General features: G+C 72.9%; 94 protein-coding genes, 1 tRNA gene, 1 pseudogene and 1 riboswitch (2 of these 97 cut by a window edge). Of the genes and pseudogenes, 66 read left to right on the forward strand and 30 right to left on the reverse strand.

Going from position 1 to position 115,343, the window contains the following annotated elements; translation table 11 throughout:
- The 4 genes from HHL19_RS30230 to HHL19_RS30245 form a co-directional block, all read left to right on the forward strand.
- Positions 1-1,193 carry the end of an SUKH-4 family immunity protein gene (locus HHL19_RS30230; RefSeq protein WP_169093559.1) on the forward strand. Its footprint begins 1,381 nt before the window's first position, so 1,193 of the gene's 2,574 nt are visible here — the last part of the coding sequence; its start codon lies beyond the left edge, outside the window; its stop codon occupies positions 1,191-1,193.
- A gap of 152 nt (positions 1,194-1,345) precedes the next feature.
- A complete protein-coding gene (locus HHL19_RS30235; RefSeq protein WP_240981971.1) occupies positions 1,346-2,308 on the forward strand; it encodes a cellulose-binding protein in 963 nt (320 codons plus the stop codon).
- A gap of 9 nt (positions 2,309-2,317) precedes the next feature.
- Positions 2,318-2,695 carry a VOC family protein gene (locus tag HHL19_RS30240; RefSeq protein WP_169093560.1) on the forward strand — a complete coding sequence of 126 codons (378 nt, stop codon included), beginning with the start codon at positions 2,318-2,320 and terminating at the stop codon, positions 2,693-2,695.
- Between the two features lie 39 nt (positions 2,696-2,734).
- Positions 2,735-5,011, forward strand: a complete 2,277-nt coding sequence (locus HHL19_RS30245; RefSeq protein ID WP_169093561.1) for a VCBS repeat-containing protein — start codon at positions 2,735-2,737, stop codon at positions 5,009-5,011.
- Between the two features lie 4 nt (positions 5,012-5,015).
- Here the strand turns inward: HHL19_RS30245 and HHL19_RS30250 are convergent, their stop codons facing one another.
- Both HHL19_RS30250 and HHL19_RS30255 read right to left on the reverse strand, forming a co-directional pair.
- A complete protein-coding gene (locus HHL19_RS30250) occupies positions 5,016-5,579 on the reverse strand; it encodes a nitroreductase family protein (protein ID WP_169093562.1) in 564 nt (187 codons plus the stop codon).
- A gap of 43 nt (positions 5,580-5,622) precedes the next feature.
- Complete coding sequence (locus HHL19_RS30255) at positions 5,623-6,075, reverse strand: ATP-binding protein (protein ID WP_169093563.1); 453 nt, start codon at positions 6,073-6,075, stop codon at positions 5,623-5,625.
- 104 nt (positions 6,076-6,179) lie between these two features.
- Between HHL19_RS30255 and HHL19_RS30260 the strand changes: the two genes are divergently transcribed.
- Both HHL19_RS30260 and HHL19_RS30265 read left to right on the forward strand, forming a co-directional pair.
- The gene (locus tag HHL19_RS30260) at positions 6,180-7,022 is read left to right on the forward strand and encodes a helix-turn-helix transcriptional regulator (protein ID WP_346768461.1); all 843 of its coding nucleotides are present in this window, start codon (positions 6,180-6,182) and stop codon (positions 7,020-7,022) included.
- The gene (locus tag HHL19_RS30265; protein WP_169093564.1) at positions 7,019-7,207 is read left to right on the forward strand and encodes a DUF397 domain-containing protein; all 189 of its coding nucleotides are present in this window, start codon (positions 7,019-7,021) and stop codon (positions 7,205-7,207) included. Before HHL19_RS30260 ends, HHL19_RS30265 begins: the two co-directional genes overlap by 4 nt.
- Positions 7,208-7,524: 317 nt before the next feature.
- Here the strand turns inward: HHL19_RS30265 and HHL19_RS30270 are convergent, their stop codons facing one another.
- Both HHL19_RS30270 and HHL19_RS30275 read right to left on the reverse strand, forming a co-directional pair.
- Positions 7,525-9,039, reverse strand: coding sequence for an MFS transporter (locus HHL19_RS30270; RefSeq protein ID WP_346768462.1), 1,515 nt, complete (start codon positions 9,037-9,039; stop codon positions 7,525-7,527).
- Positions 9,040-9,085: 46 nt separating this feature from the next.
- Complete coding sequence (locus HHL19_RS30275) at positions 9,086-10,744, reverse strand: transposase (protein ID WP_169093565.1); 1,659 nt, start codon at positions 10,742-10,744, stop codon at positions 9,086-9,088.
- A gap of 259 nt (positions 10,745-11,003) precedes the next feature.
- Here HHL19_RS30275 and HHL19_RS30280 point away from each other — a divergent pair, with 259 nt between their 5' ends.
- From HHL19_RS30280 to HHL19_RS30320, 9 genes are all read left to right on the forward strand, one after another.
- Positions 11,004-11,792 carry an ABC transporter ATP-binding protein gene (locus tag HHL19_RS30280; RefSeq protein WP_169093566.1) on the forward strand — a complete coding sequence of 263 codons (789 nt, stop codon included), beginning with the start codon at positions 11,004-11,006 and terminating at the stop codon, positions 11,790-11,792.
- Positions 11,789-14,362 carry an ABC transporter permease gene (locus HHL19_RS30285; RefSeq protein WP_169093567.1) on the forward strand — a complete coding sequence of 858 codons (2,574 nt, stop codon included), beginning with the start codon at positions 11,789-11,791 and terminating at the stop codon, positions 14,360-14,362. Before HHL19_RS30280 ends, HHL19_RS30285 begins: the two co-directional genes overlap by 4 nt.
- A 225-nt stretch (positions 14,363-14,587) precedes the next feature.
- Positions 14,588-18,115 carry a transcription-repair coupling factor gene (gene mfd, locus HHL19_RS30290; RefSeq protein WP_169093568.1) on the forward strand — a complete coding sequence of 1,176 codons (3,528 nt, stop codon included), beginning with the start codon at positions 14,588-14,590 and terminating at the stop codon, positions 18,113-18,115.
- Between the two features lie 144 nt (positions 18,116-18,259).
- The gene (locus HHL19_RS30295) at positions 18,260-18,937 is read left to right on the forward strand and encodes an HNH endonuclease family protein (RefSeq protein WP_346768472.1); all 678 of its coding nucleotides are present in this window, start codon (positions 18,260-18,262) and stop codon (positions 18,935-18,937) included.
- Between the two features lie 57 nt (positions 18,938-18,994).
- A complete protein-coding gene (locus HHL19_RS30300) occupies positions 18,995-19,756 on the forward strand; it encodes an N-acetyltransferase (RefSeq protein ID WP_169093570.1) in 762 nt (253 codons plus the stop codon).
- A 120-nt stretch (positions 19,757-19,876) separates the two neighbouring features.
- A complete protein-coding gene (locus HHL19_RS30305; RefSeq protein WP_169093571.1) occupies positions 19,877-20,218 on the forward strand; it encodes a hypothetical protein in 342 nt (113 codons plus the stop codon).
- Complete coding sequence (locus HHL19_RS30310; RefSeq protein WP_240981972.1) at positions 20,215-20,829, forward strand: BMP family ABC transporter substrate-binding protein; 615 nt, start codon at positions 20,215-20,217, stop codon at positions 20,827-20,829. The genes HHL19_RS30305 and HHL19_RS30310 overlap by 4 nt, the downstream gene beginning before the upstream one ends.
- Positions 20,830-21,087: 258 nt before the next feature.
- Positions 21,088-31,707 carry a LamG-like jellyroll fold domain-containing protein gene (locus tag HHL19_RS30315; protein WP_240981973.1) on the forward strand — a complete coding sequence of 3,540 codons (10,620 nt, stop codon included), beginning with the start codon at positions 21,088-21,090 and terminating at the stop codon, positions 31,705-31,707.
- A complete protein-coding gene (locus HHL19_RS30320) occupies positions 31,704-32,165 on the forward strand; it encodes a hypothetical protein (protein ID WP_169093572.1) in 462 nt (153 codons plus the stop codon). Before HHL19_RS30315 ends, HHL19_RS30320 begins: the two co-directional genes overlap by 4 nt.
- 62 nt (positions 32,166-32,227) lie before the next feature.
- Here HHL19_RS30320 and HHL19_RS30325 read toward each other — a convergent pair whose 3' ends face one another.
- Positions 32,228-32,953, reverse strand: a complete 726-nt coding sequence (locus HHL19_RS30325) for a hypothetical protein (RefSeq protein ID WP_169093573.1) — start codon at positions 32,951-32,953, stop codon at positions 32,228-32,230.
- Between the two features lie 189 nt (positions 32,954-33,142).
- Here HHL19_RS30325 and HHL19_RS30330 point away from each other — a divergent pair, with 189 nt between their 5' ends.
- The 9 genes from HHL19_RS30330 (at position 33,143) to HHL19_RS30370 (ending at position 41,795) form a co-directional block, all read left to right on the forward strand.
- Positions 33,143-35,200, forward strand: a complete 2,058-nt coding sequence (locus HHL19_RS30330; protein WP_169093574.1) for an N-6 DNA methylase — start codon at positions 33,143-33,145, stop codon at positions 35,198-35,200.
- A gap of 132 nt (positions 35,201-35,332) precedes the next feature.
- Positions 35,333-35,845 (forward strand): hypothetical protein, encoded by a 513-nt coding sequence (locus tag HHL19_RS30335; protein WP_346768463.1) that lies wholly within the window; start codon positions 35,333-35,335, stop codon positions 35,843-35,845.
- The gene (locus HHL19_RS30340; protein ID WP_169093576.1) at positions 35,842-37,449 is read left to right on the forward strand and encodes a serine/threonine-protein kinase; all 1,608 of its coding nucleotides are present in this window, start codon (positions 35,842-35,844) and stop codon (positions 37,447-37,449) included. The genes HHL19_RS30335 and HHL19_RS30340 overlap by 4 nt, the downstream gene beginning before the upstream one ends.
- Positions 37,450-37,506: 57 nt before the next feature.
- Entirely contained in the window at positions 37,507-37,923 is a 417-nt protein-coding gene (locus HHL19_RS30345) for a VOC family protein (protein ID WP_169093577.1), read from the forward strand.
- A gap of 83 nt (positions 37,924-38,006) precedes the next feature.
- Positions 38,007-38,414, forward strand: a complete 408-nt coding sequence (locus HHL19_RS30350; RefSeq protein WP_169093578.1) for a hypothetical protein — start codon at positions 38,007-38,009, stop codon at positions 38,412-38,414.
- Positions 38,415-38,557: 143 nt separating this feature from the next.
- On the forward strand, positions 38,558-38,935 hold the full coding sequence (locus HHL19_RS30355; protein WP_169093579.1) for a hypothetical protein: 378 nt from the start codon (positions 38,558-38,560) through the stop codon (positions 38,933-38,935).
- A 393-nt stretch (positions 38,936-39,328) separates the two neighbouring features.
- On the forward strand, positions 39,329-40,156 hold the full coding sequence (locus tag HHL19_RS30360) for a hypothetical protein (RefSeq protein ID WP_346768464.1): 828 nt from the start codon (positions 39,329-39,331) through the stop codon (positions 40,154-40,156).
- A gap of 525 nt (positions 40,157-40,681) precedes the next feature.
- On the forward strand, positions 40,682-41,221 hold the full coding sequence (locus HHL19_RS30365; protein ID WP_169093580.1) for a hypothetical protein: 540 nt from the start codon (positions 40,682-40,684) through the stop codon (positions 41,219-41,221).
- Complete coding sequence (locus HHL19_RS30370) at positions 41,214-41,795, forward strand: hypothetical protein (RefSeq protein WP_169093581.1); 582 nt, start codon at positions 41,214-41,216, stop codon at positions 41,793-41,795. The genes HHL19_RS30365 and HHL19_RS30370 overlap by 8 nt, the downstream gene beginning before the upstream one ends.
- Positions 41,796-41,942: 147 nt before the next feature.
- Here HHL19_RS30370 and HHL19_RS30375 read toward each other — a convergent pair whose 3' ends face one another.
- The gene (locus tag HHL19_RS30375; protein ID WP_169093582.1) at positions 41,943-42,677 is read right to left on the reverse strand and encodes a class I SAM-dependent methyltransferase; all 735 of its coding nucleotides are present in this window, start codon (positions 42,675-42,677) and stop codon (positions 41,943-41,945) included.
- Between the two features lie 171 nt (positions 42,678-42,848).
- Between HHL19_RS30375 and HHL19_RS30380 the strand changes: the two genes are divergently transcribed.
- Positions 42,849-43,226: a nuclear transport factor 2 family protein gene (locus HHL19_RS30380; protein ID WP_169093583.1), complete on the forward strand. Its 378-nt coding sequence runs from the start codon at positions 42,849-42,851 to the stop codon at positions 43,224-43,226.
- Between the two features lie 137 nt (positions 43,227-43,363).
- On the opposite strand, the pseudogene HHL19_RS30385 reads toward HHL19_RS30380, so the two are convergent.
- Both HHL19_RS30385 and HHL19_RS30390 read right to left on the reverse strand, forming a co-directional pair.
- A pseudogene (locus HHL19_RS30385) lies at positions 43,364-43,649 on the reverse strand (helix-turn-helix domain-containing protein); the annotation flags it as partial.
- Between the two features lie 53 nt (positions 43,650-43,702).
- Positions 43,703-43,990: a hypothetical protein gene (locus tag HHL19_RS30390; protein ID WP_169093584.1), complete on the reverse strand. Its 288-nt coding sequence runs from the start codon at positions 43,988-43,990 to the stop codon at positions 43,703-43,705.
- Positions 43,991-44,217: 227 nt separating this feature from the next.
- On the opposite strand from HHL19_RS30390, the gene HHL19_RS30395 reads away from it, so the two are divergent.
- Positions 44,218-45,603 carry a choice-of-anchor A family protein gene (locus tag HHL19_RS30395; RefSeq protein WP_169093585.1) on the forward strand — a complete coding sequence of 462 codons (1,386 nt, stop codon included), beginning with the start codon at positions 44,218-44,220 and terminating at the stop codon, positions 45,601-45,603.
- Here HHL19_RS30395 and HHL19_RS30400 read toward each other — a convergent pair.
- Positions 45,528-48,044, reverse strand: coding sequence for a YfhO family protein (locus HHL19_RS30400; RefSeq protein ID WP_169093586.1), 2,517 nt, complete (start codon positions 48,042-48,044; stop codon positions 45,528-45,530). The genes HHL19_RS30395 and HHL19_RS30400 overlap by 76 nt on opposite strands.
- A gap of 127 nt (positions 48,045-48,171) precedes the next feature.
- Between HHL19_RS30400 and HHL19_RS30405 the strand changes: the two genes are divergently transcribed.
- The 3 genes from HHL19_RS30405 to HHL19_RS30415 all read left to right on the forward strand — a co-directional run bounded on the left by HHL19_RS30405 (position 48,172) and on the right by HHL19_RS30415 (position 50,971).
- The gene (locus HHL19_RS30405; protein WP_169093587.1) at positions 48,172-49,167 is read left to right on the forward strand and encodes a glycosyltransferase family 2 protein; all 996 of its coding nucleotides are present in this window, start codon (positions 48,172-48,174) and stop codon (positions 49,165-49,167) included.
- A gap of 122 nt (positions 49,168-49,289) precedes the next feature.
- Positions 49,290-49,982: a SurA N-terminal domain-containing protein gene (locus HHL19_RS30410; protein ID WP_169093588.1), complete on the forward strand. Its 693-nt coding sequence runs from the start codon at positions 49,290-49,292 to the stop codon at positions 49,980-49,982.
- 26 nt (positions 49,983-50,008) lie between these two features.
- A complete protein-coding gene (locus tag HHL19_RS30415) occupies positions 50,009-50,971 on the forward strand; it encodes a nucleoside triphosphate pyrophosphohydrolase (RefSeq protein ID WP_169093589.1) in 963 nt (320 codons plus the stop codon).
- A gap of 18 nt (positions 50,972-50,989) precedes the next feature.
- Here HHL19_RS30415 and HHL19_RS30420 read toward each other — a convergent pair whose 3' ends face one another.
- Positions 50,990-52,201: a globin domain-containing protein gene (locus tag HHL19_RS30420; RefSeq protein WP_169093590.1), complete on the reverse strand. Its 1,212-nt coding sequence runs from the start codon at positions 52,199-52,201 to the stop codon at positions 50,990-50,992.
- An 882-nt stretch (positions 52,202-53,083) separates the two neighbouring features.
- Here HHL19_RS30420 and HHL19_RS30430 point away from each other — a divergent pair.
- From HHL19_RS30430 to HHL19_RS30470, 9 genes are all read left to right on the forward strand, one after another.
- Positions 53,084-54,349, forward strand: coding sequence for a cytochrome P450 (locus tag HHL19_RS30430; RefSeq protein WP_346768465.1), 1,266 nt, complete (start codon positions 53,084-53,086; stop codon positions 54,347-54,349).
- Between the two features lie 217 nt (positions 54,350-54,566).
- Positions 54,567-55,637, forward strand: a complete 1,071-nt coding sequence (locus HHL19_RS30435; protein ID WP_346768466.1) for a transglycosylase family protein — start codon at positions 54,567-54,569, stop codon at positions 55,635-55,637.
- A gap of 263 nt (positions 55,638-55,900) precedes the next feature.
- A riboswitch (cyclic di-AMP (ydaO/yuaA leader) is annotated at positions 55,901-56,078 on the forward strand.
- Positions 56,079-56,082: 4 nt separating this feature from the next.
- Entirely contained in the window at positions 56,083-56,805 is a 723-nt protein-coding gene (locus tag HHL19_RS30440) for a transglycosylase family protein (protein ID WP_169093593.1), read from the forward strand.
- 289 nt (positions 56,806-57,094) lie between these two features.
- A complete protein-coding gene (gene eno / locus HHL19_RS30445) occupies positions 57,095-58,381 on the forward strand; it encodes a phosphopyruvate hydratase (protein WP_031013622.1) in 1,287 nt (428 codons plus the stop codon).
- Positions 58,382-58,474: 93 nt separating this feature from the next.
- On the forward strand, positions 58,475-58,945 hold the full coding sequence (locus HHL19_RS30450; protein ID WP_169093594.1) for a septum formation initiator family protein: 471 nt from the start codon (positions 58,475-58,477) through the stop codon (positions 58,943-58,945).
- Positions 58,946-58,965: 20 nt separating this feature from the next.
- On the forward strand, positions 58,966-59,505 hold the full coding sequence (locus HHL19_RS30455) for a DUF501 domain-containing protein (RefSeq protein WP_169093595.1): 540 nt from the start codon (positions 58,966-58,968) through the stop codon (positions 59,503-59,505).
- The gene (locus tag HHL19_RS30460; RefSeq protein ID WP_169093596.1) at positions 59,502-60,416 is read left to right on the forward strand and encodes a Ppx/GppA phosphatase family protein; all 915 of its coding nucleotides are present in this window, start codon (positions 59,502-59,504) and stop codon (positions 60,414-60,416) included. Before HHL19_RS30455 ends, HHL19_RS30460 begins: the two co-directional genes overlap by 4 nt.
- A 369-nt stretch (positions 60,417-60,785) precedes the next feature.
- Positions 60,786-62,171, forward strand: a complete 1,386-nt coding sequence (locus HHL19_RS30465) for an NAD(P)/FAD-dependent oxidoreductase (RefSeq protein ID WP_169093597.1) — start codon at positions 60,786-60,788, stop codon at positions 62,169-62,171.
- 176 nt (positions 62,172-62,347) lie between these two features.
- Positions 62,348-63,643: a cyclopropane-fatty-acyl-phospholipid synthase family protein gene (locus tag HHL19_RS30470; RefSeq protein ID WP_169093598.1), complete on the forward strand. Its 1,296-nt coding sequence runs from the start codon at positions 62,348-62,350 to the stop codon at positions 63,641-63,643.
- A 51-nt stretch (positions 63,644-63,694) separates the two neighbouring features.
- Here the strand turns inward: HHL19_RS30470 and HHL19_RS30475 are convergent, their stop codons facing one another.
- Together HHL19_RS30475 and HHL19_RS30480 are read right to left on the reverse strand one after the other, a co-directional pair.
- Positions 63,695-66,226 carry an FtsX-like permease family protein gene (locus HHL19_RS30475; RefSeq protein WP_169093599.1) on the reverse strand — a complete coding sequence of 844 codons (2,532 nt, stop codon included), beginning with the start codon at positions 66,224-66,226 and terminating at the stop codon, positions 63,695-63,697.
- A 58-nt stretch (positions 66,227-66,284) separates the two neighbouring features.
- Positions 66,285-67,055, reverse strand: coding sequence for an ABC transporter ATP-binding protein (locus HHL19_RS30480; RefSeq protein WP_169093600.1), 771 nt, complete (start codon positions 67,053-67,055; stop codon positions 66,285-66,287).
- A 402-nt stretch (positions 67,056-67,457) separates the two neighbouring features.
- Between HHL19_RS30480 and HHL19_RS30485 the strand changes: the two genes are divergently transcribed.
- The 3 genes from HHL19_RS30485 to HHL19_RS30495 all read left to right on the forward strand — a co-directional run bounded on the left by HHL19_RS30485 (position 67,458) and on the right by HHL19_RS30495 (position 69,050).
- Positions 67,458-67,543, forward strand: a tRNA-Leu gene (locus tag HHL19_RS30485).
- A 185-nt stretch (positions 67,544-67,728) separates the two neighbouring features.
- Complete coding sequence (locus tag HHL19_RS30490) at positions 67,729-68,634, forward strand: Bax inhibitor-1/YccA family protein (RefSeq protein ID WP_169093601.1); 906 nt, start codon at positions 67,729-67,731, stop codon at positions 68,632-68,634.
- 86 nt (positions 68,635-68,720) lie between these two features.
- The gene (locus tag HHL19_RS30495) at positions 68,721-69,050 is read left to right on the forward strand and encodes a hypothetical protein (protein ID WP_346768467.1); all 330 of its coding nucleotides are present in this window, start codon (positions 68,721-68,723) and stop codon (positions 69,048-69,050) included.
- Between the two features lie 106 nt (positions 69,051-69,156).
- Here HHL19_RS30495 and HHL19_RS30500 read toward each other — a convergent pair whose 3' ends face one another.
- The 3 genes from HHL19_RS30500 to HHL19_RS30510 all read right to left on the reverse strand — a co-directional run bounded on the left by HHL19_RS30500 (position 69,157) and on the right by HHL19_RS30510 (position 72,711).
- Complete coding sequence (locus HHL19_RS30500) at positions 69,157-70,002, reverse strand: hypothetical protein (protein ID WP_169093602.1); 846 nt, start codon at positions 70,000-70,002, stop codon at positions 69,157-69,159.
- A 269-nt stretch (positions 70,003-70,271) separates the two neighbouring features.
- Positions 70,272-71,492 carry an acetyl-CoA C-acetyltransferase gene (locus HHL19_RS30505; protein ID WP_169093603.1) on the reverse strand — a complete coding sequence of 407 codons (1,221 nt, stop codon included), beginning with the start codon at positions 71,490-71,492 and terminating at the stop codon, positions 70,272-70,274.
- 112 nt (positions 71,493-71,604) lie between these two features.
- On the reverse strand, positions 71,605-72,711 hold the full coding sequence (locus HHL19_RS30510) for an SGNH/GDSL hydrolase family protein (RefSeq protein ID WP_169093604.1): 1,107 nt from the start codon (positions 72,709-72,711) through the stop codon (positions 71,605-71,607).
- Positions 72,712-72,843: 132 nt separating this feature from the next.
- On the opposite strand from HHL19_RS30510, the gene HHL19_RS30515 reads away from it, so the two are divergent.
- Positions 72,844-74,226: a cystathionine beta-synthase gene (locus HHL19_RS30515; RefSeq protein ID WP_169093605.1), complete on the forward strand. Its 1,383-nt coding sequence runs from the start codon at positions 72,844-72,846 to the stop codon at positions 74,224-74,226.
- A 258-nt stretch (positions 74,227-74,484) separates the two neighbouring features.
- Here the strand turns inward: HHL19_RS30515 and HHL19_RS30520 are convergent, their stop codons facing one another.
- Positions 74,485-75,222, reverse strand: a complete 738-nt coding sequence (locus HHL19_RS30520; protein WP_169093606.1) for a DUF4232 domain-containing protein — start codon at positions 75,220-75,222, stop codon at positions 74,485-74,487.
- A 203-nt stretch (positions 75,223-75,425) separates the two neighbouring features.
- On the opposite strand from HHL19_RS30520, the gene HHL19_RS30525 reads away from it, so the two are divergent.
- Positions 75,426-76,280 (forward strand): MurR/RpiR family transcriptional regulator, encoded by an 855-nt coding sequence (locus HHL19_RS30525; RefSeq protein ID WP_169093607.1) that lies wholly within the window; start codon positions 75,426-75,428, stop codon positions 76,278-76,280.
- A 16-nt stretch (positions 76,281-76,296) separates the two neighbouring features.
- Here the strand turns inward: HHL19_RS30525 and HHL19_RS30530 are convergent, their stop codons facing one another.
- The 6 genes from HHL19_RS30530 to HHL19_RS30555 form a co-directional block, all read right to left on the reverse strand.
- The gene (locus tag HHL19_RS30530) at positions 76,297-76,668 is read right to left on the reverse strand and encodes a hypothetical protein (protein ID WP_169093608.1); all 372 of its coding nucleotides are present in this window, start codon (positions 76,666-76,668) and stop codon (positions 76,297-76,299) included.
- 54 nt (positions 76,669-76,722) lie between these two features.
- Positions 76,723-77,157, reverse strand: coding sequence for a roadblock/LC7 domain-containing protein (locus HHL19_RS30535; RefSeq protein ID WP_169093609.1), 435 nt, complete (start codon positions 77,155-77,157; stop codon positions 76,723-76,725).
- Positions 77,157-77,924 (reverse strand): transcriptional regulator, encoded by a 768-nt coding sequence (locus tag HHL19_RS30540; RefSeq protein WP_169093610.1) that lies wholly within the window; start codon positions 77,922-77,924, stop codon positions 77,157-77,159. Before HHL19_RS30540 ends, HHL19_RS30535 begins: the two co-directional genes overlap by 1 nt.
- Positions 77,921-78,319, reverse strand: a complete 399-nt coding sequence (locus HHL19_RS30545) for a hypothetical protein (protein ID WP_169093611.1) — start codon at positions 78,317-78,319, stop codon at positions 77,921-77,923. Before HHL19_RS30545 ends, HHL19_RS30540 begins: the two co-directional genes overlap by 4 nt.
- Positions 78,320-78,495: 176 nt before the next feature.
- On the reverse strand, positions 78,496-78,972 hold the full coding sequence (locus tag HHL19_RS30550) for an SRPBCC family protein (protein ID WP_169093612.1): 477 nt from the start codon (positions 78,970-78,972) through the stop codon (positions 78,496-78,498).
- Between the two features lie 24 nt (positions 78,973-78,996).
- On the reverse strand, positions 78,997-80,322 hold the full coding sequence (locus HHL19_RS30555) for a diaminopimelate decarboxylase (RefSeq protein ID WP_169093613.1): 1,326 nt from the start codon (positions 80,320-80,322) through the stop codon (positions 78,997-78,999).
- 101 nt (positions 80,323-80,423) lie between these two features.
- On the opposite strand from HHL19_RS30555, the gene hutU reads away from it, so the two are divergent.
- Genes hutU through hutI form a run of 4 tightly spaced genes read left to right on the forward strand, consistent with a single transcriptional unit; the run spans position 80,424 to position 85,930 of the window.
- On the forward strand, positions 80,424-82,118 hold the full coding sequence (gene hutU / locus HHL19_RS30560) for a urocanate hydratase (RefSeq protein WP_169093614.1): 1,695 nt from the start codon (positions 80,424-80,426) through the stop codon (positions 82,116-82,118).
- A 17-nt stretch (positions 82,119-82,135) separates the two neighbouring features.
- A complete protein-coding gene (locus HHL19_RS30565; protein WP_169093675.1) occupies positions 82,136-83,326 on the forward strand; it encodes an allantoate amidohydrolase in 1,191 nt (396 codons plus the stop codon).
- Positions 83,323-84,654, forward strand: a complete 1,332-nt coding sequence (locus HHL19_RS30570) for a formimidoylglutamate deiminase (protein WP_206325456.1) — start codon at positions 83,323-83,325, stop codon at positions 84,652-84,654. The genes HHL19_RS30565 and HHL19_RS30570 overlap by 4 nt, the downstream gene beginning before the upstream one ends.
- Positions 84,655-84,697: 43 nt before the next feature.
- Entirely contained in the window at positions 84,698-85,930 is a 1,233-nt protein-coding gene (hutI, locus tag HHL19_RS30575; protein WP_169093616.1) for an imidazolonepropionase, read from the forward strand.
- 3 nt (positions 85,931-85,933) lie between these two features.
- On the opposite strand, the gene HHL19_RS30580 is transcribed toward hutI, so the two are convergent.
- The gene (locus HHL19_RS30580) at positions 85,934-86,563 is read right to left on the reverse strand and encodes a phosphotransferase (protein ID WP_169093617.1); all 630 of its coding nucleotides are present in this window, start codon (positions 86,561-86,563) and stop codon (positions 85,934-85,936) included.
- A 110-nt stretch (positions 86,564-86,673) separates the two neighbouring features.
- Between HHL19_RS30580 and HHL19_RS30585 the strand changes: the two genes are divergently transcribed.
- The 6 genes from HHL19_RS30585 to HHL19_RS30610 all read left to right on the forward strand — a co-directional run bounded on the left by HHL19_RS30585 (position 86,674) and on the right by HHL19_RS30610 (position 93,476).
- Positions 86,674-87,765, forward strand: a complete 1,092-nt coding sequence (locus HHL19_RS30585) for a GNAT family N-acetyltransferase (protein WP_169093618.1) — start codon at positions 86,674-86,676, stop codon at positions 87,763-87,765.
- Positions 87,766-87,914: 149 nt separating this feature from the next.
- Positions 87,915-89,174 (forward strand): glycosyltransferase family 2 protein, encoded by a 1,260-nt coding sequence (locus HHL19_RS30590; protein ID WP_169093676.1) that lies wholly within the window; start codon positions 87,915-87,917, stop codon positions 89,172-89,174.
- Positions 89,171-89,962, forward strand: a complete 792-nt coding sequence (locus HHL19_RS30595) for a polysaccharide deacetylase family protein (RefSeq protein ID WP_169093619.1) — start codon at positions 89,171-89,173, stop codon at positions 89,960-89,962. Before HHL19_RS30590 ends, HHL19_RS30595 begins: the two co-directional genes overlap by 4 nt.
- Before the next feature lie 60 nt (positions 89,963-90,022).
- Positions 90,023-91,963, forward strand: coding sequence for a hypothetical protein (locus tag HHL19_RS30600; RefSeq protein WP_206325418.1), 1,941 nt, complete (start codon positions 90,023-90,025; stop codon positions 91,961-91,963).
- A gap of 47 nt (positions 91,964-92,010) precedes the next feature.
- Complete coding sequence (locus HHL19_RS30605) at positions 92,011-92,388, forward strand: hypothetical protein (RefSeq protein ID WP_206325419.1); 378 nt, start codon at positions 92,011-92,013, stop codon at positions 92,386-92,388.
- On the forward strand, positions 92,385-93,476 hold the full coding sequence (locus tag HHL19_RS30610) for a glycosyl hydrolase (RefSeq protein WP_346768468.1): 1,092 nt from the start codon (positions 92,385-92,387) through the stop codon (positions 93,474-93,476). Before HHL19_RS30605 ends, HHL19_RS30610 begins: the two co-directional genes overlap by 4 nt.
- Before the next feature lies 1 nt (position 93,477).
- On the opposite strand, the gene HHL19_RS30615 is transcribed toward HHL19_RS30610, so the two are convergent.
- The 3 genes from HHL19_RS30615 to HHL19_RS30625 form a co-directional block, all read right to left on the reverse strand.
- Positions 93,478-95,589: a lipopolysaccharide biosynthesis protein gene (locus HHL19_RS30615; RefSeq protein ID WP_240981974.1), complete on the reverse strand. Its 2,112-nt coding sequence runs from the start codon at positions 95,587-95,589 to the stop codon at positions 93,478-93,480.
- A complete protein-coding gene (locus HHL19_RS30620; RefSeq protein WP_169093620.1) occupies positions 95,586-96,785 on the reverse strand; it encodes a DegT/DnrJ/EryC1/StrS family aminotransferase in 1,200 nt (399 codons plus the stop codon). The genes HHL19_RS30615 and HHL19_RS30620 overlap by 4 nt, the downstream gene beginning before the upstream one ends.
- Before the next feature lie 226 nt (positions 96,786-97,011).
- Positions 97,012-97,860 (reverse strand): RNA polymerase sigma factor SigF, encoded by an 849-nt coding sequence (locus tag HHL19_RS30625; protein ID WP_169093621.1) that lies wholly within the window; start codon positions 97,858-97,860, stop codon positions 97,012-97,014.
- 208 nt (positions 97,861-98,068) lie between these two features.
- On the opposite strand from HHL19_RS30625, the gene HHL19_RS30630 reads away from it, so the two are divergent.
- The 6 genes from HHL19_RS30630 (at position 98,069) to HHL19_RS30655 (ending at position 103,450) form a co-directional block, all read left to right on the forward strand.
- The gene (locus HHL19_RS30630) at positions 98,069-98,458 is read left to right on the forward strand and encodes an STAS domain-containing protein (RefSeq protein WP_169093622.1); all 390 of its coding nucleotides are present in this window, start codon (positions 98,069-98,071) and stop codon (positions 98,456-98,458) included.
- Between the two features lie 74 nt (positions 98,459-98,532).
- Positions 98,533-98,961 (forward strand): ATP-binding protein, encoded by a 429-nt coding sequence (locus tag HHL19_RS30635; RefSeq protein ID WP_169093623.1) that lies wholly within the window; start codon positions 98,533-98,535, stop codon positions 98,959-98,961.
- Between the two features lie 155 nt (positions 98,962-99,116).
- Positions 99,117-99,833 (forward strand): peptidase, encoded by a 717-nt coding sequence (locus tag HHL19_RS30640; protein WP_169093624.1) that lies wholly within the window; start codon positions 99,117-99,119, stop codon positions 99,831-99,833.
- Positions 99,830-100,837, forward strand: coding sequence for a hypothetical protein (locus tag HHL19_RS30645; RefSeq protein WP_240981975.1), 1,008 nt, complete (start codon positions 99,830-99,832; stop codon positions 100,835-100,837). The genes HHL19_RS30640 and HHL19_RS30645 overlap by 4 nt, the downstream gene beginning before the upstream one ends.
- Positions 100,834-101,871 carry a hypothetical protein gene (locus HHL19_RS30650; RefSeq protein ID WP_169093625.1) on the forward strand — a complete coding sequence of 346 codons (1,038 nt, stop codon included), beginning with the start codon at positions 100,834-100,836 and terminating at the stop codon, positions 101,869-101,871. The genes HHL19_RS30645 and HHL19_RS30650 overlap by 4 nt, the downstream gene beginning before the upstream one ends.
- A gap of 277 nt (positions 101,872-102,148) precedes the next feature.
- Positions 102,149-103,450, forward strand: coding sequence for a hypothetical protein (locus HHL19_RS30655; RefSeq protein WP_169093678.1), 1,302 nt, complete (start codon positions 102,149-102,151; stop codon positions 103,448-103,450).
- Between the two features lie 79 nt (positions 103,451-103,529).
- Here HHL19_RS30655 and HHL19_RS30660 read toward each other — a convergent pair whose 3' ends face one another.
- Positions 103,530-105,050: an oligopeptide:H+ symporter gene (locus HHL19_RS30660; protein ID WP_169093626.1), complete on the reverse strand. Its 1,521-nt coding sequence runs from the start codon at positions 105,048-105,050 to the stop codon at positions 103,530-103,532.
- 430 nt (positions 105,051-105,480) lie between these two features.
- Between HHL19_RS30660 and HHL19_RS30665 the strand changes: the two genes are divergently transcribed.
- Both HHL19_RS30665 and HHL19_RS30670 read left to right on the forward strand, forming a co-directional pair.
- On the forward strand, positions 105,481-106,158 hold the full coding sequence (locus tag HHL19_RS30665; protein WP_169093627.1) for a response regulator transcription factor: 678 nt from the start codon (positions 105,481-105,483) through the stop codon (positions 106,156-106,158).
- Between the two features lie 152 nt (positions 106,159-106,310).
- Positions 106,311-107,582, forward strand: a complete 1,272-nt coding sequence (locus HHL19_RS30670; RefSeq protein WP_169093628.1) for a HAMP domain-containing histidine kinase — start codon at positions 106,311-106,313, stop codon at positions 107,580-107,582.
- Between the two features lie 21 nt (positions 107,583-107,603).
- Here the strand turns inward: HHL19_RS30670 and HHL19_RS30675 are convergent, their stop codons facing one another.
- Positions 107,604-108,134: a GtrA family protein gene (locus tag HHL19_RS30675; protein WP_169093629.1), complete on the reverse strand. Its 531-nt coding sequence runs from the start codon at positions 108,132-108,134 to the stop codon at positions 107,604-107,606.
- A 185-nt stretch (positions 108,135-108,319) separates the two neighbouring features.
- Between HHL19_RS30675 and HHL19_RS30680 the strand changes: the two genes are divergently transcribed.
- From HHL19_RS30680 to HHL19_RS30695, 4 genes are all read left to right on the forward strand, one after another.
- Positions 108,320-109,459, forward strand: a complete 1,140-nt coding sequence (locus HHL19_RS30680) for a 5-(carboxyamino)imidazole ribonucleotide synthase (RefSeq protein WP_169093630.1) — start codon at positions 108,320-108,322, stop codon at positions 109,457-109,459.
- A gap of 31 nt (positions 109,460-109,490) precedes the next feature.
- Positions 109,491-109,988 (forward strand): 5-(carboxyamino)imidazole ribonucleotide mutase, encoded by a 498-nt coding sequence (gene purE, locus HHL19_RS30685; protein WP_169093679.1) that lies wholly within the window; start codon positions 109,491-109,493, stop codon positions 109,986-109,988.
- Positions 109,985-111,181 (forward strand): dipeptidase, encoded by a 1,197-nt coding sequence (locus HHL19_RS30690; protein WP_169093631.1) that lies wholly within the window; start codon positions 109,985-109,987, stop codon positions 111,179-111,181. Before purE ends, HHL19_RS30690 begins: the two co-directional genes overlap by 4 nt.
- 140 nt (positions 111,182-111,321) lie before the next feature.
- Positions 111,322-112,242, forward strand: coding sequence for a membrane dipeptidase (locus HHL19_RS30695; protein ID WP_169093632.1), 921 nt, complete (start codon positions 111,322-111,324; stop codon positions 112,240-112,242).
- Between the two features lie 85 nt (positions 112,243-112,327).
- On the opposite strand, the gene HHL19_RS30700 is transcribed toward HHL19_RS30695, so the two are convergent.
- Positions 112,328-113,662 (reverse strand): UDP-glucose/GDP-mannose dehydrogenase family protein, encoded by a 1,335-nt coding sequence (locus HHL19_RS30700; protein WP_169093633.1) that lies wholly within the window; start codon positions 113,660-113,662, stop codon positions 112,328-112,330.
- 127 nt (positions 113,663-113,789) lie between these two features.
- Here HHL19_RS30700 and HHL19_RS30705 point away from each other — a divergent pair, with 127 nt between their 5' ends.
- Positions 113,790-114,941, forward strand: coding sequence for an acyl-CoA dehydrogenase family protein (locus HHL19_RS30705; protein ID WP_169093634.1), 1,152 nt, complete (start codon positions 113,790-113,792; stop codon positions 114,939-114,941).
- Between the two features lie 51 nt (positions 114,942-114,992).
- On the opposite strand, the gene HHL19_RS30710 is transcribed toward HHL19_RS30705, so the two are convergent.
- A protein-coding gene (locus HHL19_RS30710) for a hypothetical protein (RefSeq protein WP_169093635.1) crosses the window boundary here: on the reverse strand, positions 114,993-115,343 show its 3' portion. It continues 165 nt past the right edge of the window; the window shows 351 of its 516 coding nt (coding positions 166-516); its start codon lies beyond the right edge, outside the window; it ends in the stop codon at positions 114,993-114,995.

Below are 115,343 nucleotides of genomic sequence, written 5' to 3' on the forward strand. Positions count from 1 at the left end.
CCGGTGGCGCGGGGACGCCGGCGCACGGCATCGAGCACGCGCCGACGATGCTGGCCCAGCCGGGTCCGGCGGGTCCGGGCGCGCCGGTGCCTCCGCCGGGTCCGGCCCCGGCGGCGCCGCAGGCACCGGGCCCGGTCCCGGCTCCCGCCCCCGCCCCCGCCCCCGCCCCTGCCCCCGCTCCGTCTCCGGCCTACGGGTATCCGCAGCAGCCGCCGGCCGGTGTGCCGACGGTCGGTCCCGGGTACCAGGCGGTGCTGCGGTACCGGGCGCCGGACGGTTCGGAGCAGCAGATCATCCGGCGTTCGGCCCCGGGCACCCCGCATCCGGAGTGGCAGATCCTGCACGAGCTGCGCGGGCTCGGTGTGCCGCCGCAGCAGGTCCTTGAGCTCCACACGGAGCTGGCGTCCTGTGAGCTGCCGGGCGGTTACTGCGCGCGGATGATCCGGGAGACGTGGCCGCAGGCGCGGATCACCAGCATCGCCCCGTACGGCCGCGATCACGCGGGCCGTCAGCAGGGCATGCGTCAACTCCTCACCCATCAGGGCGAGTTGCACCAGGTGGCGGACGGGCCCGCGCGGCCCGCTCCGGTACGGGCTCCGCTGCCGCAGGTGCAGCCGGCGCCGCCGGTGCCGCCGGAGGCCGTGGCGCAGGAGCTGGCGGGCGCGTTCGGGCCGGGGATCCTCCGGTTCGACCAGCGCGCGGTGTCGCGTCAGGGCGTGCCGGAGCTGGTGGCGGTCACGCTCATGTGGGCGGGGCTTCCGGCGGACTTCGGGCCGTTCTTCTGGGCGCAGCCGGCGGTGCCGGTGGTGCCGACGCTGGCGGAGCTGGCGCAGCAGCGGCAGGTGGCGGCGGCGCCGGACGCGAGCTCGTACCTGGTGCTCGGTTCGGACTTCGGCCGGGCGATCTGTGTCCAGTACGGGACCGCGCACATCGTGGCGGTGCCGGTGGAGGCGGGTCCGGGCGGGGCGTCGGTGCCGGCGCAGTTCGTGAACACCGGGCTGCCGGAGTTCACGCGGTCGATGGCGCTCCTTGGCCGGATGTGGCGGCTGCGGTTCGGGCTCACGCCGGAGCAGGCGGGCCGCTGGACGGTCGACTTCCAGGCGCAGCTGGCGATGCTGGATCCGGCGGCGCTGTCGTCGCCGGAGAACTGGTGGTCGGTGCTGCTGGAGCAGATGTGGGACGGACTGCTCTGAGGCGTGTCCTGACGCGTGTTCCGACGCGTGTCCTGACGGCCCGTAAGAGCGGAATGTGATGAAGGGCGCTCGATGTGTGATCACGTCGGGCGCCTTTTGTCCGTTCTTATGGCGCATCCTGGTGGGTGAGGCCATAGGGAAGGGGCGTCAGGATGAGTTTCTCCGTCGGACGGGGCCGGGGGTACCGCCCGGAGCAGGTCGACCGGTACGTCGACGCGCTGTCCCGGGACCGCGACGAGACCTGGGAGCGGGCCGCGCGGCTGACCGTCCTCGCCGAGGAGATGGAGGCGGAGCTGGCCGGGCTGCGGGAGGCCGTCGCGGCGTTGAAGCCGCAGCGGTACGAGTCCCTGGGCGAGGCCGCCGGGCAGATCCTGAAGCTCGCCGAGCAGGAGGACGAGCGGCTCGTGCGCGCCGCCGAGGCCGAGGCGCAGGCCGTCGCGGAGGCGGCGGGCGCGGCGGCCCGGGAGGCCGGGGAGGCGGCCGGGGCGTACGCGGAAGGGGTACGGGCCGCGGCCGAGGCCAAGGCCCGCGCCACCCTGGAGGCCGCTCGCGAACGCGCCGAGGAGCTGGCCGTCATCGCCGGCCGGGACGCGGAGGGGGCCAGGGCGGCGGCGCAGGAGGCGTACGAGGAGACCGCGCACCGCGCGGCGGAACTCCTGGCCGGCCAGGCCGAGGAGCACCGCACCGCCCGCGTCGACGCCGACCGCGAGGCGGAGGCGGCCGCCGCCGCGCTCGACGCCCGCCACGTCGAGCAGGTCGCGGAGGCCGAGTCCCGCCTGGAGGAGGTGCGCCGGTCCCGCGCCCGCACCGAGGAGGAGGCCCGGCACGGCCAGGAGGACGCCGACGCGAAGGCCGCGGAACTCCTGGCGGAGGCCCGGCTGAAGGCCGAACGGACGGAGCGCGCGACGGAGCGGCTGCTGCGCGAGCACGACGAGTCCCGCGACGAGATCCACTCCCACATGGAGCACATCCGCAACTCCCTCGCCGCGCTGACGGGCCGCCCGGCGGCGCCGGAGCCCGGCGCGGCCACGGAAGCGCCGGAGCAGGCCCCGGCCGAGTCCCCGGCCGAGTCCCCGGCGGAAAACCCCGAGCCGGGTGAGGAACCCCGCCCGTAGTCTCCGCGTATGCGGATGAACCTGACGGCGGTGAACCTCGACTGCGCCGACCCCCTGGCCCTCGCCGACTTCTACGCGAAGGCCACGGGGCTGCCCCTGCACGAACGCTCCGACGCCGACTTCGCCGCCCTGGTGGACGGCAGCGGCCTGGTCATGGGCTTCCAGCGGGTCGCGGACCACCGTCCGCCGGCCTGGCCGGACGGCGACGTCCCGGCCCAACTCCACCTCGACTTCGACGTCGACGACCTCGACGAGGCGGTCGCCGCCCTGACCGCCCTCGGCGCCACCGTCCCCGCCACCCAGCCCCGCCCCGACCTCTGGCGCGTCCTCCTGGACCCGGCCGGGCACCCCTTCTGCGTCTCACCCCGGAAGAGGGGCGGGAGGTGACCGTCCGGTAGCGTCGGCCCTCCCAGGGGAGGGAAGAACATGCACGTGAAGCACGTACGCACGCACGGCCGCCGGCTCGCGGCCGCCGCCGTCACCGTCGTCCTCGCCGCCACCGGCGGCACGCTCACCACGCTCCCGGCCGCCGCCGCGCCGGTCGCCGCGCAGGACCAGCAGGCGTCCGCCGCCGTACCGTTCCCGCGCGACGCGGACGTCGTCGGCGCGGGCCCGAGCGGCTTCCTGTCGAAGACCCGCGGCGAGACACCGGAGTTCCGGTGGACGCGGTACGGGGACGGGTCGTCGGTGGCGCTGCAGGGCGCCGACGCGGCGGGCGGCGGTTCGGATCTCGTCGTCACCGGCGACCGGAAGCTGATGAGCGTGAGCTCGCTCCTGAAGGTCTACGACATGGCGAAGCCGGACGCCGCGCCGGTCGTGATCGACCTCGACGCGCTCGGCGACTACACGTACGCGGGCCTGGCGGGCGACACCCTCCTCGTCGAGCGGTACGAGGACGGCCACACGATCCAGTACGCCACCACTCTCGACGCCGGCGTCCTCGCGGGCGGCACGCCGCAGTTCCGCCAGGTGGCGGGCGGCGTCCAGCTCGACTGCGACAACGGCGACGGTGCCTGGACCGGCGCCGGCGCCGCGCTCTACGACTGCCGGGTGGGCGACGAGAGGCTCCCCGCCAAGATCTTCGCCGATCTCGCCACCGGCGAGACCCGCTGGCACCTCGTCGGCCCGGACGCGTGGGCCTGGGACGGCGCGGTCTCCGCCACCCACGTGGCCTGGCGGGAGGCCCGGGTGCCGGGCGGCGACGGGATCGTCGTCCTCCGGCGCGGCGGCTCGACCGGGCGGCTCTGGTTCCCGTCGGAGTACGACGCGAGCGACCCCGTGTACCTCATCGGAGGCTGGATGGCGTCCGGCCAGAAGGCCCACATCGACGGGGCCGGGTCCGCCGAGGGCGGGGAGGCCACGACGCGGCTGCCGTTCACCGTCCGGTCGGTCGAGCGGCCCGGGGAGACGGCCGTCCTGCTCACCGCGTTCTCCTCCGCCGTCGTCGGTCCCGGCGGCTCCCTGCTCGTGCGCGGCGGCACCCCCGAGCACGGCGAAGGGCTGTACCGGATCTCGCCGCGCGCCGACGACGGCGTCCCGCAGGTCGAACTCGTCGCGTCCACCGGACAGTCGACCGTCGTCACCCTCACCGGCCACACCACCCCGAGCGAGATCACCGGCGAACAGGCGGCGCGCGGCGTCGACTTCGGCTGGGACCTCTCCCGGGGAGACGCCCGGGTCACGATGACCCTGACCCACGTGCCCAGCGGGAAGAGCGTCTCGCAGGCCTGGCCCGCGGAGGGCGCGGCCGGCGCGCCGCGCCGGATCGGCTGGCACTGGGACGGCAAGGACCTGGAGGCCGGGGACTGGGGCGCGCCCGCCCGCAACGGAACGTACGAGTGGAAGCTCACCGCCCGCCCGGACGACGGCATCGGCCCCGACCTCGTCGCCACCGGACGGTTCTCCGTGACCCGGCCCGCCGCCGCGCACGACTACGACGACGACGGCACCGCCGACCTCCTCACCCGGGACCCGCAGGGCGTCCTGTGGCGCTACGGCACCCGGCCCGCCGCCACGGGCGGCTCGCTCACCGGGACCGGCGGTTCGCGGGTGGGCGGCGGCTGGCAGGTGTACGACCGGCTGGTGTCCGTCGGGAACGTGGCGGGAAGCTCCGCCCCCGACAGCATCGCCCGCGACCGCTCCGGCGTGCTCTGGCTCTACCAGGGCACCGGCGACCGGAACGCCCCGCTCGCGCCCCGGACGCAGATCGGCGGCGGGTGGCAGACGTACGACCGGATCACCGGCGGCAGCGACGTCACCGGCGACCGGCGGCCCGACGTCCTCGCCGTCGACAAGACCGGCGTCCTGTGGCTCTACGCGGGCACGGGGAACGCCAAGACGCCCTTCTCGCCGCGCAAGCGGATCGGCGGCGGCTGGCAGATCTACAACGAGATCACCGCCGCCGGGAACCTCGGCGGCGCCGGAGCCGGCGACCTCCTCGCCCGGGACCGCTCCGGCGTGCTGTGGCTGTACCTCGGCAAGGGCGACGGCACCTTCACCGCCCGCAAGCAGGTCGGCGGCGGCTGGGGCAAGTTCAAGGGCCTCACCGCCGTCGGCGACGCCAACGGCGACGGGCGCGCCGACCTCGTCGCCTGGAACGGCGACGAGACCTTCTACGCCGGCACCGGCGACTGGTCCGCCCCCTTCAAGCGCGGCGCGGGAGCGAGCCTGACGCAGGACTCGGCGTACGACTCCCTCTTCTGATCCGCTACTCCGCCGGGGCCCAGGGGGCGGCGAGCAGCTCCGCGACGCTGCGCCGCTCCCGGGCCTCGGGCGGGGTGTCGGCGGCCCTGCCGAGGGCCACCATTGACACGACGGCCCACCCCGGGGCGGGGTCCAGCTCCTTGGTGAGCCCCTCCAGGTCGAAGGCGCGGAACTGGTGGGCCGACAGGCCCATCGCCTGGGCCTGGAGGGTCATGTGGGCGATGGCCTGCCCGAGGTCGTAGTCGGCGAACTCGGAGTACTGGACGTCCGGTTCGCCGACGTACCGGCGCGTGAGCGTGACGACGAGCAGTCCCGCGTCCGTCGCCCAGCGGGCCGAACTGGGCGCCAGGTGGGGCAGCAGCCGGGCGTGCTCCGGCTCGCCGGGGCGGGCCGTGAAGAAACCCCACGGCTGGGAGTTCCCGGCGGACGGCGCCCACCGCGCGGCCTCCAGGAGCAGCCGCAGCGCACGGTCGTCGACCCGGCCCGACGGGTCGAAGCGGTACGGACTGAACCGTCCCGCGAGCAGGGGGTGCAGACCGCCGCCAAACGGTTCCGGATCAAGGCGCATGTCGGGTTCCAACCCCACCGCCGTGCGGGGCTATTCCGGCCCGTCAGGCGAGCGCGCACTCCGCCCACACCGTCTTCCCCGGCGCGCCGGGCCTCGGATACCACCCCCACCGCTCGGCGATCCCACCGACGAGCAGCAACCCCCGCCCTCCGTCCGAGCGCGGTACGCGTTCGGCCCGGGTGTCGCTCACCTCGACCCGCGCGACCGGCCGGGGCGCCTCCGTGACGCGCAGCGAGAGGTGGAAGTCCCGCCCCGGCACGTGCCCGTGCCGCACCGCGTTCGTCGCCAGCTCGGCCGCGACCAGCACGACGCCCTCGTGCGCCTCGGTGGCGTACGCCACGCCCCACTCGTCCAGCCGGACGGCGACCAGCCGCCGCGCGAGCCGCGCGCCCCGGGGCGTGGAGGTGAACCGCATGGCGAAGGTGCGGGTGTTCAAGTAAGGGGAGGCGCTGGAGAGTTGGGAGGGGCCGGTGGGGCTGCCGATGTTGCTCGTCATGCCCTCCAAGCTCCTCTTGGTGGCGTAGCGTGACCAGTGGTGACACGCCGACGCGATCCGCTTGTACGCGCCGTGCCGGCGCAGGTACGAGAGGTGGGGTGCGGGTGGAAGAAGAGGTGCCGGAGGTGGGGCGGGCCGTCACGAGGGCTGGTGAGGGTATCGCGGTGGCGTTCGGGAAGACCTTGAAGACGCTGCGGACGAAGGCGGGGATGGAGCGGGAGGAGCTGGGCAGGCGGCTCGGCTACTCGGTCTCCACCATCGCGTCGTTCGAGCAGGGGCGGAGGATCCCTCCGCCCCGCGCGATCGAGCAGTCGGACGGCCTTCTGGGTGCCGACGGGCTGCTGACGGTGTGGCAGGGGCAGTTGGAGAGGGCGCAGTATCCGGCGGGCTTTCAGGGTCTGGTGGAGCTGGAGAGGACGGCGATCGAGCTTCTTCACTACGAGAAGTTCGTGATCAGTGGACTGCTTCAGACCGAGGAGTACATGAGAGCGCTCCTGGCCATGCGGCGTCCGCTTCTGGATCAGGAGACGATCGAGCAGCGAGTGACGGACCGGCTGGCCCGGCAGAAGGTGATGTTCGGACGGCGCCCGGAACCGCTGAACAGCTTCATCATGGACGAGGCGGTGCTGCGGCAGAGGTACGGCGGTGAGAAGGTTCTTCGCGGGCAGCTGGAGCAGCTGCTCCTGCTCGGGCACGAGCCGCACACCGACATTCAGATCATGCCGTTCACATGCGAGGACAACGCTGGTGTGAGTGGTCCGTTCACCATTGCCACCCGCAAGGACGGGAAGCAGTTCCTGTACTTCGAGGCGACCCATCAGATGTCGCTGATGGCCGAACCGGGGCAGGTCACCGTCGCCGCCGTGCGCTTCGGCGTCATCAGGTCGCAGGCTCTCAGCCCGCGAGAGTCGCTGGAGTTCATCGAGAAGTTGCTGGGAGAGCTATGAACAGCACCGAATCCCTCGCCTGGTTCAAGAGCGGCTACAGCGGCGGTGACAGCGGCCAGTGCATCGAGGTCGCGTCCGGCGCGGGAGCCGTGCACGTCCGGGACTCCAAGGACGTGGCCCGCCCGGCCCTCCGAGTCTCGCACGACGCGTGGGCCGGGTTCGTCGGGCTCGCCTCGGCGGAGTAGTACAGCCGCCGCTTGTACGTACGGGGGCTCTGCTCGTCCGAGCCGGACGGGCAGGGCCCCGCGTGTGTTGAGAGAGCTCAGGCGAGTCGAGCACGTCCGCCCAGGACTTGTCGTGCCAGGGCAGGGTGACCACCCATCGTTCGTCCGGGCGGCCTCGGTGGCTCACGGTCAGCCGGTACGTCAGCGTCGCGCTGCGGTCCGGATGGTGTTCGACCGACATCTCGGTGACGTCGAACCGGAGCCCGTCGGCGGTGACGTACGAGCGACTCAGGGCCTGCTCGGCTGGTGTCCATTCCTCCACGGATACCAGTCTTCATCTACTGCTCGGTGTCCGACACCTCCTTCAGGACCGGGAAGCGGCGGGGGGCCAGGGTGAGGAGGGCGAGGAGGGCGAGGGCGGCGGCTGCCGCGGCGCCGAAGTAGACCCGGTCGACGGCCGCGTCGACCGCGCGGCGGATCGCGTCGGTGGTGTCGAGGGAGCGGGCGAGGGTGTCGAGGTCGGTGTCGGCGCCGAGGCGGGCGGCGAGGACGGTGTTCGCGACCGCGCCGAAGGCGGCGGCGCCGACGCTCTGGCCGACCTGGCGGCAGAAGAGGACGGAGGCGGTGGTGGTGCCGCGTTCCTCGTAGGGGACGGTCGACTGGACGCCGACCATGAGGGGGAGCTGGAAGAGGCCGAGGCAGGCGCCCAGCAGGAGCATCAGGAGGGCCGGTTGCCAGGCCTCGCCGGGGTAGGGGAGGAAGGGGAAGGCGAGCAGGCAGGCGAGGGCGCCGGAGATGCCGAGGACGGCGGTCAGGCGGAAGCCGATGCGGGTGTAGACGCGGTTGGAGAAGGCCGCGGAGATCGGCCAGCTCAGGGTCCAGGCGGAGAGGACGAAGCCGGCGGCGATCGGGCCCAGGCCCAGGACCGACTGGGCGTAGGTCGGGAGGAAGACGGTCGGGGCGACCATGAGGAGGCCGAGGGCGCCGAGGGCGAGGTTGACGGCGGCGATGGTGCGGCGGCGCCACACCCAGCCGGGGAGCATGGGCTCCGCCGCCCGACGTTCGACGGCCACGGTCGCGGCGGCGAGGACGGCCGCTCCGCCGAGGAGGGCCAGGGACGGGGGCGAGAGCCACGGCCAGGCCACGCCGCCCTGGACGAGCGCGGTCAGGAGCAGCGCGCCGGTCGCGAAGACGCCGAGCGCGCCCGCCCAGTCGACGCGGACCGGAGCCGTACGAGGGGGCCTGGCGGGCTCCTTGAGGTGGCGGACGATCAGCCAGAGGGCGGCGGCGCCGAGCGGCAGGTTGATGAGGAAGATCCAGCGCCAGTCGGCGTATCCGGCGAGGAGGCCGCCGACCGCCGGGCCCGCGACGGCGGAGGTGGCCCAGACGGAGGAGAGCTTCGCCTGGATCCTGGGGCGTTCCCTGAGCGGGTACAGGTCGGCGGCGACGGTCTGGACGGTCCCCTGGAGGGCGCCGCCGCCGAGGCCCTGGACGACGCGGAAGGCGATGAGCGCGGCCATGTTCCAGGCGGCGGCGCAGAGCAGGGAGCCGAGGAGGAAGAGGACGGTGCCGGCGACGAGGACCGGCTTGCGGCCGTAGGTGTCGCTGAGTCTGCCGTACACGGGGAGGGTGACGGTGACGGCGAGGAGGTAGCCGGAGAAGAGCCAGGAGAAGACGGAGAGTCCGCCGAGGTCGCCGACGATCTGCGGGACGGCGGTGGCGACGATGGTGCCGTCGAGCGCGGCGAGCCCCATGCAGAGCATCAGGGCGGCGACGACGGGGCCGCGGCGCGGGTTCGCGGGCGGCTTCTCCAGGCCGGTCCGTTCCGGGGCCGTTCTCCCGTCCGCTGCCACGCGCCTCTTCCTTTCTTCGTACACCTAAATGTGCGCGGACAGGGTCTCACTCCGACCACGGGCCGAGGAACCGTTCCTGGTCAGTGAGCAGGAGTGAGTCTTGGACCCATTCCTGGTCACTGCGGACATCCCGAACGGTTTTGGGTGTCCTGGTCGCCCGCGTTCTCGCCGCGTCCGGCGACACGACTCCTGGTCGTGGTCCGGGGATGCGGGGGCGGGGTTCCTCACGCCCGAGGGATTCCGGTCGAGCCTGGACGGTCCGATGCCCGTGACGATCGCTCTGGTCGTCGCGGGGCGGTGCCGTCCGTCGCCGGATCGGGTGCCCTTGGGCGCGTCGCCCGATCGCGATGCTCGCCGCATCGTGACGGGTGGTCTTGCGGGTCTTACCGGTGAGGGGTTTCTGCCAGTGCTGGGCGCCCCAGCGGCTGGTGTAGGCCGGGTCGACGGCGATGATCGCGATACCGGTGGCGTCGGCCATGGAGGTGAGGCGCGCGCGGAGGCGGCCGGTGGGCATGCCGGAGATGAGCTGCCGGAACCGGCGCTTGCGGCCGTGTTTCTCCCTGGTCTTCTCGGCCTGGAAGTCGAGGTCTTCGATCGCGATCGCCCTCACTCCGCAGGTCTTGGCCCAGTTCAGCAGCCGGGTCAGGGCGTGGCGGACCTGGGCGTCTCGGTGGTCGGCCGACCCGCCGAGATCGTAGAAGAACCTCCGCGGGTGCCCGATCGGGTTGCCATGGGTGTCCAGGCGCCAGGCGGCGAGGTGGTCGGTGTTGGTGTCGACACCGATCACACCGTCGGCCAGGGCGGCCTCGACCGGGACGGTCTTCGTCGGTGAGAGCTGCCAGGAAGCGGTCAGGTACCAGCGGCCCTTGGTCACGTCCAGGTGGATGCGGTAGGCCACGGCGCGGTTGGCCTCGATCCGGTCGGCCCACTCGTTGCCCCGGTGCGGGAAATGCACCTTGGAGGTGAGGACGTACCGTCCGTGCGGGGCGTTCGCGAGCCTGGCGAGCGGCGCGGGCAGTCTGATCGACACCCCTCCGTCAGGGCTGACGCGGATGGTTTCGTTCCCGTACCGCTTCCCCGACTCCCCGTCGGCGGACAGAAACCAGCGTTCCGCCTCCCACCGCTCGCGCCACCCGGCTTTGGTCAGGCCGGCCTCGTCGAGGTGGTGGAGGGAATTCAGTATCCGCTTGCCGCCCCGTACCACTCGTACCCGGCCCGTCCGCCAATCCGAGACGGCGGCAGTTTGCCGATCGGCCAGCACACCCAGACGCCGGGACTTCGCATGCCACTCCTGCCGTGACCGGTACCCACCCGGAGTCCGCTTCGAGCCGCGCTGGCCGATAGGCAAGGACAGGCGATGCCGCAGCATCCCGATTCCGGCTTCCAGGTTCTGGATGTGTGCGGCCTGGCAGCGTCGGGCCAAAGCCCACTGATCGTGCGACGCCTTGGTCACCGACCCTGCCCACCGCGACGACGACACAGGCGTCAGCATGCGCTTGCGCATTGCCCACGACTCCGCGGAATGCTCCAGAGCATCCGCGCATCGGGCCCGGAGATCGGCGGAGGCCAGCGAGCCCAGGTGGTCGCCGACCAACCGTAGGACCCGGTCGTCCTCGTCGGTGAGGTGCTTGAGTCGGTCTCGCACCGCAACACCAGTGGGGCCGGATACCGCGAAGGGCGTGGCAATCGTCCGCACTCCCACCACTCCACCCCCGCTCCGAAGTCCCTGCCCTGGGCAACGAGCCCCGCTGGTGAAGGTCACGCATTCGAGATGTGAATGTCCATTCCCATGCCCCTACAGCAGGACACCCTCGAACACGCTCCACCAGCAGGAGGAAGAACCCCTAGGGGGCCTTCCCTCATGCGAGCCAGGGGACGGTCGTCCCGGCGGAGGACGAGAAGGGACGGGTGCGGTTCTTAGCTTGGTCTTACAACAACCACCCGCTTCCGTTGAGGAGAAGACCGTGACTTCGGCTGTGACCATTCCCAGGCACGGGGGTACCGGAGGGAAGACGGCCGTCGCCGCGCGGGCGCGGCAGGTCGTCAAGGCGTACGGGGCGGGGGAGACCCGGGTCGTCGCCCTCGACCACGTCGACGTGGACATCCGGCGGGGGCAGTTCACCGCGATCATGGGGCCCTCCGGGTCCGGCAAGTCGACGCTGATGCACTGCCTCGCCGGGCTCGACACCGTCACCGGCGGGCAGATCTTCCTCGACGAGACCGAGATCACCGGCCTCAAGGACAAGAAGCTCACCCAGCTGCGCCGGGACCGGATCGGCTTCATCTTCCAGGCGTTCAACCTGCTGCCGACGCTGAGCGCCCTGGAGAACATCACGCTGCCCATGGACATCGCGGGCCGCAGGCCCGACAAGGAGTGGCTGGACCAGGTCGTCGAGACCGTCGGGCTCGCCGGACGCCTCAAGCACCGGCCCACCGAGCTCTCCGGCGGCCAGCAGCAGCGCGTCGCCGTCGCGCGGGCGCTCGCCGCCCGGCCGGAGATCATCTTCGGCGACGAGCCGACCGGAAACCTCGACTCGCGGGCCGGCGCCGAGGTCCTCGGCTTCCTGCGCCGCTCCGTGGACGAGCTGGGGCAGACGATCGTCATGGTCACCCACGACCCGGTCGCCGCCTCCTACGCGGACCGGGTGCTGTACCTCGCGGACGGGCGGATCGTCGACGAGATGGAGCGGCCCACCGCCGAAGCCGTCCTGGATCGTATGAAGGACTTCGACGCGCGCGGGCGGACGTCATGACCGTCTTCAGAACCTCGCTGCGCAACCTCCTCGCGCACAAGGGCCGGATGGCGCTCTCCGCCGTCGCCGTGCTCCTCTCCGTCGCGTTCGTGTCCGGGACCCTGGTCTTCACCGACACCATGAACACGACCTTCGACAAGCTCTTCGCCGTCACCGCCTCCGACGTCACCGTCTCCCCGGCGGCGGCCGACCCGACGGACGAGACCCCGGACACCGGCCGTCCCGAGTCCTTCCCGGCCTCCGTCGTCGCCGACGTGCGGAAGGTGGCGGGCGTCGAGGCCGCACAGGGCTCCGTCGCCTCCCTGGGCGTCACCGTCGTCGACAAGGACGACAAGAACGTCGGGCCGACCACCGGGGCCCCGACGATCGCCGTCAACTGGAGCCCGTACGAGCTCCGTTCGGTCGAGCTCGCCGAGGGGCACGAGCCGCGCGGCCCCACCGACGTGGTCGTGGACCGGGGCACCGCCGACAAGCACGGTCTGAAGCTCGGCGACCCGCTGCGGACGATCTCCGGCGCCGGTGACTTCACCGCCACCGTCTCCGGCATCGTCGAGTTCAAGGTCACCAACCCGGGTGCCACCGTCGTCTACTTCGACACCGCCACCGCGCAGCGCGAACTCCTCGGTAAGGAGGGGCTGTTCACGCAGGTCATGGTGGAGGCGGAGCCGGGTGTCTCCGACGAGACGCTGAAGGCGGACGTCGCCACCGCACTGGGTGCCGGATACAGGATCCAGACCGCGGCGGAGTCGGCGGACGCGGGCCGCGAGGACGTCGGCGAATTCCTCGACATCATGAAGTACGCGATGCTCGGCTTCGCCGGGATCGCCTTCCTCGTCGGCATCTTCCTCATCGTCAACACCTTCTCCATGCTGGTCGCCCAGCGCACCCGCGAGATCGGCCTGCTGCGGGCCATCGGTTCGAGCCGGAAGCAGATCAACCGCTCCGTCCTCGTCGAGGCCGTCCTCCTCGGACTGATCGGCTCGGTCGCCGGCGTCGCCGCCGGGGTCGGGCTCGCCGTCGGCCTGATGGAACTCATGTCGACCATGGGCATGGAGCTGTCCACCCGCGACCTCACCGTCGCCTGGACCACCCCCGTCGTCGGTCTCGCCCTCGGCGTCCTCGTCACCGTCCTCGCCGCGTACGTGCCCGCCCGCCGGGCCGGCAAGGTCTCCCCGATGGCCGCCCTCCGCGACGCCGGCACTCCCGCCGACGGCCGCGCGGGCCGGGTCCGCGGCGCCCTCGGCCTGCTCCTCACCCTCGCCGGCGGCGGGGCGCTGTGGGCCGCGACCGAGGCCGAGAAGGCCGGCACGGGCTCGCTCTGGCTCGGCGTCGGCGTCGTACTGTCCCTGCTCGGCTTCGTCGTCATCGGCCCGGTCCTCGCGGGCGGTGTCGTCCGCGCCCTGGGCCTGGTCGTCCTGCGGGTCTTCGGGCCCGTCGGCCGGATGGCCGAGCGGAACGCGCTCCGCAACCCGCGCCGCACCGGCGCGACCGGCGCCGCCCTGATGATCGGCCTCGCGCTCGTCGCCTGCCTCTCCGTCGTCGGCTCCTCCATGGTCGCCTCGGCCACCGACGAGCTCGACCGGTCCGTCGGCGCGGACTACATCGTGCAGAACCGGATGGGCGCGCCGATCGTGCCGCAGGCGCAGGCCGCGGTCGAGAAGGTGACGGGCCTCGACCACGTCACCGAGTACCGGCCGGTGGACGTGCGGATCACCGACCCGGCCGGCACCGTCTCCAAGGAGTGGCTGGCGGCGACCGAACCGTCGTACGCCGCCGACCTCCGGCGCGAGGTGACCTCCGGCGACCTGGCCGCCGCGTACGCCCCCGGCGCGATGTCCGTCGGCAGCGACTACGCCACCGCGCACGGCGTGAAGGTCGGCGACACCCTCACCGTCGCCTTCGCGCACGGCTCGACGGCGAAGCTGAAGGTCGCGGCGATCACGGCCGACACCGGGAACGTCGACAACGGCGCGCTGTACACGAACGTCACCACCGCCCGCGCGCACCTGCCGGCCGAGCGGCTGCCGGCGAGCGTGCTGCTGCTCGCGAGCGCGAAGGACGGCCAGGAGGAGGCGGCGTACGAGTCCCTGAAGAAGGCGCTCGCCCCGTACCCCCAGTACACGGTCTCCAACCAGGCCGACTACAAGGAGGACCTCCGGAACCAGGTCGGGCAGCTCCTGAACATCGTCTACGGCCTGCTGGCGCTCGCGATCGTCGTAGCGATCCTGGGGGTCGTGAACACCCTCGCCCTGTCGGTGGTCGAGCGCACCCGCGAGATCGGCCTCATGCGGGCCATCGGCCTCTCCCGCAGGCAGCTGCGCCGCATGATCCGCCTGGAGTCGGTCGTCATCGCCCTCTTCGGCGCGCTGCTCGGCCTCGGCCTGGGCATGGGCTGGGGCACGGCCGCGCAGCAGCTCCTCGCGCTGGAGGGCTTCGGCGTCCTGGAGATCCCCTGGCCGACGATCCTCACGGTCTTCGTCGGCTCGGCCTTCGTGGGCCTCTTCGCGGCGCTGGTCCCGGCGTTCCGCGCGGGCCGCATGAACGTGCTGAACGCGATCGCGAGCGAGTAGCGGTTGCGGTACCGGTACCGGTACGCGTACGGCCCCGGCGCTTCTGGTGCGCGCCGGGGCCGTACCGCCGTCCCTCTCACCTCATCGGGTGACGGGACGGCGGTGGTCGGGCGCGGCGGTCGCGGCGGGGCCGTCGTAGGGTGGAGGCCCCGGCCCGTTCACGTGTCGGGTGGTTCGCGTTGCCGCTTGTCCGTTCACCCTCGTACGTACCGGGATGGAAGCTCCATGAGCCTGCACGGTCTGCTCGACCTCGTCGTCAAGGACGCGGCCCTCGCGGAGGCGGTGTCGGCCGCGTCGGACGGAAAGCGTCCGCACGTGGACCTGGTCGGGCCGCCCGCCGCCCGCCCCTTCGCGGTGGCCGCGCTGGCCAGGGACTCGGGGCGCCCGGTGCTCGCGGTGACGGCGACCGGCCGGGAGGCCGAGGACCTGGCGGCGGCGCTGCGTTCGCTCCTCGACCCGGACACCGTCGTCGAGTACCCGTCCTGGGAGACGCTGCCGCACGAGCGGCTCTCGCCCCGTTCGGACACCGTCGGCCGTCGCCTCGCCGTGCTGCGCCGCCTCGCGCACCCGAGCCCGGACGATCCGGCCGCGGGCCCCGTCTCCGTCGTCGTCGCGCCGATCCGTTCCGTTCTCCAGCCGCAGGTGAAGGGGCTGGGGGACCTGGAGCCGGTGGCGCTGAGGACCGGGCGGACGGCGGATCTGAACGAGGTCGTCGAGGGGCTGGCCGCCGCCGCGTACTCCCGGGTCGAACTGGTGGAGAAGCGCGGCGAGTTCGCCGTCCGCGGCGGCATCCTGGACGTCTTCCCGCCGACCGAGGAGCACCCGCTCCGGATCGAGTTCTGGGGCGACGACGTCGAGGAGATCCGTTACTTCAAGGTCGCCGACCAGCGCTCCCTCGAAGTCGCCGCGCACGGGCTGTGGGCGCCGCCCTGCCGAGAGCTGCTGCTGACGGACGAGGTGCGGGGGAGGGCGGCGGCCCTCGCCGAGGAGCACCCGGAGCTCGGCGAGATGCTCAACAAGATCGCCGAGGGCATCGCCGTCGAGGGCATGGAGTCCCTCGCGCCGGTCCTCGTCGACGACATGGAGCTGCTGCTCGACGTCCTCCCGGCCGGGGCGATGGCCGTCGTCTGCGACCCCGAGCGGGTGCGGACCCGGGCCGCCGACCTGGTCGCCACCAGCCAGGAGTTCCTGCAGGCCTCGTGGGCGGCGACGGCCGGCGGCGGCGAGGCGCCGATCGACGTCGGCGCGGCCTCCCTGTGGGGGATCGCGGACGTCCGCGACCGGGCGCGGGAGCTCGGCATGATGTGGTGGTCGGTGTCGCCGTTCGCGGCCGACGCCGAGACCGACGGCGACACCCTCGCGCTCGGCATGCGCGCCCCGGAGACGTACCGCGGCGACACCGCCCGCGCGCTCGCCGACACCAAGGGCTGGCTGGCCGACGGCTGGCGGACGGTGTACGTGACGGAGGCCCATGGCCCGGCGTCCCGCACCGTCGAGGTGCTCGGCGGGGAGGGCATCGCGGCCCGGCTGACGGCCGACCTGACGCGGGTCGACCCGGCCGTCGTGCACGTGGCCTGCGGCTCGATCGACTTCGGTTTCGTCGACCCGGCGCTGAAGCTCGCCGTCCTCACCGAGACGGACCTGTCCGGGCAGAAGGCGGCCGGCAAGGACGGCCAGCGGATGCCGGCCAAGCGCCGCAAGACCATCGACCCGCTGACCCTGGAGGTCGGCGACTACATCGTGCACGAGCAGCACGGCGTCGGCCGCTACCTGGAGATGGTGCAGCGGACCGTGCAGGGCGCGACCCGCGAGTACCTCCTCGTCGAGTACGCCCCCGCCAAGCGCGGCCAGCCCGGCGACCGCCTGTACATCCCGACGGACCAGCTGGAGCAGGTCACCAAGTACGTCGGCGGCGAGGCGCCCACCCTGCACCGGCTGGGCGGCGCGGACTGGACGAAGACGAAGCAGCGGGCGAAGAAGGCGGTCAAGGAGATCGCCGCCGACCTGATCAAGCTGTACAGCGCCCGGATGGCGGCCCCCGGCCACGCCTTCGGCCCCGACACCCCGTGGCAGCGGGAGCTGGAGGACGCCTTCCCGTACGCGGAGACGCCCGACCAGCTGTCGACGATCGCCGAGGTGAAGGAGGACATGGAGAAGACGGTCCCGATGGACCGGCTGATCTGCGGCGACGTCGGCTACGGCAAGACGGAGATCGCGGTGCGGGCCGCGTTCAAGGCGGTCCAGGACGGCAAGCAGGTCGCCGTCCTGGTGCCGACGACGCTGCTCGTGCAGCAGCACTTCGGCACCTTCTCCGAGCGGTACGGACAGTTCCCGGTGAACGTCCGCGCGCTGTCCCGCTTCCAGACGGACACCGAGTCGAAGGCGACCCTGGAGGGGCTGAAGGAAGGTTCCGTCGACGTCGTCATCGGCACCCACCGGCTGTTCTCCTCGGAGACGAAGTTCAAGGACCTCGGCCTGGTCATCGTCGACGAGGAGCAGCGCTTCGGCGTCGAGCACAAGGAGCAGCTGAAGAAGCTCCGCGCCAACGTCGACGTCCTCACCATGTCGGCCACCCCCATCCCCCGTACCCTCGAAATGGCGGTCACGGGCATCCGCGAGATGTCGACGATCACCACCCCGCCGGAGGAGCGGCACCCGGTCCTCACCTTCGTCGGCCCGTACGAGGAGAAGCAGATCGGCGCGGCGATCCGCCGCGAACTGCTCCGCGAGGGCCAGGTCTTCTACATCCACAACCGTGTGGACTCCATCGACCGCGCGGCGGCCCGGCTCCGCGAGATCGTCCCCGAGGCGCGGATCGCGACGGCCCACGGCCAGATGACGGAGTCGGCCCTGGAGCAGGTCGTCGTGGACTTCTGGGAGAAGAAGTTCGACGTGCTCGTCTCGACGACGATCGTCGAGTCCGGCATCGACATCTCCAACGCCAACACCCTCATCGTGGAGCGCGGCGACAACTTCGGCCTCTCCCAGCTCCACCAGCTCCGCGGCCGCGTCGGCCGGGGCCGCGAGCGCGGCTACGCCTACTTCCTCTACCCGCCGGAGAAGCCGCTCACGGAGACCGCCCACGAGCGGCTGGCGACCATCGCGCAGCACACCGAGATGGGCGCCGGCATGTACGTGGCGATGAAGGACCTGGAGATCCGCGGCGCGGGCAACCTCCTCGGCGGCGAGCAGTCCGGCCACATCGCGGGCGTCGGCTTCGACCTGTACGTCCGCATGGTCGGCGAGGCCGTCGCGGACTACCGCGCCTCCCTGGAGGGCGCCGCGGAGGAGGAGGCCCCGCTGGAGGTCAAGATCGAGCTGCCGGTCGACGCCCACGTCCCCCACGACTACGCCCCCGGCGAGCGCCTCCGCCTCCAGGCCTACCGCGCCATCGCCTCGGCGAACTCGGAGGAGGACATCACGGCCGTACGGGAGGAGCTCACCGACCGCTACGGCAAGCTGCCCGAGCCGGTCGAGAACCTCCTCCTCGTCGCCGGCCTGCGCATGCTGGCCCGCGCCTGCGGCGTCGGCGAGATCGTCCTCCAGGGCCCCAACATCCGCTTCGCCCCCGTGGAACTCCGCGAGTCCCAGGAGCTCCGCCTGAAGCGCCTCCACCCCAAGTCCGTCATCAAACCGGCCGTCCACCAGATCCTGGTCCCCCGCCCCGCCACCCGCCCCATCGGCGGCAAGCCCCTCGTCGGCCGCGAACTCCTCGCCTGGACGGGCGAGTTCCTGACGACGATCCTGGACTAGCCGTCGGAACGGTATGAAAGGCGCGCTATCGGCGGTTTCCGTGCCTAGGATTCCCGGGTGCTGATACGCCGAAGGCTCCACCGTGCCGCCGCTCCCGCCGTCGTCCTTTCCGGGCTCGTCCTCCTCTCCGGGTGCACCTCGCCCGTGGACGGCGGGCGGGAGGCGTCCGGCGGGGCCACGCCCGCCGGGCGGGTCGCGAGTCCCTTCGGGAATCCGGACGGGACGAAGCCGGGGCTCGCGCCGGTGACGGCGGAGGGGGAGCGGGCGCGGGCGCGGGAGCTCATCGGGGGGCTGGCCACCAAGGGGCGGGGGGCGCGCACGGGGTACGCGCGGGAGGAGTTCGGGCACGCGTGGCTGGACAAGGCGGACGGCGTGCCGTTCGCGCGCAACGGCTGCGACACCCGCAACGACCTGCTCCGCCGCGACGGCCGCGAGGTGCGCTTCCGGGACGGTTCGGACTGTGTGGTCGTGGCGATGACGCTGGACGACCCGTACACGGGCACCACCATCGACTGGCGCAAGCAGAAGGCCGCCGAGGTCCAGATCGACCATGTCGTGCCGCTCTCGTACGCCTGGCAGATGGGCGCCTCCCGCTGGACGGACGCGAAGCGGAAGCGGCTCGCCAACGACCCGTTGAACCTGCTCCCGGTCCAGGGCCGGGCCAACTCCGCGAAGGGCGACTCCGGTCCGGCCTCCTGGCTGCCGCCGGCCAAGGGGGTCCGCTGCGCCTACGCGGTGCGGTTCGCGCAGGTGGCGGAGAAGTACGAGCTGGCGGTGACCGGGCCCGACCGGACGGCGATGCTGCGGCAGTGCGGCGGCTGAACGGGCCCGTCCGATAATCGGTTGGCGTGGTGTCGGGAGGTCTTTAACCTGCGGGGCATGGACCACGAACTGAAGATCACCACGCTTGCCGAGCGGCCCGAGCTCGAAGGGCCGATGTGGTCCATGAAGGACCTCTGGCCCGAGTTCATGATGTACGACCCGGTCGGCTGGTCCCACATGGGCCGGATCGTGCGGGAGTTCCCCGAGTACGTGCTCGTGGCCACCGACCCGGACGGCACGGTCGTCGCCCGCGGCTTCAGCGTGCCGTTCCGGCTCGACGCGGTCGGGCGGCGGACGCTGCCCGACCGGGGCTGGGACGAGGTGCTGCTGTGGGCCTTCTCCGACCTGCGGCACGGGAAGACGCCGGACACGGTGAGCGCCGTCGAGATCACCGTCGACACCGGCGCCCTCGGGCGCGGGATCTCGCACCGGATGCTCGCCGCGATGCGGGAGAACGCGCGCCGGCTCGGCTACGCCGAACTGGTCGCGCCGGTCCGGCCCAACGGCAAGCACCTGGAGCCCGGGGCCTCCATCCACGAGTACGCCGTCCGCACCCGGGAGGCCGACGGGCTGCCGCACGACCCGTGGCTGCGGGTGCACGTCCGCGCCGGTGGCCGGATCGAGGCGGTCGCGCCCGCGTCGATGACGGTCTCGGGCTCCCTGGAGCAGTGGCGGGCGTGGACGGGGCTCCCCTTCGACACGGACGGCCCGGTCGAGGTGCCGGGCGCGCTCGTGCCCGTCCACTGCGAGGCCGCGCGCGGCTACGCGGTCTACGTCGAGCCCAACGTGTGGGTGCGGCACGCGGTCCCGGCCGCGTGATCCGGGGCGGGGGAGCCGCCCCCGCGGGGTGATCTTCGGGGCGGGCGCTGTACCGTACGGCGTCCCCGTCGTACGCGTGTGCAACGCACCGCGCGCCCGCCACCGTGAGAGGTCCCGACCGTGAACCAGCCCGTCGTCCTGGAGAAGGGCGCCGTCCCGCGCCGCGAGGGGCCGCCCCGGCTGCCCGCCCGGGCGGCGCTGGCCGCCGTGCCGGTGTTCAGCCTCGGCGTCCTCGGCTGGGTGCCCGCCCTCGTGCTCGCCCTGTACCGGGGGACCCGCGCGGACTGGCTGGCCGCGCTCCTCTTCACGGCGGTCTCGGTCGGCTGGTGCTTCCAGGTCGCGCTGACCCCCGTCGACACCTCCGGCGGCGCCTTCCTGCTCGACGTGCTGCTGCTCGCCGTCTCCACGGTGGGCGCGGCCGTGCACGTCCTGCTGGCGCGCGGGAAGGGACGGACCGCGTGAAGACCAGGCGTACGTGGCGCACCCGCGACCGGCGGACGGAGACCCGCTCCACCACTCCCGACGTGCTCGCGGCGGCGGCCGGGCTGCTGCGCGGCCGGGCCGGCTGGGCGGTCGCCTCGGTCCTCGTGGTGCTGCTCGGGCTGCTCGCGGCCCGGCTGGTCTCGGGCGCCCTCGACGACGACGGGGGCACGCCCCCGGACACCCGGGCCCGGGCCTACGAGGACCGGGACGCCTGCCTCCTGACGGACGAGCGGGGCATCGTGTCCGGCGGGCCCGCCGCGCCCCTGTGGGAGGGCATGCAGCGCGCGTCCGCGGACGGGCGGGTGCGGGTGACGTACGTGCCGGTGATGGGGGAGCGTACGGTGGCGAACGCGCGCCCGTTCCTCAACGGCCTGGTGCAGCGCGACTGCGAGATCGTCGTGGCCTCGGGCCCGGCGCAGGTGACGGCGGCGACGGAGGCCGCGGCGAAGAACGGCGGGGTCCGGTTCGTCGTGGTCGGCGAGGGTTCCGCTTCCGGTGAGGTGCCGGAGAACGTGACGCGGATCGCGGCGGGCGAGAAGGCCGGCGGCGAGGTCGAGGCGGCCGTGGCGCGGCTCGCGCGCGAGGACTGACCTGGCCGGCGGGGGACAGAACCACGTCAAGCGGACCTTCCTTCTCCACTTTCTAAAGGCAAAGTAAAAAGAGGACCCCTGCGTCACGTCTGCGATCGGCCATCAGGAAAGCTCGCGAGGCTTTGTAAGCAATCCGTAAGTAAAGGCCGACCCATGAAGATACGCCGGGTCCGTGGCCCTCGCCTCTTTCCGCCAGGCCGAACTGGCAGACGCAGGCTGAGGGCTACGGCTCTTTCCACGCTCATCGCGTTCTTCCTCATGCTCACCACCGAGACGGCGATGGCCACCGGAGCCGTCCTCGAACCGGTGCGCATGCCCGAGATGTCCCTCTCGGGCCTGTGGAAGTGGCTGAAGAGCGACGATCCCCTCGACACCCCCGACCAGCAGGGCGGCACCGCCCGCGGCAAGAGTCACAAGGCCTCCTCCGACGCCACCAGCGAGGACGGCGGCGCCGGACGCAAGCCCGGCAAGGGCAAGGGCCAGCTCGCGCCCTTCGAGCGCGAGACCGCCGACCCCGCCGAGACCCGCACCGGCAAGGCGCCGGGCGACGCCGAGAGCTTCGACGAGCGCACCAGCAGGCGCGACGCCAAGAAGTCCACGGCCACCTCGGACTACTACGTCAACGCCGACGGCTCCACCAGCGTCCGCCACTACACCGGCCGGACCAACTTCAAGACCGCCGACGGCACCTGGAAGCCGATCGACACGACCCTGACCGAGGACAAGGACGGCCGCCTCCAGCAGACGGCCAACTCCCTCGACGTCGAGTTCGCGCCGACCGCCGCCGACAAGGCGCTGGCCTCCGTCGACTTCGGCAAGGGCCGCACCCTGGCCTACGCCCTGCGGGACGCGGCGAAGACCGCGCCCGTCGTCGACGGGAACGGCACCGTCACCTACGCCGGCGTCCTCCCCGACACCGACGTGCAGCTCGTGCCGCTCGCCGAGGGCTTCAAGGAGAACGTCGTCCTGCGCTCCCCGCGGGCCGCGAACTCCTGGACCTTCCCCCTCGACGTGAAGGGCCTCACCCCGCGCGTCACCGCCGACGGCGACGTCGAGTTCACCGACGCCGACGGGAAGGTCGCCGCGACCATCCCGCACGCGTACATGGAGGACTCCAAGATCGACCCGCGCTCCGGCGACGCCGCCCAGTCGCGGAACGTCACCTACGAGCTCACCACCGTCGACGGCAAGCCGGCCCTGCGGATGACCGCCGACCGCGCCTGGCTCGACGACCCGGCGCGCGTCTACCCGGTGACCGTCGACCCGACGATCACCGCGTCGAACTCGACGTACACGCAGAACACCATCGGCGGGGACCACTCCACCGAGACCCAGATCAAGGTCGGCTCGTACGACGCGGGCACGAACAAGACCAACTCGTTCCTGCAGTTCAGCACCCTCGGCAGCACGCTCGCCGGGCAGCGGGTCACCGCCGCCAGCCTGAACGTGTACGCCCTGTGGTCCTCGACCTGCTCCGCCCAGTCGTTCTCCGTCCACCCGATCACCCAGTCGTGGACGCCGTCCGGGGTCACCTCGTACCCCGGCCCGTCCTTCGGCTCGGCGATCGGCTCGGCCACCCCGGCGCCCGGAGCCTCCTGCTCCAACACCTCGGCCTCGACGAGCGTCGGCGTCAAGATGCCGGTGACGCTGTCGACCACCTGGTTCAACAACGTCGCCGCGGGCGCGGCCAACTACGGCCTCGCGCTCACCGCGCCGACCAACGACAACCTGCACTGGAAGAAGTTCCACTCGGACAACTCGGCGACCGCCGGCTACCGCCCGGCGCTGGTCCTGACCTACACGCCGAACACGGCGCCGCAGATCAACGCCCAGTACCCGCCGGCGAACTTCCAGGCCAACACCCTCCAGCCGGAGCTGCTGGTCTACGCGAGCGACGCCGACAAGGGCCCGAACCCGCTCTCGTACACCTTCGAGGTCTACAACGACGCCGGCGCCCTGGTGGCGACCTCCGGCGCGATCGCGAAGAGCAGCTGGAAGGTGCCCGCGGGCAAGCTGAAGTGGTCGGAGACCTACGACTGGTACGTGGAGGCCAGTGACGGCATGGCGGCCGTCGTGGAGAGCAGCCGCTTCACCACGGCCGTGCCGCAGCCGCCGGTCACCTCCGGCCTGTCGATGAACACCGACGGCCACGAGTTCGACCCCTCGGACGGCAACTACACGACCGAGGACACCGACGCCGACGTGCCGGTCATCGGCCCGTCGCTGGAGATCGACCGCTCCTACAACAGCCTCGACCCGCGCGTGGACTCCGCGTTCGGCGCCGGCTGGTCGACGATCGCCGACATGAAGGCCGTCGAGGTCAAGGACGGCGCCGGGACGCTCACCAGCGTCATCATCACCTATCCGGGTGGTGAGCAGGTCGCCTTCGGCCGCAACTCCGACGGCACCTTCGTGCCCCCGCTGGGCCGCTACGCCCGCCTCGCGGCGGTCACCGGCGGCTACGCGCTCACGGACAAGGACTTCACGGAGTACGCCTTCAAGCAGGCGACCGCGAAGGCCGGCACCTACGCCCTGAGCACCATCAAGGACTACGCGGGCCGCACGGAGACCTTCACCTACGACGCGAACAAGCGCCTGACGAGGATCACCAACGTCACGTCCAAGCGGAACCTGGGCCTCACCTGGTACCAGCCCGCCGGCGCGACCGCCTGGCACGTCCAGACCGTCTCCACCGACCAGGCCACCGTCGGGGACCCGAACTCGGTCCAGACCTGGCAGTACACCCACACCGGTGACCAGCTCACCAAGGTGTGCCCGCCGGCCGACTGGTCGAAGTGCACCACCTACGCCTACGCGACCGGCAACCACTACCGCACCACGGTCCTGGACGCCGACCCGTTCGCGTACTGGCGCCTCGGCGAGACCTCCGGCACGGTGGCGAAGGACGCCATCGACGCCAACCAGGGCCAGTACAACGGCACGTACAAGAACGTGACGCTGGGCGGCACCGGCCCCCTCGCCGGCTCCACCCAGAAGGCCGCGACCTTCAACGGCACCACCTCGTACGTCGAGATGCCGTCCGCGCCGGGCGCCACGCCCTCGTACACGACGGTGTCGCTGTGGTTCAGGACGACCACCGCCGGCGGCGTCCTCTTCTACTACGGCGACAAGCCGCTGAGCGACCCCGACCCGGTCGCCAACACCACGAAGAACACCCCCGCGGTGTACGTCGGCATGGACGGCAAGCTGCGCGGCTGCCTGGCGATGTCGCCCGGCTGCATGACGACGATCACCTCCACGCCGACCGTCACCGACGGGCAGTGGCACAACGCCGTCCTGACCGGTGTCGCCAACAGCCAGACGCTGTACCTCGACGGCGCCGCCGTCGGCTCCCTCTCGGGCACCATCAACGACTGGGTGCAGCCCTACGTCTCGCTCGGCGCCGGTGTGAACACCGACGGCTGGCCGTCGATGAACCCGAACGACAAGCTCGGGCACTTCAACGGTCAGATGGCCGAGGTGGCGATCTACTCCGAGCCGCTGTCGGCCGGCGTGATCTCCACGCAGTACCAGACCGCCAAGCGGTCCGCCGGACTGCTCCAGAAGATCACCACGCCCGGCCTGAAGACCCAGGCGTCGGTCGTCTACGACACCACCGACGACCGCGTCCTCCAGGCCACCGACGGCAACGGCGGCACCTGGAAGCTCAACCCGCCGACCATCACCGGCTCGTCCCAGGTCTACCGCTCCGCCGTCATGGGCTCCGCCCCGGCCGGCTACTGGCGCCTGGACGACACCCAGGGCGCGGCGCAGGCCGCGAACCAGGTGAACACCGGATTCGGCACGTACAACAACGTCGTCCAGGGCGCGCAGGGCCCGTTCGGCGCGGACGACGTGAGCGCGGCGACCTTCGACGGCTCGACCTCCTTCGTCGAGCTGCCGTACGGCCCGCTGCACGCCAAGGCCGACCGCTCGGTCGAGCTGTGGTTCAAGACGGCCAAGCCGGGCGTCATCATGAGCGACCAGAGCGTCGCCCCGAACAACCCCGGTGGCGTCACCGGCAGCTGGAGCGACCTGCTCTACGTCGGTGCCGACAACAAGCTGCACGGCCACTGGTGGTCGAGCACCTGCAACGGCAACGCCACCCTCGGCTCCACGGGCACGGTGACGGACTCCAAGTGGCACCACGCCGTCCTGTCCGCCGCGGGCACCACCCAGACGCTGTATCTGGACGGCGTCAAGCAGGGCACCTGCACCGGAGCGCCGAACGACCAGACGACGTCCCGGACGTTCGTCGGCGCCGGCTTCTCCAAGTGGTACAGCTCCCCGGGGGACGTCTCCTTCTTCACCGGCTCCCTCGCCGAGGTCGCGGTCCACGCCAAGGGCCTGACCGACGCGGACGTGGCCGCCCACTGGTCCGCCTACAAGGCCTCCTCCGGCATCGCGCCGGTGAAGACCGTCAAGCTGACCGACCCGACGGACAAGACCCTCACCTACGTGTACGACGCCGAGATGGGCAACCGCCTGCTCGCCGCGATCGACACCGGGGGCGCCCGCACCACCTACGGGTACGACACCGGCGGCTTCCTGCACACCGTCACGGACGCCAACGGCAACCGCTCGATCACCGGCCACGACGTGCGCGGCAACGCGGTCTCCCAGACCACCTGCCAGAACACCGCGGCCAACAAGTGCTCGACGGAGTACTACACCTACTACCCGGATGCGACCACGGCCTTCCCGCCGATGGACCTGCGCAACGACCTGCTCCTCACCGAGCGCGACGGCCGTTCCTCGGGCCCGACGGACAACGCGTACCTGACCAGCTACAGCTACGACACCGGCGGCAACCTGCTGTCGGTGACCACGCCCCCCGTGGCCGGCCACCCCAACGGCCGGACCGCGACGACCACGTACACCACCGCCACCACCCCGGCGGCGGAGGGCGGCACGGCCGTCGCGCCGGCGGGCCTCGTGGCGGAGGTCGTCACGCCGGGCGGCCGGAAGACCACGTACACCTACTACGCCAACGGCGACCTGGCCCGGATCACCGACGCCAACGGCGCCAAGGTCGAGTACACGTACGACAACCTGGGCCGTCGGATCTCCAAGAAGGAGATCTCGGACGCGCACCCGGCCGGTCTCGTCACGAGCCAGACGTACGACAAGAACGACCAGGTCCTCACCGAGACGACACCGGCGGTCACCAACCGGGTCACCGGCGCGAAGCACCAGGCGCGGACCACCACGGCCTACGACCCCGACGGCAACATCCTGTCGCAGTCGGTCGCGGACCTCACCGGCGGTGACGCGGCACGCGTCACGTCGATGACGTACGACGCCCACAACCAGCTGGCGAGCCGGACGGACCCGGGCGGCGACACCACGTCGTTCGAGTACGACGCCTACGGCAACAAGGTGAAGGAGACCGACCCCGCGGGGACGGTCAACACCTACACCTACGACGGCGAGCAGCGACCGCTCACCACCAGCCTGCTCAACTACACCGGCGACCCGTACAACCCCTCGCCGCCGACCACCCTCGTCCAGGAGTCCCGGGCCTACGACCCGGCCGGCCGCCTCGCGTCGATCACCGACCCGATGGGCTGGCAGACGGCGTACACCTACACCGACGACGGCCTGTCGGCCACCGTGGTCCGCAAGGACCCCGCGACCGGCAAGTCCTTCACGGAGCAGGCGAACACCTACGACGCCGCCGGCAACCTGATCGAGCAGATCACCAACGACGGGCAGACCCGCACCACCTTCACGGTGGACGCGGCCGACCGCACCGTCTCCGAGGTCCTCGACCCGGGCGGCCTCGCCCGGACCACGCAGACCGGCTACGACCCGGACGACAACGTGGTGACCGAGACGGACCGCGACCCGGCGACGGGTGACGTGTCCACCACGGACACCCGGTACGACGCCCTGGGCAACATCACCGGCACCACCGTCCACGACGGCACCACGGCCCCGGTGGCCCGCTACAAGCTGGACGAGACCACGGGCTTCGGCCTCGCGGACTCCTCCGGCGCGAACAACACCGGCAGCCACGGCACCGGCATGCACTGGAACACCGACCGGGGCGGCAGCGCCGTCTTCGACGGCAACGCCGACTCGTGGGCGCAGACCAGCGGCCCGGTGGTGAACACCAACGGCAGCTTCACGGTCTCCGCCTGGGTCAAGCTGGGCTCCACGGCCGCCAACCGGACCTTCGTCGCGCAGGACGGCAAGGAGGCCTCCGGCTTCCAGCTGTACTACTCGACCGGCTTCGGCTGGACCTTCAACCGGCACGCCACCGACACCTACGCCCCGGACATCGTGCGGGTCTCGTCGGGCACCGCCGCCGTCACCACCAACACCTGGACCCACCTCGTCGGCGTCTACGACCAGGCGAGCTCCAAGCTGCGCCTGTACGTGAACGGCGTCGAGACCGGCACGGCCGCCACCTTCGGCACGCCGTGGGAGGCCACCGGCCCCCTCCAGATCGGCCGCCGCTGGTACAAGGGCGCGTACGGGGAGAACCACCTCGGCGGCCTGGACGACGTCCAGGTCTACTCCGAGGCCCTCACCCCGGCGCAGGTCACCGCGCTCAAGGGCGGCACCCTGCCGGCCGCGGGCAGCTCGGTCCGCACGACGAGCTGGAAGCTGGACCAGCGGGGTCTGCCGGTGTCCCAGACGGACACCGCGGGCAACGTCACCGACTACGGGTACGACGAGTTCGGCCAGCAGACGTCGGTCACCGAGCCGGCCGTGATGGCGGAGCAGAACGGCGGGACCCCGGTCTCCGTCCGGCCCGTCACGATGACCGGCTACAACACCTTCGGCGAGCCGACGGAGTCCTCGGACCCGCTCGGCAACGTGGTGACGACGGCGTACGACGCCGAGGGCCAGGAGTCCTCGATCACCACGCCGGAGTACCTCGCGCCCGGTGCCACCGCACCGATCACGGCCACGTCCTACAACGAGTACAACAAGCTCGGGCAGGTCACGGCCGAGGTCGACCCGCTCGGCAACCGCACCACGTACGCGTACACGCAGCTGGGCGACCTGGCCTCGGTCACCGAGCCCGGCGGCGGCACCACCAAGTACACCTACGACGCCAACGGCGACCAGCTGTCGGCCACCCGTCCGAACGGCGCCCGCCAGGAGTCGACCTACGACTACCTGGGCCGCGAGCTGACCAGCACGGACATCGTGCGCCAGCCCACGCAGCGGGCCTACACGGCGATCAACGAGTACAACGCGCCGGGCGGCGAGCTGTCCCGCGTGGTCTCGCCGCAGGGCGTCGCGGAGTCGTACAAGTACAACGCCGTGGGTGAGGTCACCGAGGTCACGGACAGCGCGGGCAAGGTCTCGCGCTTCACCTACGACATGGACGGCCAGCCGCTCACGGTCACCGAGCCCGACGGCACCGGCACCCGCAACACGTACGACGGTTACGGCCAGCTGGTGAAGACGGAGGACCTGGACGCGACGGGTGCCGTGCTGCGCACGGCCCGGACCGGTTACGACCGGGCCGGGAACATGGTCTCGGCGACCGACCACCGCGGTCACACCAAGACCTTCACGTACGACGCCTCGGGTCTGATCACCAAGGTCGTCGAGCCGGTCTCCGCGACCGAGTCGATCACCACGACCTACGGGTACGACGCGGCGGGCAACCGGACCCGCTTCACCGACGGACGGGGCAACCCGTTCCTGACGACGTACAACACGTGGGGTCTGCCGGAGAACCAGATCGAGCCGTCGACCCCGGCGCATCCGGCCCTCGCGGACCGGACGTTCACGGCCGTCTACGACGGCGGCGGCCGGATCAAGGAGTCGCGTTCCCCGGGCGGGGTCACGGTCTCCTTCGCGTACGACGTGAAGAGCCGCCTGGTCCGCCAGTCGGGTACGGGTGCGGAGGCCACCACGGCCGACCACACGTACAGCTACGACGCCGACGACCGGCTCACGGAGGTCGCGGGGCTCGGCACGGAGAAGAACACCTTCTCCTACGACGACCGCGGTCTGCTCCTGTCGGCGAACGGCCCGTCGGGCGCCTCGTCCTTCGCGTACGACGGTGACGGCGGGATGACCTCCCGCACCGACGCCTCGGGCACGTCGACCTTCGGCTACGACACCGCCGGGCGTCTGAAGACGCTCAACGACGGTGCCACCGGCTCGACGGCGACGTACGGCTACGACGTCAACAGCAACGTGACGTCGATCGACTACGGCACGGGCAAGGCGAAGCGCAGCCTCGGCTACGACAAGCTCGAACGCCCGGTCAGCGACACGCTGACCTCGCCGACGGGCAAGACGCTCGCGTCCTTCACCTACGGGTGGGACGCGAACGACAACCTGACGTCGAAGACGACGACGGGTCTCACCGGCTCGACGGCCAACACGTACACGTACGACTGGGCCGACCGCGTCACGTCCTGGAACAACGGGACGACGACCGAGGCCTACGGCTACGACGCGTCCGGCAACCGGACCCGGGTGGGTGGCGACACCTACACCTACGACGCCCGGAACCGGCTCACGTCGGACGGCCACAGCGCCTACACGTACACCGCGCGCGGCACGCTGAGCTCGGTGACGGACGAGGCCAGCCGCGTCACGAACATGAAGGTGGACGCCTTCAACCGGGTGATCCAGGAGGGCAACCGCACCTACGCCTACGACGGTCTCGACCGGATCCTCAACGCCAAGGACGAGACGGGCAGCGCGCTCTACTCGTTCCAGTACGCGGGCGCCGGCAACGACGTGGCCTCGGACGGCGTCACGTCCTACAGCCGCGACGCGGCGGGCGGCCTGGTCGGCGTGAAGACGGCGGCCTCGGCGGTCCTCGCCCTGACGGACCTGCACACCGACGTGGTGGCGCAGTTCACCACCACGGGCGAGGCGCTCACCGGTTCCACGACGTACAGCCCCTTCGGCAAGGTCCTCCAGACCGCCGGAATGGCGGGTGCGCTCGGCTACCAGTCCGGCTGGACCGACCCGGCCACGGCCAAGGTCAACATGGCCGCGCGCTGGTACTCGCCGGAGACCGGCCAGTTCAACAGCCGCGACACCGTCGGCCTCGACGGGATCCCCAGCTCGATCACGGCGAACCGGTACGCGTACGCGGACGGCAACCCGATGACGGGCATGGACCCGACCGGCCACTGGCCGAGCTGGGCCGACAAGATCGTCAAGAAGGTCAAGAAGAAGGTCAAGAAGACCGTCAAGTCGGCCTACAAGAAGGTCAAGAAGGCCGTCAAGAAGGTCGCCAAGGTCGTCAAGAAGGCCGCCAAGAAGGTCAAGCGGGCCGTCAAGAAGGTGGTGAAGCGCGCCAAGCGGGCGGTGAGAAAGGCCGTCCGGTACGTCGCCGACAGCGTCAAGAAGGTCAAGAGATACGTCAAGCGCGTCTACAAGCGCGTGAAACGTGTCGCCCACAAGGTCGTCAAGCACGTCAAGAAGGCGGTCCGGAAGGTCGCCAAGGCCGTCAAGCACGTCGCCAAGAAGGTGGTCAAGGCAGCCAAGAAGGTGGGCCGGGCCGTCAAGAAGGCGGCGAAGGCGACAGCCAACTTCGTCAAGCAGCACGCCTCGACCATCGCCTCGGTGGCCACCGGCATCGCCGTCTTCGCGGGCTGCACCGCGATCACGGCCGGTGTGGGTGCCGTCGGCTGCGCCGCCCTCGCGGGCGCGGCGGCCAACGGCGTCGGCTACATGATGAGCGACGGTCCGAAGTCGGTCGGCGGCTTCCTCGGCGCGGTCGCCATCGGCGCCGTGACCGGCGCGGCCGGCGGCGTCGGCGGACGTCTCGCGGCGAGCGCCGCGGGCAAGCTGCTCTCCGGCACGGCCGGCAAGATCGCGACAAACGTCGCGGAGAGCGCCGGCGAGGAGGCCCTGACCGGGGCCGTCGAGTACGGCACCTCGTGCGTCAACAGCGAAGAGGGCTGCTCGGTCGCCGGCGCCGCGAAGGCGGCGACGATCGGCGCGGTCATGGGCGGCGCGTTCGGAGCCAAGGGCAAGGGCAACGGCCGGAAGTCGAAGGACTCCCCGTCCTCCGACGGCGCCTCGGGCGGTGGCTGCCCGATCCGGCGCGGCACCACGCCGCACAGCTTCACCGCGGCGACGCCGGTCCTCATGGCCGACGGCACGACCAAGAAGATCTCCGAGGTCAAGGCGGGCGACAAGGTCCTCACGGCCGAGCCCGGCAAGAAGACCAAGGAGGTCCACGAGGTCAAGCAGGTGATCGTCACCAAGACCGACCGCGACTACGTCGACGTCTCCATCGCGACGAAGTCCGGCCGGAAGACGATCCAGACCACCGAGCACCACCAGTTCTACGAGTCCACCCGCGACGCCTGGACGCAGGCGGGCGACCTCCAGGTCGGCCAGAAGCTCCAGAACGGCGAGGGCGCCCCGGCGGCGATCGTCGAGGTCAAGTCGTACAAGGCCGACCGGACCACGTACGACCTGAGCATCGAGGGCCTGCACACGTACTTCGTGTTCGCGGGCGACGTGGTCGTGGCCGCGGACCCGGGCGACGCGGTGCTGGTGCACAACTGCGGTGGTTCGCAGCGCGGGCACTCGACCACCTGTGAGTGCAACCCGGAGAATCCGCGGAGCGAGGTCACGCTCGACGCCGACTCCTTCGAGCAGGCGAGGAACATGGGCTTGGACATCGTGGGCCGGATCGACAACGGTTCGCGGAAGACTCTGCGGGGCCGTCTGGAGATCGCCGTCGAGACCTTCGGCAAGGTGACCGGGTTCACCGGACGCAGCGACGGAGACTACCGAGAGTTCCGGTTGGACGTCGACAAGAAGAAGGGCGCGCACATCAACGTCATGACGGGCAGGGGAGCGGCGGTGCGCAAGTACGCGATCCGCTGGCCGTCCGCGACGGTCGCCCCCTGGCTCAGGAAGCTGCAGAGATGACAGAGAGCAACGCATACGGAAGCCGGCCGGAGTACCTGCCGGACTTCATGAACGACGCACGGGACGAGGACGGCCGCCAGGTCGTGCGACTGGACCGTGCCGAGAGCAGGGAGCTGGAGGCGGTGACCCTGAACAGGTTCCCGGCCGCCTCCGGTGACGTCCTCGACTTCGACGCCGCCTCGTACGACGACCGCCTGTGGTGGGACGACGAGGAGCACTGGGCGAGGATGGCGGCGGAGCTGCTCTCCCCGTACGTGCGGAGCGAGGAGCGGGTGGCCGTCCTGTGGGGCAACCTGGTGATGCCGACCGTGACGATGCCCGCCGGTGTCGCGGTGCGGCACGCGCGGGACATCCTGGACGCCGGGCCGCACTTCTGGATCCACCCGTTGGGGAGTTCCGTCCTCATCGAGTGCCTGATGGACGGGCAGGTGACGGTCGCGACGATCCCGTCGGCCTAGCCGGCTGAACGGCGATGCCCCCGGGGGTTCTCCTCCGGGGGCATCGCCGTTTCCGCGCCCGCTCAGCCCGTCTTCGTCCAGTCCCCGCAGTCCGCCGTCTTGAAGTAGGCGTCCTTCGCGGTGATCTTGACGACGGCGGTGCCCGTGACGTTGTCGTTCGCGAGGATCGAGTCGACGCCGTGGCTCGCGTCCTTCGACCGCTCCCAGTAGCACTCCGCGTCCTTGTTGCCGGTGGACTTGTACGTGCCGGGGGCGATGTCGACGCCGACCTTGAGCATGCCGGCGGAGCCCTTGACGGTGGTGCCGGAGGGGGTGCCGGCGGCCTGGGGGTCGACGGCCTCCCAGGTGCCGCAGCTCGTGGACTTGAAGAGCTTGTCGGAGGCCTTGATCTCGACGTAGGCCGTGCCGGTCACGTTGTCGTTCGCGAGGATCGAGTCGGCCTCGCCGCTCGCGTCCTTGGCCCGCTCCCAGTAGCACTCCGCGTCCTTGTTGCCCGTCGAGCGGTAGAGGCCCGGCTTCACGTCGGAGCCGACCTCGAAGTCGCCGTCGCCGTCCACGGTGGCGGCCTTCGGCTTCTCGGGGGCCTTGGACTCCGGGGCCTCGGACTCCGGGGCCTTGTCACCGGAGGCGGCCGGTGACGCGGACTTCGCCTCGGGGGTCTTGGTGTCCTCGCCGCCGCCCCCGCCCACCGCCGCGCCGATGGCGACGACGACCACGACCGCGCCGGCCGCGGTGAGGACCTTGTGGCGGGCGAACCAGTTGCGCTGCTGCGTCTGCGACTTCGACATGACTGTGAACACCTTTCGGGTGCCGAGGAGGATTCCTGTGGACTCCGTGCTTCGATGACGTAATCACAGCAGAGCTTGTGAACCGAGTCAACCGTGTTCACGAGTTTCGGATCGACTCACACCGTGAACGGGGTTCGTCGGTATGCTCGGCGTGCTCGGTGTTCCCCACGCGACGGATGGAGGGTTCAGGTGCCCGAGGACAGCGCTACAGAGGTCACCGCCGCCGGCATCGCCCGGCTCGCGGGCGTCGGCAGGGCCGCCGTCAGCAACTGGCGCCGCCGCCACGCGGACTTCCCCAAGCCGGTGGGCGGCACCGACACCAGCCCCTCCTTCTCCCTCGGAGAGGTCGAGCGCTGGCTCCGCGACCAGGGCAAGCTCGCCGAGGTCCCGCTCCGCGAGCGCGTCTGGCAGCAGCTCGCGGGCCACCCCGCCGGCACGGTCGCCGGGCTCGTCCACACCGGCGGCGTCCTGCTGCTCCTGCGCGAGCGCGCCCCCGCCCTCGCCGCCCTGACCGCCCTGCCCGACGAGCGCCTCGCCGCCGCCCTGCCCGGCGCCCTCGAAGAGATCCTCACCCTCCGCCTCGGTCTCCCGCGCGCCGTGCGCACCCCCACCGCCGCCGAACTGGCCCCCGCCGTGCCCCTGCTGCGCGCCGCCGTCGACCTCGCCGCCGAACTGGGCGGCCCCCGCCAGTGCTTCGAGTTCCTCCTCGGCCGCCACCTGGACGCCAACCCCCGCCAGTACACGCTCACCCCGCCGCCGCTCGCCGAGCTGATGGCGACCCTCGCCGCCGCCGCGACCGCCGACGCCGGCGACCCGCCCGCCACCGTCTTCCTCGACCCCGCCTCCGGCACCGGCGGCCTCCTCCGCGCCGCCGCCCACCCGGCCGAACTCGCCCTCCAGGACGCCGACCCCGAACTGGCCGCGCTCTCCGCGCTCCGCCTCGCCCTGCACGGCGACGCCGACATCCGATCCGCCGCCGGCGACACCCTCCGCGCCGACGCCTTCCCCGCCCTGCGCGCCGACACCGTCCTCGCCCACCCGCCGTTCAACGAGCGCGCCTGGGGCCACGACGAACTCGCCTACGACCCCCGCTGGGAGTACGGCTTCCCGGCCCGCACCGAGTCCGAGCTCGCCTGGGTCCAGCACGCCCTGGCCCGGCTCCGCGACGGCGGCACCGCCGTCCTCCTCATGCCCCCCGCCGTCGCCTCCCGCCGCTCCGGCCGCCGCGTCCGCGCCGACCTGCTGCGCCGCGGCGCCCTGCGGGCCGTCGTCGCCCTCCCGGCCGGCGCCGCGCCCCCGTACGGCATCCCGCTCCACCTGTGGGTCCTGGTCCGCCCGGCCCCCGACCGCCGCCCCCCGGCCGAGGCCCTCTTCGTCGACACCGCCGGGCTCGTGCCCGACGCGGGCCGCGACAAGCTCCCCTGGACCGCGCTGCAGAACGCGGTCCTCGACGCCTGGGCGGGCCGCACCGCCGACGCGTCCGTCGCCCGCGCCGTCCCCGTCATCGAACTCCTCGACGACGAGGTCGACCTGGCCCCCGCCCGCTACCTCGCCGCCCCCGACGCCGGCGGCTCCGCCCCCGAACTCGCCGCCGTCCGCGACCGCCTGGACGAGACCCTCCGCCGCACCCTGAGCGCCGTGCCCCGGCCCGTGCCCACCCCTCCCGGGCCGCGCCCGCTCACCACCGTCGGCGAACTGGCCCGCACCGGCGCCCTCCGGCTCCACACCGGCGGCCAGGGCACCGCCCCCGCGGGCCGCGAGGTCCCCGTCCTCACCGAGCACGACGTCCTCACCGGCGCCGCCCCCTCCGGCACCCTCCCGGAGGCCGCCGAAGGACAGGCCGAGGAACCCGTCCTCGTCGCCGAGGGCGACGTCGTCGTGCCCGTCCTCGGTGGCGGCCCGTCCGCCCGCGTCGTCGACGCCGCCACCGCCGGCGCCGCCCTCGGCCGCGGCCTCCAGCTGCTCCGCCCCGACCCGGCCGCCCTCGACCCGTGGTTCCTCGCCGGCTTCCTGCGCGGCACCGCCAACAACCGGCAGGCCAGCAGCTTCGCCTCGACCGCCACCCGGCTCGACGTCCGCCGCCTCCAGCTGCCCCGGCTCCCGCTCGCCGACCAGCGCCGGCACGGCATCCAGTACCGCGCCCTCGCCGACTTCGAGGAGGCCCTGCGGCTCACCGCCCGCCTGGGCGAACAGCTCGTCCAGGGCCTCTACGACGGCCTCGCCGACGGGAGCGTCCGGTCCGGCTGACGGCCACCGGCCGGTCCCTTACCCTCGAAGCCTGATCAGCTTCCTGGGGGGAAACGCATGTACGGACCGTCGCCCGTTCCCGCGCCGAGACAGGGCGGTGGCCGTTCCTCCGCCGGGGCCATCGCGGTCCGCGTGCTCCTCACCGTCCTCGTCGTCGTCTCCCTCGGCTTCCTCGCCTGGGTCGCGATGCTCCGGATCGCGATCATGCGCCGTACGGGCCGGGACTGGGCCCTCTTCTGGGCCCAGCTCGTCCTCAACATCGCGTGCGTGGTCCCGCTCGAACAGCGCTTCGCCAACACGTGGATGAACACCGCGGGCCTGATCGTGCTGCTCGTCCAGATGGTCGCGGTGGTCTGCTACTACCTCATCGTCGACACCCGCCACCACCACGCGCCCGCGCCCGTACCGGGGTACGGCTACGGCTACCCGCCCGCGCACCCGGGCACGGCCGCCACGGTCCCGAGCTCGGCCCCGCTCCCGAACCCGTACGCCCGGCAGTCGCAGCACCCGCAGCCGCCGCAGCAGGTCGGCCCGTACGTGCAGACCCCGTCGGCCCCGGTCGCCCCGCCGACCCCCCGCATCGACCAGGTCCGCGCCGAACTCGACGAGCTGAGCGACCTCCTCCGCAAGGAGGAGGACAGGTGAACGGCCGGGTCGTCGGCGGCCGGTACGAGCTGGCCACCGTCCTCGGCCAGGGCGGCATGGGCCAGGTGTGGACCGCGTACGACACCCGCCTCGACCGCCGGGTCGCCGTCAAGCTCCTCAGCCCCGCCGCCCTCACCGGCCCCCGCACCGCCGCCGACGAGCTGCGCCGCCGCTTCGTCCGCGAGTGCCGGGTCACCGCCCACGTCGACCACCCCGGCCTGGTCACCGTCCACGACGCCGGCAGCGACGGCGACGACCTGTACCTCGTCATGCAGTACGTCGACGGCGCCGACCTCGCCGACCACCTCGCCGAACACGACCCGTACCCCTGGGAGTGGGCGGTCTGCGTCGCCGCCCAGGTCTGCGCGGTGCTCGCCGCCGTCCACGCCGTCCCGATCGTCCACCGCGACCTCAAGCCGCGGAACGTGATGATCCGCCCCGACGGCACCCTCACCGTCCTCGACCTCGGCGTCGCCTCCGTCCTCGACTCCGACACCACCCGCCTCACCCACACCGGCGAACCCATCGGCAGCCCCGCCTACATGGCGCCCGAGCAGGCCATGGGCGGCGCCGTCGGACCGCGCACCGACCTCTACGCGCTCGGCGTGCTGCTCCACGAACTCCTCTCCGGGAACGTGCCGTTCGCCGGCTCCACCGCCCTCGGCGTCCTCCACCGCCACCTCCACGAACCGCCCCTCCCGCTCCGCCAGGTCCGCCCCGAGGTCCCCGAGTCGCTCGAAGCCCTCGTCCTGCGCCTCCTCGCCAAGGACCCGGCCGACCGCCCGTCCGGCGCGCACGAGGTGTACGAGGCGCTGCTGCCGCTGCTCCCCGCGCGCGGCACCCCCTCGGGCCCCATGGACCCCACCCGCCCCTTCCTGCGCCCGCACGCGCCCTGGCCGGCCACCCCGAGGCCCCCGCAGGCCCAGCCCCCGACACCGCTTCCGCCCCAGCCCCCGACCCAGGCCCCGACCCGAGCCCCGTCCGCACGCCCCGCCGTCGCGGACCCCCGGGTCTCCCTCCCGGCCCAGACCCCGCCCCCGGTGCCGGCGCACGCGCCTCGGGGCGCGGACGTGGCGGGCGCCGTGGAGGAGGTGAAGCGGCTCCTCGGCGAGGGCGCGCTCACCCAGGCCGTCGACGTCCTCGGCGGGATCCTCCCGGCCGCCTCCGCCGAGCACGGCGAGGGCTCCCCGGTCGTCCGCATCCTGCGCAAGCAGTACGCCTCCACGCTCCTCGACGACGGCCAGTACCGCCGCGCCCTGCCCGAACTGCGCCGCCTCGCCGCCGACGACCCGGGCAACGCCCAGTTCGGCTACGACATCGCACTCTGCCTGGAGCAGCTCGGCGAGACCGCCGAGGCCCTCGCCGCCTTCCGCGCGGTCCTCCCCGCCTTCGAGCAGGGCGCGGCGCAGGACCCCGGCCGGGCCTTCGACATCCGGCGCCGCACCGGACTGCTGCTCCTCGCGACCGGGCGGCACACGGAGGGCCAGGCGGAGCTGAACCGGCTCCTCCTCGACGCGGAACGGCTCTACGGGGCGTACCACCCGCTCGCGGCGGAGCTGCGCCGCACCCTGGAGCACCAGCGCCAACTGGGCCGCCACGCCTGAACGTTCCGGCCGATATGTGGTGGGCACGGCCGTAAGGCGTCACGTACGGTCGGAACCGTGACACTTCCTTCCGACCGACCTTCCGACCAGCCTTCCGTCCAGCTGAACCACACCGTCGTCTTCTCCTCCGACCGCTCCGCCTCCGCGGACTTCCTCGCCGGGATCCTCGGCCTCCGGGTGGGCGCCCCCTTCGGCCCGTTCCTCCCCGTCGACCTCGCCAACGGCGTGACGCTCGACTTCTACCAGGCGCCCGAGGGCCCCATTCAGAGCCAGCACTACGCCTTCCTCGTCCGGGACGAGGACTTCGACGCGATGATCGGCCGCCTGGAGGCGGCCGGGGTCACCTACTACGCGGACCCGGCCCACCGGCAGCCCCACGAGGTGAACGGCCTCTTCGGCGGCCGGGGCGCGTATTTCGACGATCCGGACGGCCACAACATGGAGATCATGACGGTGCCGTACGCGCGCCCGTAGCGGCGCCGGGCCGTGCCCCCTCGGCTCCACGTCCGGGTGTGATGGACTGCCCGTCCGCCCAGCACTGTCCACAAGGGGGAAACATGACCGCCGAAGCGTCGGCCCAGCAAACGCCCGAGCCCGCGTCCGAGTCCGAGCCCGCGCCTGCGCCCGCGTCCGCCGTGTCGGCGCTCACCGAGCGTGAACGCCGACAGGCGAGCCGTGTCACGACGTGGTCGATCGCCTGGCTGATCCTGGCCCTGCTCCTGTGGGGCTGGTTCGCCTTCCTGATGCTCGCCGACTACGGCCCCATGTACGGGGACCGGGCCAAGTGCCGGGCCCCGCTGGTCGGCCCGGCCTCCGGCGACGTCCTGTGCCGCGACGCGCTGCGGGAATGGCCCGCGCTGCTCGGCATCCTCGCGCTGGCCGTCATCGCGAGCGTCGTCGGCGCCGCGACGAGGGTGTACGCCAAGGTCCTCGGCCGCCTGGCGAACGGCGACGAGCTCTTCTGACGAGCCGGCCGGACCGGACGGACGCCCCGTCAGAATCACGACTCCACAACGTGAGGGGAACAGGAGCCCCATCATCACGATTGTCTGTTTTGCGGGTTGTAATGTTCGCGTCTGATCACGTCCGCGCCAATCAAGGACCCTTCATGACGACGCCCACCCCCGCCACGCCCGAGTTCACTCCCGCGCCCGAGGCCCCCAAGAGCAAGAAGGCCCTGAAGAAGATCGGCGGCATCGTCGTGGCGATCGTCATCGCCGTGGCCGTGAAGCTCGCCCTGCCGCACCTCACCGGCGAGGCGCCCGTGCACGCCAAGGTCGGCGAGTGCGTGGTCGTGACCGGCGCGGAGAACGACCCGAAGGTCGACACGGCGGACTGCTCCTCCGGCAAGGCCGACCTGTACAAGGTCGAGAAGGTCTTCGAGGACACCTTCGACCTGGCGAAGTGCGGCGAGGAGCTCTCGGCGCTGGCCCAGCAGCTCAACTCGGACAAGTTCGTCCTGTGCCTGTCCGAGGTCAAGAAGTAGGCGCCGGCCTCGCAGCAGGCAAAGGGAACGGCCGGGAGCGAAAGCCCCCGGCCGTTCCCTTTTTGCGTCCGCCGGGGCGGAGGGCTCCACCGGGTCGTGAGAGTCCGCGGGTCGGCGGTGCGCGAGATCTCCCTAGGGGGGTATCAGGGGGGGAGGGGAAGGGGTTTAACCCCCCCCACCCCCCTACCCCCAAGCCCCCACGTCAGCCGCGCGCGAAGCGTCACTCTCCCGGGGGAATTTGCCCAACTCGGCTGGATTCCGGGCCGGTTGCCTGGCATATGCTCACGCCGACCCCAACTAAAAAAGTTCGGCCCCCGCCGGGACTGGCATCCCGATCGAGGGCCTGACCAACGAGGAAGCGAACCCTTCCCGATGGACTCCCAGCACCCTAGCGTGCCCTCCGCGCGCGGAGGCGTCATCCACGACAACGTCCCCCTGGCGGAGTCGGAATCCACCCGCATCAGCAACAGGCTCCTCCAGGACCCGCGCCTCTCCTTCCTCGCGCGCGGCCTCGGCGGCTTCATCCAGTCGCTGCCCGCCGGGACGAACATCAGCATCCGCACCCTGACGGCAGCCGCCGCGGAAGGCGAGGTCCGCGTGGCCGCCGCCCTCCGCGAACTGGAGGCCGCCGGCTACCTCGAACGGCGCCGGCTACGCCTCCCCGGCGGCTGCCTGGTGACCCGCACGGTCTCGCGCAACACGGCCCGCGCGTCCGACGACGAGGACCCCGACCCCGACTTGGACCCGGACCGGACCCCCGTCCCGGACCCCGAGCCCGCGCGGGAAGCGCCACCGCAGCTCCCCGCCGAACCTCCCGTGCCGGACGACCGCGCCACCCGGCTCCTCTGCTCGCTGAGCCGCGTGGACCCCAGGCTGACGCTCTCCGCCCGCGACGTCGTCCGTCTCACGCCCGGCGTGCGGAAGTGGTTCGCGCGGGGGCTGGACGACGAGGAGATCACCGGCGAACTCACGGCCCGCCTGCCGACCCCGCTGACCCACCCGGCCGGTCTGCTGGCCCACCGGCTGACGAACCTCGTCCCGCCCGCGCGCTTCCTGCCCCCGCCGCCCGACCCACAGCCCGCCGCTCCACGCTGGGGCATCAAGTTCCACCACGTACCCGCCTTCATGTCCTGCGACAACTGCGACCGCACGTTCCGCTCCTCGACCCCAGGCCTCTGCGAGCGCTGCGAAGCGAGCGGCGTAGCCCCCACCGCCGCCTAGGACTCGTACGGGCTTCCTCCAGCATGTGCATGGTGAACTTCCGTGAATCCGCCGGAGGAAGGGCCGGATCGCGAGCGCGATCGTAGTTGCGCCTGATCCGGCAGCGGCCTGCGCAGCACGGCCTCTGGCAGGACCGTGCGGAAGCCGAGGGCGTCGGGCCCTCTCAGTTCGTCGCCTTCGTGAACGCCGGTCTCCATCAGCGCGCGTGCGTAGGCCCTGGTCGCCTTGAAGTGCGGCTGGTCGACCGCCGCCGGCTCCCACAGCGCCGGCAACAGCCCCGATGTGCCGTCATACGTGTCCAGCGCTTGGAACAGCGACAGGGGCGGAGCGCGTACGCGTCCCCGATCTGAGCACCGCCGCGCAAGGCGCGGGTGACGTTCGACTGGAGCGCTGAGACGGACCTGAACGTCCTGCTGAGGCGGCACCTGGGGGAGGAGCATCCGGAGTCCGGGGCCGGAGGGGTCGGGTGACGGGGAACCGGGCTCTGGGCACTGTTGTCCTCCGCGCGTAGGGTTCGGGGCGTCCATGACACACGCGGAGGGCTGGGGCGCGATGACCAAGAAGCTGGTGTGGGAGCGGGGTTCGGGCCGGGTCCGGCGGGGCGCGGTCGCGCTCACGGGGGGCCTGCTGCTCGCCGCGGCGACCACCGCGTGCGCGGGCGCGGAAAGCGCGAAGGCCGGGGAGGCCGTCTCCGTGGAGGTGCAGCCGGCGAGCGTCGGGAAGACGACCGGCGCGGCGCCCGCCGTGATGATGACCCGTGCGGCCGACGCCCCCCTCGTCGGGCTCTACGCCCACCTTGCCGGGACCCTCGTGGTCACCGAGGGCGACTGCGTCGGGGTGAAGGCAGCGCAGAGCGGGGAGCTGGTGCCGATCGGGTGGGGGCACGGCTGGTCGGCCCGTGAGGAGAACGGCAGGACGGCCGTGTACGACGCCGACGGCAGGCTGCTCGGCAGGGAGGGCGACCGGGTGGGCCTTGGCGGCGGGTTCGCGGGCGGGTTCGACGGCCATCCGTGCGCCACCGGCCAGGTCTTCTCCGCGAACGACTCCCAAGCCACCCGTGGGTGAGGGGCCCGCGGCCTACGAAGTCCGGTACGGCTGGACCGGCCCGGCCGTGCGAGCGGCGCTGCTGTCCCTGTTCCTCCTGGGACTCGCCTTCGTCCCTGGACTTCCGGTCTGGGCCGCCACCGCGCTCGGCGCCATGGCGGCGGTGTCCTTCCTGGTGATCGCCGTTCCGGCCTGCTCGCGGAGGGTGGCGCTCCGCGTCGGCCCGGAAGGCGTGACGCTGGGCGGCACGCCCTTCGGAGACCGGACCGAGCACCTGGCCTGGTCGGAGGTCGCGTCCGTCGAGGTGCGGACGGAGCGCTCGCACCGCCTGCTGAGGACGTCGTACGTCGGCGTGCGCCACCGGACGGGATCCGCGCCCCCGCCCCCGCCCCCCTCGGACGCGCCCGGGCTCCGGGAGCTCGACGCCTACCTGGCCACGCAGGTGCCCACCGAGTTCACGGAGGCGTTCCGCGGCACGGTCCTGTCCACCCGGGCGACGACCCTGTGGCCCGTGGACCCCACCCGGCTGAGCACGACGGTCCGCGCCTTCGCCCCGGGGACCCGCTTCTTCGGCCCCGGGGGAGAGGCCTCCTAGGCCGTGTCTTTCGGATCATGCCGCGCAGTCCATCCGGCAGTAACGGCTTGATCCTCGCCCACTGGGCATCGCTCTACGACGTATCGGACCAACGCATGGGCGATCGGACAGAAGTGGTGCTGTGACCGGTCCTCCTCCTGCGAGACATCAGCGGTGGGCGATCACCAGAAGTTCGCCGTCTCCGTCACCGACCGGTTCCCGGTTCCAGCCACCGTAGACGTGCCCGACCTGGAAACCTGCGGTACGCAGTGCCGCACGGACTTCCCTCTCGGTCCGGAAGCGCAGGGTCGCGGTGCTCTGCAGTTGCTGGTGGTCGGGGAGGGCGTAGTGGTGGGTGAAGGAAACCGCGCCGTCGGTGACAGCGGTGACCTCGGTCCAGGCCGTGACCACAGTTCCGTCCGCCAGCTCGACCTGCCGGTGGGAGTCGACCGGGTTCCACGCCTCCCAGCGTCGGGCCGCGGGGTCTCGGGTGTCGAAGACCAGGCGCCCGCCCGGCACGAGCGCACGCCTCAGATCGGCGAGAGCACGGCCGAACTCCTCATCCGTGACGAAGAACTGTGCGACATGGCTCGTCATGACCGCGACGTCGAACGCTGCTTCGGGCAGGTCCGCCGACGTTCCCTCCACCCAGGTCACCCGCTCGGAGCCGGGTTTGGCGCGGGCCGCCCGGAGCGAGGCGCGGGCCGGGTCGACGCCGGTGACCACGTGGCCGGCCGCGGCCAGGCCAAGGGTCAGCCGCCCCGTACCGCAGCCGAGATCGAGCACCCTCCCTCTCGGGGTCTCACCAACCACACCGAGGAAGAAGTCGTCCTCACGTGTCCACGGGCACTCGGCATCGTAGACAGCCACCAGCAAAGGGTCACGGAACTCGGCGTGCAGCATCGGCGGAGGGTAACCAGCACCAGGAGTGAACGGCCACCGCTTTAAACGTCCATCGCTCTGTGGCGCGGTGATCCGAAAGACACGGCCCAGTGCTGGGACCGGGATGGTTCACCGTGATCGGAAGGCGGCTCGTGGGACGAGCGCGCGCGAAGCGGCTGGTATTACTGGGGCATGCAGGAAGAGACCGCACGCTCGGCGATCGACACGTTCATCTCCGCGTTCAACGCCTCGGACGACAGCTATGTGACTGTCCTGCTCTCCCAGGCCCTGACCACAGACGTGGTCTTCTGGGGACCGTTGGGTCGCAGCGAGGGAATCGCGGCGGTCGAGCAGTTCGTGCTGGACATCCGGCGCCACCCGGCCGGGACCGGCACGATGGTGCGCTGCTCAGCGGTGGACATGCCTGACGAATGGGCCCGGTACCAGTGGGTCTTCACCACGCCTGACGGAGGCCCCCGCCTGGCGGGAACGGACGTCGTCCATCTGCGACGGAGCCTCATCGACCAGGTCATCGTCTTCGCGGGGGAGATCGAGTCGTTCGCCTCCTGAGCTTGCCCCGTCGGCGTTCGGGAGCTGCGGTTCGCGGTTGGTCAGGCTGCGGTGTTGAGGGGACGTCCGCCCCAGCGGAGGCCCTTTTCACTGCGGGCGCGGGCGCGTTCCTCGCGGACGCCGACAGCCGGTTTGGCACGTCCGTGCGCTTTCCGCAGGTAGGCGCCGAGTTCGCGGATCGACCAGCGGGCGAAGGGCTGGCCGAGCTTGCTGGGGCGAGTGATGGCCGTCCGGATGGCGAAGTCCTCGTCGTCACGACTGAGTGGGCGGGGACGGCCCCCCGCCCACTGAGGGTTCAGGCAGACCAGCCCGATCTCGTTGAAGCGGCGGATCACCTCGCGCGCCGGCAGCGCACCGAACTCGTGCTACCCGGCTCCGCCCCTGTTGGTCGGTCAGTTTGCGTACACGGACAGGCTCAGCCACCGCACATCCATCCGTCGCGACCACCGACCCGGCGAACCTTCCCGGTCAGAGCACTAGGCGAGGAGGAGCGCCGTGCCCACCGTCAGGAAGACGAGTCCGATGAGGGCGAGCACCCCGCCCCATACGCGGAGGAGTACGAGCCCTTTCGACCTGCGGCGGAAGGCGTCCATCGCGGGGTGCTCCACGCCCAGCCGGCCGAAGACCCGCAGGAGGGTCGGTTCGGAGAACATGGGGTTGAGGTAGGTGTCCACGATCCGCCCGGTGAGGCCGCGCCGGTCGGTCAGGAGGGCGAGCCCGGCCAGGGTGGCCCCGCCCCCCAGCAGCATCGCGATGAGGATCATGTCCCCCCCCCGGGAACCCGACAGAGTCGGATGTTGGATGTCGGATGTTGAATGCTGGATATCGAATATTGGATACGGACGAGGGTCGGGTGCGCCTCGGCCCCGTCCGTCATCCTGCCACCCTCCGATTCCGCCACCCCGGTCCGCCGTCGGCCGGTTACTGCATTCGACGGCGGCTCCGGGCGTGTCACGGGGGGTCGACCGCAGGTCCGGCGCAGTCTGCTCATATGACGAAGTCGTACCCGCTCCTCGGGATCGCCGCCTGCACCGTCGCCGCCACGCTGGCCACGGGCGTCCGTCCCGCCGTCGCCGCCACCGTCGACATCGGCAACCCCGTCTCCGGCAGCAACGGCTTCGGGGTCGTCGTCGAGACCGACGCGCTCCTCGGCTCCACCGAGTCCGAGGGGCCCGTCGCGATCGGCGGGGACCTCTCCTACGGGGCCGGGTACAACGTCTCCCTGCACACCCCCGGCACCTTCACCGTCGGCACCGACGCGCGGCCCACCGCGCTCCTTGTCGGCGGCCGGATCGACTACGGCGCCAGCAGCCCGGTCGGCGTCCTCAAGGTCCTCCAGAACGGGTACGTGAAGGTCGGCGACCTCGGCGGCAGCGACGTCGTCACCAAGGACGGCAACGACGCCACCGTGAAGACCCAGGTCGTCGCCACCAGCCAGGGGCACAACTCCACCCCGCGCGTCGAGCTCACCGTCGAGCAGCCCGCCCTCTCCGTCGGGCCCCACCCCGGCCTCATGGACTTCACCGGCCTCTTCGCCACCTACCGCGACCGCGCCGACGCGCTCGCCTCCTGCGTCGCCACCGTCGAGGTCCAGGACCCGGGCCGGATCAGCCTGGACGACAAGCAGACCAACGTCCTCCGCCTGACCGGCGAGGAGCTGAACGACCTCTCCGAGCTGACCTTCCTCGACCGCCCCACCGCCAAGGGCCCCCTCGTCATCGACGTCGACACCACCGCGAGCGGCTCCGTCTTCACCTGGGACGTCCCCAACATGGCCGGGGTGAGCGGGGAGGACGCGCCCTACATCCTGTGGAACTTCTCCGACGCCACGGAGATCACCATCGCCACCGGCGACTCCGTCGAGGGCACCGTCTACGCCCCGCGCGCCCACCTCACCGACATCGACCCCGCCAACATCGAGGGCGACGTCATCGCCAAGGCCCTCACGGCCGGGCCGCTGGAGGCCGCGCGCGCCGCCGACGTCAACGCCGGCGAGATCCACTACTTCCCCTTCGCCGCCGAGCTGAGCTGTGAGGACGGCACCGGTCCCACCCCCACCGCGAGCCCGTCCACGACGGAGCCGACCCCGGAGCCGTCGACGAGCGAGCCCACCCCGGAGCCGTCCACCACCGAGCCGACTCCCGAGCCGTCCACCACCGAGCCCACGCCGGAGCCCTCCACCACCGAGCCCACCACCGAGCCGACTCCGGAGCCCTCCGAGCCCGGCGGCTACGGCGACGACGACGGCCACGACGGTCACGACGGTGGCGAGCTGGCCGACAGCGGTGCCGGGCTGCCCGCCTACGCGACCGCCGCGCTCGCCTCGCTCTGCGCCGCCGGCGGGGTGCTGCTCGTCCGCCGGTCACGTCGCCGCTGACCCCGCAGCGCCAGGACGGGCAGGGCCAGCAGCGAGGCTCCGGCCGCCGCCAGGCCCGGCAGCAGGCCCGGCGGGCGGAAGGCGCAGGTCAGGGTAGTGGCGTCGGTGAGCGGGACGGCGAGGAGACCGGCGTACGGCTCCACCTCCCGGCCCGCGCAGCTCCAGCCGGGGATCGCGGGCGCGGCGACCACCGCCGTGCCGGTCACCGGGTGCGGGAAGCGGGCCGTGAGGCCGGTCGTCGTGGGGGCGACGGCGACCGCCGCCGGGCTCCGCAGCGCGTCGACGGCCGTCCGCAGCCGGGTCCGGTCCAGGCAGCCGAGTTCCGCCGGGCCCCGCCCGCCGGGGATCTCCGGACGGGTGCCGGGGGTGGTCTGGACGCCCAGGGAGGCGAGCGCGGCGCGGCGCTTGGGGCCGCCGCCGAGGAGCCGTACCGGGGCGGCGGTGCCGAGGCGGGCCGGGCCGGTGCGTTCGGGCGCCCAGAGGAAGACCTCCGTACCGACCGGGCAGGCGCCCGAGGGTGACGGCGGGGCGGTGTACACCCGGGCGCCCAGGAGGAGTTCCTGGTTCCGGAAGGGGGACGGGCCGAAGGCCGGTGCCGGGCCCGGGGGCCGTACCGTCACCAGCGGCAGCACCGCATCCGTGTCCGTACGCACCAGCTCGCCGTCCCGCCAGCGGGCGCCGACGCCGAACAGGGCGTCCACGACCGGGTTGTCGAGGCTCTGGAGGTTGCGGCCGCGTGAGGTCCAGCCGCCACCGAGGGCGGTGAGCAGCTCGGTGAGGACGGCGGGGGTGTGGCTGCTGTAGTAGGCGGCGCCCTGGCCGCCGAGGAGCAGCGGGTCGTTCCCGGCGACGCGGGGGAGGCCGGAGTCGGTGCGGTACGCGGGCCAGCCGTCGGCCGCCGCGAGGGCCGCCGCCCGGCGTTGCTGCTCCGCGCCGTACGGCGGGTAGTCGTCGAGGTGGCCGAGGCGGCGGCGGTCCGCGTACGCGGTGGTCGCGGCGGCCTGGCCGAGGAGCGCGCCGGTGACGAGCAGCGCGGTGAGGGCGGCGTACCGGCGCCGCCGGGGGAGGGCGAGGGCGCCCGCCGTGGCGGCCAGGCCCGCGAGGGCGAGGAGCAGCGCGGGGCGGGTGGCGAGGTCGCTGGGGAGGGCGGCGGCGGTGAGGGCCAGGACGGCGGCGGAGCCCGCCGCGAGGGCCCGGCGGCCGGGCAGGCCGTGGGCGAGGCCGGCGTGCGCGGCGATCACGAGGAGCCCGGCGAGGACGAAGGTCTGGCGGTACGGGCTGCCGTTGGGGGTGGCGAAGAGGTGCCACACCAGGTGCGTCGGGCCCCACTGGAAGGAGAGGGCGACGGCGAGGACGAGCCCGGTCCACACCCACCGCTCACGCCGCGGCACGTCACGGCGGAAGGCGAGCGCCGCCGCGAGCAGCAGGACCGGGGCGGCGACGAAGGCGGCCGGCGTGGAGAAGCCGTACGTCCCCGGCAGCAGCCGCGCCAGCGCGTCCGCCGCGCCCGCCGCCTCGAAGTCCCGTACGACGCCCGGGTACGCCTGCCGGGTGGAGAGGAGGACGGGGGCGAGGACGGGCGCGGCGAGGCCCACGCCGAGGACCGTGGAGACGGCGGCCCGGAGCAGCGGCCGGGGGCGGAGGCGGTCCGTCGTCGCGAGGCGGGCGAGGAGGAAGAGGGTGGCGCCGAGGGTCGCCATGTAGGCGGTGTAGAAGTTCGCCGTCCAGCAGACGGCGACCGTCAGGACCGACAGCAGGGGGCGGACGCCCTCGCGGGCCCATTCGGCGACCAGGCAGAGGAGCGGGAAGGCGATCAGGCCGTCCAGCCACATCGGGTTGTACGTGCCCTCCACCAGGGACCAGCCGCACAGCGCGTATCCGGCGCCGAGGAGGGCGGGCCACCACCAGGCCGGGGCGGTCGAGAGGCGGCGGAGGAGGAAGGCGGTGGCGGCCGCGGCCAGGGCCGTCTTGAGGACGGTCAGGGCGTAGACGGCGTACTCGATGTCGTCGCGCGGGGCCAGTGCCACCAGCGGTGCCAGCGGGCTCGACAGGTAGGTGCCGTAGTCGGGGAGGAAGCTCGTGCCCCAGCCCGCCCGCCAGTCGAGCAGGAGGCCGCCGTCGGCGCGGCCGCGCAGCAGGTCCCACAGGTGCGCGTGGAAGGGGACGAACTGGTTGGCCAGGTCGTTCACGGACCGGTGGCGCGGGCCGAAGGGGAAGATCCGGGCCACCGCGTCCCCGGCGCAGACGGCGGCGACGGCGAGGACGCCGGCCAGGGCGGAGGCGGCGGCCGTGGCACGGCGCGGCGCGGAGGCCGAGACATCGGCTGACGCGGCCGTGTCATCAGCGACCGTGCCATCAGCGACCGTGCCATCAGCGGCCGTGACGTCGGCGGACGTGGTTCGCAGGGCGGTTCGCAGGGTGGTTCGCAAGACAGTTCGCATGGCGGGTTCGAATATCGCAGCGCCGGACGGGCGGGAGGCGACCGGCGCGGGGCAGTTCACGCAATGGTCGTCTCGGCGTCACCCCGGCGGGGCGGGAGGGTCACCGCCCTGCCTTTGGGTGTCCGATGTGCTGCTCTCTCTCGTCGTCCCCTGCTTCAACGAGGAGGACGTCCTCTCCCGTTTCCACGACCACGTGACGAAGGAACTCGACGCCCTGGAGGGCGAGTTCGAGATCGTGTACGTGGACGACGGAAGCCGCGACCGGACCCTCCCGATCCTGCGGGACCTCGCCGCCGCCGACCCCGCCCGGGTCCGCTTCGTCTCCTTCAGCCGCAACTTCGGCAAGGAGGCCGCCATGCTGGCCGGGCTCCGGCACGCGGGCGGCGACGCCGTCGTCATCATGGACGCGGACCTCCAGCACCCGCCCGAGCTGGTGCACCGCATGGTCGCGCTGCACGCCGAGGGGTACGACCAGGTCGTCGCCCGCCGCACCCGCGAGGGCGACCGGGTCACCCGCACCCTCACCGCCCGCCTCTACTACCGGGCGATCAACCGACTTGTCGACGTCGAACTCGTCGACGGCGTCGGCGACTTCCGCCTCCTCTCCCGGCGCACCGTCGACGCGGTCCTCGGGCTCGGCGAGTACAACCGCTTCTCCAAGGGCCTGTTCTCCTGGGTCGGCTTCCGGACCACGACCTTCGCCTACGAGAACGCCGTGCGCGAGGAGGGCCGGTCCAAGTGGACCTTCGGCAAGCTCCTCAACTACGGCCTCGACGGCCTCCTCTCCTTCAACAACAAGCCGCTGCGCGCCGCCGTCTACCTGGGCCTGCTGCTCGTCTCCCTCGCCCTCGCCTACGCCGGCTGGATCGTCGCCGACGCCCTGGCCCACGGCGTCGACACGCCCGGCTACGTCACCCTCCTCGTCGCCGTCACCGCCCTCGCCGGCGTCCAGATGGTCATGGTCGGCCTGATCGGCGAGTACGTCGGCCGCATCTACTACGAGGTGAAGCGCCGCCCGCACTACCTGGTCGCGGAGACGCACTCGGGCCCGGAGACGGAGGGAGCCCGGGCCGACACCCGGGCGGCGGGTGCCTCGTTGTGGGAGACGGTCGTCCGGAAGTGACCCCCGTGACGCGGTGACAGTGAAGTTGTCCCCGCGAAGTAGTGGCTACGGTCCCGGCGACTCCCTACCATCGATCACCGCAAGGTCGTCCAACTGACGCACGACCAGCCCGGGAGGCTCCTTTGCACCGCCGCGACCGTCGCCACGACCACCCCGCACGCCGCCGCACCGCGCTCGCCCTCTCCGCCGCGTTCCTCGCCGCGGCCCCGCTGCTCACCGCGTGCGGCGGCGAGGCCCATCCGGGGGCCGCGGCCGTCGTCGGCGGCGAGCGGATCGACGTCTCCACCCTGCAGGCCCAGGTGAAGGCCGCGCGGGACGCCCAGGCGAAGTCCCCGCAGCCCGCCCAGCTGATCGCCGCCACCGGCGACCTCAACCGGCAGAAGCTCAACGGCATGATCTTCGACCGGATCCTCGACAAGGTCGCCGCCGACCAGGGCGTCACCGCCAGCCGCGCCGAGCTCCAGGAGACCCGTGAGGCCTTCGTCCGCGAGAACGGCGGCGAGGAGGGCCTGGAGGCCGTCCTGCTCCAGCAGCAGGGCGTCGCCCCCGGCCAGGTCGACGACGTCGTCCGGCGCAACGTCCTCATGACGAAGATCATCGAGAAGCAGGGGATCACCGAGACCCCCGAGGGCCAGCAGAAGCTCCAGGCGCTCTTCGCCGACGCCTCCGCCGCCCTCGACATCGACGTGAACCCCCGCTACGGCGCCTGGGACGACGCCAAGGTCCAGCTGGACACCGGCGCCGACACGGCCCCCTGGCTCCTGAAGGTCTCCAAGGACCCGGCGGCCGAGGGACCGGAGCAGCTTCCGGGCTGAGCCGGTCCCCGGGGTAGGTTCGGAGGGTGACTTCCGAGAACCCCGGCCGCGTCGTCCTGCTCACCGCCAGCCACCGGGTGGCGCCCGGACTGCTGTCCTGGCCCGCCTGGCAGGCGCTGCGGGACGCCGACCGGGTGCTCTGCCCCGACGAGCACCACCCCCAGCTGCCGTACCTGCGGGAGGCGGGCGTCGCCGTCGAGCACCTCCGCCCCACCGCGGAGGAGCTGGTCGCCGCCTGCGCCGGCGGCCGCACCGTCCTCGTGCTGCCCTCCGGCGAGGGCGACCGGGCCCTCACCGACGGGCTCGCCCGGCTCGCCGGCTCCGGCCGGGTGTCCATGCCCGACCTGGAGCTGCTGCCCGGCTCGTACGACCTCCCCGGCGCCCGGCTCCTCGACCTCGTGCAGATCATGGACGTCATCCGGCGCCGGTGCCCCTGGTCCTCGCTCCAGACCCACCAGGGGCTCGCCAAGTACGCCATCGAGGAGGCGTACGAGCTCGTCGAGGCGATCGAGGCCGGCGACCGGCACGAGCTCCGCGAGGAGCTGGGCGACGTCCTCCTCCAGGTCGTCTTCCACGCGCGGATCGCCGAGGAGGACGCCGAGGAGCCCTTCTCCGTCGACGACGTGGCCGCCGGGCTCATCGAGAAGCTGATCCAGCGCCACCCGCACATCTTCGGCGACGAGACCGCCGAGACCCCCGAGGACGTCCGCGCCCACTGGCTGCGCACCAAGGCCGCCGAGAAGCGACGCGAGTCGGTGACGGACGGCGTCCCCGTCGGCCAGCCCGGCCTCGCCCTCGCGGCCAAGCTCGCGAGCCGCGTCCGCACCGCGGGCCTCGACGCGCCCCTGCCGGGCGGCGAGGGCATCGGCTACGAACTCCTGGCGCTCGCGGTCCGCGCGGAGGCCGAGGGCGTGGACCCGGAGGCGGCGCTGCGCGCGGCGGCCCGGGCGTACCGGGACGCGATCCGGGCGGCGGAGGGGGTCGTCTAGGAGCCCGTCCGAGGGGCTTCAGAGTTCGCGCGGGGCGCGGGCGGCCGGGTCGTGCCAGCGGACCGCGGGGCGCTCCAGGAGCCATTCGGCGCGGGTGGTGGGGCGGGTGGCGAAGCGGCCCGCCGGCGGGAGGAGGTCGTGGCGGGTGCGGGCCGGGTCGGCGCCCAGCTCCGCCAGGACCTCGGCGACCTCGGTGACGAAGCCGGGCGGGCCGGCCAGGTGGACGTCGTGGTCGGGCCAGCGGCCGCAGGACCGCAGCGCGGTGAGGAGGCGTTCGGTCGCCTGGTCGCGCGGGTGGCGGGGGGCCGAGGTGATGTACGTGACGCTCAGGCCGGGCAGCCGGGCGGACAGCCGCTCCAGCTCCTCCCGCCCGTACAGGTACTCGCGGGAGCGGGCCACCGCGAAGATCCGGCCCGCGGCCTCCGGGTCGGCGTCGGCCGCCTCCTCCAGGAGCGCCTTGACCGGCGCCCAGCCCGTACCGGCGCATATGTAGGTACGCAGCCCGCCCGGCGCCGTGCCGGAGGTCGCCGCCCCGCCGGCCGCGCTCAGCCGCAGGGTCTCGCCCGGACGGACCTCGTCCACCAGGGCCGTGGACATGGCCCCGCCGGGGATCCGGCTCACGTGCAGGTCGAGGGTGCCGTCCGCGCGGGGCGCGTTGCCGAGCGAGTACGTGCGCCACACCCGCGGGACCCGGAGCGAGCTGACGCCGGCGTACTGGCCGGGGAGGAAGGGGTACGGCCGGCGGGGGCGGAGGGTCAGCACGGCGAGGTCCTCGCCGTGCCGCCGGTGTCCGACGACGTCCGCGTCCCACCAGGCGGGCTCCCCGGTACGGGCGGCCTCGTCCGCGCCCCGCAGCATCAGCTCCGCGACGTGGCCGTACGCCTCCGACCACGCCTTCTCCGCCTCGATCGTCCACGTCGAGCCCGCGGTGTGCGCGAAGGCGGCGAGCAGGCTCTCGCCGACCGCCGCGTACAGGGCGGGGGTGGCGAGGTACTTCCGGTGGTCGCGGCCGAGCCGCTCCAGATAGGCGTCGAGGCCCGGGTCGTCGAGCCCGGTCACCACCCGGGCGAGGGCGGCGAACAGCCGGTCGCGCTGCGGGACCATGTCCTCGGGGAAGAGCGCGCGTACGCCGGGGTTGCGCCAGAAGAGGTGCGAGTAGAAGTACGTGACAGCGTGTTCGGCCCGTCTCTCGACGACCGCGAACGTGCTTCTGAGCAAGGCGAGGTCCACGCGGGGAAATGTAGGGCACGGCCCGTCACGACGTGATCACCGGCCGGTGATCACGTCAGGTCGGCCGAAGGGACGCCCGCGACCGGACGGTACGGTCGGGGAGTGAGTGAAGGCCCCACCCCGACGCCCGGAACACCCGATACACCCGGTACGCCCAGTGAGCCCGGGAAGCCGGGGAACCCCGGGAACCCCGGAACGCCCGGGACCCCCGGAGCGCCCGAGAACCCCGGGAACCCCGGAGCGCCCGAGAAGCCTGGGAAATCCGAAATCTCAGGAACGGCCGACGCGGCCGGAACAGCCGGTACGCCGGGAAACCCCGGAGTGGCCGGTGCGTCCGACGCGTCCGGTGCTCCTGGCGTGGCCGGAGTGCCTGGCGTGGCCGGTGCACCTGGCGTGGTCGGAACGACTGATACGGCCGGAGCGCCCGGCATGGCCGGAGCGATCAATGCGACTGGAGCGCCCGGTGTGGCTGGTACGTCCAGGGAGCCGGGGAAGCCGGGGAACCCCGGAACGCACGGGAACCTCGGAGCGCCAGAGAAGCCCGGGAACCCCGGAGCGCCCGAGAAGCCTGGGAACCCCGAAATCTCAGGAACGGCCGACGCGGCCGGAACAGCCGCTACGCCGGGAAACCCCGGAGTGCCTGGCGTGGCCGGAGCGGCCGGTACGACTGGAGCGCCTGGTGTGGCCGGTGCGTCCGACGCGTCCGACGCGCCCGGAGTGCTCGGTGTGGCCGATGCGACCGGAGCGCCCGACGCGGCCGGTGCACCCGACGCGGCCAGTGCGCCCGACGCGGCCAGTGCGCCCGGCGCGGCCGGTGCCGCGCGGCCCGCTGTCGGAGTGTCCGGGCCGTCCGGAGATCCGGGTGCGCCGGGTGGCTGTCCCGTGGTCGGCGGCGCCGGTGGTGGGCCTGTGCCCGAGTTGTTCAGCTGGGAGTTCGCGGCCGATCCCTATCCGGCGTACGCCTGGCTGCGGGAGCACGCGCCCGTGCGGCGGACCACGCTGCCCAGCGGGGTCGACGCGTGGCTGGTCACGCGGTACGCGGACGCCCGGCAGGCGCTCGCCGACCAGCGGCTGTCGAAGAACCCGGTGCACCACGCCGAGCCGGGCAAGACCGGCATTCCGGGTGAGCGCAGCGCCGGGCTCATGACCCATCTCCTCAACATCGACCCGCCGGACCACACCCGGCTGCGCCGTCTCGTGTCGAAGGCGTTCACCCCGCGCCGCGTCGCCGCCTTCGCGCCGCGCGTGCAGGAGCTCACCGACCGGCTCATCGACGACTTCGCGGCGCGCGGCAGCGCGGACCTCATCCACGAGTTCGCCTTCCCGCTGCCCATCTACGCCATCTGCGACATGCTCGGCGTGCCCGCCGAGGACCAGGACGACTTCCGGGACTGGGCCGGGATGATGATCCGGCACGGCGGCGGCCCGCGCGGCGGCGTCGCACGGTCGGTGAAGAAGATCCGGGGGTACCTCGCCGAGCTGATCCACCGGAAGCGGGAAGGCCTGCGGCAGGACGGCGAGGACGACCTCATCTCGGGGCTCATCCGCACCTCCGACCACGGCGACCACCTCACCGAGGCCGAGGCCGTCGCCATGTGTTTCGTCCTCCTCTTCGCCGGCTTCGAGACGACCATCAACCTCATCGGCAACGGCACCTACGCCCTGCTGCGCAACCCGGAGCAGCGCGCCCTCCTCCAGGCCTCGCTCGCCGCCGGCGAGACCGGCCTCCTGGAGACCGGAGTCGAGGAACTCCTGCGCTACGACGGGCCGGTCGAGCTGGCGACCTGGCGGTACGCGACCACCGCCCTGACGATCGGTGGGCAGCCGATCCCCGCCGGAGACCCGGTCCTCGTCGTGCTCGCCGCCGCCGACCGCGACCCGGACCGCTTCGGCGCCCCGGACACCCTCGACCTCGCCCGCAAGGACAACCAGCACCTCGGGTACGGGCACGGCATCCACTACTGCCTGGGCGCGCCGCTCGCACGTCTGGAGGGGCAGACCGCGCTCGCCACCCTCCTGACCCGGCTGCCGGACCTGCGACTTGGGGCCGATCCGGACGAACTCCGGTGGCGCGGCGGGCTCATCATGAGGGGATTGCGCACACTTCCAGTGGAGTTCACCCCTTCCGCACCCCCGCACGGCGGGTGACGGCGTGTCAGAAATGTGATCTTCGCGTGATCGCGAAGCCATCGACTTGTGACGGACGTTCGAATGCGGCTACGTTCGCGCCAACGTTCGGCCCCATCCCGGCCGTCCCAGGCGTACCCGCCGTCCCCGCCGTCACGCGAAAGGCCCCGACATGCTTTCCGGAAACGGACGACACCGTCGACCCCGCCAGGCTCCCGCGATCGTCGTCACCGCAGGAGTGACCGGATCCGCCCTGGCGCTGCCGCTGCTCGCCGCCGGCTCCGCCTCCGCCGCCGACGCGGCCACCTGGGACCGGGTCGCCGCCTGCGAGTCCGGCGGCCAGTGGAGCGCCAACCTCGGCAACGGCGCCTTCGGCGGCCTCCAGATGACGCAGGAGGCGTGGGAGCGGCACGGCGGCCTCGACTACGCGCCCAGCCCCGACCTCGCCAGCCGCGCCCAGCAGATCGCCGTCGCCGACACGGCGCTCGCCGCCGGCAGCACCGACTGGGACACCTGCGCCCCCATCGCGGGCCTGGAGAACGACGGCAGGCCCACGGGCGTGCAGCCGGGCCCCGCCGTCCCGCAGGAGGACGAGGGCGGCGTCGCGCCGGAGTCCAACCGGACCGGCGGCGCGGCCGTCTCCACCCCGACCGCCGAGACGGAAGAGGCGCAAGAGGTGGAAGGGACGACGGAGACGACTCCGGGCGCCGTGGAGAAGAAGGGGGCGGGCGCCACCGCTCCGGCATCGCCGGCCACCCCCGCCACGCCGACCACGCCCGCGACCCAGGCCCCCGAGGGCACGGCCACGCCGCCCGCGAGCGCCACCCCGGACGCGCCGGCCGACACCGCGCCCACCACGCCCACCACGCCCACCGCTCCGGACGCCTCCACGGGCACGCCGGACGCCCCGGTCACGACCCCGGGCGCCCCGGAGACCCCCCTGGCGCCCACCACGCCGGTCACCCCCGGCGCGGAGGAGACGGCTGACGCGCCGTCGGCCACCGAGGGCACGGGCAAGCACCGGGGCGAGGCCGCCCCGGAGGAAAGCGACGTAACGGACACCACACAGGAATCCGGGCGACATGCCGCAGCTGCGGACAAGGTCACCTCAACCCCCGTCAACTCGGACGCAAGTGACGCGTATACCGTGCGGCCGGGTGACAGCCTGTCGGAGATTGCTCAGGAGAACGACCTCGTCGGCGGCTGGGACGCCCTCTACGACGCCAACCGCCAGACGGTCGGGGCCGATCCGGACCTCATCCTCCCTGGTCAGAGCCTTGAGTTGAAGGCCGCCTCCAAGGGGAAGTGAGGCCACTTCAGGGGCGTATGTCCGATTTTGGGAAAGTGAGACATGGGTCTCTTCGTCCCAACTGGCGTGTCACGTCCGCAAACTTTGCTTCCGTCAGGCCTCACCTGCGCAAACGAGGTCTGACGGAGTACAAGTAAGGGCGTTTTGTCCGACGTAAGCCTCTTTGAACTTCGAGCACCTGTGTGTCTACGGTCGTCACCGCTCGCCACCGCGGGCCCCGTCGACCGAAACGCCGAGTCCTGCCGTCGGCCGCCGGGAATGTCGTCGCGAAAGCGCCGTAGGCAGGAGTGGGGGACCCAAGGTTCGTGCCGGTCCCGGCCGTCGAGTCAGACGGACGGAGCGACCGGCTAGGGGTGAAGCCGCACGCAAGGACGTGCGGCCGGGCGAACTCTTCAAGCCCGAACCCGACAGCTCACCTCACAGGCGTCGGTGAAGAGGAAACTCCATGCTGTTCTCCGGCACGGGCAAGCGTCGTCGTCCCTCCAAGGCCACCCGCGTCGTCGCCCTCGTCGGCGTCACCGGTGCGGCCGTCGCCGCCCCGCTGATGGCCGCCGGCACCGCTTCGGCCGCCACCGCCTCCGAGTGGGACCGCGTCGCCCAGTGCGAGTCCGGCGGCAACTGGTCGATCAACACGGGCAACGGCTACTACGGCGGCCTCCAGTTCTCGGCCTCCACCTGGGCCGCGTACGGCGGCACCGCCTACGCCCCCACCGCCAACCAGGCCAGCAAGTCGCAGCAGATCGCCGTCGCCGAGAAGGTCCTCGCGGGCCAGGGCAAGGGTGCCTGGCCGAGCTGCGGCGTGGGCCTGTCCTCCGCCTCCTACGACGGTGGCGCCGCCGAGGCCGCCGCCCCGCAGCAGAGCGCCCCGAAGCAGCAGGCCGCCCCGAAGCGCACGGTCGAGCAGCCCGCCACCCGCAGCGAGCAGCGCCAGGCCCCGAAGGCCCAGGCCGCGCCGAAGGCCGCCGCCAAGAAGACCGTCACCACCCCGGCCGGCAAGACGGTCAAGAAGGGCGACGGCGAGTACGAGGTCGTGGCCGGCGACACCCTCAGCAAGATCGCCCAGGCGCAGGGCGTCGAGGGCGGCTGGGCGAAGCTCTTCGAGCTCAACAAGGACATCGTCGAGAACGCCGACCTGATCTACCCGGGCCAGCAGCTCCACCTGAAGTAAGGCCCGCGGCACCGGTGAGTCCGGCGGCTCACCGGCGCCCGACGACCCTCCCGCGGTGACCACCCCGGTCCCGAGCCCCCTTCCCCCGTGGCTCGGGACCGGGGTTCTGCCGTTACTGTCCAGTAGATACCGGGTCTTTCGTCCGCTCCTGCATGCTCTTGGGCCCTTTTTCGTCCCAGGGGACGGGCGGTCGGCTGGCCGGAGCCCCGGAGCCGGTTAGGCTCTTGTCGCAAGGCGAACGAGACCTTGCGACCCATGCGTCACACCTAGCGTCACATCCCAGAAGGAGATGCTCGTGCCGTCCATCGACGTCGTCGTAGCCCGGGAAATCCTGGACTCCCGAGGCAACCCCACGGTCGAGGTCGAGGTCGGCCTCGACGACGGCAGCACCGGCCGTGCTGCCGTCCCGTCCGGTGCCTCCACCGGTGCGTTCGAGGCCCTGGAGCTCCGCGACGGTGACCAGAACCGCTACCTCGGCAAGGGTGTCGAGAAGGCCGTCCTCGCCGTCATCGAGCAGATCGGCCCGGAGCTCGTCGGCTACGACGCCACCGAGCAGCGCCTGATCGACCAGGCCATGTTCGACCTGGACGCCACCCCGGACAAGTCGTCGCTCGGCGCCAACGCCATCCTCGGCGTCTCCCTCGCCGTCGCGCACGCCGCCTCCGAGGCCAGCGACCTCCCCCTCTTCCGCTACCTCGGCGGCCCGAACGCGCACCTGCTGCCCGTTCCGATGATGAACATCCTCAACGGTGGGTCGCACGCCGACTCCAACGTCGACATCCAGGAGTTCATGATCGCCCCGATCGGCGCGGAGTCCTTCTCCGAGGCCCTTCGCTGGGGCACCGAGGTCTACCACACCCTCAAGTCCGTCCTGAAGACCAAGGGCCTCTCCACCGGCCTCGGCGACGAGGGCGGCTTCGCCCCGAACCTCGGCTCCAACCGTGAGGCGCTCGACCTCATCCTGGAGGCCATCAAGCAGGCCGGCTACGTGCCCGGCAAGGACGTCGCCCTCGCCCTGGACGTCGCCGCCTCCGAGTTCTACAAGGACGGCAAGTACCTCTTCGAGGGCAAGGAGCGCTCCGCCGCCGAGATGACGGAGTACTACGAGGAGCTCGTCTCCGCGTACCCGCTCGTCTCCATCGAGGACCCGCTGTTCGAGGACGACTGGGCCGGCTGGAACGTCATCACCGAGAAGCTGGGCGACAAGGTCCAGCTCGTCGGCGACGACCTCTTCGTCACCAACCCCGAGCGCCTCGCCCGCGGCATCGAGGAGAAGTCCGCCAACGCCCTCCTGGTGAAGGTCAACCAGATCGGCTCGCTGACCGAGACCCTCGACGCCGTCGAGCTCGCCCAGCGCAACGGCTTCAAGTGCATGATGTCCCACCGCTCCGGCGAGACCGAGGACGTCACCATCGCCGACCTCGCCGTCGCCACCAACTGCGGCCAGATCAAGACCGGCGCCCCGGCCCGCTCCGAGCGCGTCGCCAAGTACAACCAGCTGCTGCGCATCGAGGAGATCCTCGACGACGCCGCCGTCTACGCCGGCCGCAGCGCCTTCCCGCGCTTCAAGGGCTGACATCCGGCCCGGCAGGGCCGCTTCCGTACGTCCCCGCACCCGGTCCCGTACCGTGTGCGGGGACGTACGTATGACCAGGGGAGGCGAGACGGCATGGCCGTGAAGAACGGGGACCGGTTCTCCACCGCGACCCGGATCAGGCTGCTCGGCGAGCAGACCGCGGCCCGCGTCTACCGCTCCCAGACCCGCCGCCAGGCCCGGCGCTCCCGGCTCACCGGCCGCGCCGCCTTCCTCGCGCTCGTGGTCTGCTCCCTCGTCGTCGCCCTCGCCTACCCGATAAGGAGCTACGTCTCCCAGCAGGGCGAGATCGAAGAACAGGAACGCAGGGCCGCCGAGGCGGCACAGCGGGTCGAGGAGCTGCGGGACGAGAAGGCCCGCCTCCAGGACCCGGCCTACGTCCGCCGCCTCGCCCGCGAGCACCTCCACTACGTGCTCCCCGGCGAGACCGGCTTCACCGTGAACGACCCCGGGGCGGCCGACCGCCCCCGCGCCGACCAGGGCACGGCCGACCGGCCCTGGTACGACAACCTCTGGGACGGCGTCGACCACGCCGACCGCAACTGAACCGACCCAGGATCCGAGACATGGACACGCCCCCTCCGCAGACCGAACGCACCGAGCCCACCGAGGCGGACGTCGCCGCCTTCGAAGCCCAGCTCGGCCGCCCGCCGCGCGGACTGCGCGCCATCGCGCACCGCTGCCCCTGCGGCAACCCGGACGTCGTCGAGACCGCGCCCCGGCTGCCCGACGGCACCCCCTTCCCGACCACGTACTACCTCACCTGCCCCCGGGCGGCCTCGGCCATCGGCACCCTGGAGGCCAACGGGGTCATGAAGGAGATGCAGGCCCGGCTCGCCACCGATCCCGAGCTCGCCGCCGCCTACCGCGCCGCGCACGAGGACTACCTCGCCCGCCGCGACGCCATCGAGGTCCTGGAGGGCTTCCCCAGCGCCGGCGGCATGCCCGACCGCGTGAAGTGCCTGCACGTCCTCGTCGGCCACTCCCTCGTGGCGGGCCCCGGCGTGAACCCCTTCGGCGACGAGGCCCTCGCGATGCTCCCCGAGTGGTGGGCCAAGGGACCGTGCGTGAATCCGTGCGCGGACGACAAGGAGTCCGTCAAGTGACCCGGGTCGCCGGAATCGACTGCGGCACCAACTCCATCCGCCTCCTCGTCGCCGACGTCCGTCCGGATACCGGCGAGCTCGTCGAGCTGGACCGGCGGATGACGATCGTCCGGCTCGGCCAGGGCGTCGACCGGACCGGCCGGCTCGCCCCCGAGGCCCTGGAGCGGACCTTCGCCGCCTGCCGCGAGTACGCCGCGGTCATCAAGGAGCTCGGCGCCGAGCGGATCCGCTTCGTCGCCACCTCCGCCTCCCGCGACGCCGAGAACCGGCAGGACTTCGTCGACGGGGTCGTGGCGATCCTCGGCGTCGAGCCCGAGGTCATCTCCGGCGACCAGGAGGCCGCCTTCTCCTTCACCGGCGCCACCGGCTCGCTGCCCGGCGACGACCGCCGCCTGGTCGTGGACATCGGCGGCGGCTCCACCGAGTTCGTCGTCGGCACCCGGGAGGTCGAGGCCGCCCGCTCCGTCGACATCGGCTGCGTCCGGCTCACCGAGCGGCACGTCCGCCACGACCCGGTGACCGCCGAGGAGGCCGAGGCCATCCGCGCCGACGTCCGCGCCGCCCTGGACCTCGCCGCCGGGACCGTGCCGATCACCTCGGCCGCCACCCTCGTCGGCCTGGCCGGCTCCGTCACCACCGTCGCCGCCCTCGCCCTCGGGCTCGCGGAGTACGACTCCGAGAAGATCCACCACTCCCGGATCTCCGCCGCCCAGGTCGCCGAGGTCACAAGGCGGCTGCTCGCCTCCACCCACGACGAGCGGGCCGCCGTCCCGGTCATCCACCCCGGCCGGGTGGACGTCATCGTGGCCGGCGCGCTCGTCCTCCAGGAGATCGTCGAGCGGGTCGGAGCCACCGAGGTCGTGGTCAGCGAGCACGACATCCTCGATGGGATCGCCCTATCCGTGGCATAGCGGGCAGCTATCGAGGCTCCGGCGACAGCCCGTCGGAAAAGCTTCGTGAAGTTCTTCACAAGGAAAAGGGCCCTGATGGCACCTAGGGGAGGTCTTCGGACCCTCCGAGGGGGCCCTCAGGGCCCTTTCGCAGGCGCGGAGGCCACTTCGCTCGAAGTTTCCATCGTGTGAACGCACCTGCTGGTTCAGCGTTAACGGGCGCTCTCCAGGCCAGTTCAGTAGGGGTGAACAACGTTCACCAGTGCATTCCGGTTCCTTTGCACGACCATGACCTGGATCACGTGGGCGGCGGAGTGTAGCAGAGCACCCTCGGAAGCTTGTGAAGGGGCGCACGAGGTGACCCCTCCGAGTGGGTGGATACTCGATGGCATGAGCACCACGGAGCGTCCCAGGATCCTCATCGTAGGCGGCGGGTACGTTGGCCTGTACGCCGCGCGGCGCATCCTCAAGAAGATGCGTTACGCCGAGGCGACCGTCACGGTCGTCGACCCCCGGTCGTACATGACCTATCAGCCCTTCCTCCCCGAAGCCGCCGCCGGCAGCATCTCGCCGCGCCACGTCGTCGTCCCGCTGCGACGCGTCGTGCGCGGAGCCGAGGTGCTCACCGGCCGGGTCACCACCATCGACCAGGACCGCAAGGTCGCCACGATCGCGCCGCTCGTCGGCGAGGCGTACGAGCTGCCGTTCGACTACCTGGTCATCTCGATGGGTGCCGTCTCCCGCACCTTCCCGATCCCCGGCCTCGCCGAGCAGGGCATCGGCATGAAGGGCATCGAGGAGGCCATCGGCCTGCGCAACCACGTCCTCGAGCAGCTGGACAAGGCCGACTCGACCACCGACGAGGAGGTCCGCCGCAAGGCCCTGACCTTCGTCTTCGTCGGTGGTGGCTTCGCCGGTGCCGAGACGATCGGCGAGGTCGAGGACATGGCCCGCGACGCCGCGAAGTACTACCAGAACGTGTCGCGCGAGGACATGCGCTTCATCCTGGTCGACGCCGCGGACAAGATCCTTCCCGAGGTGGGCCCCAAGCTCGGCCAGTACGGCAAGGAGCACCTGGAGAGCCGCGGGATCGAGATCTACCTGGAGACCTCCATGGACTCCTGCGTGGACGGCCACGTCGTGCTCAAGAACGGCCTGGAGGTCGACTCCAGCACCATCGTGTGGACCGCCGGCGTCAAGCCGAACCCGGCCCTCGCCCGCTTCGGCCTCCCGCTCGGCCCCCGCGGCCACGTGGACTGCAACGAGAAGCTCCAGGTCAACGGCATGGACTATGTCTGGGCCGCGGGCGACAACGCCCAGGTCCCGGACATGGCCGCGATCAAGGCCGGCGTCCCGGCCGAGCGCGCCTGGTGCCCGCCGAACGCCCAGCACGCCCTGCGCCAGGCCAAGATCCTCGGCGACAACGTCGTGTCCGGCATGCGCGGCTTCCCGCAGAAGGAGTACAGCCACGCCAACAAGGGCGCCGTGGCCGGCCTCGGTCTGCACAAGGGCGTCGCCATGATCGTCATGGGCAAGATGAAGATCAAGCTCAAGGGCCGTCTCGCCTGGTACATGCACCGTGGCTACCACGGCATGGCGATGCCGACCTTCAACCGCAAGATCCGCGTCTTCGCCGACTGGACCCTCGGCATGTTCCTCAAGCGCGAGGTCGTCTCGCTCGGCGCCATGGAGACGCCGCGCGAGGAGTTCTACGAGGCCGCCAAGCCCGCCCCGGCCCCCGCCGCGGCCAAGGCGCCGGAGAAGGCCAAGGCGTAGCACCACCCCGAGCAGTACCGAAGGGCCGTCCGTCATCCGTGGTGCGGGCGGCCCTTCGGCGTGTTTTCGGCACGCTTTGCCGAGTCCTTGCGTCGCGGCGGGATGGGAAACCCCTACGGACGGTGTTCCCTTGGTGACGAACGAAGCTGGGGCAAGGACCACGGAGGTGTTTCACCATGGCCGACGCCGCGACGCGGCTCGCGACCCTCGCCGAGGATCTGCTGGGAAGTCCCCTCCCGGTGCGCCTGCGCGCCTGGGACGGCAGCGAGGCAGGGCCGGCGGGAGACGGACCCGTGCTCGTGATCCGGGACCGCAAGGCGCTGCGCCGCATGATCTGGAAGCCCGGCGAACTGGGCCTGGCCCGCGCCTGGGTGGCCGGCGAGCTCGACGTCGAGGGAGACCTGTACGAGGCCCTGGACCGGCTCTCCGGACTGATCTGGGAGCGCGGCGAGGAGACTCGCGGCCTGCTCTCCTCCGTACGCGATCCGCGGATGCGGGCCGCCGCCGGGGCGCTGCTGAGACTCGCCGGACCGCTGCCGCCGCCGAAGCCGCCGGCCGAGGAGGCGAAGGGCCGCGGCGGCGGCCGGCACAGCAGGCGCAGCGACCGGCAGGCGATCAGCCACCACTACGACGTCGGCAACGACTTCTACGCGCTGGTCCTCGGCCCGTCGATGGTCTACTCGTGCGCCTACTGGACCGACGACGGGACCCTGGAGGAGGCCCAGCGGGCCAAGCTGGACCTCGTCGCCCGCAAGCTGGCCCTGAAGGAGGGCGACCGGCTCCTCGACGTCGGCTGCGGCTGGGGCTCGATGGCGATCCACGCCGCCCGCGAGTACGGCGCCCGGGTCGTCGGCATCACCCTCTCCCGCGAGCAGGCCGCCTTCGCCCGCAAGCGGATCGCCGAGGAGGGCCTCACCGACCGGATCGAGATCCGGGTCCAGGACTACCGGGACGTCTCCGACGGGCCGTTCGACGCGATCTCCTCCATCGGCATGGCCGAGCACGTCGGAGCGGCGAAGTACCGGGAGTACACCGACCTCCTGTACGGCCTCCTGAAGCCCGGCGGACGGCTCCTGAACCACCAGATCTCGCGCCGCCCGGAGCCCGACGAGGAGGCGTACGAGGTGGACGCCTTCATCGACGCGTACGTCTTCCCCGACGGCGAACTCGCCCCGATGGGCCGCACCCTGACGGCCCTGGAGGACGCCGGCTTCGAGGTCCGCGACGTGGAGGCGCTCCGCGAGCACTACGCGCTGACGCTGCGCCGCTGGGTGGCGAACCTGGAGGGGCAGTGGGACCGGGCGGTCCGGCTGACCTCCCCGGGCCGGGCCAGGATCTGGCGGCTCTACATGGCGGCCTCGGCGGTCTCCTTCGAGCGCAACCGGATCGGCGTGAACCAGTTCCTGGCGGTGAAGACGCCGCCGTCGGGGGCGGGCGGGCTGCCGCTGCGGTCACGGGAGTGGACGGAGTGACGAAAGGGCCGGGGTTCCCGTGGGAACCCCGGCCCTTCCTCGCGCCCGGTGTCACTCCGCCTTGATGGCGGCGAGCATGTTCAGGCGGGCGGCGCTGCGGGCCGGCCAGAGCGAGGCGAGGACGCCGACCAGGGCAGCCAGGAGGAGGAAGATCCCGACCCGGTCCCAGGGCACGACCAGGCCGTAGCCCGGCAGGCTCGACTCGAAGGTCTTGCCGATGGCCCAGGCGAGGAAGGTGCCGAGGCCGATGCCGACGATCGCGCCGAAGACCGAGATGACCACGGCCTCCAGGCGGACCATGCGCTTCACCCGGCGGCGGTCGAGACCGATCGCCCGGATCATGCCGATCTCCTGCTGCCGCTCGAAGACGGACATCGCGAGGGTGTTGACGACGCCGAGGACGGCGATGATCAGGGCCATCGCGAGCAGGCCGTACATGATGTTCAGGAGCAGGTTGATCGTCCCGCCGAACTCGTCACGGATGTCCTTGTGGTCCATGACGGTGATCGCAGGGTTGTCGCCCAGGGCCTTGATCAGCGCCTGCTCGCGGGCGTCGCTGGGACCGCCGTCGGTGGAGACGAAGATCTGCGGGATGTACTTCTCCGGGTCGTGCGCGTCGAGGATCCTCGCGTCGACGAGGACGGGGGAGAGGAACTCGCTGTCCTTGTAGACCGCGCCGACGGTCAGCGTGCCCTTCTTCCTGTCGAGGTACTCGACCGGGACGGAGGCGCCGACCTTCAGGCCGCGCTTGGCGGCGGTCTTCTCGGCGACGCCGATCTGTCCGTCGCCGAGGGCGGCGAGCGAGCCGTTCACGACGTCGACCTTGAGGACTTTCTCGATGTCACCGGGGGTGACGCCGGAGGCGGAGACGTACGAGCCCTTGATCTCGAAGGCGCCGGCCTGCTGCGGGGAGACCGCGGTGACGCCCGGGGCCTTCTCCAGGGCCGTCAGGGTCTCCTGCGACAGGCCCTCGCCGCTGGCCATGGTGACCATGTAGTCGGCCTTGATCTGCTCGACCGTCATCTTGTCGAGGGCCTGGCCGGCGCTGACGCCGATGACGGTGAGGCCGGTGACGAGGGTGAGGCCGATGGCGAGGGCGGAGGCGGTGGCGCCGGTGCGGCGCGGGTTGCGGACCGCGTTGAGGCCGGCGAGCTTGCCGGAGATCCCGAAGGCCTTCACGAAGAAGGGGCGGATCAGGGCGATCACGGGCCGGGACAGGAACGGGATCAGGATGATGACGCCGATGAGGGTGGCGAAGGCGCCGCCCGCGATCGTCATCCGGCCCTCGTCGCCGCCGGTGTCGGCGCCGAGCACGATCAGGACCGCGCCGATCGCGGTGATCGCGGCGCCGATCGAGTTCCGCACGACGAGCGACTTGGCGTTCGGGGTGGCGTGGACGCTGTTCATGGCGGCGACCGGCGGGATCTTCGCTGCGCGGCGGCCGGGCAGCCAGGCGGCCAGCATGGTGATGACGACGCCGACGCCGAAGGCGGAGAGCACCGGGGTGGCGCCGAGGACCAGGTCGCCGTCGGGGACCTTCAAGTCGAAGGCGGCCATGCCGGAGCGCAGGCCCATGGCGAGCCCGATGCCGAGGACGTAGCCGACGGCGGAGGCGACCAGGCCGACGATGCCGGCCTCGGCGAGGACGGAGCGGGTGATCTGCTTGCGCGAGGCACCCACCGCGCGCATCAGGGCGAGCTCCTTGGTGCGCTGGGCGACCAGCATGGTGAAGGTGTTGGAGATCAGGAAGACGCCGACGAAGAGCGCGATGCCGGCGAAGGCGAGGAGCGTCTGGTTGAGCGCGCCGAGGCCGGACTCGATGTCGCGGGCCTGCTGGTCGGCGAGGGCCTGGCCGGTCTGCGCGGTGGCGGCCTTCGGGACGACCTTCAGGACCTCGTCGAGGAGCTTGTCGGCGTCGGTGCCCTGGGCGGCCGAGACGTTCAGGTCGGAGTAGTAGCCGGGCTTCAGGTACAGCTTCTGGGCGACCGGGGCGTCGAAGACGACGAGGCTGCCGCCGGCGCTGACGGCGCCGTCCTCCGTGGTGAAGACGCCGGAGAGGGTGTACTCCTTCACCGGGCCGTTGGTGGCGACGCGGACCCGCTCGCCGACCTGGTAGCCGCCCTTGTCGGCGGTCTCCTTGTCGAGGGCGATCTGGCCCGGCTCGGTGGGGCCGTTGCCGGAGGTGAAGGCGAAGGACGGGTCCTTGCCGTCGGGGCCGGGGGCGAAGTTGGTGCCCCTGTTGGACCACCCGGCGCCGATCAGCCTGCCCTTCTCGTCCGGCACGCCGGCGAAGCCGTCGACGCGGGGCCGGACGCCGGTGACGCCGTCGAGCTTCGCGACCTTGTCGACGGTCGCCTGCGAGAGGCCCGGGTTCTTGGCGGCCTCCTCGGGGTTCGGCCGCATGCTGACGGCGACGGCGACGTCGTCGTAGCTCTTCGCGGACTGGGCCCGGAAGGCCTGGGAGAGGGTGTCGGTGAAGACGAGGGTGCCGGAGACGAAGGCGACGCCGAGCATCACGGCGAGCACGGTCATCAGCAGCCGCGCCTTGTGCGCGAGGACGTTGCGCAGGGCGGTACGGAACATGGATGAGGTCCTGGAGGAAGGCGGGACGGAAGTCAGGTGCGGGGCCGGCGTGTCCGCGTCAGCTCGTACGGCCCTTGGCGTCGAAGGCCTTCATGCGGTCGAGAACGCCGTCGGCGGTGGGACGCAGCATCTCGTCGACGATCCGGCCGTCCGCCAGGAAGATCACGCGGTCGGCGTAGGAGGCGGCGACGGGGTCGTGGGTGACCATGACGACGGTCTGGCCGAGCTCGCGCACCGAGTTCCGGAGGAAGCCGAGGACCTCGGCGCCGGAGCGGGAGTCCAGGTTTCCGGTGGGCTCGTCACCGAAGATGATCTCCGGCTGGGAGGCGAGGGCGCGGGCGACGGCGACGCGCTGCTGCTGGCCGCCGGAGAGCTCGGTCGGGCGGTGCTTGAGGCGGCCGGAGAGGCCGAGCATGTCGATGACCTTCTGGACCCACGCCTGGTCCGCCTTGCGGCCGGCGATGTCCATGGGGAGCGTGATGTTCTCCATGGCGGTGAGGGTCGGCAGCAGGTTGAACGCCTGGAAGATGAAGCCGATCTTGTCCCGGCGGAGCTGGGTGAGCTGCTTGTCCTTGAGGGAGGAGAGCTCGGTGTCGCCGATCCGGACCGAACCGGAGGAGAAGGAGTCGAGGCCGGCGACGCAGTGCATGAGCGTCGACTTGCCGGAGCCGGAGGGGCCCATGATCGCGGTGAACTCGCCCTGGCGGAAGTCCACGCTGACCCGGTCGAGCGCGATCACCTGGGTCTCGCCCTGGCCGTAGACCTTCGTGAGTTCCGTGGCGCGGGCGGCCACGGCGGTGGCGCGGGGCACGGTGGGAGTGGTGGTCACGTGGGGACTCCTGTCACGACGGTCGATCGGCAGAGGGGAAACCCGGTGTTCCGGGAACCAGTCCATCGTTTCGAACGTTCTTGTCGCGGTCGTCCGCCCACGTGCCCGTTCCCGGGGCCCTCTCGGGTCGGACCACGACCCGCCCGCCTCCTCCTCTGGTATGACGGCGACCCCGACGAGGGGGCCGCGGCGGAAGGTGACACACCTGCGGCGAGATCTGGTCATTCCGGGGGTGACCGCTTTGCGCCCGCGACCTCGGTCGAAGTTCGCGAAAACGCCGCCGACCTGCGCTGACGCACCCTCAGACGTCAATAAAATAAGACAACATCGCTCCCTCGTTACCGCTGAACGGGGGAAGGGCCCCGATAGGCTCCTGTGCTAACGCGGAGCAATCGCGAGCACGCCCGGATGGTGGAATAGCAGACACGGCGAGCTTAAACCTCGCTGGCCTTCGGGCCGTACCGGTTCAAGTCCGGTTCCGGGCACCACTCGGGCCCCAGGAGACCCTGTGGCCCGGCCCACGGCCCCTCCCCGCACCCCCTCCCCGCACCTCCCCCCGCACCCCTCCTCCCGCCGCCCGAAAGATCCTCCCCGGGCACTAGAGAGTTTCTTTTGCCTACGCATTACTCTTGACGCAAGGTCGCGCCAGTGCGGCCGTCCATGGAGGAGTGAGATGAGGAGCAGCAACCCGGTCTTCTCGCGACGGGGGTTCAGCCGCGACAACGGCTACGCGGGCTTCAACGCGCAGCAGCCGCAGGCCGGGGGCCCCGCCGTCGGAACGAACCCGTACGCGACCGGCACCCCGTACGCCGACGGTGCGACGGCCAACCCGTACGCCACCAACCCCTACGCGCCGCAGGACGTCCAGACGGGCGCCCCGCAGCAGGCGCGCGGCAATGTGATGACGATCGACGACGTCGTGAGCCGTACGGCCATGACGCTCGGCACGGTCGTGCTCACCGCCGTCCTGTCGTGGTTCCTGCTGCCGGTCGACGCGGCGAACGTCAACAAGTCGTACGGCATCGCCGTCGGCGCCGCCCTGGTGGCGCTCGTCCTGGCGCTGGTGCAGTCCTTCAAGCGCAAGCCGGCGCCGGCGCTGATCCTGGGCTACGCGGCCTTCGAGGGCGTCTTCCTCGGTGTGATCTCGGCCGCCGTCTCGACGTACATCGCCGACGGCGTGGTCACCCAGGCCGTGCTCGGCACCATGGCGGTCTTCGCCGGCGTGCTCATCGCGTACAAGATGGGCTGGATCCGGGTCAACCGCCGCTTCACCGGCTTCGTGATGGCCGCGGCCATGGGCTTCATGCTGCTCATGGTGGTCAACCTGCTGTTCTCCGTCTTCGCCGGCGGTGACGGCCTCGGCTTCCGCAGCGGTGGCCTCGGCATCCTCTTCGGTGTCATCGGCATCATCCTGGGCGCCTGCTTCCTCGCCCTCGACTTCAAGCAGGTCGAGGACGGCGTCACCTACGGCGCTCCGCGCGAGGAGGCCTGGCTGGCCGCCTTCGGTCTCACCATGACGCTGGTCTGGATCTACCTGGAGATGCTGCGTCTCCTGTCGATCCTCCAGGGCGACGACTGACGCACCCCGTGACTCGGGGGAAGGGCCCGTCCGGCACCCGCCGGGCGGGCCCTTTCGCGTGCGCGGGGGGCGGTAGGGTCGGCCGGGTGCTGGATACGAGTGAACTGACCGCCGCCGTGGAACGCTTCGCCGACCGGCTGCGGGCGGCCCCGCAGAGCCGCCTCCAGCGGGGGGCGGCGGCGGAGGGCCTCGCGCTGGCGCGGGAGCTGGCGGTGCGGGCGCAGCGGGTCGAGACGCCCGGGCTCGAGCCGCGCCTCGTCCCCGACGCGGGGGTGTTCGTGGTCGCGGACCAGCTCGCCGTGGCCGGTGTCGATCTGGCCGAGGCACTGCGAACGGCCCCGTCCCCCTCCCGCGAGCGGGAGCTGGGCGAGGCCGTGAGGCTGGTGCGGGAGGCGCTGGAGCGGTCGGGGCTGTAGCGGCGGGGCTGTGAGCCCGGGTGCGGGTCCAGGCGCGGAAAGCCCGGGCCCGGCAAGGGGCGCCGTCCCGGCCCGCCACCCGGCGGTCGGAGGCGGCGCGGGAAAGTCAGAGGGACGCGATGACCCGGTCCGCCAGGATGTACACGTTTTCCTCGTCCGTGTCGCCGTAGGAGAAGGTCAGGGCGAAGGCGCCGGAGACGCCGGAGCCGCCGAGGAGGACCGGGGAGCGGCCGGCGCGGAGGGCGTCGGCGAGGCGCTCGGCGGTCTCGCGGTGGCCGGGGGTCATGCAGAGCGTCGTACCGTCGGCGAAGACGTACACGTCGAGCGTGCCGAGCGGGCCGGGGCGGACGTCCGTGAGGGCCGTGGCCGTGTCGGCCAGCTCCTCCAGGCGGGACACCGTGCGCTCGTGGTCCGTGACGACCGGCGTCTGCACCGGCACGAAGTCCGGGTGCGAGGGGTGCCGGCGGCGGGCGGCGGCCAGCTCCGCGGAGTCCTCGGGGTACTCGGGGTACTCGGGGAAGTCGTCCACCGGCTCGACGATGCCGTCGAGCGCCGCCGCCTCGGCCTCCATGGCCTCCAGGGCCATCGCCTCCAGGCCCACGAAGTCGGACTGGCGCGGGACGAAGACCCCGGTGGGCTCCTCGCCGCCCAGGCCGCCGAGGAGGGCGGAGGGCGCGTCGGCCGCGTCCCGGGCCTCCTGCGCCGCCCAGAAGGCCCGCGCCTCGGCGAGCTCGCGCTCGCGCTCCTCGGCCAGCGCCTCGGCGACCGCGGCCCGTATCTCGGCGGCGGGCGAGGTGCGGGCCGCGGGGACCGTCACGCCGCGGTCGGCGGCGAGCTCGGTGCGCAGGGCGGTGACCTCCTTGCGGAGACCCCGCACGTGGTGCAGGGCAGCAGCGCCCACGGCCGTGGCAGCGGCCGTGGTCAGCAGCAGGGCAAGAGACATGGCGCTCACTGACGTACTCCCGATTCGAGTCGATCCCCCGACTTCCTACATCAGCTTGTCGTGGCCCGGGACCCCCTGTCAGTGCATTACGTCACGAAACGGACAGGTATTTTGGCCGGGCGTTTAGTCCCATACCAGCTCTGACCTGGGAAAACGAACTCCCCCGGGATGTATGTCACATCCTGGGGGAGATTCGGTCACGGCTTGGACGCGGGGTGGTTGACGCGTTCGGCGAGTGGAGAGCGCAGCCCCCCCCGCAGCCCCGCGCGGCCGTACTGCTAGCTGAGGCGCTCGATGACCATGGCCATGCCCTGGCCGCCGCCGACGCACATGGTCTCCAGGCCGAACTGCTTGTCGTGGAACTGGAGGCTGTTGATCAGGGTGCCGGTGATGCGGGCGCCCGTCATGCCGAAGGGGTGGCCGACGGCGATGGCGCCGCCGTTGACGTTCACCTTGTCCAGGTCCAGGCCGAGCTCCTGGTAGGAGGGGATGACCTGGGCGGCGAAGGCCTCGTTGATCTCGGCGAGGTCGATGTCGCCGACGGTGAGGCCGGCGCGCGCGATGGCCTGCTTCGACGCCTCGACCGGGCCGAGGCCCATGATCTCGGGGGAGAGGCCGGAGACGCCGGTGGAGACGATCCGGGCCAGCGGGGTCAGGCCGAGCTCGCGGGCCTTGGTGTCCGACATGATGACGAGCGCGGCGGCGCCGTCGTTCAGCGGGCAGCAGTTGCCGGCGGTGACCAGGCCGTCGGGGCGGAAGACCGGCTTGAGGCCCTGCACGCCCTCCAGGGTGACGCCGGCGCGCGGGCCGTCGTCCGTGGCGACGACCGTGCCGTCCGGGGTCGTCACCGGGGTGATCTCGCGCTCCCAGAAGCCGTTCTTGATGGCCTGCTCGGCGAGGTTCTGCGAGCGGACGCCGAACTCGTCCATCTCCTGGCGGCTGATGCCCTTCCAGCGGGCGAGGTTCTCCGCGGTCTGGCCCATGGCGATGTACGCGTCGGGGACGAGGCCGTCCTCGCGCGGGTCGTGCCAGGTGGAGCCCTCGGAGGCGGCGACGGCCGCGGTGCGGGCCTCGGCCTCGGCGAAGAACGGGTTGTGGGTGTCGGGCCACGAGTCCGAGTTGCCCCGGGCGAAGCTGGACACCATCTCGACGCCCGCCGAGATGAAGACGTCGCCCTCGCCCGCCTTGATCGCGTGCAGCGCCATGCGGGAGGTCTGCAGCGAGGAGGAGCAGTAGCGGGTGATGGTGCAGCCCGGCAGGTGGTCCATGCCCATCTGCACGGCGACGATCCGGCCCAGGTTGTTGCCCTGCTCGCCGCCCGGGAGGCCGCAGCCCAGCATCAGGTCGTCGATGTCGCGCGGGTCCAGCTCGGGGACCTTGGCGAGCGCGGCCTGGATGATCGTGGCCGTGAGGTCGTCGGGGCGCAGGTCCTTCAGGGAGCCCTTGAAGGCCCGGCCGATGGGGGAACGGGCGGTCGAGACGATCACGGCTTCGGGCATCACGGCTCCAGGGGGCTGGTGGACGGTCGGACTCAAGGGGAAGTTACCTGCACGTACCGCACGGGGTCATCGGGATCGACGTGTGACGAGGGCCTCTTTTCTAAGCGCTTGCTCAGGTGTGGGGGGAGTCGTGGGGCAGCGGCTCGGGGTGCGGCCCCTGACGGGACTCCCGTACGTCCCCGGGGGCCGCGCCCTCCGCCTCCGCGCCCTCCGCCTCCGCCTCCGCGCTCTGCGCCTCCGCGGCCTCGGCCTCCGCCGCCTCCGTCAGCCGCCGCCGGCGCCGGTGCTTCAGGAGCGCCCACGGGGCCCGGGCCCCGGTCACCTCGGTGCCCGCCTGCTTCGCCGCCTCGGCCGCCGCCTTCGCCACCGGCAGCATGTCCTCCCGGCGGCCCGGCTCCAGCCGGTCGGGCTCCGGCCACACGCCGAGCGCGGCGCACAGGGTCGGCAGCACGGCCATCGCCGCCGTCGCGTACCCCTCCGCCGACGGGTGGAAGAGGTCCACCCCGAACATCTCCCGCGGGTTCGCCGCGAACTCCGGGCCCAGCAGGTCGCCGAGCGACACCGTCCGCCCGCCCTGCTCCACCACCACGATCGTCTGCGCCGCCGCCAGCTGCCGGGAGGCCCGCCGGGCCAGCCAGCGCAGCGGCTGGTAGACCGGCTCGATCGTGCCCAGGTCCGGGCAGGTGCCGACCACCACCTCCGCCCCGGCCGTCCGCAGCCGCCGCACCGCCGCCGCCAGGAGCCGTACCGACTCCGTCGCCGGCATCCGGTGCGTCACGTCGTTCGCCCCGATCATGATCACGCAGACGTCCGGCGGGCCCAGCGGCTGCGCGAGCAGCAGCGACACCTGCCGCTCCAGATCGTCCGAGCGGGCCCCCGACAGCGCCACGTTCTTCAGCACCACCGGGCGCTCCGCGACCGCCGCGAGCCCCGAGGCGAGCAGCGCGCCCGGCGTCTGACCCGCCCGGCGCACCCCCTGTCCGGCGGCCGTGGAATCACCCAGAAGGGCCAGCCGGAGCGGGTCCTCCGTGCCGAAGGTCCTGCCGTAGAGCCCGTCCACCGCCGGCGGCAGGGGCGCCGTCCCCGTGCCCACCGTCCGCTTCGCGAGCTGTGCCTCCGCCAGCAGGATCCCGACCGCGGCCACGCCGATCAGGCCGATGCTCCCGCCGCCGTACGCCGCTCCCGCCGCGATCCGGCGCGCCACCCTCGCCCTGGACATCTCGGGCGTCACCTCCTCCGAGCCGTACCGGTCCCACAGCTCCTTCGGGTCCGTTCAGGGTCTACCTGCCCCGAAAGGCGTCCCGACTACGCATACGCTGGCCACACCATTACGGAGACCCCGGAGAACACGGTGCAATTCCACGACTCGATGATCAGCCTCGTCGGCAACACCCCGCTGGTGAAGCTCAACAACGTGACGGCAGGCATTCAGGCCACCGTCCTCGCCAAGGTCGAGTACTTCAACCCGGGCGGGTCGGTCAAGGACCGCATCGCGCTGCGGATGATCGAGGCGGCCGAGCAGAGCGGCGAGCTGAAGCCCGGCGGCACCATCGTCGAGCCCACGTCGGGCAACACCGGTGTCGGCCTGGCGATCGTGGCCCAGCAGAAGGGCTACAAGTGCATCTTCGTCTGCCCGGACAAGGTGTCCCTCGACAAGATCAACGTGCTGCGGGCGTACGGCGCCGAGGTGGTCGTCTGCCCCACCGCCGTCGACCCCGAGCACCCGGACTCGTACTACAACGTCTCCGACCGCCTGGTCCGCGAGACGCCCGGCGCCTGGAAGCCCGACCAGTACTCGAACCCGAACAACCCGCGCTCGCACTACGAGACCACCGGTCCCGAGCTGTGGGAGCAGACGGAGGGGAAGATCACCCACTTCGTCGCGGGCGTCGGCACCGGCGGCACCATCTCCGGCACCGGCAACTACCTCAAGGAGGTCAGCGGCGGCAAGGTCGAGGTGATCGGCGCCGACCCCGAGGGCTCCGTCTACTCCGGCGGCTCCGGCCGTCCGTACCTGGTCGAGGGCGTCGGCGAGGACTTCTGGCCCACCGCCTACGACCGCAACGTCACCGACCGGATCGTCGCGGTCTCCGACAAGGACTCCTTCCAGATGACCCGCCGCCTCGCCAAGGAGGAGGGCCTCCTGGTGGGCGGCTCCTGCGGCATGGCCGTCGTCGCCGCCCTGGAGGTCGCCAAGGACCTCGGCCCCGACGACGTCGTCGTCGTCCTGCTGCCGGACTCGGGCCGCGGCTACATGTCGAAGATCTTCAGCGACGAGTGGATGGCCGGCCACGGCTTCCTGGAGGACACCACCACCGCCACCGTCGCCGACGTCCTGCGGCACAAGTCGGGCGGCCTGCCGTCCCTCGTCCACATGCACCCGGACGAGACCGTCGGCCAGGCCATCGAGGTGCTGCGCGAGTACGGCGTCTCCCAGATGCCGATCGTGAAGCCGGGCGCCGGCCACCCCGACGTCATGGCCGCCGAGGTGATCGGCTCCGTCGTGGAGCGCGAGCTCCTGGACCACCTCTTCACCCGGAAGGCGCAGCTGGGGGACCCGCTGGAGGACCACATGTCCGCGCCGCTGCCGCAGGTCGGCTCCGGTGAGCCGGTCGCCGACCTGATGTCGGTCCTCGGCGACGCCGACGCCGCCATCGTCCTCGTCGAGGGCAAGCCGACCGGCGTCGTCAGCCGCCAGGACCTGCTGGCCTTCCTGGCCGGCGGCGGCAAGTAACCGCCCGGAGGGTTCCGTGCGGGTGTTCGCGCGGGCGTTCGCGCAAACGGTACGAGTGCGTCACGTCCGCGCAGCACCCGCTTAACACGCCTCCGGCAGAGTGTTCTCCATCGGCGTCACGGAACCTCCGGAGCGGCTCCCGGACCTCTGACGACGCCACGGACGCGGAGACCGGCCCTGAACCCGGGCCCGTGTCCCCCGCGGGGACCGCCGTCGTCCCGCCCCCCAGCGATGGGGGTGCGGCGGTCCCCGCGTCACTCATCCGTTCGGGCGGAGCTGCGTGATCGGGCGCATCGCCAGGCCCTCGGTGCCGGCCCAGCCGTTGATCCGCGCCGCGTCGTCGACGGAGACGGTGCCGAGGCCGTCGGGCAGGTCGAAGACGAGGGTGCCGCTCAGCTCGGTGCCCTCGCCGGCGACCAGCGTGGCGGTGAACCGGTCGGACTGGTCGTACTCCGCCTCGCCGCCCTCGTCGTTGCCGAAGACGTACAGGCCCGTGTAGGCCTTGCCGCCGCCCTCGACGACCACGGGCTCGTCGTCCGGCTCGCCGAGCGTCCGGACGATCGGGGCGGAGTCGCCGGCCTTGAGGCGGAGGATCGGCGCCTCGTTGAGGACGCAGGGCGTCTTGCTGCGGTTGGTGACGGTCAGCAGGAAGTGCCGGGGGGTCTGCCCGGGCTCGTCCTGGAGCTCGACGTGCGTGCCGAGGCCGGCGGCCTCGCAGTCGGCGTACTCCGTGCCGTTGCCGCCGCCCGTCTCGCCGCTGTCGCCGTTCTCGGTGGCCGTCGCCGTGGGGCTCTTGCTGCCGGTGCCGGAGTCGGTGGTGGGTGCGGCGGGCGCCGTGGTCTTCGGCGTGCCCGTCGGGGACGCGGTGCCCTTGGCGCCGTCGTCCTCGTTCTGGCAGGCGGTGGTCGTCAGCAGGGCCGCGACCACGGCCGCGCCGAGGACGGCGGCGCGCAGTCCCCGGCGTCCCGAACGGGCTCTGACCGTCGTGGAGTTCATGTCGTTTCCCTCTTCCCCCGGTGGCCGGCCCGAGCCGGCCCGTCTGTGAGCGACATCGGTAGTGTTGCCGCGCGGGGGGCGGGATCCACGGGGATCCGGCGTTTGTTACAGCCCCCGGACCGTCCGGACGCCGTCGCGTGACCCTCTGCATATCCTTATGCAGACAAGGTCAGGGATGAATGGATGGGATGGAGGGGGACGGTATGAGCGACAGCCCGGCCGGGCGGCTCCAGGCGCTCTTCGAGGGGCACCGGCTCACGCCCACGCAGCGGCGGATCGCCCACTGCATGGTGCGGCGGGCCGCCGACGCGCCCTTCCTCTCCAGCGTCGAGCTCGCCGAGCTCGCCGGCGTCAGCCAGCCCTCCGTCACCCGCTTCGCCGTCGCCCTCGGCTTCGACGGCTATCCGGCGCTCCGCCGCCACCTGCGGGAGGTCGCCCCGCCCGGGCCCGCCGCCGCACCGGCCGGGGCGGCGGAGGACGGCGGGCACAACGAGTACCAGCAGGCCGTCCTCGCCGAGATCGAGAACCTCCGGCACCTCGCCGGGCTGCTCGCCGACCCCGCGCCCGTGGAGCGCGCCGGGCGGCTGCTGGCCGCCTCGCGCCCGCTGCTCGTCCTGGGCCTGCGGGCCGCCTCCTCGCAGGCCCGCGGCTTCGCGTACTTCGCCGCCAAGGTGCACCCGGACGTCCGGCTGCTCGACGAGGGCGGCTCGATGCTCACCGACCGGATCGACGCGGCCGTACGGGCCGGGGCCGGCGCACTGCTCTGCTTCGCGCTGCCCCGGCACCCCCGCGAGGTCGTCGAGGCCCTCGAGTACGCGCGGGCGGCCGGGCTCACGGTGGTGACCGTGGCCGAGTCCGCCTTCGCGCCCGTCGCCGCCCACTCCGACCTGCTCATCCCGGCCGCCGTCGGCACCGGGCTCGCCTTCGACACGGCCTGCGCGCCGATGCTCCTCGGCCGGGTCCTCCTGGAGGCCATGGCCGACGAGCTGCCGGACGCGCAGGCGCGCCTGGAGCAGTTCGACGCGAAGGCCGTGGAGCGGGGACTCTTCGTCGAGTAGCGGGGCCCGGCGCCGGTCAGACCTCCAGGCTCGACTCGATCCTCTTCAGCTGGTGGCGGGCCATCGCCAGGTTGGCGCGGTCCTTCGACAGGGCCAGGTAGAGGAAGAGGCCCTGGGAGCTGCGGCTCTTGAGGAGCCGGATGAGGTGGTACTGGGTGCCGAGGGTGATCAGGATGTCCTCGATCTCCTCGTCGATGCCCAGCAGCTCCATCGCCCGGACCTTGGCCCGGACCACGTCGGTGTTGCCGGCGGCGGCGACGGTCAGGTCGAGCTCATGGCCGCCGCCGACGGTGCCGAGCGCCATGCCGCTGGTGTAGTCGACGAGGGCCGCGCCGATCGCGCCGTCGATCGCGGCGGCTTCCTTGAGGGCGGTTTCGACGTTGGTCATGGTGCGACTTCCTTCTGTCTTCTCTGTCTTCCGTACGGATGGGATGGCGTGGGGTCAGTGGGTGTCCCCGCGGTCCAGCGCGCCGTCGACGAGTGCGCCGATGCGGACGCCGGCGCGGCGGGCCTCCAGGTGGAGCCGGCCCACGTTGACGCGGGGTTCGGCGAGCAGGGTGAGGACGGCGGCGCCGCCGGCCGCGTACGTGGCGACGTAGCCGTCCTCGCCCCGTACGAGCAGTTCGCGGAAGGCGCCCTGGCCGGTGGACTCGGTGAGCCGCCGGCCGACGCCGAGCGCGGCGGCGGTCAGCGCGGCCACGTTCTCCGCGGCGCCGTCCACGGTGTCGTGGGCGAGCACCAGGCCGTCGGCGCTGGCGGCGAGCGCCCCGGTGAGCTGGGGCAGCCGGGCGCGCAGGCGTCTGAGTTCGCCGAGCACCTCGGCTTCGGCTGTCATCAACTGTCTCCTCTCGGCGCGCAGGCGCAGAGCACGCCTCATCACAGGTGTGCCTCCAGGGCGTCACGGAGCCGGCGCAGCAGGGCGATGTCGGGGTCGGATACCGGGGGGACCGGCGGGAGGGCCGGGGCGGGCGGTACGGGGGTGGTCTCGGGGGCCGCGCCGAGCGGGGGCTCGACGAGTCCGGCGGCGGCGAGCCTGCGGACGTCGAGGAGGGTGTGGAAGGCGGGGCGGCCGAGGAGCCGGGCCAGCTCGGCGGGGGTGCGGACGCCGTCGGCGGCGGCGAGCAGGGCGCGCCGGCGGGCGCCGACGCCCTGGCCGGGGGCGGCCGGGCGGGGCACGACGGGGGCGGTGTCGACGGAGGCGTACGGCCAGACGGCGTCGAGGAGCTCGCGGCGGCGCAGCGTCTCGCGCTCGACGGCCTCGGCGGAGACCGGGCGGACGGTGCCGAACCAGTGGCCGACGCCGTACCTGAAGCGGGTGGGGCCGCTGGTGGGGGAGAGGGCGAAGAAGGCGGCGTCGAAGACGGCGCCGAGGTGGCAGATCTCCAGCTCGCCGTCGCCGAGCCGGCCGCTGTCGACGAGGAAGCGGCCGACCGCGCGGTGCGCGCCGGCCCGGTCGACGGCCTCGTCCCAGCCCTCGCGGGGCAGCCGCCCGGCGGTGGTGAGCAGCACGTCCAGGCCGGGGGAGGCGGGGCTCTCGGCGTGCACGACGCGGCCGTCGACGAGGTAGAGGGTGCCGTGGTCGCGCAGCAGGGCGCCGGTGGCGCGCTCCGCGGCGAGCCGGACGAGCATGGGGGAGACGCTCATCCGAGGACCAGCCGCTCGGCGAGGTCGCCGAGGCGGATGCGGGCGAGGGCGAGGTTGCCGGTCGCGCGGTCGAGCCAGAGGTGGAGGAAGACGCTGGAGTCGAAGGTGGTCCGGACGAAGCGGAGGACGTGGTAGCCGGCCCGGGTGGTGACGATGAGGTCCTCGACGGGCGGTTCGCCGCCGTCCCCCTCGGTGCCCTCGGCGGCGGTGAAGGAGTCGAACTCGGCTGCGGCGCGGGCGAGTTCCGCGGTCTCGGCGGCCGTCGTCTCGTGGTCGCCGACCGGCGACTCGCCCGCGGTGCCGAGTGCGAGGCCGCTGTTCCAGTCGACCAGCCAGGCGCCGCGCGCGCCCGGCAGGGTCATCGCCTCGGACAGGCACTCGTCGATTCCGGGCACGCGGGTTCCCCTCCCGATACGGCGTGCGAGCAACGGCAGTGACGGTGACGTTACTGAACGGCGTGGTCCCGGGAGGGAGTTCTGGCATTTTCCATCGGAACATGCCGGGGGGTGACCGGAATCGGACGGAGAAGTGTCCGGCGGTGGGCGTCCGGCGGTGGACGCCCGCGCGGTGGTCAGTAGCGGGACTCGACCGCCCGCGCGATGTCGTCCAGGTCCTTCGCGAGCGCCTTGGAGACGGCCTTCGCGCCGAAGCGGGCGAGGAGGCGGGCGAGGAGGTTCTGCCGGCGGTCGTGCGCGGGGCGGGCGGAGAAGGCCATCCGCAGCACGGTGGCGTCCGGCCCGTCGGCGCGCAGCGAGAGCTCGGAGACGTAGTGCATGCCGTGCGAGTCGGCCACCGTCACGTACCGGTCGGGCGGCTCGCACTCGGTCACGGTCATCTCCTCCGTGGCCTCCTTGCCGAGCATCTTCCGGGTCTCCCGCCAGCGGGTGCCCACGCCGAAGCCGCCCTCGGAGAGCACCTCGACCCGCTGGACGCCGGACAGGACCCGGGGCAGGTCCGGCAGGTCGGTGATCGACTCCCAGACGCGGCCGGGCGAGGCGGCGATCCGGCGCTCCACGACGACGGTTGTGGTGGTGGTCATGGCTCCCATCGAAGTGGGTTCCCGGGGGCTCCGCTACCCGGCGAGCGCGTCCGCGTGCCCGCCGCCCGCCTCGGCGACGAGCTCCTCCGGGGTCTGCGCCGGGCGGACGAGGGCGAAGGCGACCGAGCCGTCTCCGGTGACCGTGAAGCCGTGGACGGCGGGGCGGGGGAGGCTGTTGTAGGCGTAGTGGTGGGCGAAGGCGTACGCGCCGGTGTCCGGGACGGCGACCACGTCGCCCGGGTGGAGCGGCGGCAGCGCGCGACCGGCGGCGAGGAGGTCGCCGGCGAAGCAGGCGGGGCCCGCCACGTCCTGGACGGTGGTCGCGCCGGTGCGGGGGCGGCCCTCGGAGTCGTACGCGAGGATCCGCAGCGGCCAGGCCTCGGGGGCGTACACGGTGCGGGTGGCGAGCTGCACGCCGGCGTGGGTGACGGCGATCGGGCGGCCGCCGGAGGTCTTGGTGTACTCGACACGGGTGAGGACCGTGCCGTGCTTGGCGAGCAGCGAGCGCCCGAACTCGGTGACGAGGCGGTAGCGCCCGTCGAGGAGGCCGGGGACGGTGGCGGCGAGCAGCCGGGCGTAGTCGGCGTGGGTGGGGGTCTCCTCGTCGGAGGCGAAGTTCACCGGCAGTCCGCCGCCGATGTCGAGGGTGTCGATCCGCGGGCGGCCCGCCTTGGCGTTGATCTCCTCGGCCAGTTCGTACGCGGCCCGGACGCCTTCCGCCATCAGGGTGAGCGGGACGCCCTGGGAGCCGGTGTGGGTGTGAAGGCGGGTGAGCCAGGGTCGGTCGAGGTACGCCTGGACGACGGCCTCGCGGGCGCCCTCGTCGCGCAGCGCGACGCCGAACTTGGAGGTGGCGGTGGCGGTGGACAGGGCGCCGATGGTCCCGGCGCCGACCTGCGGGTTGACCCGGAGGCCGAGCGGCGAGGCGGTGGGGGCGGCGGCGACGAGGGCGTCGATCCTGGCCAGCTCCTGGAGGTTGTCGGCGTTGACGGCGATCCCGAGGGCGAGCGCCTCGCGGAGTTCGGCGGGCGTCTTCGCGGGCGAGTCGAGGACGGTACGGGACGGGGGCAGGCCGGCGGCGCGGGCGAGGGCCAGCTCGCCCGGGCTCGCCACCTCGGCGCCGATGCCCGCGTCGGCGAGCAGCCGCAGGACGGGCACGAGCGGGGCGGCCTTCACGGCGAAGGCGTGCAGCACCTCGGCCCGGGTGACGGCGGCGAAGGCGCTGGTCAGGGCGGCGGCGGAGGCGCGGATGCCGGCGGTGTCGAGGAGGGCGACGACGGGGGCTTCGGGCGTGAGCAGTCCCTGGGCGACGGCGGCCCGGACGGCGAGATCGCGGCGGGGGGAGGCCATGGGGTCCATCCTGGCGCGTCGGGGAGGGCTCGTGTGCCGCGCCCTGTTGACTACTTCTATTCAGTAATCCAGGATGTGAATATCTGAACGACATTCGAGGAGGCATCGCCATGTCAGGACCCCGCCCCGTTCGGGCCCCGCGCGGTACGGAACTCAGCGCCCTGGGATGGCAGCAGGAAGCCGCCCTCCGGATGCTCCAGAACAACCTCGACCCCGAGGTCGCCGAGCACCCCGACAAGCTCGTCGTCTACGGCGGCACCGGCAAGGCCGCCCGCGACTGGCGCTCCTTCGACGCCATGGTCCGCACGCTCAGGACCCTCAAGCAGGACGAGACCATGCTGGTCCAGTCCGGCCGACCCGTCGGCGTCATGCAGACCCACGAGTGGGCGCCGCGCGTCCTCATCGCCAACTCCAACCTGGTCGGCGACTGGGCCAACTGGGAGGAGTTCCGCCGCCTGGAGGCCCTCGGCCTCACCATGTACGGCCAGATGACGGCCGGCTCCTGGATCTACATCGGCACCCAGGGCATCCTCCAGGGCACGTACGAGACCTTCGCCGCCGTCGCCGCGAAGAAGTTCGGCGGCACCCTCGCCGGCACCATCACCCTCACCGCCGGCCTCGGCGGCATGGGCGGCGCCCAGCCGCTCGCCGTGACGATGAACGACGGCGTCGCGATCTGCGTCGACGTCGACCCGCGCGCCATCGAGCGCCGCATCGAGCACCGCTACCTGGACGTGAAGGCCGACAACCTCGCCCACGCCCTCCAGCTCGCCACCGAGGCCCGCGACGCCCGCCGCCCGCTCTCCATCGGCCTCCTCGGCAACGCCGCCGAGCTGCTCCCGCGGATGCTCGCCGAGGGCGCCCCGATCGACATCGTGACGGACCAGACCTCCGCCCACGACCCGCTCTCGTACCTCCCGATCGGCATCGCCTTCGAGGACATGGCCGACGCCGCCGCCAAGGACCCGGCCGGCTTCACCGCCCGCTCCCGCGAGTCCATGGCCAAGCACGTCGAGGCCATGGTCGGCTTCATGGACGCCGGCGCCGAGGTCTTCGACTACGGCAACTCGATCCGCGGCGAGGCCCAGCTGGCCGGCTACGACCGCGCGTTCGCGTTCCCCGGCTTCGTCCCGGCGTACATCCGCCCCCTCTTCTGCGAGGGCAAGGGCCCCTTCCGCTGGGCCGCCCTCTCCGGCGAGGCCTCCGACATCCACAAGACGGACAAGGCGATCCTCGACCTCTTCCCGGAGAACGAGTCGCTGCACCGCTGGATCAAGATGGCCGGCGAGCGCGTCCACTTCCAGGGCCTCCCCGCCCGCATCTGCTGGCTCGGCCAGGGCGAGCGCGACAAGGCCGGCGCCATGTTCAACGACATGGTCGCCGACGGCACCCTCGCCGCCCCCCTCGCCATCGGCCGCGACCACCTCGACTGCGGCTCGGTCGCCTCCCCGTACCGCGAGACCGAGGCCATGCTCGACGGCTCCGACGCCATCGCCGACTGGCCGCTGCTCAACGCCATGGTCAACGTCGCCTCCGGCGCCTCCTGGGTCTCCCTCCACCACGGCGGCGGCGTCGGCATGGGCCGCTCCATCCACGCCGGCCAGGTCTCCGTCGCCGACGGCACCGAGCTCGCCGGCGAGAAGATCCGCCGGGTGCTCACCAACGACCCCGGCATGGGCGTCATCCGCCACGTCGACGCCGGCTACGACATCGCCGAGCGCGTCGCCGACGAGAAGGGCGTCCGCGTCCCGATGCGCGAGGGCGCCGACGCTCCCGGGACCTCCGGCGACGAGGTCTCCGCGTGAGCGACAGCTTCCACGCCATGTGGCGGTCGCTGCGGCCCCTCGGCCGCAGCGCCGCCTCCGGTGGCTACCGCCGCTACGCCTGGACCGGGGCCGACGCCGACTGCCGGCTCTGGTTCCGGATGCAGGCCGAGGCCCGCCGCCTCGACGTCGAGACCGACCGCAACGGCAACCAGTGGGCCTGGCTCGGCGACCCCACCGCGGGCGACGCCGTCGTCACCGGCTCCCACCTGGACTCCGTCCCCGACGGCGGCGCCTTCGACGGCCCCCTCGGCGTCGTCTCCGCCTTCGCCGCCCTCGACGAACTCCGCGCCCGCGGCGCCTCGTTCAGGCGGCCCCTCGCCATCGTCAACTTCGGCGACGAGGAAGGCGCCCGCTTCGGCCTCGCCTGCGTCGGCTCCCGCCTCACCTCCGGTCAGCTGACCAAGGAGAAGGCGTACGAGCTCCGCGACGCCGACGGCATCACCCTCCCGCAGGCCATGGAGGCCGCCGGACACGACCCCGAGACGATCGGCGAGGACCGCGAACGCCTCGACCGCATCGGCGCGTTCGTCGAACTCCACGTCGAGCAGGGCCGCGCCCTCGACCTCTCCGGCGACTCCGTCGGCGTCGCCTCCACCATCTGGCCGCACGGCCGCTGGCGGTACGACTTCCACGGCGAGGCCAACCACGCCGGCACCACCCGGCTCGTCGACCGGCGCGACCCCATGCTCACCTACGCCGAGACCGTCCTCGCCGCCCGCCGCGAGGCCGAACTCGCGGGCGCCGTCGCCACCTTCGGCAAGATCTCCGTCGAACCCAACGGCGTCAACGCCATCCCGTCCCTCGTCCGCGGCTGGCTCGACGCCCGCGCCGCGGACCAGGGCGCCCTCGACGCGGTCATCGCCGGCATCGAGACGGCGGCCCGCGACAAGGCCGCCGCGCACGGCATCGACCTGGCCGTCGTCCGCGAGTCCTTCACCCCCGTCGTCGAGTTCCGGCACGCGCTCCGCGACGAGCTGGTCCGCCTCCTCGGCGAGAAGACCCCCGTCCTCGGCACGGGCGCCGGACACGACGCCGGAATCCTCTCCGCGGCCGTCCCGACCGCCATGCTGTTCGTACGGAACCCCACGGGCGTCTCGCACTCCCCGGCCGAGTTCGCGGCCGAGGACGACTGCGTCGCGGGCGTCCGCGCACTCGCCGACGTACTGGAAGGCCTCGCGTGCACATGACGACGTACTGGCTGGAACACGCCTGGCTCGGCACCTACGCCGAGCCGGGCGTCGCCCTGGACGTGGCGGACGGCCGCATCACCGCCGTACGCACCGGCGTGGACACCCCGCCTCCCGGCGCGACCGTCCTGCGCGGCTTCACCGTCCCGGGACTGGCGAACGCCCACAGCCACGCCTTCCACCGGGCCCTCCGGGGCACGGTGCAGGTGGGGAGCGGCACCTTCTGGACCTGGCGCGAGGTCATGTACACCGTCGCCCAGCGCCTCACCCCGGACTCGTACTTCGCGCTCGCCCGGGCCGTGTACGCCGAGATGGCGCTCGCCGGCATCACGGCGGTCGGGGAGTTCCACTACCTCCACCACGCCCCCGGCGGCACCCCGTACGCCGACCCCAACGCCATGGGCGAGGCCCTGATCGCGGCCGCCGCGGAGGCGGGCATCCGCATCACCCTCCTCGACACCGCCTACCTCTCCTCCGGCTTCGGCGCCGCCCCCGAACGGCACCAGCTCCGCTTCACCGACGGCACCGCCGAGAAGTGGGCCGAGCGGGCGAGCGCCCTGAAGGACCGGGACGGCGTACGCGTCGGCGCCGCGATCCACTCGGTCCGCGCCGTCCCCGCCGACCAGCTGTCGACCGTCGCCCGCTGGGCCGAGGAACGGCGGGCCCCGCTCCACGTCCACCTCTCCGAGCAGACCGCCGAGAACGAGGCCTGCCACGCCGCCCACGGTGTCACCCCCACCCGGCTCCTCGCCGACCACGGCGTCCTCGGCCCCCGCACCACCGGCGTCCACAACACCCACATGACGGACGCCGACATCGCCCTCATCGGCTCCACCGCCACCGGCACCTGCATGTGCCCCACCACGGAACGCGACCTCGCCGACGGCATCGGCCCCGCCGTCGCCCTCCAGCGGGCCGGCTCCCCGCTCTCCCTCGGCAGCGACAGCCACGCCGTCGTCGACCTCCTCGAAGAGGCCCGCGCGATGGAGCTGAACGAGCGCCTCCGCACCCACATCCGGGGCCACTGGACGGCCGCCGCCCTCCTCCGCGCCGCCACCGCCGACGGCCACGCGGCCCTCGGCTGGACCGACGCGGGCACCCTGGAGGCCGGCGCCCTCGCCGACTTCACGACGATCGCCCTCGACACCGTCCGCACGGCCGGCCCCGTCCCCCGCCTCGCCCCGGAGACGGCCGTCTTCGCGGCGACGGCGGCGGACGTCCGGCATGTGGTGGTCGGCGGCCGGGAGATCGTCAGAGACGGCACGCACACCTCGGTCCCGGACGCCGCCCAGTCCCTGTCGGACGCGATCGCCGCCCTGAGGGACTGAGACCGGCCCGCACCCGACCCGCCCGCCCCCACCGGAGAGCACCTTGACGACCACGGTCATCACGAACATCCGCAGCCTGGTCACCAACGACCCGAACCTCGGAGAAGGCCCCCTCGGTCTCATCGAGGACGCCGCCCTCGTCCTGGACGGCGACCAGGTCGCGTGGGCGGGCCTGGCGGCGCAGGCCCCGGACGCGGACCGCCAGGTCGACGCCGGGGCCCGCGCCGTCCTCCCCGGCTTCGTCGACTCCCACTCGCACCTCGTCTTCGCGGGCGACCGCACCGCCGAGTTCAACGCCCGCATGTCCGGGCAGCCCTACAAGGCGGGCGGCATCCGCACCACCGTCGCCGCGACACGCGCCGCCACGGACGCCGAACTGTCGGCGAACGTCGCCCGCTACCTCCGGGAGGCGCTCCGCCAGGGCACCACCACCTTCGAGACGAAGTCCGGCTACGGCCTCACCGTCGAGGACGAGGCCAGGGCGCTGCGCATCGCGGCGGAGCACACCGACGAGGTCACGTACCTCGGCGCGCACATCGTCTCCCCGGACTACGCGGACGACCCGGCGGCCTACGTCGACCTCGTCACCGGCCCCATGCTGGACGCCTGCGCCCCGTACGCCCGCTGGGTCGACGTCTTCTGCGAGAAGGGCGCCTTCGACGGCGACCAGGCGCGGGCGATCCTCACCGCCGGCCAGGCGAAGGGCCTCCAGGCCCGCGTGCACGCCAACCAGCTCTCGTACGGCCCCGGCGTGCGGCTCGCGGTGGAGCTGGACGCGGCGAGCGCCGACCACTGCACCCACCTCACGGACGCCGACGTCGACGCGCTGGCCTCCGGGAACACGGTCGCCACGCTCCTCCCGGGCGCGGAGTTCTCGACGCGCGCCGAGTGGCCGGACGCCCGCCGCCTGCTCGACGCGGGCGTGACGGTCGCCCTCTCCACGGACTGCAACCCGGGCTCCTCCTTCACGTCCTCCGTGCCCTTCTGCGTCGCCCTCGCCGTCCGGGACATGGGCATGACCCCCGACGAGGCCGTCTGGTCCGCGACGGCCGGCGGCGCGGCGGCCCTCCGCCGCACGGACGTCGGCCGCCTGGCGCCCGGCGCCCGCGCCGACCTCACGGTCCTCGACGCCCCGTCCCACGTGCACCTCGCCTACCGCCCCGGCGTCCCGCTGGTCGCGGAGGTCTGGCGGAAGGGCGTGCGCGTCGACGCCTTCGGCGCCCCGGTCACGGGCGGCCCGGAGATCACCGGGATCCGCCGTTCCGGCAGGTCCTGACCGCTACTCCACCTGCCCCCGCACCAGCTCCACCGCCCGCCCGAGACCGGCCACCTCCGCCTCCGTCAGATGCGGGTCGGCGGCCCGGAGGACATGGGCCCGCGCGAGCGCCGGCGGGCCGGCGCAGGCCGCGAGGAGCGCGGCGAGGGCCGTCCGCGCGCCCCCGGCGTAGGGGGCGGGGGAGGTGGCGACCTCCGCGAGGAGCAGTGCCGTCATGGCGCGGTCCAGGCCCGGATCGGTGTCCTCCCGCGCCGTGCGCCAGTCGATGACCACCGGGCCCCGCTCGGCGAGGACCACGTTCTCCGGATGCAGGTCCAGGTGGACCGGCCGGCCCGGCACGGCGTGCAGGCGGGCCAGCAGCTCCGCGAGCAGCCGCCCGGCCTCCTCCGGCGTGCGCGTCCCCGACAGCACCGCCTCCTTCAGCGACGGGCCGCGCAGCCGCTCCATGACCAGGTCCGGTCCGGCCGCCCGGCGGACCGCCGGGACCGGGTAGCCGGCCTCGGCGAGCCGGACCATCAGCGCCGCCTCGCGTGCGGTGTCCCCGCCGTCGCGGTAGCGGCGCAGCACCCAGGCCCCGTCGTCGGTCGCGTACACGTCGGCCGTGCGGCCCCGCCCCAGCAGCAACCCGGTCACCCTCGTCCCCCTCCGTGATCGAAACGCCGAGTATGCCTGCCGCGGAACGGTTCGGACCGGTACCGTCCTGTCCTGGCAGTGCTCAGGGGGATGACCGGGGGGTCGGCTAGGTGAGTGCTTGGCGTGTGGGGATCGTGCGGCCGGGGGAGCTGGGCGGGCGGGAGATCGAGGCGTGGCGTGAGCTGAGGGCCAAGTCCGGGGCTCCCGCGAACCCGTTCATGGAACCGGAGTTCACCCTCGCCGTCGGAGCCGTACGGCCCCGGTCGCGGGTCGCCGTGTGGTGGGAGGACGGCGAGCCCGTCGGCTTCTTCCCGTACGAGAAGGGGCCGTTGGGGCGCGGACGGGCCATCGGCTTCGGGGTGTCCGACAGCCAGGGCGGCGTCTTCCGGCCCGGACTGCGGCCCGGCACCGAGGCGTTGCTGCGGGCCTGCGGGCTCGTCTTCTGGGAGTACGACAACCTGGAGACCGGGCAGCCCGTCTTCGAGGGCGCCGCCGACGAGTCCTTCGCCTCCCCCGTCATCGACGTCGGCGAGGGGTACCCGGCGTACGAGGCGCTGCTGCGCGTCCAGTCGCCGAAGTTCCTGAGGACCACCCTCGCCAAGGAGCGCCGGCTCGCCCGGCAGGCCGACGGCGAGCTCCGCTTCGTCTTCGACGAGCGCGACCCGGCCGCCCTGCGCACCCTCATGGAGTGGAAGTCCGCGCAGTACCGCCGCACCGGCCGCGGCGACCGCTTCGCCCAGGAGTGGATCAGCGCCCTCGTCCGCCGCCTCCACTCCCGGCGGACGCCCGGCTGCTCCGGCGTCCTGTCCGTCCTGTACGTGGGCGACCGCCCGGGCGCCGCGCACTTCGGGCTCCGCTCGGCGACCGTCCTGTCGTGCTGGTTCCCCGCGTACGACCCCGAGTTCGCCAAGTACTCCCCGGGCCTCGTCCTCCACCTGAGGATGGCCGAGGGCGCGGCCGCCGCCGGGATCGGGATGCTCGACCTCGGGCGGGGCGCCGCCGAGTACAAGGACTCCCTGAAGACCGGCGAGCTCACCGTGTACGAGGGCGCCGCGACGCGCCCCGACCCGCGCACCGCCCTCCACCGGCTCCGCCGCGAGCCCGTCCGCGCGGCCCACGCCTACGTCCGCTCCCGCCCCGAACTGGCCGCCCGCGCCCGCGAGGCCCTGAACGCCGTCGCCCGCCTGCGCGGCGACCGCTAGCGGGTGGTCGTGGGCAGGCGCTCCGCTCGGGGGTCCCCCCTGGACGAAGTCCTCGGGGGGAGGAACGCGTGGGCACGACCATCCGCGTCCCGCACCCGGCCTCGAACCCGTACGTCCCTGGGGGAACCCCGTTGAACCAGCAACCCGCGATATCGGTCGCCGAGTTGGACCTCGACGCGTCCGGTCGCGCCGCACGCCTCCGCCCCGCCCCCGGCGCGGCGGAGCTCACGCCCGGCGACGTCTACGCCCTCGTCCGCGTCGACGGCCACCCCGCCGCCACGGTCCTCGGCCGCTACGAGGCGGGCGAGGACCCGGCGGAGGTCCTCGCCGCGCTCGCGGCGCGGCGACCGGCCGACGCCGCCACCCCCCGCACCGACGCGGAGCGACTCGCGGCGGAAGGAGGCCCGGCGCCGGCCGCCGCCCCGCCCCCCGCCTCCGTCGTCGTCGCCACCCGCGAGCGCCCCGACTCCCTCGCCCGCGCCCTCGACTCCCTCCTGGCGCAGGACCACCCCGACCACGAACTGATCGTCGTCGACAACGCCCCCCGCACCTCCGCCACCCGCGACCTGGTCCGGGAGAAGTACCCCGACCGGGTCCGCTACGTCCGCGAGGACCGGCCCGGTCTGGCCGCCGCCCACAACGCGGGGGTCGCCGCGGCCGGCGGCGAGGTGCTCGCGTTCACCGACGACGACGTGATCGCCGACCCGCGCTGGCTGACCGCGCTCGCCGCGCCGTTCGCCGCCGACCCCGGGCTCGGCTGCGTCACCGGCCTGATCCTGCCCGCCCGGCTCACCACGACCGCGCAGATCCTCCTCGAATCGCACGGCGGCTTCGCCAAGGGCTTCGCGCCCCGCCTGTACGACCCGGCCCGGCCGCCCGCCGACGAACCGCTCTTCCCCTTCACCGCCGGCAGCTTCGGCTCCGGCGCCAACATGGCCTTCCGGGCCTCCGCGCTGCGCCGCGCGGGCGGCTTCGACCCGGCGACCGGCACCGGGACGGCCGCGCGCGGCGGCGACGACCTGTACGCCTTCGTCGCCGTCCTCGCCGCCGGGCACCGGCTGCGGTACGCGCCCGGCGCGCTCGTCTGGCACCACCACCGCGAGACCTGGCAGGACCTGGAGAACCAGGCGTACGGCTACGGCGCGGGCCTCACCGCGTACCTCACGGCCACGATGGTCCGCCGCCCCGCCCTGCTGCCCGCCCTCCTGGCCCGTCTCCCGCGCGGCCTCGCGCACGCCCGGACGATGACCGCCGAACGCGGCGGGGCCCAGGACGGGGGCGTACCCGGCGAGCACGGCACCCGGCACCACCCGTGGCCCGCGTCCCTCTCCCGCCTGGAGCGGCGCGGCATGCTGTACGGCCCGCTGGGCTACCTCAGGGCCCGACTCGCCCGGAAGGCCGGCCGATGACCCGCGTACCCGTCCTCCTCTACCACCCGGTGACGGACGATCCGCCGTCCTGGATCGCCGAGTTCACCGTGACGCCCCGGCAGTTCGCCGCCCACCTCGACGCGATCACCGGCAGCGGCCGGACCCCGCTCACCGTCGGCGCGCTCGTCGGGCACCTCGTCGCCGGCACCCCGCTGCCGCCCCGGCCCGTCGTCCTCACCTTCGACGACGGCTTCGCCGACCTCGCCGGGCCCACCGCCGAGGCGCTCGCCGCCCGCGCGCTGCCCGCCACCGCGTACCTCACCACCGGCGCGCTCGCCCCCGGCCGGCCGTGCCTCCTGCCGCCCGCGCCGATGATGACCCTGGCGCAGGCGCCGCGCCTGGAGGAGTACGGGATGGAGGTCGGCGGCCACACCGTCAGCCACCCCCAGCTCGACACCCTCCGGCCCGCCGCGCTCCGCCGCGAACTGCGCGACTCCAAGGCCGAGCTGGAGGACGTCCTCGGCCACGAGGTGCGCCACCTCGCCTACCCGCACGGCTACAACAGCCCCGCCGTCCGCCGCGCCGCCGAGGCCGCCGGCTACACCTCGGCCGTCGCCGTCCGGCACGCCCTCAGCTCCGCGTCCGACGAGCTCTTCCGGATCGCCCGGCTCATCGTCCGCCGCGACCACACCACCGCCGACGTGGAGGCCTGGATGGACGGCCGCGGCGCCCGCGTCGCCCCGTACCCCGACTCCCTCCCCACCGTCGGCTGGCGGCTCTACCGCCGGACCCGCGCCCTGGTGAAGGGACCCGAGTTCGCGGGCTGAGGGAACCCGGACCCGTCAGGACCGACCGAGATCGACGACCCCGTACAGGGAGAAGAGTTCGTGCAGAAGCAGGAGCAGGGACAAGCACAGGGACAGGCTCGGAGACAGGCGCAGGCGCAGGCGCCGGCGCAGCACGGCGCCGCACCCGCGCGGCCGGCCGGCGGCCCGTACGAGGCCGAGCCGCCCACCGCACCGGACGCCGCGCCCTCCGCCGCCGGGCGGTTCCGCTTGCCGGTCGTCCTCGCCCTCGCCCCGCTCCTCGTCGCCGCCGCGCTCTGGCTCTGGGCGCTGCCGCGCATCGACTTCCGGCACATCGACGAGTTCGGGCTCCTCGACCGCTTCCCGGTCACCTTCTACGCCGCCCTCGCCGTCCTCACCGTCGGATTCGTCCTCAGCCTCCGCCGGGCCGGCACCGCCCCCGCCTGGCCCGCCGTCTACAGCGTCGCCATGCTCGTCGCCCTGAAGGCGCCGCCCGCGGTCCTCTACGAGACCGTCCGCTACGCCTGGGCGTCCAAGCACGACGCGATCATCACCCGGCTGCTCGCCGAGGGCACCGTCCACCCGGGCACCGAACTCTCCGGCGGCATGTCCGCCTACGACCAGTGGCCCGGCTTCTTCGCGCTCGACGCGGCGCTCGTCCGCGCCTTCGGCGTCGACGGGGCCGCCTCCTTCATCAACTGGGCGCCGGTCGCGCTCGGGCTGCTCACCCTGCCGGTCCTCGTCCTCGTCTACCGGACCTTCAGCGACGACGGGCGGCTGGTGTGGACGGCGGTGTGGATCTTCCAGCTGGCCAACTGGGTCGGCCAGGACTACCTCTCCCCGCAGGGGTTCTCCTACCTGCTGTACCTCACCGTCCTCGCGGTCGTCTTCCGCCGCCTCGTGCGGCCCGGGTCCGCCGGCCCGCTGCGGGACCGCGCCGTCCTCGACCCGGCCGCCGCCGCCGTCCCGCCGGCCGCGTCCACCCGGCAGCGGGCCGTCGCGGTCCTCCTCCTCGTCCCCGTGATCGCCGCCGTCAACGCCGCCCACCAGCTCACCCCGCTCATGCTGTGCGTGACCCTCGCGGCGCTCTGCCTCACCCGCCGCTACCGCAACCTCGGGCTGCTCGCCACGGCCGCCGTCCTGATGCTCGCCTGGTACCTGACCATGGGCCGGGAGCTGTTCCTCGACACCCTCTCCACCCTCGGCGAGAAGCTGGGCGACCTGCTCGCCAACTCCCGGCCCGGCTTCGCCGGCGAACCCACCGGACCCGGCCCCGAGCTGGTCGGCAGCGCCAACGTCCTGATGGTCCTCGCCCTCGGCGGGCTCGCCGTCACCGCCGTCCTGCTCCGCCGCCGGCTCGCCCGCAGCGCCCTGCCGCTGATCCTCGCCGCCGCCGCGCCCGCCCCGCTGGTCCTGGTCAACGACTACGGCGGCGAGATGATCTTCCGCGTCTACCTCTTCGGCCTGCCCGGCGCGGCCTTCTTCGCCGCCGCCGCGCTGGTCCCCGCCGCCGGCGCGGCGAGCCGGGGCGCGACCGCCGCCCGCCGGGCCGCGATCGTCGCGCTGCCGCTCGCCCTCCTCGCCATGCTCGCCGGCTTCCTGCCCTCGTACTACGGCAAGGAGGGCATGCACTACGCCCAGCCCGGCGAGACCGCGCTGACCCGCCGGGCCCTCGACCGGGCCCCCGAGGGGGCGCTGATCCTCGCCGCCACCGGCGCCTTCTCCGACGCGTACTACCGCTACGACCGGTACGAGCGCTGGTTCTTCACCGAGCAGGAGGTCGACGAGAACCTCCGGATGCTCAAGGACCCCGCCGGCTACCTCGCCGGCGGCGTCCCGGCCGGCCGGCCCGCCTATGTGATCCTCACCCCCACCCAGGCCGAGGCCGTCATCGGCGAGGGCTACCTCCCGGCCGGCGGCTTCGACTCCCTCATCGCCGCCCTGAAGGCGTCCCCGCTCTTCACGGTGGTGGAGGAGAGCCGGTACGGGATCGTGCTCCGCTACGCGCCCCCCACCGGCTGACCCCCTTCCGCCCCCTCCACCGATCCGACCGAAGGAGCAGGTACGCCATGGCCCTCCCACGCCTCACCCCCGCCCGGAGCAGAGCCGCCCTCGCCGTCTCCGGCTGGGTGGCGCTCGCCGCCACCGCGCTGCCCGACGGCTCCCCGCTGCGCTGGATCCCGGTCCTCGCGTTCGTCGGCTTCGCGCCCGGCTTCGTGCTGCTGGCCCGCCGGCCGGCCGGGCCGCGCCCCGACGCCCGCCTGGAGGTCCTCGCCCTGGCGGCACCGGTCAGCCTCGCCCTCGCCACCCTCACCGCCACCGGTCTCTTCCTCGCGGACGCCTTCAGCGTCGCCGCCTTCCTGGGCGTCCTGGCCGCCTTCGTCACCGTCACCGCCCTGCTGCCGGGCTTCCGGTTCGGCGAACGGGGCGGCGGTGAGGACGGGTGAACGGGCGGCGGGACAGGGGAGGTTCCGCCGGCCGGCGCTCCGGGGGGAACGCCACCGGCCGGCTCGCGGTGGCGCTCGCCGCCGTCGGCGCGCTGACCGCCGGCGTCGGCGTGTGGGCGGCCCTCACGGAGGAGGACGACGGCCGCTGCCGGCCCGACGCCCGCCTGGTGGCGCCCTGCGGCGCCTGGTGGGGCGCGTACGTCCCGTACGACGAGGACGGCTCGCTGACCCGGCCGGTGTACGCCTTCGAGAAGAAGATCGGGCGCCGGCTCGACCTCGTGTACAACTACCACGACATGTCGGGCAGCGAGGCCGACGGCGTCCTGCTCACGCCCGACGAGGTCGAACTCGGCCGCGACCGGCTCCTGATGCTCGCCTGGGAGTCCACCGTGTGGACCGAGAAGCACCACGCGAACTGGACCGAGAAGCAGCTCGGCTGGAAGAACATCGCCTCGGGACGCTACGACGAGTCCGTCATCGACCCGCAGGCCCGCCGCATCAAGGAGTACGGCAGGACGGTCTTCTTCTCCTTCGACCAGGAGGCCGACTTCCGGATCCCGGAGGGCGCCGGCACCCCGGAGGAGTACGTGGCCGCCTACCGCCACCTCCACGACCGCTTCCGCGAACTCGGCGTCACCAACGTGGTGTGGGTGTGGACGGTCTCCGGCTGGTCCGGGAACGCCGCCACGATGAAGGCCCTCTACCCGGGCGACGCGTACGTCGACTGGATCGGCATGGACCAGTACAACTACTACCTCTGCCACAAGTCGCCCGACTGGCTCGACTTCGAGAAGAGCCAGCGCCCCTCCTACGACTGGCTCCGCGCGAACGTCTCCGCCGACAAGCCCGTCATGCTCGCCGAGTTCGCCACCGCCCCCGACCCGGAGCGGCCCGGGCGGCAGCGCGACTGGTACGCGAGGATCCCCGAGGTCGCGCCGACGCTGCCGGAGGCGAAGGCGTACGTGCACTGGAACCGGGCCGTGCCCGGACCCGGGTGCGATCTGACGGTGAACTCCGGGGCGGGGCTCGACGGTTACCGGGAGGCGGGGCTCGACCCGTACTTCCGGCAGCCGCTGCCCGAGGGCTGATTCAGGCCCGCAGGCCCCGGACGGCGTACGCGGCCATCGTGACGCCCGACAGGCCGAGGAGGAGGGGGAGCGGGGCGGCGGCGAAGGACTGCTGGCCCGCCCAGCCGGCCCAGACCAGGACCCACACCGCGCCGACCGCCGTCCGGCCGCCCGCCCCGCACACCCGCAGCAGCACCGCCACCAGGGCCAGGCACGCCGCCTGCGCCGCGATCGGGGCGAGCCACGCCGCCGGGCCCGTGCCGAGGAGCCCGGCGCCCGGGCCGACGGCGGGCGGCGGGAGCAGGCCCAGGAGCGGCGGCGCGGTGTGCAGGGCGAGGAAGGTGGCGCAGAGCACGGCCGCCGCGTAGCCGGCGCGGAAGGCGCGCGGGGCGACCGCCGCGCCCTGGAGGGCGACGAGGAGCAGCCCGGCGGCCAGGGTCGGCGCGGGCAGCGCCGTGAGCAGCTCCGTGCCGGCGAGCGGGGCCGTGCCGAGCGGGTCCGCGCCGGCGAGCGGCAGCCAGAAGACGGCGGCGGCCGCCGCGAGCAGGGACCACAGGACGGCCGCCGCGCGGTCCCGCACGGGCGGCGGGGCGGGGCGTACGGGCGCGGGCGCGGGCTCGGGGGCGCGCGGCCGGGGCACGTACACGGGGATGCCGAAGGCGGGCGTCACCGTGTCCTGCGCGGCCGTGGCGCGCAGATAGGCGCTCTGCCGCGCCCACTGGGTGCCGTAGCCGTCGTCCTCGTCGTCGTCCTCCGCTTCTGCGGCTGTGGGCGCCTGGGGCTCCGCGGCGGGCGGTTCCGGCGTGGCGGTCGGCCGCGCCTTGAGGACCTTCCGCAGGCCGGGGGCGCACAGCAGGGCCGTCACCGTCATCCCGCCGAGCACCGCCGCCCCCGCCCCGGCGATGCCGAGCGGGCCGAGGAGGACGGCCGCGGAGCCGAGGACCAGGACGCACATGGCGCCCTGGACGGCGGCGAGCATCCCGGTGCGGCCCTGGACGCGGAGCACCCCGATGTACAGCTCCACCGCGACCCGGGGCAGCGCGCCGGCGGCGAGCAGCCGCAGCACCAGGGAGCCGTTGTCGGTGTAGCCCTGGCCGAAGGGGGCGAGGATCAGCGGGGCGAAGAGGACCAGGACGAGGACGACGGGGACGAGCAGCAGCACCATCCGGCGCAGTGCGCCCCGGACGCCCTCGGCGAGCGACTCTGGGCTGTGGGAGGCGTGCGCGGTGAGTGAGGAGGCCATGTTGATGGCCATGAACTCCATGGTGCCGCCGACGGTGTACGCCGTGTAGAAGAAGGCGTTGTGCGCGGCGTCGAAGCGGACGGCGACCATGACCGGCAGCAGGCTGATCATGAGGAGGCTGAAGACGGCCCCGAAGGCGTCGCCGGCGACGAAGCGCCCGATCTCGCGGTACGTGGGCGGCTCGCGGTCCCGGTCGGCGCGGGCCTGCGCCGGGATGAGCCGGCGGAAGACCAGCCAGGCCAGCGGGACCGTGGAGAGCGCGATCGCCGCCGCCCACGAGACGAAGACGCCGAGGACGGGCAGGGCGGCGGCGAGGACGACGAGCAGCACGAGCTTGCCGACCGAGAAGACCGCGTTGCCGACCGGCACCCAGAAGGCCTTCCGCAGGCCGGTGAGGACGCCGTCCTGGAGGGTGAGCAGGGCCCAGCCGACGGAGGACAGGGTGAAGAAGATCCCGGCGGAGAGGGTGCCGAGGGGGGCGTACGAGGGTCCCCACAGGTCCAGGGTGAGCAGGAAGATCCCGGAGGCGGCGGCCACCACCACCGTGCTGAGCAGGTAGAGGCGGGCGACGAGCGGCCCGGTGGCGCGGCCGGCCCGGGGCACGTAGCGGACGACGGCGCCGGCGAGGGTGGTCGCGGTGATGGAGGCGAGCATCCGCTGGGCGGCGATGGCGGCGGAGCCCTGGCCGACGGCCTCCTCCGTGTAGTAGCGGGCGGCGACCAGCCAGAAGCCGAGGCCGAGGGCGGCGGAGACGCCGGTGGAGAGCATCAGGGCGTAGGCGTTGCGGAAGAGGGAGTCCCCGCCGTCGGCGGCCGGGGGCTCCGTGCCCTTCGCCTCCCGGGCCCCGGGGGCGTCCGGGTCGGCGGCCCTGGCCCGTACGGTCTCGGTCACCGGGCGCCCCCGGCGGTGGGCGCGGGCATCACGGGCCGGGCGCCGGAGGCGCGCAGGACGGCGAGGACCTCGTCGGCGCGGCGCGGGTCCACGGGCAGGGCGTGCCGGGCGAACCAGGCGGCGGGCGCGGGGGCGGGGGACGGGTCGGTGAACCGCTCCCCCGCGTAGGCGTCGAGCGGCGGGTCGTAGAGGTAGCCGACGGTGACGCGGCGGCGGGCGAGCGCGGCGACGGCGGCGTCCCGGTCCTCGACGAGGAGCGGCACCCGGAAGAGCGCGGGCACCTCGCCGTCCGCCGGGAGGCCCTGCGCGGAGTACTCGCTGGCGAGGAGGCGGGCGGTGCCGGCGCGGTGGGCGTCGAGGACGGTGTCGAGGGCGGCGAGCCTGCGGCGGGTGCGGGCGAGGCGGCCGGCGCCGGGGCGGAGCCGGTAGTCGTGCATGTCGACCCGCACCCAGGAGTGAAAGGGGTCGAGGGAGGGGGCGGCGCCGAGCGCGCGGGCGAGCTCCTCGGGGCGCAACGGCATCCGGATGCCGGGCCGTTCGTGGACGCCGAGGGCGCGCAGGGCGGCGTGCGCGGTCCGGGTGAGGCGCAGGCCGCGGGCGGTGGCCTCGGCGTACGGGCGGGCCAGGTAGGCGACTTCCTTGGCAAGCCGGGCCGGGCGGAGCAGCGCGTCCCGCTCGGCGGCGAGCCCGTCGCGCAGCCGGGGGTCGGCGACGGCGAGGAAGCCGCCCGTCTTGGCGCCGGTGTGCTTGGAGAGGCTGAAGACGGCGGCGTCGCCCCAGGCGCCGACGGGCCGGCCGCCGACGGTGGAGCCGATGGCGTGGGCGGCGTCCTCCAGGAGCGGGATGCCGAGCCGGTCGCAGCGGGCGCGCAGCTCGGGCGCCGGGTCGGGGTTGCCGTACAGGTTGGTGGTGAGGACGGCGGAGAGCCCGGACCAGACGGAGTCGGGGACGGCCGCCGGGTCGAGGGAGCCGTCGCGCGGGTCGAGCGGTGCCTGGACGGGCCGCAGGCCGGCGGCGAGCACCACGAAGAAGATGACGTCGTCGTTGACCGGCGACATGAGCACCCGGCCGCCGGGCGCGCACCAGCGGCGCAGCGCCAGGTAGAGCCCGAGGCGGCACGACGGCACGTAGAGGCACTCCCGGCCCCCGAGCCGCGCGCGCATGCCTTCTTCCAGGTCCGCGTACGCAGAAACCATGACAGATTCCCCCCAGATCCCCGGGCTCAATGTCGCCCATTCCGGACGGTCCCGTCAACAACGGCCCGCCCGGCGGCCGTTGTGGCCACCCCTGGACGCGCGACCGTGGACACGCGCCCGGACGCGCGGAAGGGCCCGTCCGGGTCGAAGACCGTGAACGGGCCCTTTCCGTCGCCATCTTGGCGGTTCGCGGGGGCCGGTGGGGGCGATTCCTCCGGAGCGGTGGTCATTCCTCCAGGGTGAGTCCGCGGCGCAGCCGGGCCAGGGTGCGGGAGAGCAGCCGGGAGACGTGCATCTGGGAGATGCCGAGCTCGGCGCCGATCTCCGACTGGGTGAGGCCGGTGACGAAGCGGAGGGAGAGGATGAGCCGTTCGCGTTCGGGGAGCGAGGCGATCATCGGCTTGAGGGAGGCGACGTACTCGATGCCGGTCAGGCCGTCGTCCTCGTAGCCGAGCCGGTCGGCGAGGGTGGTCTCGTTCTGCCCGTGGTCGTCGTCCTCGGTCTGGGCGTCGAGCGAGGTGGCCGTGTAGGCGTTGCTGGCGGCCATGCCCTCGACGACCTCGTCCTCGGTCAGCCGGAGCTCGGCGGCGAGTTCGGCCACGGTGGGCGCCCGGTCGAGGCGCTGGGAGAGGGCGTCGCCGGCCCGGGCCAGGTCGAGGCGGAGTTCCTGGAGCCGCCGGGGGACGTGCACGGACCAGGAGGTGTCGCGGAAGAACCGCTTGATCTCGCCGATGATCGTCGGCATCGCGAAGGTGGGGAACTCGACGCCGCGGGCGAGCTCGAAGCGGTCGATGGCCTTGATGAGGCCGATGGTGCCGACCTGGACGATGTCCTCCATGGGCTCGCTGCGCGTCCCGAAGCGGGCGGCGGCGAAGCGGACCAGGGCCAGGTTGAGTTCGACGAGGGTGTTGCGGACGTACGCGTACTCGTGGGTGCCCTCCTCCAGCTCGGCGAGCCGGGCGAAGAGGTCCTTCGAGAGCGCGCGGGCATCGGCGGGGGCGACGTCCGCGGGGCGGGGAAGATCTGCTGCCGACGGCGCGGCGGGGATGCGCGGGACGTCGAGCCGGGGTGACATGGGTCTCCTCCAGAGTGGGTGTCCGGGTGCGGTGTGCGGCGCCTCCAAAGCCGGCTGGATCGGATGTTCCTTACTAGCCCTACCTGCTCGGCGGCGATCGTTGCAAGTGGCAATAATCCGTTTTGGGTGGTTTCGTGGTGGGCTCGTGTGCGCCGGAAGGCGTCCCGCGAGTAGGGTTCGGGGCAGTCGATCGAGGAGGCGCCACGCCATGGACCGCCAGCACATCGGCAGCGCGCACCCCGCGCGGCTGCGGGTCGAGGCCAGGGCCGTGGACGGTGGCGCGGACGGGGGGACGGAACTTCTCGTCCCGGTGGGTGAGCTCGATCACCACACCGCGGAGCTGCTGCGTGCCCCGCTCGACGCGGCCCTCGACGCCGGCCGCGTGCGGCTCGTCGTCGACTGCGCCGGACTCGGCTTCTGCGACTCGACCGGTCTCAACGTGCTCCTCGGGGCCCGGCTGCGCGCCGAGGCGGCCGGTGGCGCGGTCCATCTGGTGGCCATGCGGCCCGCCGTGGCCCGGGTCTTCCGGATCACCGGCGCCGAGGCCGTCTTCACCGTGCACGAGACCCTCGCCACCGTCCTGCCCGGCTCCGGCTGACGCCCTGCCGCACCCCGCGCCACCCTTCTCGTCCCTGCCCCTGCTCTCTCGTCGACCGGTGAGGTGAAGTGCTGATGGACCAGGCTTCCGACGTCCGTGACGTCCGTACGCTCGCGCTCGGCGAAACCAGCGGCACCGTTCCGCTCGCCCGCGACTTCACCCGGACGGCGCTGACCGAGTGGGGCTGGCTGCCGGCCGCCGGTGCCGACCGCCGGGCCGCCGCCGAGGACGTCCTGCTCGTCGTCTCCGAACTCGTCACCAACGCCTGCCTGCACGCCGAGGGTCCCGAACGGCTCCGCGTCGTCCGCCTCGCCGCGACCGTCCGCCTCGAAGTCACCGACCGCGGCGCCGGCCAGCCCGCGCCCCGCACCCCGCACCGGGCCGGACGCCCCGGCGGACACGGCATGTTCATCGTGCAGCGGCTCTGCCTCGACTGGGGCATCCAGCGCGTGCCGGGCGCCCCCGGCAAGACCGTCTGGGCCGAACTGGCCTCCCCCGCCTGACGGTTCCCCGCCCTACCTCGCCCCACCTCGCCCCACCCCTCCGTGCCGACCGCCGCAGGACTTTCACCGTCGCCCTTCTTCCCTCCGTAGGGCCCCGGGCGTACCTTGACGCCCGATCTGATGACGCGTCAGGAACATGCGGTGAGGGGTCACGGGTGTCCAAGGAACCGAACCGGAGGAGGACGGCCGCCGCGCTCACGGCCGCCGTCGCGGTCTGGGCCCCGGCCGGCCTCGCCGCCGCGCCCGCCGCCCACGCCGACGTCGTCGACGTGAAGTACGCCTGCGAGACCGAGATCGGCGACCGCTCCGCCGTCTCGCCCGTGGACATCACGGCCGAGCGGAAGGGCGACGCGTACACGATCACCATGACCTTCGACAAAGGCGTCTCCGACAGCCCCGTCGAACTCCCCAAGGGCGTCATGACCCCGCGCGCCGAGCTCGTCCTCGGCGGCGACGACCGGGGCACCCTCCAGGTGAAGGGAACGCCCAACCCCGCCGCCGTCCCCGCCTTCACCCCCGTCAGGATCGGCACCCTCACCGGCACCTACACGCCGAAGGCGAACGGCACCGTCACCTTCACCGCCGGCCTCCTCACCGTCCACGCCCTCGGCATGGACGCCGCCGTCTGCCGGCCCGCGAACACGCCGGGCCCGTCCCTCACCCTCACGGTGACGGGCCTGCGGGAGACCGAGGACGAGGAGACCGGCGAGGAGGAGGGCGCGGCGGAGGAGGGCCTGCCCGGCGGCGAACTCCCCAAGACCGGCGGCCTCTCCACCACCGCCGCCCTCGCCACCCTCGGCGGCACCGTCCTCCTCGGCGGCACCGGCGCCCTCCTCTGGCTCACCCGCCGCCCCCGCCCGGCCCGCCCATGACCAGGACCCGGTACGCGCTCCTCGCCGCCGGCGCCGTCCTCGGCACGCTCGCCGCCGCGCCGCAGGAGACCGCCGCGCCGCACGGAGCCGCTGCGTCGCACGGAGCCGCCGCGCCGCAGGAGACCGCCGCGTCGCAGGAGATCGCCGCGCCGCACGGAGCCGCCGCGCCGCACGGAGCCGCTGCGTCGCACGGAGCCGCTGCGTCGCACGGAGCCGCTGCGTCGCACGGAGCCGCCGCGCCCCCCGCCTCCGCCGAGTGGACCGCCGCGCCCGCCGCCGGGCGGCCGTACGCCTACCTCGAAGGCCCCGCCGGGAGCGTCCTGGAGGACACCCTCTCCGTCACCAACCCAGGGCCACGCCCGCTCACCGTCACCCTCACCGGCGAACTCGCCGGCCGACTCGCCGGCGAAGGCCCCGCCGTCGCCTTCGCCGCCCGCACCGTCACCGTGCCCGCCCGCACCCGCGCCGACGTGCCCTTCGCCGTCACCGTCGCCGCCGCCACCGCGCCCGGCGAACACCGCGGCACGGTACGGGCCGGGGCCGGCGGCCGGAGCGTCGGCGTCGACCTGCGGCTGAAGGTCAGCGGCCCCGAACTCGCCGCCCTCACCGTCGAGGACGCCCGCGTCGACCGCGCCACCGGCACCCTCCACTACACCCTCGTCAACCGCGGCAGCACCGTCCTCGACCGGCCCCGCCTCGCCGTCCGCGCCGACGGCCTCCTCGGCACCGTCCTCGACCTCCCCGACCGCGCCCTGCCGCTCACCCTCCGCCCCGGCGAGCGCGCCGCCCGCACCGAACCCTGGCCCGACCCGCCTGCCCTCGACGCCGTCACCGTCCGGCTCACCGCCACCGCCCCCGGAGCCGGCCCCGCCACCGCCTCCACCGCCGCCGTCTTCGCCTCCGCGCCCGCCCTCGCCGGCACCTCCGCGCTGCTGCTCGCCGCGGCGGGCGGAGCCGCGTACGCGCTCCGGCGCCGGGCCCGTACGAAGGGAGCCCCCGCATGAGACCGGCCGCCGCCCGCCCCCGTACGGCCCTCGCCGCGCTGCTCACGGCGCTCGCCCTCGCCCTGCTCCCCGCCGCCCCCGCGCGATCCGCGCCCGCCGTGTCCGCCGTGTCCGCCGTGGGCGACCCCACCGTCGCCGTCTCGCAGGCCCAGGCCCCGAAGGGCGGCGAACTCACCGTCAGCGGCGGCGGCTGGAAGGCCGGCGCGCTCCTCATGGTCCTGCTCTGCGGTCAGGGCACCCCGGAGAAGGGCGTCGTCGGCGGCACCAACAGCTGCGCCAACACCGACGGCCGCGCCGCCACCGTCGACCCGCGCGGCGCCTTCAGCGTCAAGCTGCCGGTGGTCGCCCCGCCCAAGCCCTGCCCCTGCGTCGTCCACGTCTCCGGCGTCACCGGCACCCAGGCCGTCGTCGACGCCGGCTTCACCGTCGCGGGCCACCCCACCGCCCCGCTCCCCGACGCCGCCGGCGACGGACGGCTCGCCGTCCTCACCGCCGCCCGCCTGGAGGGTTCCGGCGGAGTGCTCACCTGGTTCGGCGCGCCGCCGTCCCGCACCCTCGTCCTCACCGTCGGGAACCTCGGCAGCGCGCCCGTCCGCGACCCGGTCTTCCTCGTCGGCACCGCCCGCGGCGTCCTCGCCCCGGGCGACGAGGAGCAGCAGTGGCGCGGCACCATCAAGCCGGGGCAGAAGGCCAGGATCGAGCTGGACGTCGAGCTCTCCGCCGGTGCCCACGGCGACTACCGGGTCTCCGTCTCGTACGGCGGGAAGCTCCTCGCCGAGCAGCCGTGGACGGTGGGCCGCCCCTGGGGCGTGGTCCTCTTCTGGGCCCTGCTCGCCCTGGTGGTGCCCGCCGCCCTCTTCCGGACCGGCATGGCCCTCGTCGACCGGGCCGGCGGCCGCGGCCGCCACCCCGTCCCCGTCCCCGTCCCCGCACCGGCGGACGCGGACGGCCCCGGGACGACCGCGGCCCTCCCGTGGTTCCTCCCCGACTCCGCACCGACCGAGAACAGTCCGACGACGAAGGGACATTCCTGAACCCTCCCCCTCCGGCGGACGCGGGGCATTCCCGGCTCACGTCGGCTGCGGGTCGGCGACCAACCGCTCTTACACGATCAACACCGGCCGGGACGGAACCTGCCCGGGTTGGTACCGCAGGCAAAGGAGTTGCCGTGCTGGCTTGGCTCTCGCTCAGCACCTCGTGCGCGCTCGGTTCTCGCAGCGCACGGATTTCAACCCGCCCGTTCGGCCGGGGGATTCTCGGAGGTATCCGGTGAGAACGCAACGGAGGACGATCGCGGCCGGGGTCGCGCTGATGGTCGGCGGCGCGGGGATCCTGCTCTCCGCCGGTCCCGCGCAGGCCGCCCAGATCTCGTTCGGGACGGAGTGCATACCCCCGTCGATCTCCGGCCTCCCGCCGGTCCAGGGCACCACCACGGTGCTCGTCACCGCACCCGCCACCGCCAAGGTCGGCGACACCGTCGAGGTTGTCTGGAAGACCGTGAAGCCGGCCTCCAAGAACCCCGACATGCTCGACCTGGAGGCGAACACCGTCAAGCCGACCGGCACCATGAAGGTCGCCGGGGCGCAGAGCGGCACCGTCGCCATGGAGGGCCCCCGGCAGAACCCGCCGATCCCCAAGAACAGCGACATGGTGCTGCCCGAGATGAAGGGCACCCTGAAGCTGACCAAGGCGGGCGACGTCACGCTGACCCCGGACGCGTACACGATCAACGTGTCGAAGCCGATGTCCACGAACACCAGATGCACGCCGAAGGAGCAGGTCCCGGTCGGCGCCACGATCAAGGTGACGGACGGCGGGGGCTCCGACGGCGGAGGCTCGGGCGACAGCGGCGGCTCCGGTGGCAGCGGCGGCTCCGGTGGGTCAGGCGGCTCTGGCGGATCCGGTGGCGGGCAGACCGACTTCCCGGGCAAGGAGGTCGCGGTGGCCTTCGCCTGTACGTCCCCCGGCCCCGCCGCCATCAACTCCAAGGTCACCATCAACGCCAGGAAGAACGGCGGCGCGTACGACCTCACGGTCAAGACGGCCAAGGGCGTCATGAACAGCCCCGCGCCGCTGCCCGCGAACGCCCTCACGCCCAGCATGGACATCAAGATCGGCGGGGACGACAGCGGCACCGTCAAGGTCACCGGCGCGCCCAACCCCACCGCGCTCAAGATGAACGACCCGGTGAGCCTCACCGACATGAAGGGCACCTACCGCCCCGGCGCCACCGGCAAGGCGACGCTCTCCCCGGGCGCGCTCACCATCAGCGTCGTCCTCGCCCCCGGCGCCGACCCCATCAAGATCCCCTGCACGGTGAAGGGCACGGCCACGGCCTCCCTCACCCTGGACACCGCCAAGCAGTCCGGCGGAGCCTCCGGCACCGGCGACAACGGCGGCGGCAACGGCAACGGCGGCAGCCCCTCCGGAAACGGCGGAAACGGCAGCGACGGCGGCTCCGGCTCCGGCTCCGGCGACGGCCTCGCCCAGACCGGCGCCGAGTCCGACGGCGCCCTGCGCGCCCTCGGCCTGGTCGCCGGCACGGCGATCCTCCTCGGCGGCGCGGTCTTCACCTTCACCCCGTGGCGCCGCCTGGCCCGCAGGCAGCGCTGACGCGCGGCACGGCGGGAACGGGACGGCCCCGGCACACCAGAGGGTGTGCCGGGGCCGTCCCGTCGTAGGGAAGCGCGTGTCAGTGCACGTCGCCCATGAGGCCCTGGACCTTCTTGCGGTACATGTAGATCGCGAAGCCCGCGGCGACAGCGAGGGACGCCTGAACGGCGATGATGCCCGTGCCGTTGAGATCGACGCCCGCGATGGAGAGCAGACCGGTGGTGCAGTCACCGGCGGTGACGGCGAGGAACCAGACGCCCATCATCTGGGAGGCGTACTTCTGCGGCGCCATCTTGGTGGTCACCGAGAGGCCGACGGGGGAGAGGCACAGCTCACCGATGGTCTGGATCATGTAGATCGAGACGAGCCACATCGGGGAGACCTTGTCGCCGCCGCCCGCCATGTTCATCGGGACGATGAAGACGAAGAAGGAGGCGCCGACCAGGACCAGGCCCATCGCGAACTTCACGATGGTGTTCGGCTCCTGGTTCTTGCGGGCCAGCCACAGCCACAGCCAGGCGAAGACCGGGGCCAGCGCCATGACGAAGAGCGGGTTGAGGGACTGGTACCAGGTGGCGGAGAAGCCGAGGCCGAAGACGGTGTCCGCGGTCTTGTCGTCGGCGAAGAGCGACAGGGTCGAGCCACCCTGGTCGTAGATCATCCAGAAGATGGCGGCGGCGATGAAGAACCAGATGTAGCCGGTCATCTTCGACTGCTCGGACCGTGTCAGGTCCTTGTCCCGCTTGATGCGGGAGAGCACCGCGATCGGGATGATCAGGCCTGCGAGGGTCAGCGGGACCAGCGCCCAGTTGAGCGTGTACATCCCGAGGGCGACGACGACGCCGTAGAACATGGCGGCGACGACGGTCACCAGCGCGACCTTGGTCAGGATCGTCTTGCGCTCGATCGGCGAGAGCGGGTTCGGGACCTCGCTGCTCTTCGGGTTGAGGCTCTTGGCGAAGCCGAGGAAGACGGCGAGGCCGAGGCCCATGCCGACCGCGGCGAGCGCGAAGCCGACGTGCCAGTTGACTTCCTTGCCGATCGTGCCGATCAGCAGCGGGGAGACGAAGGCGCCGACGTTGATGCCGATGTAGAAGAGGGTGAAGCCGCCGTCACGGCGCGGGTCCTCGGGGCCGTCGTAGAGGTGGCCCACCATCGTCGAGATGTTGGCCTTCAGCAGGCCCGAACCCACGGCCACCAGCGCCAGGCCGACGAAGAACATCGCCGAACCGGGCAGGGCCAGACAGACGTGGCCCGCCATGATCACGAAACCGGCGATGGTGACGGTCTTGCGGGCGCCCCAGACGCGGTCGCCGAACCAACCGCCGGGCATGGCCATGAGGTAGACCATCGACACGTAGACCGAGTAGATGGCCGTGGCCGTGGCCGCCTTCATGGCGAGGCCGCCGCCCTGGCTGCCCACGGCGGCGTCGGTGCCGCCGGAGACCAGGTAGTACACCAGCAGGGCCCGCATGCCGTAGTAGGAGAACCGCTCCCACATCTCGGTGAAGAAGAGCGTGGTCAGGCCGCGGGGGTGGCCGAGGAACGTCTTCTGGTGCCGGGGGACACCGGTCGAAGCCGCCGTCAGGCTGGAAGCCATGGTCGATCCTTGCTAGCTCGGGACGCGACGCCTCGTGAGCGTGATGCGCCCGGTGGGGGGTGGCCGGCACCGGGCGGGGTGTTCGCACCCCGTCCGGGATCCACGCCCCGCCGCGTGTCTTCCACGCCGCGGGACCCGGCCCACAGGTCTTTCACCGTCCGAGGGTGGCAGCGCCAACCTCCCGCAGAAAAGAGGACCTTGGCTGACGAAGCAGGCCGAAGGTCCCCGATTACCGCAACAGACGTCTCGCCACCATACGACACGACAGTGCCGGATATGGAAGGACTTGAGAGATGGATCACAGGTGACCAAGGAACCAACGGGTGGCATTCCAAGGTGATCTACAGGTTACGCACCCCGCTTCGGAGGTGCGGGCCGCCGCCCCGTGATCCCGCCCCGGCCCGGCACCCGTGCGGACTACCATCACCCCATGACCCGTGTACTGCTCGCCGAGGACGACGCATCCATCTCGGAACCGCTGGCCCGCGCCCTGCGGAGAGAGGGGTACGAGGTCGAGGTCCGCGAGGACGGGCCGTCCGCGCTCGACACCGGACTCCAGGGCGGCGTCGACCTGGTCGTGCTCGACCTGGGCCTGCCCGGCATGGACGGCCTGGAGGTCGCCCGCCGACTGCGCGCCGACGGGCACGCGGTCCCGATCCTGGTCCTCACCGCCCGCGCGGACGAGGTCGACACCGTCGTCGGGCTCGACGCGGGCGCCGACGACTACGTCACCAAGCCCTTCCGCCTCGCCGAACTCCTCGCCCGCGTCCGGGCCCTGCTGCGGCGCGGCGCCACCGAGCCGGCCCCCGCGCCCGCCACCCACGGCGTCCGCATCGACGTCGAGTCGCACCGGGCGTGGATGGGCGACGAGGAGCTCCAGCTCACGGCGAAGGAGTTCGACCTCCTGCGCGTCCTGGTCCGCGACGCGGGCCGCGTCGTCACCCGCGACCAGCTGATGCGCGAGGTGTGGGACACCACCTGGTGGTCCTCCACCAAGACCCTCGACATGCACATCTCCTGGCTCCGCAAGAAGCTCGGCGACGACGCGGCCAACCCCCGCTACATCGCCACGGTGAGAGGCGTCGGCTTCCGCTTCGAGAAGAGCTAGCGCCCGGCGGGCACACGGGACGGCGCCCTCTTCCCGCGCCCAGGCTCCCGCGCCCAGGCTTCCGCGCCCGAACCCGCACCCCGAGCACCCGCACCGACAAGGCCCCGCACCGGACGGCCCGCCGTAGATCCCGCAACCCGCCCGGAGGGCACGTGCGCCGCCGCCTCATCACCAGCACCCTCGCCGTCGTCCTCGTCGTGATCGCCGTCTTCGGCGTCTCCCTCGTCCTCATCGAGACGAGGACCATCACGAGCAGCGCCCAGGAGAGCGTCGACGCCGAAGCCCTCCGCATCGTCTCGATCGTCGACAGCCGTCTCATCGGCGGCGAGCCGGTCAGCCCCGCCATCCTCGCGGAGCAGGGCGGGGCGAAGCGGTACGCGCTGGTCACCATCCCGGGCCGGCCGCCCATCGAGATCGGCACCCGCCCCACCGGCAGCGTCATCCGGGGCTACGCGGAGGGCGAGCGCGGTGAGACCGTGGTCGTGGAGGAGTCCCGCTCGGCCGTCACCTCCGAGGTCGGCAGCACCGCCCTGATCATCGTGGCGGTCGCCGGCCTCGCCGTCGTCGCCGCCGTCCTCCTCGCCGTACGCCAGGCGAACAAGCTCGCCTCCCCGCTCACCGACCTCGCCGAGACCGCCGAGCGGCTCGGCTCGGGCGACCCCAGGCCCCGGCACAAGCGGTACGGGGTCCCCGAGCTCGACCGGGTCGCGGACGTCCTGGACGCCTCCGCCGAGCGGATCGCCCGGATGCTGACCGCCGAGCGGCGGCTCGCCGCCGACGCCTCCCACCAGCTCCGCACCCCCCTCACCGCGCTGTCCATGCGCCTGGAGGAGGTGGCCCTCGCCGACGACCTGGACACGGTCAAGGAGGAGGCGACGATCGCGCTGACGCAGGTCGAGCGGCTCACCGACGTCGTCCAGCGGCTGCTGACGAACTCCCGGGACCCGCGCTCCGGCTCCGCCGTCGCCTTCGACCTCGACGAGGTCGTCAAGCAGCAGATCGAGGAGTGGCGCCCCGCCTACCGCAGCGCGGGACGCGCCATCGTCCGCTCCGGCAAGCAGGGCATGCGCGCGATCGGCACCCCGGGCGCGGTCGCCCAGGTCCTCGCCGCGCTCATCGAGAACTCGCTCATGCACGGCGGCGGCACCGTCGCCCTGCGCACCCGCGTCACCGGCAACCAGTCGGTGATCGAGGTCACCGACGAGGGCCCCGGCGTCCCCGCCGACCTCGGCGCGCGGATCTTCGAGCGGGCGGTCAGCGGCCGCAGCTCCACCGGCATCGGCCTGGCGGTCGCCCGGGACCTGGCGGAGGCCGACGGCGGGCGCCTGGAGCTGCTTCAGCAGCACCCGCCGGTCTTCGCGCTCTTCCTGGGCAAGGAGGCGCGCAGCGTCACCGAGAAGCCGGGGGAGCGCCCCGTACGGTGAACGCCGGGGGCGCCGGGCGGGTCAGACGTGGTCGGGCTGCCGCCGCCGGGTCTGCCGGGGCGCCGCGACCGGCTCCGGCTGCTCCAGGAAGGACTCGGCCGTCTGCACGGCCTCCTTCGCCGGCAGCGCCCGGAACACCCAGGTGCGGTAGGACCAGAAGCGGAACAGGGTCCCGAGGCCGATCCCGAAGAACTTGAAGAAGTTGCTCGCCAGCGAGCCGTTCCACCCGAGGCCGTACGTCGCCGCGTACAGCACGCCGTTCTCGATCACGAGGCCGACGAGGCTGAACAGCAGGAAGAGGGACATCTCCTTGGTGCGGCCCGACTTGTCGCGGTCGCGGTACGTGAAGTAGCGGAACCCCACGTAGTTGAAGGCGATGGCCACGACCGTGGCGATCAGGCTGGCCCGCACCACCGGAAGCTCCGTGGTGTGCCGGACCAGGTTGAAGACGGCCAGGTTGACCAGGACACCGAGGCCGCCGACCACGCCGAACTTGGCGACCTCTCGGCCGAGCAGGGCGAGTCGCATGCGCAGCGCGCCGGGTTCGCTCATGGTGGGGTCGGTCCGTCCGTCGGGTGACGCCCGGGTGACGTCAACCCACTCATGCTAACCAGCCACCCCTGTCACCCGCCCGGGTAGCCGCGAAAGCTGTGGAAAACCGGGTCGAACCCCCGTCACGCCTTGTGCCAATCCACAGCCGGACGAGTGTTCACGGATGGTGCGGATACCCTAAGAGGGTGACGTTCCCGGTAGTAGGCATGGTCGGCGGCGGGCAGCTCGCCCGCATGACGCACGAGGCGGGCATCCCCCTCGGCATCCAGTTCAAGCTCCTCAGTGACACCCCGCAGGACTCGGCGGCCCTGGTGGCCGGCGAGGTCGTCATCGGCGACTACCGGGACCTGGACACGCTCCGCGCCTTCGCGCGCGGCTGCGACGTGATCACCTTCGATCACGAGCACGTCCCCACCGAGCACCTGCGCGCCCTGGAGGCCGACGGCATCCCCGTCCGCCCCGGGCCCGACGCCCTGGTGCACGCGCAGGACAAGGGGGTGATGCGGGCGAAGCTCGACGAGATCGGCGCGCCCAGCCCCCGGCACCGCATCGTGGCCGACGCGGCCGACGCGGTCGCCTTCGCCGAGGAGGCCGGCGGCTTCCCGATCATCCTCAAGACCGTGCGCGGCGGCTACGACGGCAAGGGCGTCTGGTTCGTCCGCACCGCCGAGGACGCCCGCGACCCCTTCCTCGCCGGCGTGCCCGTGCTCGCCGAGGAGAAGGTCGACTTCGTCCGCGAGCTCGCGGCGAACATCGTCCGCTCCCCGCACGGCCAGGCCGTCGCCTACCCGGTGGTCGAGTCCCGCCAGGTCGACGGCGTCTGCGACACCGTGATCGCGCCCGCCCCCGACCTCGACCCCGAGCTCGCGGTGCGGGCCCAGGAACTGGCGCTGCGGATCGCCAAGGAGCTCGGCGTCGTCGGCCACCTCGCCGTGGAGCTCTTCCAGACCACCGACGGCCGCATCCTCGTCAACGAGCTGGCGATGCGCCCGCACAACTCCGGTCACTGGACCCAGGACGGGGCGATCACCAGCCAGTTCGCCAACCACGTCCGCGCCGTCCTCGACCTGCCGCTCGGAGATCCCCGCCCGCGCGCCCCGTGGACCGTGATGTGCAACGTGCTCGGCGGCGACTACCCGGACATGTACCAGGGCTATCTGCACTGCATGGCCCGGGACCCGCAGCTCAAGATCCACATGTACGGCAAGGACGTGAAGCCCGGGCGTAAGGTCGGTCACGTCAACACCTACGGCGACGACCTGGAAGAGGTGCTGGAGCGCGCCCGCCACGCCGCCGACTACCTGCGAGGGACGATCGTTGAGTAACCAGGCGAGCAACCCGCTCATCGGTATCGTGATGGGCTCCGACTCCGACTGGCCCGTCATGGAGGCCGCCGCCCAGGCGCTCGACGAGTTCGGGATCCCGTACGAGGTCGACGTCGTCTCCGCCCACCGGATGCCGCGCGAGATGATCGCGTACGGCGAGGAGGCCGCGGGCCGCGGCCTCAAGGCGATCATCGCGGGCGCCGGCGGCGCCGCCCACCTGCCGGGCATGCTCGCCTCCGTCACCCCGCTCCCGGTCATCGGCGTCCCCGTGCCGCTGAAGTACCTCGACGGCATGGACTCGCTGCTGTCGATCGTCCAGATGCCCGCCGGCATCCCGGTCGCCACCGTCTCCGTCGCCGGCGCGCGCAACGCGGGCCTGCTCGCCGTCCGGATCCTGGCCGCCGCCGACCCGGAGCTCCGGACCCGGATGAGCGACTTCCTCCAGGACCTCAACGGCCAGGCCACCGAGAAGGGCAAGCGGCTGCGCGCCAAGGTCGCCGGCGCCGACTCCTTCGGGTTCGGCAAGTGAGCGCGGCCGAGCGGCTCGCCGAGGCCCGGGCCCTCCTCGCGGACGCCCCCGTCGTCGACGGGCACAACGACCTCCCGTGGGCGCTGCGCGAGCAGTGCGGCTACGACCTCGACAAGCTCGACATCGCGGGCGACCGCTCGGCCTCCCTCCACACCGACCTCGCCCGGCTCCGCGCCGGCGGGGTCGGCGCCCAGTTCTGGTCCGTGTACGTCCCCGGCCGGTTCGCCGGCGACCACGCGGTCAGCGCCACCCTGGAGCAGATCGACGCGGTCGACCGGCTCGTCGAGCGGTACGCGGCCGACCTCGCGCCCGCCCGCACCGCCGACGACGTCGCCAAGGCCCGCGCGGAGGGCCGGATCGCCTCCCTCAAGGGCGCCGAGGGCGGCCACTCGATCGACAACTCCCTCGCGACCCTGCGCGCCTTCCACGCCCTCGGCGTGCGGTACATGACCCTCACGCACAACGAGAACAACGACTGGGCCGACTCCGCCACCGACGCGCCCCGGCACGGCGGCCTCACCGCCTTCGGCCGCGCCGTCGTCCGCGAGATGAACCGCTGCGGCATGCTCGTGGACCTCTCGCACGTCGCCGCGACCACCATGCGCGACGCCCTCGACGAGAGCACCGCGCCGGTGATCTTCTCCCACTCCTCGTCCCGCGCGGTCTGCGACCACCCGAGGAACATCCCCGACGACGTCCTGGAGCGGCTGCCCGCCAACGGCGGCGTGGCGATGGCGACCTTCGTCCCGAAGTTCATCCTCCCCGCGGCCGTCGAGTGGACCCTGCGCGCCGACGAGAACCTCCGCGCCCACGGCCTCCACCACCTCGACACCACCCCGCGGGCGAAGGAGATCCACGCCGCCTTCGAGGCCGAGCACCCGCGCCCGATCGCCACCGCCGCCACCGTCGCCGACCACCTCGACCACATGCGCGAGGCCGCCGGCGTCGACCACATCGGCATCGGCGGCGACTACGACGGCACCGCCTTCACCCCGGCGGGCCTCGACGACGTCGCCGGCTACCCCCACCTGATCGCCGAACTCCTCGACCGCGGCTGGTCCCACGCCGACCTCACCAAGCTGACCTGGTCGAACGCGCTCCGCGTACTCGGCGACGCGGAGGCCGTCTCCCGCGACCTGACCGCCCGCACGGCCGCCTCGCACGCCACGATCACGCAGCTCGACGGCGCCTGACGGAGCCCGCCCCCGGCCTCACCCGTACGGCCCAGTCCGACGGGCTCCGCACCGGCCCCGGTGGCACGGTGGAACGTACTGCCCCGCCCCTTCGGCGGGGTAGTACTGCATCACCGAGTTTCGGAGTAGTGAGTAGTGCCATGGCAGATCTAGACGATCATCCCCCCTTCTCTGCCGCCTCCGGCGCCGTCGGCGCGCTGGAATCCCCGGAGCCACCACCCACGCCGCTCGACGAGACCGCCCGTGCCCGGGCGATCCTCGCCGCGCAGCCCGTCATCGAGGGACACACCGAACTCCCCCCGCTCCTCGACCCCGAGGACCTGCCGCCCGCCCGGGCGCGGGAGGCCGGTGCCCAGTTCTGGTCGCTGCGCGTGGAGGCCGACGACGTCCTCGGCGCCCTGCGCCGCCTCGACGCCATCCGCGCGCTCGTCGCCGCCTGCCCCGAGGACCTGCGCCTGGCGCACACCACCTCGGAGATGATCCACGCCCGCAACTGCGGCCGGGTCGCCGCCCTCCTCGGGCCGGTGAGCTGGACCGCCCTCGGCGGCTCCGCCGCCACCCTGCGGGCGTACCACGCCCTCGGCGTCCGGGCCGTGAACCTCACCCGCTTCGACCGCTTCGCCCGCGAGGCGGTCCGCGAGATGAACCGCCTCGGCCTCGCCGTGGACCTCTCCGGCGCCGACCAGGACACCGTCCGCAAGGTCCTGGCCGTCACCCGGGCACCCGCCCTGCTCACCCGGGCCGAGCCGGACGCCCTCCCCGACGACGTGCTGCGACTGCTCGGCGAGAACGGCGCCGTCGTCATGGTCGCCGTCGGCGAGGACCCCGCCGCCACCGCCGGCCTCCTCGACCGGGTGCGCGACCTGGCCGGGCCCGCGTCCACGGGCCTCTCCCACCTGGCGGCCGGGACCGCCGGCTACGTCCCGCTCTTCGCGGATCTGCTGCGGCGCGACTGGCCGGCCCGCGACCTGGTCGGCCTGGCCCACGCCAACGCGACCCGCGCCCTGCGCGAGACCGAGTTCCTGTCCCGTACGAACCGGATCAGGCCCGTCGCCGCCTGACCCGTACTCGTACCCGTACACCCATGAGGAAGGGGCGCACCGGATCCGTCCGGTGCGCCCCTTCCTTCGTGGATCAGGCCATGGATCAGGCGCGCGGGCGGCCCATCGCGCGGTACGTCCAGCCCGCCGCCCGCCACCGCTCGCCGTCCAGGGCGTTGCGCCCGTCGAGGACGACGGGGGAGGCGGCGGCGGCGGCCAGCTCCGCCGGGTCGAGCTCGCGGAACTCGCGCCACTCGGTCAGGTGCAGCACCACGTCCGCGCCCCGGACGGCCTCCAGGGCCGAGTCCGCGTAGCCGAGGGTGGGGAAGAGCTTGCGGGCGTTCTCCATGCCCTTGGGGTCGTAGACGGTGACCTGGCCGCCCTGGAGGTGGATCTGGCCGGCGACGTTGAGCGCGGGGGAGTCGCGGACGTCGTCCGAGTCCGGCTTGAAGGTGGCGCCGAGGACGGCGACCCGGCGGCCCAGGAAGGAGTCTCCGCCGAGCGCCTCGCGGGCCATCTCGACCATCTGGCCGCGCCGCCGCATGTTGATGGAGTCGATCTCGCGGAGGAAGGTCAGCGCCTGGTCGACGCCGAGCTCGCCCGCCCGGGCCATGAAGGCGCGGATGTCCTTGGGCAGGCAGCCGCCGCCGAAGCCGACACCGGCCCGCAGGAACTTGTTCCCGATCCGCTCGTCGTGGCCGATGGCCTCGGCCAGCTTGGCGACGTCGCCGCCGGCCGCCTCGCAGATCTCGGCCATCGCGTTGATGAAGGAGATCTTGGTGGCGAGGAAGGAGTTCGCGGCCGTCTTGACCAGCTCGGCGGTCGGGAAGTCGGTGACCACGAACGGCGAGCCCTCGGCGACGGGGATCGCGTACACCTCGCGGAGCAGCTTCTCGGCCCGCCCGCCGTCCTCCCCGTGGACGCCGACGACGATCCGGTCGGGGCGCAGGGTGTCCTGGACGGCGAAGCCCTCGCGCAGGAACTCCGGGTTCCAGGCGAGCCGCACGCCCTCCGGCAGCACCCGGGCGAGCCGCTCGGCCGAGCCGACGGGGACGGTCGACTTGCCGACGGCCAGCGAGCCGGCGCGGGCGACGGCGGAGAGGGAGGCGAAGGCGGCGTCGACGTAGCTCATGTCGCAGCCGTACTCGCCGTGCTTCTGCGGGGTGTTCACGCAGACGAAGTGGACGTCGCCGAAGGCGCCGACCTCCTCCCAGGAGGTGGTGAAGCGCAGCCGGCCGGTGGAGCCCTCGATCCCGGCGACGTGCTTGCGGAGCAGCTCCTCCAGGCCGGGCTCGTACATCGGGACGCGGCCGGAGGCCAGCAGCTCGACCTTCTCCGGCACGACGTCGAGCCCGAGGACCTCGAAGCCCATCTCGGCCATGGCCGCGGCATGGGTGGCGCCGAGGTATCCGGTGCCGATCACGGTGATCTTCAGGGCCATGCGGGACTCCAGGGGCGTCGGGCGAAAGTGCCTGCCCGAGCATAGTCGGGCCCTGGCAGAGCCCCCCGTTCACGGCCTACCCTTTGGGTTACTTAACAGTAGTTAGCAAGCCAGGGAGCTCAAGAGCATGGGCAAGGACTTCGACCTGTACCGGACGTCGGAGGAGCACGAGATGCTCCGGGAGTCGGTGCGTGCGCTGGCGGAGGCGAAGATCGCTCCGTTCGCGGCGGCGGTGGACGAGGAGGGGCGTTTCCCGCAGGAGGCCCTGGACGCGCTGGTCGCGAACGACCTGCACGCGGTCCACGTGCCGGAGTCGTACGGGGGTGCGGGCGCGGACGCGCTGGCGACGGTGATCGTGATCGAGGAGGTCGCGCGCGTCTGCGGTTCGTCGTCGCTGATCCCGGCGGTGAACAAGCTGGGCTCGCTGCCGGTGGTCCTGTCGGGCTCGGAGGAGCTGAAGGCGAAGTACCTCGGCCCGCTCGCGGCCGGTGAGGCGATGTTCTCCTACGCGCTGTCGGAGCCGGACGCGGGTTCGGACGCGGCGGGGATGAAGACCCGGGCGGTGCGCGACGGCGACTTCTGGGTGCTGAACGGTGTGAAGCGCTGGATCACCAACGCCGGTGTCTCGGAGTACTACACGGTGATGGCCGTCACCGACCCTTCGATGCGCTCGAAGGGCATCTCCGCGTTCGTGGTGGAGAAGTCCGACGAGGGCGTGTCGTTCGGCGCGCCGGAGAAGAAGCTCGGCATCAAGGGCTCCCCGACCCGTGAGGTCTACTTCGACAACGTCCGCATCCCCGCCGACCGGATGATCGGCGCGGAGGGCACCGGTTTCGCGACCGCGATGAAGACGCTGGACCACACCCGTATCACCATCGCCGCGCAGGCCCTGGGCATCGCGCAGGGCGCCCTCGACTACGCCAAGGGCTACGTCAAGGAGCGCAAGCAGTTCGGCAAGCCGATCGCCGACTTCCAGGGCGTGCAGTTCATGCTCGCCGACATGGCCATGAAGCTGGAGGCGGCCCGCCAGCTCACCTACGCCGCCGCGGCGAAGTCCGAGCGCGTCGACGGCGACCTGACCTTCTTCGGCGCCGCGGCCAAGTGCTTCGCCTCCGACGTCGCCATGGAGGTCACCACCGACGCCGTCCAGCTCCTCGGCGGCTACGGCTACACCCGCGACTACCCCGTCGAGCGCATGATGCGCGACGCCAAGATCACCCAGATCTACGAAGGCACCAACCAGGTCCAGCGCATCGTCATGGCCCGCAACCTCCCGTAACCATCCGCGCGGCCCCCGGCAAGGACACCGGGGGCCGCGCGGCACCGGCGGCTACTCGACCTTCTCGCCCTCCGGCACCTGGTAGCAGCCGGAGATGACGTGGACGTTCAGCTTCGGCGGCTCGTTCTTGGCCCAGTAGGTGATCTCGACGCTGTGCTTCCTGGCGTCGTGGTCGGCCGTGAGCCTGAGGTTCTTGTTCCGGCTGTTGTCGGGCTCGAAGCCGACGACCTTCCAGCCGCGTCCGGGCAGCTGCTCCTTCAGCCGTTCCATCACACCGTCGAGCTCGGCGGGCGTCGCCGGGGTGAGCGTCCACACGTGGAAGGTGCTGAAGTACTTCTCCGGGTCCTTGCCCGGGCACCCGTCGAGACCGACACCGGCCTTGGTGGTGGTTCCCTTCAGGCC

It is taken from the genome of Streptomyces sp. R302 (genome assembly GCF_012927245.1).
GTDB lineage: Bacteria > Actinomycetota > Actinomycetes > Streptomycetales > Streptomycetaceae > Streptomyces.

What these genes read in the sequence shown, in the direction of transcription:
- HHL19_RS30235 (WP_240981971.1), top strand. Translation starts at nt 1,346, where the DNA reads ATGAGTTTCTCCGTCGGACGGGGCCGGGGGTACCGCCCGGAGCAGGTC.
- HHL19_RS30240 (WP_169093560.1), top strand. Translation starts at nt 2,318, where the DNA reads ATGCGGATGAACCTGACGGCGGTGAACCTCGACTGCGCCGACCCCCTG.
- HHL19_RS30245 (WP_169093561.1), top strand. Translation starts at nt 2,735, where the DNA reads ATGCACGTGAAGCACGTACGCACGCACGGCCGCCGGCTCGCGGCCGCC.
- HHL19_RS30250 (WP_169093562.1), bottom strand. Translation starts at nt 5,579, where the DNA reads ATGCGCCTTGATCCGGAACCGTTTGGCGGCGGTCTGCACCCCCTGCTC.
- HHL19_RS30255 (WP_169093563.1), bottom strand. Translation starts at nt 6,075, where the DNA reads ATGACGAGCAACATCGGCAGCCCCACCGGCCCCTCCCAACTCTCCAGC.
- HHL19_RS30265 (WP_169093564.1), top strand. Translation starts at nt 7,019, where the DNA reads ATGAACAGCACCGAATCCCTCGCCTGGTTCAAGAGCGGCTACAGCGGC.
- HHL19_RS30285 (WP_169093567.1), top strand. Translation starts at nt 11,789, where the DNA reads ATGACCGTCTTCAGAACCTCGCTGCGCAACCTCCTCGCGCACAAGGGC.
- mfd (WP_169093568.1), top strand. Translation starts at nt 14,588, where the DNA reads ATGAGCCTGCACGGTCTGCTCGACCTCGTCGTCAAGGACGCGGCCCTC.
- HHL19_RS30300 (WP_169093570.1), top strand. Translation starts at nt 18,995, where the DNA reads ATGGACCACGAACTGAAGATCACCACGCTTGCCGAGCGGCCCGAGCTC.
- HHL19_RS30315 (WP_240981973.1), top strand. Translation starts at nt 21,088, where the DNA reads ATGCTCACCACCGAGACGGCGATGGCCACCGGAGCCGTCCTCGAACCG.
- HHL19_RS30320 (WP_169093572.1), top strand. Translation starts at nt 31,704, where the DNA reads ATGACAGAGAGCAACGCATACGGAAGCCGGCCGGAGTACCTGCCGGAC.
- HHL19_RS30325 (WP_169093573.1), bottom strand. Translation starts at nt 32,953, where the DNA reads ATGTCGAAGTCGCAGACGCAGCAGCGCAACTGGTTCGCCCGCCACAAG.
- HHL19_RS30350 (WP_169093578.1), top strand. Translation starts at nt 38,007, where the DNA reads ATGACCGCCGAAGCGTCGGCCCAGCAAACGCCCGAGCCCGCGTCCGAG.
- HHL19_RS30355 (WP_169093579.1), top strand. Translation starts at nt 38,558, where the DNA reads ATGACGACGCCCACCCCCGCCACGCCCGAGTTCACTCCCGCGCCCGAG.
- HHL19_RS30365 (WP_169093580.1), top strand. Translation starts at nt 40,682, where the DNA reads ATGACACACGCGGAGGGCTGGGGCGCGATGACCAAGAAGCTGGTGTGG.
- HHL19_RS30375 (WP_169093582.1), bottom strand. Translation starts at nt 42,677, where the DNA reads ATGCTGCACGCCGAGTTCCGTGACCCTTTGCTGGTGGCTGTCTACGAT.
- HHL19_RS30380 (WP_169093583.1), top strand. Translation starts at nt 42,849, where the DNA reads ATGCAGGAAGAGACCGCACGCTCGGCGATCGACACGTTCATCTCCGCG.
- HHL19_RS30390 (WP_169093584.1), bottom strand. Translation starts at nt 43,990, where the DNA reads ATGATCCTCATCGCGATGCTGCTGGGGGGCGGGGCCACCCTGGCCGGG.
- HHL19_RS30395 (WP_169093585.1), top strand. Translation starts at nt 44,218, where the DNA reads ATGACGAAGTCGTACCCGCTCCTCGGGATCGCCGCCTGCACCGTCGCC.
- HHL19_RS30400 (WP_169093586.1), bottom strand. Translation starts at nt 48,044, where the DNA reads ATGCGAACTGTCTTGCGAACCACCCTGCGAACCGCCCTGCGAACCACG.
- HHL19_RS30440 (WP_169093593.1), top strand. Translation starts at nt 56,083, where the DNA reads ATGCTGTTCTCCGGCACGGGCAAGCGTCGTCGTCCCTCCAAGGCCACC.
- eno (WP_031013622.1), top strand. Translation starts at nt 57,095, where the DNA reads ATGCTCGTGCCGTCCATCGACGTCGTCGTAGCCCGGGAAATCCTGGAC.
- HHL19_RS30450 (WP_169093594.1), top strand. Translation starts at nt 58,475, where the DNA reads ATGGCCGTGAAGAACGGGGACCGGTTCTCCACCGCGACCCGGATCAGG.
- HHL19_RS30455 (WP_169093595.1), top strand. Translation starts at nt 58,966, where the DNA reads ATGGACACGCCCCCTCCGCAGACCGAACGCACCGAGCCCACCGAGGCG.
- HHL19_RS30465 (WP_169093597.1), top strand. Translation starts at nt 60,786, where the DNA reads ATGAGCACCACGGAGCGTCCCAGGATCCTCATCGTAGGCGGCGGGTAC.
- HHL19_RS30470 (WP_169093598.1), top strand. Translation starts at nt 62,348, where the DNA reads ATGGCCGACGCCGCGACGCGGCTCGCGACCCTCGCCGAGGATCTGCTG.
- HHL19_RS30475 (WP_169093599.1), bottom strand. Translation starts at nt 66,226, where the DNA reads ATGTTCCGTACCGCCCTGCGCAACGTCCTCGCGCACAAGGCGCGGCTG.
- HHL19_RS30490 (WP_169093601.1), top strand. Translation starts at nt 67,729, where the DNA reads ATGAGGAGCAGCAACCCGGTCTTCTCGCGACGGGGGTTCAGCCGCGAC.
- HHL19_RS30505 (WP_169093603.1), bottom strand. Translation starts at nt 71,492, where the DNA reads ATGCCCGAAGCCGTGATCGTCTCGACCGCCCGTTCCCCCATCGGCCGG.
- HHL19_RS30510 (WP_169093604.1), bottom strand. Translation starts at nt 72,711, where the DNA reads ATGTCCAGGGCGAGGGTGGCGCGCCGGATCGCGGCGGGAGCGGCGTAC.
- HHL19_RS30520 (WP_169093606.1), bottom strand. Translation starts at nt 75,222, where the DNA reads ATGAACTCCACGACGGTCAGAGCCCGTTCGGGACGCCGGGGACTGCGC.
- HHL19_RS30525 (WP_169093607.1), top strand. Translation starts at nt 75,426, where the DNA reads ATGAGCGACAGCCCGGCCGGGCGGCTCCAGGCGCTCTTCGAGGGGCAC.
- HHL19_RS30530 (WP_169093608.1), bottom strand. Translation starts at nt 76,668, where the DNA reads ATGACCAACGTCGAAACCGCCCTCAAGGAAGCCGCCGCGATCGACGGC.
- HHL19_RS30535 (WP_169093609.1), bottom strand. Translation starts at nt 77,157, where the DNA reads ATGAGGCGTGCTCTGCGCCTGCGCGCCGAGAGGAGACAGTTGATGACA.
- HHL19_RS30540 (WP_169093610.1), bottom strand. Translation starts at nt 77,924, where the DNA reads ATGAGCGTCTCCCCCATGCTCGTCCGGCTCGCCGCGGAGCGCGCCACC.
- HHL19_RS30550 (WP_169093612.1), bottom strand. Translation starts at nt 78,972, where the DNA reads ATGGGAGCCATGACCACCACCACAACCGTCGTCGTGGAGCGCCGGATC.
- HHL19_RS30555 (WP_169093613.1), bottom strand. Translation starts at nt 80,322, where the DNA reads ATGGACCCCATGGCCTCCCCCCGCCGCGATCTCGCCGTCCGGGCCGCC.
- hutU (WP_169093614.1), top strand. Translation starts at nt 80,424, where the DNA reads ATGTCAGGACCCCGCCCCGTTCGGGCCCCGCGCGGTACGGAACTCAGC.
- HHL19_RS30565 (WP_169093675.1), top strand. Translation starts at nt 82,136, where the DNA reads ATGTGGCGGTCGCTGCGGCCCCTCGGCCGCAGCGCCGCCTCCGGTGGC.
- HHL19_RS30570 (WP_206325456.1), top strand. Translation starts at nt 83,323, where the DNA reads ATGACGACGTACTGGCTGGAACACGCCTGGCTCGGCACCTACGCCGAG.
- HHL19_RS30595 (WP_169093619.1), top strand. Translation starts at nt 89,171, where the DNA reads ATGACCCGCGTACCCGTCCTCCTCTACCACCCGGTGACGGACGATCCG.
- HHL19_RS30605 (WP_206325419.1), top strand. Translation starts at nt 92,011, where the DNA reads ATGGCCCTCCCACGCCTCACCCCCGCCCGGAGCAGAGCCGCCCTCGCC.
- HHL19_RS30620 (WP_169093620.1), bottom strand. Translation starts at nt 96,785, where the DNA reads ATGGTTTCTGCGTACGCGGACCTGGAAGAAGGCATGCGCGCGCGGCTC.
- HHL19_RS30625 (WP_169093621.1), bottom strand. Translation starts at nt 97,860, where the DNA reads ATGTCACCCCGGCTCGACGTCCCGCGCATCCCCGCCGCGCCGTCGGCA.
- HHL19_RS30630 (WP_169093622.1), top strand. Translation starts at nt 98,069, where the DNA reads ATGGACCGCCAGCACATCGGCAGCGCGCACCCCGCGCGGCTGCGGGTC.
- HHL19_RS30635 (WP_169093623.1), top strand. Translation starts at nt 98,533, where the DNA reads ATGGACCAGGCTTCCGACGTCCGTGACGTCCGTACGCTCGCGCTCGGC.
- HHL19_RS30645 (WP_240981975.1), top strand. Translation starts at nt 99,830, where the DNA reads ATGACCAGGACCCGGTACGCGCTCCTCGCCGCCGGCGCCGTCCTCGGC.
- HHL19_RS30650 (WP_169093625.1), top strand. Translation starts at nt 100,834, where the DNA reads ATGAGACCGGCCGCCGCCCGCCCCCGTACGGCCCTCGCCGCGCTGCTC.
- HHL19_RS30655 (WP_169093678.1), top strand. Translation starts at nt 102,149, where the DNA reads ATGGTCGGCGGCGCGGGGATCCTGCTCTCCGCCGGTCCCGCGCAGGCC.
- HHL19_RS30660 (WP_169093626.1), bottom strand. Translation starts at nt 105,050, where the DNA reads ATGGCTTCCAGCCTGACGGCGGCTTCGACCGGTGTCCCCCGGCACCAG.
- HHL19_RS30665 (WP_169093627.1), top strand. Translation starts at nt 105,481, where the DNA reads ATGACCCGTGTACTGCTCGCCGAGGACGACGCATCCATCTCGGAACCG.
- HHL19_RS30675 (WP_169093629.1), bottom strand. Translation starts at nt 108,134, where the DNA reads ATGAGCGAACCCGGCGCGCTGCGCATGCGACTCGCCCTGCTCGGCCGA.
- purE (WP_169093679.1), top strand. Translation starts at nt 109,491, where the DNA reads ATGGGCTCCGACTCCGACTGGCCCGTCATGGAGGCCGCCGCCCAGGCG.
- HHL19_RS30695 (WP_169093632.1), top strand. Translation starts at nt 111,322, where the DNA reads ATGGCAGATCTAGACGATCATCCCCCCTTCTCTGCCGCCTCCGGCGCC.
- HHL19_RS30700 (WP_169093633.1), bottom strand. Translation starts at nt 113,662, where the DNA reads ATGGCCCTGAAGATCACCGTGATCGGCACCGGATACCTCGGCGCCACC.
- HHL19_RS30705 (WP_169093634.1), top strand. Translation starts at nt 113,790, where the DNA reads ATGGGCAAGGACTTCGACCTGTACCGGACGTCGGAGGAGCACGAGATG.